103 protein-coding genes and 1 pseudogene (1 of these 104 cut by a window edge) are annotated in these 115,343 nt (G+C 61.5%); 61 read left to right on the top strand and 43 right to left on the bottom strand.

Going from position 1 to position 115,343, the window contains the following annotated elements:
* The first annotated feature begins 332 nt into the window (after nt 1-332).
* The 6 genes from KHO30_RS09680 to lra1 all read left to right on the top strand — a co-directional run bounded on the left by KHO30_RS09680 (nt 333) and on the right by lra1 (nt 6,625).
* Nucleotides 333-641, top strand: a complete 309-nt coding sequence (locus KHO30_RS09680; protein ID WP_211700709.1) for a hypothetical protein — start codon at nt 333-335, stop codon at nt 639-641.
* Between the two features lie 301 nt (nt 642-942).
* Nucleotides 943-2,190 carry an MFS transporter gene (locus KHO30_RS09685; protein WP_211700710.1) on the top strand — a complete coding sequence of 416 codons (1,248 nt, stop codon included), beginning with the start codon at nt 943-945 and terminating at the stop codon, nt 2,188-2,190.
* Between the two features lie 170 nt (nt 2,191-2,360).
* Nucleotides 2,361-3,113: an SDR family NAD(P)-dependent oxidoreductase gene (locus KHO30_RS09690; protein ID WP_211700711.1), complete on the top strand. Its 753-nt coding sequence runs from the start codon at nt 2,361-2,363 to the stop codon at nt 3,111-3,113.
* 97 nt (nt 3,114-3,210) lie between these two features.
* A complete protein-coding gene (locus KHO30_RS09695) occupies nt 3,211-4,539 on the top strand; it encodes an MFS transporter (protein ID WP_211700712.1) in 1,329 nt (442 codons plus the stop codon).
* A gap of 49 nt (nt 4,540-4,588) precedes the next feature.
* The gene (gene rhmD, locus KHO30_RS09700; RefSeq protein WP_054035971.1) at nt 4,589-5,767 is read left to right on the top strand and encodes an L-rhamnonate dehydratase; all 1,179 of its coding nucleotides are present in this window, start codon (nt 4,589-4,591) and stop codon (nt 5,765-5,767) included.
* A gap of 75 nt (nt 5,768-5,842) precedes the next feature.
* Entirely contained in the window at nt 5,843-6,625 is a 783-nt protein-coding gene (lra1, locus tag KHO30_RS09705) for an L-rhamnose 1-dehydrogenase Lra1 (RefSeq protein WP_211700713.1), read from the top strand.
* 15 nt (nt 6,626-6,640) lie between these two features.
* Here lra1 and KHO30_RS09710 read toward each other — a convergent pair whose 3' ends face one another.
* The gene (locus KHO30_RS09710) at nt 6,641-7,639 is read right to left on the bottom strand and encodes a LysR family transcriptional regulator (RefSeq protein WP_211700714.1); all 999 of its coding nucleotides are present in this window, start codon (nt 7,637-7,639) and stop codon (nt 6,641-6,643) included.
* Nucleotides 7,640-7,779: 140 nt separating this feature from the next.
* Here KHO30_RS09710 and rhaM point away from each other — a divergent pair, with 140 nt between their 5' ends.
* From rhaM to KHO30_RS09745, 7 genes are all read left to right on the top strand, one after another.
* The gene (rhaM, locus tag KHO30_RS09715) at nt 7,780-8,103 is read left to right on the top strand and encodes an L-rhamnose mutarotase (RefSeq protein WP_211700715.1); all 324 of its coding nucleotides are present in this window, start codon (nt 7,780-7,782) and stop codon (nt 8,101-8,103) included.
* A 31-nt stretch (nt 8,104-8,134) separates the two neighbouring features.
* Nucleotides 8,135-9,028: an amidohydrolase family protein gene (locus KHO30_RS09720; RefSeq protein ID WP_211700716.1), complete on the top strand. Its 894-nt coding sequence runs from the start codon at nt 8,135-8,137 to the stop codon at nt 9,026-9,028.
* A 53-nt stretch (nt 9,029-9,081) separates the two neighbouring features.
* Nucleotides 9,082-10,611, top strand: coding sequence for a sugar ABC transporter ATP-binding protein (locus KHO30_RS09725; protein ID WP_211700717.1), 1,530 nt, complete (start codon nt 9,082-9,084; stop codon nt 10,609-10,611).
* The gene (locus KHO30_RS09730) at nt 10,608-11,666 is read left to right on the top strand and encodes an ABC transporter permease (protein ID WP_200561909.1); all 1,059 of its coding nucleotides are present in this window, start codon (nt 10,608-10,610) and stop codon (nt 11,664-11,666) included. Before KHO30_RS09725 ends, KHO30_RS09730 begins: the two co-directional genes overlap by 4 nt.
* Nucleotides 11,659-12,675: an ABC transporter permease gene (locus tag KHO30_RS09735; protein ID WP_093636042.1), complete on the top strand. Its 1,017-nt coding sequence runs from the start codon at nt 11,659-11,661 to the stop codon at nt 12,673-12,675. The genes KHO30_RS09730 and KHO30_RS09735 overlap by 8 nt, the downstream gene beginning before the upstream one ends.
* 94 nt (nt 12,676-12,769) lie before the next feature.
* Complete coding sequence (gene rhaS / locus KHO30_RS09740) at nt 12,770-13,777, top strand: rhamnose ABC transporter substrate-binding protein (RefSeq protein WP_054035983.1); 1,008 nt, start codon at nt 12,770-12,772, stop codon at nt 13,775-13,777.
* Between the two features lie 291 nt (nt 13,778-14,068).
* Nucleotides 14,069-14,428 carry a host attachment protein gene (locus KHO30_RS09745; RefSeq protein WP_244179394.1) on the top strand — a complete coding sequence of 120 codons (360 nt, stop codon included), beginning with the start codon at nt 14,069-14,071 and terminating at the stop codon, nt 14,426-14,428.
* 72 nt (nt 14,429-14,500) lie between these two features.
* On the opposite strand, the gene KHO30_RS09750 is transcribed toward KHO30_RS09745, so the two are convergent.
* On the bottom strand, nt 14,501-14,839 hold the full coding sequence (locus KHO30_RS09750) for a DUF6566 family protein (protein WP_234486890.1): 339 nt from the start codon (nt 14,837-14,839) through the stop codon (nt 14,501-14,503).
* Nucleotides 14,840-15,069: 230 nt separating this feature from the next.
* Here KHO30_RS09750 and KHO30_RS09755 point away from each other — a divergent pair, with 230 nt between their 5' ends.
* From KHO30_RS09755 to KHO30_RS09805, 11 genes are all read left to right on the top strand, one after another.
* Complete coding sequence (locus KHO30_RS09755) at nt 15,070-15,321, top strand: hypothetical protein (protein ID WP_093636035.1); 252 nt, start codon at nt 15,070-15,072, stop codon at nt 15,319-15,321.
* Nucleotides 15,322-15,349: 28 nt separating this feature from the next.
* Complete coding sequence (locus KHO30_RS09760) at nt 15,350-15,550, top strand: hypothetical protein (RefSeq protein ID WP_200620556.1); 201 nt, start codon at nt 15,350-15,352, stop codon at nt 15,548-15,550.
* Between the two features lie 98 nt (nt 15,551-15,648).
* The gene (locus KHO30_RS09765) at nt 15,649-16,029 is read left to right on the top strand and encodes a TraR/DksA family transcriptional regulator (RefSeq protein ID WP_211700718.1); all 381 of its coding nucleotides are present in this window, start codon (nt 15,649-15,651) and stop codon (nt 16,027-16,029) included.
* A 448-nt stretch (nt 16,030-16,477) separates the two neighbouring features.
* Nucleotides 16,478-19,267, top strand: a complete 2,790-nt coding sequence (locus KHO30_RS09770) for an ATP-dependent Clp protease ATP-binding subunit (protein WP_093636028.1) — start codon at nt 16,478-16,480, stop codon at nt 19,265-19,267.
* A 251-nt stretch (nt 19,268-19,518) separates the two neighbouring features.
* Nucleotides 19,519-21,801, top strand: coding sequence for an FdhF/YdeP family oxidoreductase (locus KHO30_RS09775; protein ID WP_211700719.1), 2,283 nt, complete (start codon nt 19,519-19,521; stop codon nt 21,799-21,801).
* A gap of 120 nt (nt 21,802-21,921) precedes the next feature.
* A complete protein-coding gene (locus tag KHO30_RS09780; RefSeq protein WP_211700720.1) occupies nt 21,922-23,310 on the top strand; it encodes a cytochrome ubiquinol oxidase subunit I in 1,389 nt (462 codons plus the stop codon).
* A gap of 4 nt (nt 23,311-23,314) precedes the next feature.
* On the top strand, nt 23,315-24,322 hold the full coding sequence (gene cydB / locus KHO30_RS09785) for a cytochrome d ubiquinol oxidase subunit II (RefSeq protein ID WP_093636022.1): 1,008 nt from the start codon (nt 23,315-23,317) through the stop codon (nt 24,320-24,322).
* Between the two features lie 36 nt (nt 24,323-24,358).
* A complete protein-coding gene (locus KHO30_RS09790) occupies nt 24,359-25,270 on the top strand; it encodes a bestrophin family protein (protein ID WP_211700721.1) in 912 nt (303 codons plus the stop codon).
* Between the two features lie 242 nt (nt 25,271-25,512).
* Entirely contained in the window at nt 25,513-26,616 is a 1,104-nt protein-coding gene (gene moaA / locus KHO30_RS09795) for a GTP 3',8-cyclase MoaA (RefSeq protein ID WP_211700722.1), read from the top strand.
* Nucleotides 26,617-26,661: 45 nt separating this feature from the next.
* The gene (locus KHO30_RS09800) at nt 26,662-27,213 is read left to right on the top strand and encodes a molybdenum cofactor biosynthesis protein MoaE (protein WP_211700723.1); all 552 of its coding nucleotides are present in this window, start codon (nt 26,662-26,664) and stop codon (nt 27,211-27,213) included.
* 55 nt (nt 27,214-27,268) lie between these two features.
* Complete coding sequence (locus KHO30_RS09805) at nt 27,269-27,526, top strand: MoaD/ThiS family protein (protein ID WP_211700724.1); 258 nt, start codon at nt 27,269-27,271, stop codon at nt 27,524-27,526.
* 31 nt (nt 27,527-27,557) lie between these two features.
* Here the strand turns inward: KHO30_RS09805 and KHO30_RS09810 are convergent, their stop codons facing one another.
* Entirely contained in the window at nt 27,558-28,985 is a 1,428-nt protein-coding gene (locus KHO30_RS09810; protein ID WP_093636169.1) for an aminotransferase-like domain-containing protein, read from the bottom strand.
* Between the two features lie 273 nt (nt 28,986-29,258).
* Here KHO30_RS09810 and KHO30_RS09815 point away from each other — a divergent pair, with 273 nt between their 5' ends.
* A complete protein-coding gene (locus KHO30_RS09815; protein WP_093636014.1) occupies nt 29,259-30,248 on the top strand; it encodes a LysR family transcriptional regulator in 990 nt (329 codons plus the stop codon).
* A gap of 70 nt (nt 30,249-30,318) precedes the next feature.
* On the opposite strand, the gene KHO30_RS09820 is transcribed toward KHO30_RS09815, so the two are convergent.
* Together KHO30_RS09820 and KHO30_RS09825 are read right to left on the bottom strand one after the other, a co-directional pair.
* Nucleotides 30,319-31,122, bottom strand: coding sequence for a family 1 encapsulin nanocompartment shell protein (locus KHO30_RS09820; protein ID WP_093636012.1), 804 nt, complete (start codon nt 31,120-31,122; stop codon nt 30,319-30,321).
* Complete coding sequence (locus KHO30_RS09825) at nt 31,115-32,173, bottom strand: Dyp-type peroxidase (RefSeq protein WP_211700725.1); 1,059 nt, start codon at nt 32,171-32,173, stop codon at nt 31,115-31,117. The genes KHO30_RS09820 and KHO30_RS09825 overlap by 8 nt, the downstream gene beginning before the upstream one ends.
* 541 nt (nt 32,174-32,714) lie before the next feature.
* On the opposite strand from KHO30_RS09825, the pseudogene KHO30_RS09830 reads away from it, so the two are divergent.
* Together KHO30_RS09830 and KHO30_RS09840 are read left to right on the top strand one after the other, a co-directional pair.
* A pseudogene (locus KHO30_RS09830) lies at nt 32,715-33,605 on the top strand (LysR family transcriptional regulator); the annotation flags it as partial.
* Between the two features lie 608 nt (nt 33,606-34,213).
* Complete coding sequence (locus KHO30_RS09840) at nt 34,214-34,648, top strand: ester cyclase (protein WP_211700726.1); 435 nt, start codon at nt 34,214-34,216, stop codon at nt 34,646-34,648.
* A 50-nt stretch (nt 34,649-34,698) separates the two neighbouring features.
* On the opposite strand, the gene KHO30_RS09845 is transcribed toward KHO30_RS09840, so the two are convergent.
* The 5 genes from KHO30_RS09845 to KHO30_RS09865 all read right to left on the bottom strand — a co-directional run bounded on the left by KHO30_RS09845 (nt 34,699) and on the right by KHO30_RS09865 (nt 40,195).
* Nucleotides 34,699-34,842, bottom strand: coding sequence for a hypothetical protein (locus KHO30_RS09845; RefSeq protein WP_211700727.1), 144 nt, complete (start codon nt 34,840-34,842; stop codon nt 34,699-34,701).
* A 177-nt stretch (nt 34,843-35,019) separates the two neighbouring features.
* On the bottom strand, nt 35,020-36,096 hold the full coding sequence (locus KHO30_RS09850; protein ID WP_093636005.1) for a porin: 1,077 nt from the start codon (nt 36,094-36,096) through the stop codon (nt 35,020-35,022).
* 80 nt (nt 36,097-36,176) lie between these two features.
* Nucleotides 36,177-37,244 (bottom strand): ABC transporter ATP-binding protein, encoded by a 1,068-nt coding sequence (locus KHO30_RS09855; protein ID WP_093636003.1) that lies wholly within the window; start codon nt 37,242-37,244, stop codon nt 36,177-36,179.
* The gene (locus KHO30_RS09860) at nt 37,237-39,006 is read right to left on the bottom strand and encodes an ABC transporter permease (protein WP_093636001.1); all 1,770 of its coding nucleotides are present in this window, start codon (nt 39,004-39,006) and stop codon (nt 37,237-37,239) included. Before KHO30_RS09860 ends, KHO30_RS09855 begins: the two co-directional genes overlap by 8 nt.
* 100 nt (nt 39,007-39,106) lie before the next feature.
* Entirely contained in the window at nt 39,107-40,195 is a 1,089-nt protein-coding gene (locus tag KHO30_RS09865; protein WP_093635999.1) for an ABC transporter substrate-binding protein, read from the bottom strand.
* Between the two features lie 139 nt (nt 40,196-40,334).
* On the opposite strand from KHO30_RS09865, the gene KHO30_RS09870 reads away from it, so the two are divergent.
* Complete coding sequence (locus tag KHO30_RS09870) at nt 40,335-41,006, top strand: response regulator (RefSeq protein WP_093635997.1); 672 nt, start codon at nt 40,335-40,337, stop codon at nt 41,004-41,006.
* The gene (locus tag KHO30_RS09875) at nt 41,003-42,421 is read left to right on the top strand and encodes a sensor histidine kinase (protein ID WP_093635995.1); all 1,419 of its coding nucleotides are present in this window, start codon (nt 41,003-41,005) and stop codon (nt 42,419-42,421) included. Before KHO30_RS09870 ends, KHO30_RS09875 begins: the two co-directional genes overlap by 4 nt.
* Nucleotides 42,422-42,443: 22 nt before the next feature.
* Here the strand turns inward: KHO30_RS09875 and KHO30_RS09880 are convergent, their stop codons facing one another.
* From KHO30_RS09880 to KHO30_RS09900, 5 genes are all read right to left on the bottom strand, one after another.
* Complete coding sequence (locus tag KHO30_RS09880) at nt 42,444-43,595, bottom strand: CmpA/NrtA family ABC transporter substrate-binding protein (protein ID WP_211700728.1); 1,152 nt, start codon at nt 43,593-43,595, stop codon at nt 42,444-42,446.
* Between the two features lie 10 nt (nt 43,596-43,605).
* Complete coding sequence (locus tag KHO30_RS09885; RefSeq protein WP_054036012.1) at nt 43,606-44,181, bottom strand: ANTAR domain-containing response regulator; 576 nt, start codon at nt 44,179-44,181, stop codon at nt 43,606-43,608.
* A 178-nt stretch (nt 44,182-44,359) separates the two neighbouring features.
* Nucleotides 44,360-46,177: a tetratricopeptide repeat protein gene (locus tag KHO30_RS09890; protein WP_211700729.1), complete on the bottom strand. Its 1,818-nt coding sequence runs from the start codon at nt 46,175-46,177 to the stop codon at nt 44,360-44,362.
* Nucleotides 46,178-46,255: 78 nt separating this feature from the next.
* Entirely contained in the window at nt 46,256-48,361 is a 2,106-nt protein-coding gene (locus KHO30_RS09895) for a S8 family serine peptidase (protein ID WP_211700730.1), read from the bottom strand.
* 360 nt (nt 48,362-48,721) lie between these two features.
* Nucleotides 48,722-49,960, bottom strand: coding sequence for a cyanate transporter (locus tag KHO30_RS09900; RefSeq protein ID WP_211700731.1), 1,239 nt, complete (start codon nt 49,958-49,960; stop codon nt 48,722-48,724).
* Nucleotides 49,961-50,229: 269 nt separating this feature from the next.
* Here KHO30_RS09900 and KHO30_RS09905 point away from each other — a divergent pair, with 269 nt between their 5' ends.
* A complete protein-coding gene (locus tag KHO30_RS09905; RefSeq protein WP_200653680.1) occupies nt 50,230-50,973 on the top strand; it encodes a GntR family transcriptional regulator in 744 nt (247 codons plus the stop codon).
* A 170-nt stretch (nt 50,974-51,143) separates the two neighbouring features.
* Here KHO30_RS09905 and infA read toward each other — a convergent pair whose 3' ends face one another.
* The 3 genes from infA to KHO30_RS09920 form a co-directional block, all read right to left on the bottom strand.
* A complete protein-coding gene (gene infA, locus KHO30_RS09910) occupies nt 51,144-51,416 on the bottom strand; it encodes a translation initiation factor IF-1 (protein WP_012427521.1) in 273 nt (90 codons plus the stop codon).
* Nucleotides 51,417-51,546: 130 nt separating this feature from the next.
* Nucleotides 51,547-51,828: a hypothetical protein gene (locus KHO30_RS09915; RefSeq protein ID WP_093635985.1), complete on the bottom strand. Its 282-nt coding sequence runs from the start codon at nt 51,826-51,828 to the stop codon at nt 51,547-51,549.
* 569 nt (nt 51,829-52,397) lie between these two features.
* On the bottom strand, nt 52,398-52,616 hold the full coding sequence (locus KHO30_RS09920) for a hypothetical protein (protein ID WP_028194708.1): 219 nt from the start codon (nt 52,614-52,616) through the stop codon (nt 52,398-52,400).
* 348 nt (nt 52,617-52,964) lie between these two features.
* Here KHO30_RS09920 and KHO30_RS09925 point away from each other — a divergent pair, with 348 nt between their 5' ends.
* Nucleotides 52,965-53,609, top strand: coding sequence for a helix-turn-helix transcriptional regulator (locus tag KHO30_RS09925; RefSeq protein ID WP_093635983.1), 645 nt, complete (start codon nt 52,965-52,967; stop codon nt 53,607-53,609).
* 103 nt (nt 53,610-53,712) lie between these two features.
* Here the strand turns inward: KHO30_RS09925 and KHO30_RS09930 are convergent, their stop codons facing one another.
* Nucleotides 53,713-54,507: an SDR family NAD(P)-dependent oxidoreductase gene (locus KHO30_RS09930; protein ID WP_093635981.1), complete on the bottom strand. Its 795-nt coding sequence runs from the start codon at nt 54,505-54,507 to the stop codon at nt 53,713-53,715.
* A gap of 202 nt (nt 54,508-54,709) precedes the next feature.
* Nucleotides 54,710-55,114: an OsmC family protein gene (locus tag KHO30_RS09935; RefSeq protein WP_093636165.1), complete on the bottom strand. Its 405-nt coding sequence runs from the start codon at nt 55,112-55,114 to the stop codon at nt 54,710-54,712.
* A gap of 245 nt (nt 55,115-55,359) precedes the next feature.
* On the opposite strand from KHO30_RS09935, the gene KHO30_RS09940 reads away from it, so the two are divergent.
* Together KHO30_RS09940 and KHO30_RS09945 are read left to right on the top strand one after the other, a co-directional pair.
* Entirely contained in the window at nt 55,360-55,554 is a 195-nt protein-coding gene (locus tag KHO30_RS09940; RefSeq protein ID WP_054036020.1) for a DUF1653 domain-containing protein, read from the top strand.
* 86 nt (nt 55,555-55,640) lie between these two features.
* Nucleotides 55,641-55,835: a YqaE/Pmp3 family membrane protein gene (locus KHO30_RS09945; protein ID WP_028194701.1), complete on the top strand. Its 195-nt coding sequence runs from the start codon at nt 55,641-55,643 to the stop codon at nt 55,833-55,835.
* Between the two features lie 44 nt (nt 55,836-55,879).
* Here KHO30_RS09945 and KHO30_RS09950 read toward each other — a convergent pair whose 3' ends face one another.
* Entirely contained in the window at nt 55,880-56,179 is a 300-nt protein-coding gene (locus KHO30_RS09950; protein WP_200620575.1) for a 2Fe-2S iron-sulfur cluster-binding protein, read from the bottom strand.
* Between the two features lie 73 nt (nt 56,180-56,252).
* Nucleotides 56,253-58,256 (bottom strand): sigma-54-dependent Fis family transcriptional regulator, encoded by a 2,004-nt coding sequence (locus KHO30_RS09955; protein WP_211700732.1) that lies wholly within the window; start codon nt 58,254-58,256, stop codon nt 56,253-56,255.
* Nucleotides 58,257-58,675: 419 nt separating this feature from the next.
* Between KHO30_RS09955 and KHO30_RS09960 the strand changes: the two genes are divergently transcribed.
* Nucleotides 58,676-58,966 carry a DUF1488 family protein gene (locus KHO30_RS09960; protein ID WP_074287282.1) on the top strand — a complete coding sequence of 97 codons (291 nt, stop codon included), beginning with the start codon at nt 58,676-58,678 and terminating at the stop codon, nt 58,964-58,966.
* A gap of 253 nt (nt 58,967-59,219) precedes the next feature.
* Here KHO30_RS09960 and KHO30_RS09965 read toward each other — a convergent pair whose 3' ends face one another.
* From KHO30_RS09965 to KHO30_RS09990, 6 genes are all read right to left on the bottom strand, one after another.
* Entirely contained in the window at nt 59,220-59,759 is a 540-nt protein-coding gene (locus KHO30_RS09965) for a cytochrome b (RefSeq protein ID WP_093635975.1), read from the bottom strand.
* A 179-nt stretch (nt 59,760-59,938) separates the two neighbouring features.
* On the bottom strand, nt 59,939-61,240 hold the full coding sequence (locus KHO30_RS09970) for an NCS2 family permease (RefSeq protein WP_093635973.1): 1,302 nt from the start codon (nt 61,238-61,240) through the stop codon (nt 59,939-59,941).
* A 484-nt stretch (nt 61,241-61,724) separates the two neighbouring features.
* Nucleotides 61,725-61,982, bottom strand: a complete 258-nt coding sequence (locus KHO30_RS09975) for a DUF4148 domain-containing protein (RefSeq protein ID WP_093635970.1) — start codon at nt 61,980-61,982, stop codon at nt 61,725-61,727.
* Nucleotides 61,983-62,120: 138 nt separating this feature from the next.
* Entirely contained in the window at nt 62,121-62,894 is a 774-nt protein-coding gene (locus KHO30_RS09980; protein WP_054036028.1) for a slipin family protein, read from the bottom strand.
* Nucleotides 62,891-64,549, bottom strand: coding sequence for an NfeD family protein (locus KHO30_RS09985; RefSeq protein WP_211700733.1), 1,659 nt, complete (start codon nt 64,547-64,549; stop codon nt 62,891-62,893). Before KHO30_RS09985 ends, KHO30_RS09980 begins: the two co-directional genes overlap by 4 nt.
* Before the next feature lie 82 nt (nt 64,550-64,631).
* The gene (locus KHO30_RS09990; RefSeq protein WP_093635964.1) at nt 64,632-65,687 is read right to left on the bottom strand and encodes an AraC family transcriptional regulator; all 1,056 of its coding nucleotides are present in this window, start codon (nt 65,685-65,687) and stop codon (nt 64,632-64,634) included.
* Nucleotides 65,688-65,976: 289 nt separating this feature from the next.
* Between KHO30_RS09990 and KHO30_RS09995 the strand changes: the two genes are divergently transcribed.
* The 6 genes from KHO30_RS09995 (at nt 65,977) to KHO30_RS10020 (ending at nt 73,379) form a co-directional block, all read left to right on the top strand.
* Nucleotides 65,977-67,110 (top strand): acyl-CoA dehydrogenase, encoded by a 1,134-nt coding sequence (locus KHO30_RS09995; protein ID WP_093635962.1) that lies wholly within the window; start codon nt 65,977-65,979, stop codon nt 67,108-67,110.
* Nucleotides 67,111-67,217: 107 nt separating this feature from the next.
* A complete protein-coding gene (locus KHO30_RS10000) occupies nt 67,218-68,909 on the top strand; it encodes an AMP-binding protein (protein ID WP_211700734.1) in 1,692 nt (563 codons plus the stop codon).
* 59 nt (nt 68,910-68,968) lie between these two features.
* Entirely contained in the window at nt 68,969-70,486 is a 1,518-nt protein-coding gene (locus tag KHO30_RS10005) for a CoA-acylating methylmalonate-semialdehyde dehydrogenase (protein ID WP_200621619.1), read from the top strand.
* A gap of 27 nt (nt 70,487-70,513) precedes the next feature.
* On the top strand, nt 70,514-71,416 hold the full coding sequence (mmsB, locus tag KHO30_RS10010) for a 3-hydroxyisobutyrate dehydrogenase (protein WP_211700735.1): 903 nt from the start codon (nt 70,514-70,516) through the stop codon (nt 71,414-71,416).
* Complete coding sequence (locus KHO30_RS10015; RefSeq protein WP_211700736.1) at nt 71,416-72,234, top strand: enoyl-CoA hydratase; 819 nt, start codon at nt 71,416-71,418, stop codon at nt 72,232-72,234. The genes mmsB and KHO30_RS10015 overlap by 1 nt, the downstream gene beginning before the upstream one ends.
* Entirely contained in the window at nt 72,231-73,379 is a 1,149-nt protein-coding gene (locus KHO30_RS10020; protein ID WP_211700737.1) for an enoyl-CoA hydratase/isomerase family protein, read from the top strand. Before KHO30_RS10015 ends, KHO30_RS10020 begins: the two co-directional genes overlap by 4 nt.
* Nucleotides 73,380-73,430: 51 nt before the next feature.
* Here KHO30_RS10020 and KHO30_RS10025 read toward each other — a convergent pair whose 3' ends face one another.
* From KHO30_RS10025 to KHO30_RS10035, 3 genes are all read right to left on the bottom strand, one after another.
* On the bottom strand, nt 73,431-74,687 hold the full coding sequence (locus KHO30_RS10025) for an MFS transporter (RefSeq protein WP_211700738.1): 1,257 nt from the start codon (nt 74,685-74,687) through the stop codon (nt 73,431-73,433).
* 77 nt (nt 74,688-74,764) lie between these two features.
* Entirely contained in the window at nt 74,765-75,589 is an 825-nt protein-coding gene (locus tag KHO30_RS10030; protein WP_211700739.1) for a siderophore-interacting protein, read from the bottom strand.
* An 82-nt stretch (nt 75,590-75,671) separates the two neighbouring features.
* A complete protein-coding gene (locus KHO30_RS10035) occupies nt 75,672-76,655 on the bottom strand; it encodes a PadR family transcriptional regulator (protein WP_244863975.1) in 984 nt (327 codons plus the stop codon).
* Nucleotides 76,656-77,076: 421 nt separating this feature from the next.
* Here KHO30_RS10035 and KHO30_RS10040 point away from each other — a divergent pair, with 421 nt between their 5' ends.
* Together KHO30_RS10040 and KHO30_RS10045 are read left to right on the top strand one after the other, a co-directional pair.
* Nucleotides 77,077-77,379, top strand: coding sequence for a type II toxin-antitoxin system HigB family toxin (locus KHO30_RS10040; protein WP_200654267.1), 303 nt, complete (start codon nt 77,077-77,079; stop codon nt 77,377-77,379).
* Nucleotides 77,380-77,384: 5 nt separating this feature from the next.
* The gene (locus KHO30_RS10045) at nt 77,385-77,747 is read left to right on the top strand and encodes a helix-turn-helix domain-containing protein (RefSeq protein ID WP_093636157.1); all 363 of its coding nucleotides are present in this window, start codon (nt 77,385-77,387) and stop codon (nt 77,745-77,747) included.
* A gap of 81 nt (nt 77,748-77,828) precedes the next feature.
* Here the strand turns inward: KHO30_RS10045 and KHO30_RS10050 are convergent, their stop codons facing one another.
* Complete coding sequence (locus KHO30_RS10050; protein WP_200654266.1) at nt 77,829-78,743, bottom strand: glutaminase; 915 nt, start codon at nt 78,741-78,743, stop codon at nt 77,829-77,831.
* 150 nt (nt 78,744-78,893) lie between these two features.
* Between KHO30_RS10050 and KHO30_RS10055 the strand changes: the two genes are divergently transcribed.
* Nucleotides 78,894-79,646 (top strand): AraC family transcriptional regulator, encoded by a 753-nt coding sequence (locus KHO30_RS10055; protein WP_211700740.1) that lies wholly within the window; start codon nt 78,894-78,896, stop codon nt 79,644-79,646.
* 41 nt (nt 79,647-79,687) lie between these two features.
* Here KHO30_RS10055 and KHO30_RS10060 read toward each other — a convergent pair whose 3' ends face one another.
* Nucleotides 79,688-81,271, bottom strand: coding sequence for a DHA2 family efflux MFS transporter permease subunit (locus tag KHO30_RS10060; protein WP_093635942.1), 1,584 nt, complete (start codon nt 81,269-81,271; stop codon nt 79,688-79,690).
* Between the two features lie 249 nt (nt 81,272-81,520).
* Between KHO30_RS10060 and KHO30_RS10065 the strand changes: the two genes are divergently transcribed.
* From KHO30_RS10065 to KHO30_RS10075, 3 genes are all read left to right on the top strand, one after another.
* Entirely contained in the window at nt 81,521-82,180 is a 660-nt protein-coding gene (locus tag KHO30_RS10065; protein WP_211700741.1) for an alpha/beta hydrolase, read from the top strand.
* A gap of 191 nt (nt 82,181-82,371) precedes the next feature.
* Nucleotides 82,372-83,424 carry a rod shape-determining protein gene (gene mreB, locus KHO30_RS10070; RefSeq protein WP_093635938.1) on the top strand — a complete coding sequence of 351 codons (1,053 nt, stop codon included), beginning with the start codon at nt 82,372-82,374 and terminating at the stop codon, nt 83,422-83,424.
* A gap of 269 nt (nt 83,425-83,693) precedes the next feature.
* Complete coding sequence (locus KHO30_RS10075) at nt 83,694-84,479, top strand: alpha/beta fold hydrolase (RefSeq protein ID WP_200654706.1); 786 nt, start codon at nt 83,694-83,696, stop codon at nt 84,477-84,479.
* Nucleotides 84,480-84,493: 14 nt separating this feature from the next.
* Here the strand turns inward: KHO30_RS10075 and KHO30_RS10080 are convergent, their stop codons facing one another.
* Entirely contained in the window at nt 84,494-84,895 is a 402-nt protein-coding gene (locus KHO30_RS10080) for a hypothetical protein (protein ID WP_200621629.1), read from the bottom strand.
* A gap of 434 nt (nt 84,896-85,329) precedes the next feature.
* On the opposite strand from KHO30_RS10080, the gene gltA reads away from it, so the two are divergent.
* Nucleotides 85,330-86,628 carry a citrate synthase gene (gene gltA, locus KHO30_RS10085; RefSeq protein WP_093635931.1) on the top strand — a complete coding sequence of 433 codons (1,299 nt, stop codon included), beginning with the start codon at nt 85,330-85,332 and terminating at the stop codon, nt 86,626-86,628.
* A 1,076-nt stretch (nt 86,629-87,704) separates the two neighbouring features.
* Entirely contained in the window at nt 87,705-89,987 is a 2,283-nt protein-coding gene (locus KHO30_RS10090) for an amylo-alpha-1,6-glucosidase (RefSeq protein ID WP_093635927.1), read from the top strand.
* A 288-nt stretch (nt 89,988-90,275) separates the two neighbouring features.
* Here the strand turns inward: KHO30_RS10090 and KHO30_RS10095 are convergent, their stop codons facing one another.
* The 4 genes from KHO30_RS10095 to KHO30_RS10105 all read right to left on the bottom strand — a co-directional run bounded on the left by KHO30_RS10095 (nt 90,276) and on the right by KHO30_RS10105 (nt 92,953).
* Nucleotides 90,276-91,475 carry an MFS transporter gene (locus KHO30_RS10095; RefSeq protein ID WP_211700742.1) on the bottom strand — a complete coding sequence of 400 codons (1,200 nt, stop codon included), beginning with the start codon at nt 91,473-91,475 and terminating at the stop codon, nt 90,276-90,278.
* Nucleotides 91,476-91,535: 60 nt separating this feature from the next.
* On the bottom strand, nt 91,536-92,129 hold the full coding sequence (locus tag KHO30_RS10100; protein WP_244863976.1) for a type 1 periplasmic-binding domain-containing protein: 594 nt from the start codon (nt 92,127-92,129) through the stop codon (nt 91,536-91,538).
* A 210-nt stretch (nt 92,130-92,339) separates the two neighbouring features.
* The gene (locus KHO30_RS39215; protein WP_234486888.1) at nt 92,340-92,588 is read right to left on the bottom strand and encodes a hypothetical protein; all 249 of its coding nucleotides are present in this window, start codon (nt 92,586-92,588) and stop codon (nt 92,340-92,342) included.
* A 53-nt stretch (nt 92,589-92,641) separates the two neighbouring features.
* Complete coding sequence (locus KHO30_RS10105; protein ID WP_211700743.1) at nt 92,642-92,953, bottom strand: hypothetical protein; 312 nt, start codon at nt 92,951-92,953, stop codon at nt 92,642-92,644.
* A gap of 458 nt (nt 92,954-93,411) precedes the next feature.
* On the opposite strand from KHO30_RS10105, the gene KHO30_RS10110 reads away from it, so the two are divergent.
* The 10 genes from KHO30_RS10110 to KHO30_RS10155 all read left to right on the top strand — a co-directional run bounded on the left by KHO30_RS10110 (nt 93,412) and on the right by KHO30_RS10155 (nt 103,118).
* Complete coding sequence (locus tag KHO30_RS10110) at nt 93,412-94,773, top strand: alkaline phosphatase family protein (RefSeq protein WP_211700744.1); 1,362 nt, start codon at nt 93,412-93,414, stop codon at nt 94,771-94,773.
* A gap of 148 nt (nt 94,774-94,921) precedes the next feature.
* Nucleotides 94,922-95,776, top strand: coding sequence for a MurR/RpiR family transcriptional regulator (locus KHO30_RS10115; RefSeq protein WP_093635902.1), 855 nt, complete (start codon nt 94,922-94,924; stop codon nt 95,774-95,776).
* 132 nt (nt 95,777-95,908) lie between these two features.
* A complete protein-coding gene (locus KHO30_RS10120) occupies nt 95,909-96,397 on the top strand; it encodes a carcinine hydrolase/isopenicillin-N N-acyltransferase family protein (RefSeq protein ID WP_211706715.1) in 489 nt (162 codons plus the stop codon).
* Nucleotides 96,398-96,431: 34 nt separating this feature from the next.
* Complete coding sequence (locus tag KHO30_RS10125) at nt 96,432-97,760, top strand: aspartate aminotransferase family protein (protein WP_211700746.1); 1,329 nt, start codon at nt 96,432-96,434, stop codon at nt 97,758-97,760.
* 28 nt (nt 97,761-97,788) lie between these two features.
* Nucleotides 97,789-98,343 (top strand): carboxymuconolactone decarboxylase family protein, encoded by a 555-nt coding sequence (locus KHO30_RS10130; protein ID WP_200653010.1) that lies wholly within the window; start codon nt 97,789-97,791, stop codon nt 98,341-98,343.
* 278 nt (nt 98,344-98,621) lie between these two features.
* Nucleotides 98,622-99,047, top strand: a complete 426-nt coding sequence (locus KHO30_RS10135) for an OsmC family protein (RefSeq protein ID WP_093635893.1) — start codon at nt 98,622-98,624, stop codon at nt 99,045-99,047.
* Nucleotides 99,048-99,217: 170 nt separating this feature from the next.
* A complete protein-coding gene (locus tag KHO30_RS10140; protein WP_211700749.1) occupies nt 99,218-100,060 on the top strand; it encodes an isocitrate lyase/PEP mutase family protein in 843 nt (280 codons plus the stop codon).
* Nucleotides 100,061-100,123: 63 nt separating this feature from the next.
* Complete coding sequence (locus KHO30_RS10145; RefSeq protein WP_093635891.1) at nt 100,124-100,762, top strand: TetR/AcrR family transcriptional regulator; 639 nt, start codon at nt 100,124-100,126, stop codon at nt 100,760-100,762.
* A 31-nt stretch (nt 100,763-100,793) separates the two neighbouring features.
* Nucleotides 100,794-102,359, top strand: a complete 1,566-nt coding sequence (locus KHO30_RS10150; RefSeq protein WP_211700751.1) for an MFS transporter — start codon at nt 100,794-100,796, stop codon at nt 102,357-102,359.
* A gap of 486 nt (nt 102,360-102,845) precedes the next feature.
* Nucleotides 102,846-103,118 carry a YodC family protein gene (locus KHO30_RS10155; RefSeq protein WP_093635887.1) on the top strand — a complete coding sequence of 91 codons (273 nt, stop codon included), beginning with the start codon at nt 102,846-102,848 and terminating at the stop codon, nt 103,116-103,118.
* A gap of 40 nt (nt 103,119-103,158) precedes the next feature.
* Here KHO30_RS10155 and KHO30_RS10160 read toward each other — a convergent pair whose 3' ends face one another.
* On the bottom strand, nt 103,159-103,476 hold the full coding sequence (locus KHO30_RS10160) for a DMT family transporter (RefSeq protein WP_093635885.1): 318 nt from the start codon (nt 103,474-103,476) through the stop codon (nt 103,159-103,161).
* 84 nt (nt 103,477-103,560) lie between these two features.
* Here KHO30_RS10160 and KHO30_RS10165 point away from each other — a divergent pair, with 84 nt between their 5' ends.
* Entirely contained in the window at nt 103,561-103,980 is a 420-nt protein-coding gene (locus KHO30_RS10165; protein ID WP_211700753.1) for a winged helix-turn-helix transcriptional regulator, read from the top strand.
* 38 nt (nt 103,981-104,018) lie between these two features.
* Here KHO30_RS10165 and KHO30_RS10170 read toward each other — a convergent pair whose 3' ends face one another.
* A complete protein-coding gene (locus KHO30_RS10170; protein ID WP_093635880.1) occupies nt 104,019-104,339 on the bottom strand; it encodes a superinfection immunity protein in 321 nt (106 codons plus the stop codon).
* 164 nt (nt 104,340-104,503) lie between these two features.
* Between KHO30_RS10170 and KHO30_RS10175 the strand changes: the two genes are divergently transcribed.
* Nucleotides 104,504-105,967 (top strand): M20 family metallopeptidase, encoded by a 1,464-nt coding sequence (locus KHO30_RS10175; protein ID WP_200620531.1) that lies wholly within the window; start codon nt 104,504-104,506, stop codon nt 105,965-105,967.
* 441 nt (nt 105,968-106,408) lie between these two features.
* On the top strand, nt 106,409-107,296 hold the full coding sequence (locus KHO30_RS10180) for a crotonase/enoyl-CoA hydratase family protein (RefSeq protein ID WP_093635875.1): 888 nt from the start codon (nt 106,409-106,411) through the stop codon (nt 107,294-107,296).
* Nucleotides 107,297-107,380: 84 nt separating this feature from the next.
* Here KHO30_RS10180 and pdeR read toward each other — a convergent pair whose 3' ends face one another.
* The 3 genes from pdeR to KHO30_RS10195 form a co-directional block, all read right to left on the bottom strand.
* Nucleotides 107,381-109,384, bottom strand: coding sequence for a cyclic di-GMP phosphodiesterase (gene pdeR, locus KHO30_RS10185; protein WP_211700755.1), 2,004 nt, complete (start codon nt 109,382-109,384; stop codon nt 107,381-107,383).
* Between the two features lie 238 nt (nt 109,385-109,622).
* Nucleotides 109,623-114,077 carry a DEAD/DEAH box helicase gene (locus KHO30_RS10190; RefSeq protein ID WP_425312893.1) on the bottom strand — a complete coding sequence of 1,485 codons (4,455 nt, stop codon included), beginning with the start codon at nt 114,075-114,077 and terminating at the stop codon, nt 109,623-109,625.
* A 193-nt stretch (nt 114,078-114,270) separates the two neighbouring features.
* A protein-coding gene (locus KHO30_RS10195) for an autotransporter family protein (RefSeq protein WP_211700759.1) crosses the window boundary here: on the bottom strand, nt 114,271-115,343 show its end. 2,263 nt of this gene lie beyond the right edge of the window; the window shows 1,073 of its 3,336 coding nt (coding positions 2,264-3,336); its start codon lies off the right edge, out of view; the stop codon is at nt 114,271-114,273.

Here is a 115,343-nt window from a genome sequence, read left to right on the forward strand (position 1 = left end):
CGGCGGCGGGTGCCACTAAGGCCGCCCGCACCGCCGGGATTGAAATCCTGAGTGGCCGAGCTATAACGAAACAGCGGAGCAACAATCTGCGTTTCCAGCCTGGTGGCGACCGTTTCCGGCTAGCCGTGCGCGCACGCCCGACATCGGTTTCAGGTCTGGCAACTATTTACTCATTTAGTTCGGTGACTCGCCGCAGCAGTCCCGCATAGGCATTCGCCCGTTTGTCAGTTCGGCAGTGAGTTAGTTCGATTTCATGACACGACGTTTTTTCGCGGATCAATTCTTTTTTGAAGGGGATAAGCGCTGCTGCGCCGGATTCGAGGAGTCTGGACATGAAACTACGTTTATTGATGGCGCTGGCTAGCGCCGCTCTGTTTCTGGCGCCGAGCACAGCCGGCGCACTGGATGGCCAGCAGGGCCAGGCCGTATCGGGCCAGGCGCTCATGCAGAACGCAAACGAATCAGCGCAAGCCACCACCGACATGTCGTACGGTGACACTGTGCGGACCGTGATGCCGGCCGGGCAGGCGGTGCAGAACGTCTCCTATGGCGGAGTGGCTGCAGGCGCGACGGAAGTGGGAGGCCGACAGGAGCGGCCGTGCGCTTCCGGGCCGCAATGCAGGATCTATTTTGGCCAGTAGCAGGCCGGCAGTTCAGGAGGCGGTGGGGACAGAGCGCACCGCTTCCACTTCCGTCCACGTACGGCACCCTGATCGGAATACCCACACGCCCGAGTGCAATTTTACGGAGTCGTCAGCGGGCGAATTAATACGATGTTAAGGTGTCTTCCATTCAGGTTTTCACCCGCTGTCTTTTCCGATCGCAATCATAAGCAGGCCAATACCGCCTGCTTTTTTATTCATGACTTGCCGTCTGCGATTTGATTAGTCCGGTGTGACTGCTCCAATCCCACCCGTTGTTTAGTTACTCGCAAACAATACTATGTTGATGGAAGATAATCTGCCGGCGAGCATTGCCTCGCCGGACGATGGGGCTTCGTCGTCCCTGCGTTCCTGGCTCGCCGTCGTGGCCGTTGCAATCGGTGCGTTCGCATTCGTGACCACGGAATTTTTACCTGTTGGCCTGCTGCCGCGTATCGCGGCGGATCTGGGTGTGCTGCCTGGCACTGCAGGATTGATGGTCACGGTGCCGGGCGTGATTGCCGCCATCTCGGCGCCCGGATTGATGCTGGTGGCCGGACGGATGGATCGCCGGCGCGTGTTTCTGTTGCTCACGGCCTTGCTGCTCGCGTCGAATCTGATTTCGGCCTTTGCGCCCGATTTCCTGGTCATGCTGGTCGGACGCGCGTTGCTCGGCGCGGCGCTGGGCGGCTTCTGGACCCTGGCGACTGCGGCATCGGGGCGCCTCGTGCAGCCGAAGGATTCGGCCAAAGCGATGGCGACGATCCTGACCGGCGTGACCTGCGCGACAGTGATCGGTGTGCCGCTCGGCACGTTCATCGCCAGCTTCGCTTCCTGGCGTGCTTCGTTTATGGCAACCGGCGTGCTTGTCGCGATCGCGCTCGTGGCGCAGTTCGTTTTCGTGCCGTCCTTGCCGTCGAGCACCGCATTGCAGCTGCGCGATCTGGTTGCGCTGCTGCGCCGCCCGCATCCGCGTAGAAGCATGCTGATGGTGGCGCTCGTCTTCGGCGCGCATTTCTCCTCGTACACGTACATCACGCCGTTCCTGCTGCACAACGCGAGTTTTTCGATGTCGACGATTACGTGGCTGCTGCTCGGCTTCGGCATTATTGGCTTCTTCTCGAACTTCGCCGTATCGTCGACGGTGACGCACAATCTGAAAGTGTCTCTGGGCGCGATGGTTTCTCTGCTCATGTTCGCGCTGCTGGCAATGCCTTTGCTGGAACAATCGCCGATCGGCGTCGCCGCGCTCGTGCTCGCGTGGGGTGTTTCGTTCGGCGCATTGCCGCTTTGTTTGAGCATCTGGATTCAGCGCGCCACGCCGGATTCGCCCGAAGCAGGCTCGGCGCTGTTTGTCAGCATCATTCAGGTTGCCATCGCGCTGGGATCGCTCATTGGCGGTGTGGTGGTCGACCATGTCGGCGTTTCCGCGGACTTTCTCTTTGGCAGCGGCTTGGCATTGCTGGGGCTCGCCGCGCTCGCGAGTTTCGGGCGAAGCAAGCAGGAAGTGCCCGCGAAAGCGATGGCCTGTCCGGCGTGTACTGACTAGCCGGTAAGCGTCGAGCGCCACGCCCACACCGATCCGCTTTTGTTATCGCCCCCTCCAATACACGGATTGTTAGCGCATCGCACCGCTCGTATATTTGCTGGACGAAAGCAGACAGCAGAAATACAACAACTGAACGGCAAGCCTCCCGGGCCTGCTACAGGAGCACAGCGATGAATCGAATCGATCTGGAGGGGCGGGTTGTCGCCATTACCGGCGGCGCGCGCGGCATTGGCTACGCAGTGGCTCAACGGGCGTTGAACTCGGGCGCGTCGGTCGCGCTATGGGACATCGACGCCGAACGCCTCGCGCGCAGCGAGCGCGAACTCAGCGAACTGGGCAAAGTCACCGCCGTCACGGTCGAACTCACCCAGGAAGCGTCAGTGATTCAGGCAGTGGCGCAAACGGTCGCCGCCCATGGCGCGATCGACGTGCTGATCAACTGCGCCGGCATCACCGGCGGCAACGGCACGACATGGGAGCTGGACCCCGAGGTCTGGCGCCGCGTGATCGACGTGAATCTGATCGGCCCGTATCTCACCTGCCGCGCGGTCGTGCCGCAGATGCTCAAGCAGGGCTACGGCCGGATCGTTAATATAGCGTCCGTTGCCGGCAAAGAGGGCAACCCGAACGCCTCGCACTACAGCGCCTCCAAAGCCGGGCTCATCGGCCTGACCAAATCCCTCGGTAAAGAACTCGCGACGAAGAACATCCTCGTCAACGCGGTCACGCCCGCAGCGGCGAAAACGGAGATTTTCGACTCGATGTCGCAGCAGCACATCGACTACATGCTCTCGAAGATTCCAATGAATCGCTTCCTGTTGCCGGAAGAAGCGGCGTCGCTGATTCTCTGGCTCTCTTCCGAAGACTGCGCGTTCAGCACCGGCTCGGTATTCGACCTGTCGGGCGGCCGCGCCACTTATTGAGTCGTCACAGCGTCACCAAGCCGTAGTAGTAGCAGTGGCAGTGCAAAAGGTAGAAAAAACGCAGAGCGCGACCCGCATGCTCTGCGAAGGAGACGACATGAATCCGCATTCGCCCGCTTCACTGGAGGCGATCAACAGCAAGGTCATGCGCCGGCTGTTGCCGTTTCTGTTGCTGATGTACGTGCTGGCGTTTCTTGATCGAGCCAATATCGGCTTCGCACAGAAAGCGTTGCAGCACGACACGGGTTTGTCCAATGCGGCTTTTGCCTTCGGCGCGGGCGTGTTCTTCGTCGGTTATGCATTGTTCGAAGTACCGAGCAATCTTCTGCTGCATAAGGTCGGCGCGCGCGCGTGGATGTGCCGGATCATGGTGACCTGGGGGCTCGTCTCGGCGGCAATGTGTCTTGCGCATACGCCGACCGCTTTCTACTCGCTGCGTTTTCTGCTCGGCGTCGCCGAAGCGGGTTTCTTCCCCGGCGTGATCTATTACCTGACGCATTGGTTTCCGCAAGCGGCGCGAGCTCGCGCGGTGGGCGTGTTTTATTTCGGCGCGCCGCTGGCGTTCATCTTCGGCAGTCCGTTGTCGGGTTCCTTGCTCGAACTGCATGGCGCGATGGGTTTGGCCGGCTGGCAGTGGCTGTTTCTGATCGAGGGGACGATGGCCTCGGTGGTCGGCGTATGGGCGTTCTGGTATCTCGACAACCGCCCCGAAGACGCCCGGTGGCTCGACGCGCAGGAGCGCACCACCTTGCGCCGCGCGCTCGACAACGATGCGCTCGCCGCATCGGCGCATGGGCCGCGTCATATTCTCGCGGCGCTGGTGGACCGCCGTGTGTTGCTGCTGTCAGCGATCTATCTGCTGATTCAGATGAGTGTCTACGGCGTGATCTTCTATTTGCCGCAGCAGGTGGCGGCTTTGCTCGGCACGACGGTCGGTTTGCGCGTGGGCCTCGTCGGTGCGTTGCCATGGCTGTGTGCGTTGGCCGTGACATGGTACGTGCCGCGTCGAGCGGATCGTACGGGTGGACACCGGCGCTGGGCAGTTGCGCTGCTGGTGCTCGCGGGTTTCGGCATCGGTGCCTCGGGGCTCGCGCATAACCCGTCGATCGGCCTGATCGCGCTGTGCTGTGCGGCTAGCGGTTTCATTGCGGCGCAACCGCTGTTCTGGACATTTCCGACGCGCTACCTCACGGGCGCCGCAGCGGCGGGTGGGATCGCGCTGATCAATTCGCTCGGCGGCCTCGGTGGATTTATTGCGCCGAGCCTGCGCACCGCGGCGGAACGCGTGTTTTCGTCGACCTCGGCGGGGCTGATCGTATTGGGCGCGTCGAGTCTGCTGGCTGCGCTCATGATCGGCACGCTGTTGCGTCGTGACGGAACCGAATCAAGCTGGTCTTTCCAACATTTACTGCACCGCGCCCGCTAGGCGCATTTTCTGGCTGCACGTTCGACGCACCCATAACGGAGCCCTTTTCATGGCCATGCCTACTATCCGGCACGTGCGTGCCTTCATCGTCCGCGGTGGCGGTGCGGACTATCACGATCAACCCGACGGACACTGGATCGACGATCACATTTCCACGCCGATGGCGCGTTATCCGGAGTATCGCCAGAGCCGCCAGTCGTTCGGCATCAATGTGCTCGGCACCTTGGTGGTCGAGATCGAAGCGAGCGATGGCACGGTCGGTTTTGCGGTGACGACGGGCGGTGAGATTGGCGCCTTCATCGTCGAAAAACATCTCGCACGTTTTCTGGAGGGCCAGCTTGTCACCGACATCGAGAAGATGTGGGATCAGATGTATTTCTCGACGCTGTACTACGGCCGCAAAGGCGTGGTGCTGAATACGATCTCGGGTGTCGATCTCGCGTTGTGGGATTTGCTTGCGAAGGTGCGCAAGGAACCGGTGTACCAACTATTGGGCGGCCCGGTGCGCGACGAACTTGTGTTCTACGCGACGGGCGCGCGTCCGGACCTCGCGAAGGAGATGGGTTTTATTGGCGGCAAATTGCCGTTGCAGCATGGTCCTGCTGAAGGCGAGGCGGGTCTCAAGAAGAATCTGGAGAAACTCGCCGAGATGCGTAGTCGCGTTGGCGATGACTTCTGGCTGATGTACGACTGCTGGATGAGCCTCGACGTACCGTATGCAACGCGGCTCGCGCAGGCGGCGCACGAGTACGGTCTGAAGTGGATCGAAGAGTGCCTGCCGCCGGACGACTACTGGGGTTACGCCGAACTGCGCCGCAACGTGCCGCGCGGCATGATGGTGTCGACCGGCGAGCATGAAGCGACGCGTTGGGGTTTTCGCATGCTGCTGGAGATGCAGTGCTGCGATCTGATTCAGCCGGATGTGGGCTGGTGCGGCGGCATCACCGAACTCATCAAGATCTCCGCGCTCGCCGATGCTCACAATGTGATGGTGGTGCCGCACGGTTCATCGGTGTATAGCTATCACTTCGTCGTCACGCGGCACAACTCACCGTTCGCCGAGTTTCTGATGATGGCGCCGAAGGCGGATGAAGTCGTGCCGATGTTCACGCCGCTGCTGCTCGATGAACCGGTCCCCGTGAATGGACGGATGAAAGTGCCTGACACACCGGGCTTTGGTGTGCGGCTCAATCCGGAGTGCGCGCTGGTGCGGCCTTATCCGCGTTGAATGCTTATTGAAGGTGGGTTGGACCAGATTTCAACCCGCAAGACATCTTATCGATCCAGCCAACAGGAGAATGACGTGTTGCTTAAGGACAAGGTTGTGATCGTTACCGGCGGCTCGCGTGGCATCGGCCGCGCGATAGCAGTTGCGTGCGCAACCGAAGGGGCGGATGTAGCGATCAACTACTGGGGCGATAACGACGCATCGTATGGGCGCCGTTCGGCCGTCGCGGAAGTGGTCGGAGAAATTGAAGCCTTGGGGCGGCGCGTGATCGCGATCGAAGGGAACGTTGCCTTACGCGAAACCGGTCAGGAACTTGTTCGCCGCACCGTTGAAGCCTTCGACAAAGTCGATGTGCTCGCGAGCAATGCCGGCATCTGCCCGTTTCACGCCTTTCTCGACATGCCGCCCGAGATATTGGAGTCGACGGTGGCAGTCAATCTGAACGGGGCGTTCTACGTCACGCAAGCCGCCGCGCAGCAGATGAAAGCGCAGGGCACGGGCGGCGCGATCGTGGCGACGAGCTCGATCAGCGCTCTGGTGGGCGGCGGCATGCAAACCCACTACACGCCGACCAAGGCCGGTGTGCATTCGCTGATGCAGTCATGCGCGGTGGCTTTGGGGCCGTACGGTATTCGCTGCAATTCGGTGATGCCCGGCACGATCGCGACCGACCTGAACGCGGAAGATCTCGCCGACGAAGCCAAAAAAGCCTACTTCGAAAAGCGTATCCCACTGGGCCGGCTGGGCTGCCCGGAGGACGTCGCCGATTGCGTGGTATTCCTTGCCTCCGACCGTGCCCGTTATGTAACAGGCGCCGCGCTGCTGGTGGACGGCGGCCTGTTTGTCAACTTGCAGTAACGGGCGATGTCGACGTCAATGAACCGGTGCGGATACGATCACAGGCTCAATCGCCGTCGCGCTGGAATCATCGCGTGCGAGCTTGCGCGAGAAACCGCGCAGCAAATCGATAAAGCGCAGCGCCGGTTCGGCGAGGGCTTCTTCCTTGCGCGTGAGAATGCCGAAGCCGGAGAGGCTCTTGCCGATCTCGAGCGGCAGCGCGACCAGCAGTTTGCCGCGCACGTGATCACGCACCACGGATTCAGGCAGCATGGCCACGGCGTCGTAGTTCTCGAGCAATTGCAGCGTGGCGAAGATCGACGCGCACTCTGTCAGGTTGACGGGTGTCGCCAGACCCGCACGCGCGAGTTCCTCTTCGAACAGCACGCGCGCCGGACTGGTAACAGGTTGCGCGACCCACGGCCAGTCGATCAGCTCCCGCAACGTGATGCGCGAGCGCTGCGCCAGCGGATGCACCGAACGCACCACCAGCAGCAAAGTCTCGCGTGCGAGCGGCTCGAAACTAAAGTCGTTGTGTTGCAGCGGGCTGGTCAATCGTCCAAGCGCCAGATCGACTTCGCGGCGATGCAGCAATTGCACGACCTGGTCGCTGGTTTCGCCAAGAATGCGCACGTTCAGCAGAGGGCTCTCGGTTTTCAGGGCGGCGACCGCCATGGCCAGCAGATCGGGCGCAGCGCCCATGATCGCGCCGACGGTCAACTGTCCATGTCCGCCACGGCGTTTGACGTCGAGGTCTTCGGCAAAACGGGTCAGCTCGGCGAGTGCGCGCCGCGCATACGCCAGCGTGACCACGCCGAGCGGCGTGGGCGTCATGCCGCGTGCGTTGCGCTCGAACAGCAGGAAGCCAAACGCTTCCTCGATGTCGCCGAGCATGCGGCTCGCGCTGGGTTGCGCGACGTTGATGGCTTCGGCGGCCTGGTGGAGATTGCGCGCGTCGTCGAGCGCGACGAGCAGCGCGAGGTGCTTGAACTTGAGCCGATTGACGAGTGCGATGGCAGCTGAATGTTGGCTCATGGTTCCGGGTGCGATTCGGTTTGTGGATCGCCCAATCCCAACAACGGATTGAGATGCTATCGACGCAGGAATTATAGTCGTACCAGACGCTTCTACGCTTCTCAGGGAAAGCGCCCGGATACGACGGGAGACAGGCCGCAATGGAAACAATCGCTTTCCGGATGGTGCTCAACCCCGGCATGCGCGAGGAATACGAACGACGTCATGCGCAAATCTGGCCTGAACTGGTTGATGCATTGCACAACGCCGGGGTGCGCGACTATCGGATCTTCTTCGACGCAGACTCGCATCACCTGTTCGCCATTCTGACGCGCAACACGAATCACACCATGAACGCGCTGCCGCAACTCGACGTGATGCGCAAATGGTGGGATTACATGGCCGACATCATGCAGACGGCCCCTGACCATACGCCGCTTCAGCAACCGCTGGAGCCGGTCTTTCGTCTGAATTCGCTTGGCTGACTGTGCTTGCCCAATGGGCGGAGGGTGTCGCATGCAGGTTGTCGATTCGCATATCCATCTGTGGGATCTGAAGACGCATCGCTATCCGTGGCTGGAAAACCCGGGTGTGTCGTTCGTGGGGGACGCGCGCGACCTGAAGCACGACTACCTGCTCGACGATCTGCTTCGAGAGGCGGGCGATATCGAGGTGCTGAAACTGGTGCACGTGGAAGCGAATCACGATCCTGCCGATCCGGTCGAAGAAACCCGCTGGTTGCAGTCCATTGCGGATCGTCCGGCGTCGCGCGGCATGCCGGATGCGATTGTCGCCGCCGTGGATCTGTCCGCGGCGAACGCACCGGAATTGCTCGAGGCGCACGCGTCGTTTGCCAACACGCGTGGCATCAGGCAGATCCTGAATGTGCACGAGAACAAGCTGTTCGATTATGTAGGCCGTCATTTCATGCGCGAGTCGAAGTGGCGCGAACATTTTGCCTTGCTGCACCGTTACGACATGTCATTCGATCTGCAACTGTATCCGTCGCAGATGGAGGAGGCGGCTGCATTGGCGCGCGCGCATGCCGATACGATTTTTATCGTCAACCATGCGGGCATGTTCGTGGATCGCGGCAGCGTCGCTGGATATCGCGCCTGGCGTGACGGTATGCGAATGCTCGCGGGTTGCAGGAACGTCGCGGTGAAGATCAGTGGACTCGCCATGTTCGATCATCAGTGGAGCGTTGAGAGCCTGCGGCCCTATGTGCTTGAGACGATCGATACGTTCGGCGCTGACCGCGCGATGTTCGCGTCGAACTTTCCGGTCGATCGGTTGTTCGGCTCTTACCAGAATTTATGGCACGCGTATGCGGCGATCGTCGACGGCGCGAGCGACGCTGAAAAAGAAGCGCTGTTTTGCCGTAACGCGGAGCGTTTTTATCGTATCTGACGTACCTGCCGCGTCTGACGCATTCCCGAAAGCAAAAAAGAAGGAGACACGTAGTGCAGCAATCCCCATCCGCTGTGCCCAGGCTCGAACTACGGCACGCGAGCAAATCATTCGGCCGGGTCCGCGCGTTGTCCGACGGCGATCTCGCGTTGTGGCCGGGCGAAGTGCATGCGTTGCTCGGCGAAAATGGCGCGGGCAAATCGACGGTCGTGAAGATTCTCGCGGGTGTGCATCAACCGGATACCGGTGAACTGCTGGTCGACGGCGTGGCGCGCCGCTTCGCGACGCCTGCCGAAGCGCGCGATGCGGGCCTCGCCGTGATCTATCAGGAGCCGACGCTGTTCTTCGATCTCTCGATCGCGGAGAACATTTTCATGGGACGGCAGCCGGTCGACCGGATCGGCCGCATTCAGTACGACGCCATGCGCCGCGAAGTGGATGGTTTGCTGGCCTCGCTCGGGGTCGATCTGCGTGCGGATCAACTGGTGCGAGGGCTCTCGATTGCCGATCAGCAGGTGATCGAAATTGCGAAGGCGTTGTCGTTGAACGCGAACGTGCTGATCATGGACGAGCCGACCGCCGCCTTGTCGCTGCCCGAAGTGGAGCGGCTCTTCGCGATCGTGCGCAAGCTGCGTGAGCGTGACGTAGCGATTCTGTTCATTACGCACCGGCTCGATGAAGTGTTCACGTTGACGCAACGCGTGACGATCATGCGCGACGGCGCGAAAGTATTTGACGGACTCACTGCCGATCTCACCACTGAATCCATCGTCGCGAAGATGGTGGGCCGTGATCTGGAAACCTTCTATCCCAAGGCCGACCGGCCACCGGGCGAAGTGCGATTGTCAGTGCGTGGACTCACGCGCGTCGGCGTATTCAAGGACATTTCCTTCGACGTGCGCGCAGGCGAGATCGTCGCGCTGGCGGGCCTCGTCGGCGCGGGGCGCAGTGAGGTGGCACGCGCAATCTTCGGCATCGATCCCCTCGATTCGGGTGAAATTTCGATTGGCGGTAAACGGCTCGCTGCAGGGAGTCCAGCCGCCGCGGTGCGTGCCGGTCTCGCGCTGGTCCCGGAGGACCGTCGTCAGCAAGGGCTGGCACTGGAGTTGAGCATTGCGCGCAATGCCTCGATGACGGTGCTCGGACGTCTCGTCAAACATGGGCTGATTTCCACGCGAAGCGAAACGCAACTGGCCAATCAGTGGGGCACGCGTTTGCGACTCAAGGCAGGTGACCCGAATGCGCCGGTCGGCACGCTGTCCGGTGGCAATCAGCAGAAGGTCGTGCTGGGCAAGTGGCTCGCCACGAATCCAAAGGTCCTGATCATCGACGAACCCACGCGTGGCATCGACGTCGGCGCGAAAGCCGAGGTGTATGGCGCGCTGGCGGAACTGGTGCGCGACGGCATGGCCGTACTGATGATTTCGAGCGAGCTGCCGGAAGTACTCGGCATGGCCGATCGCGTACTGGTCATGCACGAGGGACGTATCAGCGCAGACATAGCGCGCGCTGAAGCCGACGAGGAACGCATCATGGGCGCGGCGCTCGGCCAACCGATTCCACCCTTGGGGAACGCCGCATGATGCGCCATTCGACGACCCATCCTGCGCCGGTTCAGGCGTCAGCCCCCAAGCGCACCGGCAGCGCGCCGGGCGGTTTCATCGCGGGCATTGCGAAGAGCCGCGAAACGACGCTCTTCGTCGTGCTGATTCTGTTGATCGTGGGCACGGGGCTCGCGAAACCGCAGTTTCTGAATCTGCAGAATCTGCGCGATGTGTTGCTCAATGTGTCGATCATCAGCTTGCTGACGGCCGGCATGACCGTGGTCATCCTGATGCGGCATATCGATCTGTCGGTGGGGTCGACGGTCGGTATCAGCGCGTATGCGGTCGGCAGCCTGTACGTCGCGTTTCCGCATATGCCGGTGATCGTCGCGTTGCTGGCCGGACTTGCGATCGGATTGGTGGCGGGCAGTATCAACGCATTGCTCGTTGCCGTGGGGCGCGTGCCGTCGCTAGTGGCGACGCTCTCCACGCTCTACATCTTTCGCGGCGCGGATTATGCATGGGTGCACGGCGGCCAGATCAACGCGACCAGTTTGCCTGACGCGTTTTCCCGCCTTGCTACCGGCACTTTCTTCGGCATACCGACGCTCGCGCTGATCGCAATCGTTGTGCTGGCGGGGCTGGCTGTCTATCTGAAGCAGTTTCGCGGGGGACGCGAACACTACGCCATCGGCTCGAATCCGGAGGCGGCGCGGCTTGCCGGCGTGAACGTCGAACGTCGTGTCATGGCGGGTTTTCTGCTGTCCGGCGCGATTGCCGGTTTCGCGGGCGCATTGTGGCTTGCGCGCTTCGGCACCGTCGATGCAAGCACCGCGAAGGGAATCGAATTGCAGGTCGTTGCCGCCGCCGTGGTGGGCAGCGTGGCGATCACCGGTGGTGTGGGTACCATTCTTGGCGCCACGCTTGGCGCGCTCGTGCTGGGTGTGATCAGCATCGCGCTCGTTGTGCTGCACGTCTCGCCATTCTGGGAGCAGGCGATTCAGGGCGCACTGATCGTCGCCGCCATTACCGCCGACACCTTGCTGGCCCGCTCTGTCGCCAAACGCATGATGAGGAAACGCGATCATGGCTAAACCCGATTCCGCGCTGCTCACGCGCAAACGCGAAACGCCCTTGCAATGGGAAGTGTTGCTGGTCATCGTACTGGCCCTGTCGCTCGTGCTCGGGCGCTTGTTGTCGCCGGTCTTTCTCACGGGTGCGAATGTCAGCAATATCCTCGCCGATCTGACCGAGATCGCATTGATGGCGCTGCCGATGACACTAATTATCGTCGCCGCGGAAATCGATCTTTCGGTGGCGTCAGTGCTGGGCGCGTCCAGCGCACTGATGGGCGTGCTGTGGCACATGGGCTTGCCGATGCCGGTCGTGATCGTGCTGGTATTGATTGCCGGCGCGCTGGCGGGTCTGCTGAACGGCCTCGTGATCGTCAAACTCAACCTGCCTTCGCTCGCGGTCACCATCGGCACGCTGGCGCTGTTTCGCGGTCTGGCTTATGTGTTGCTCGGCGATCAGGCGGTCGCGGATTTTCCCGCAGCTTATACGGCGTTCGGCATGGATACGGTCGGCTCGACTTTCATTCCGTTGCCCTTTGCGATCGTGATCGTCGGCGCGGTGCTGTTTACCGTGCTGCTGCAGTCCACGGCGTTCGGCCGCAGCCTCTACGCAATTGGTGCGAATCCGACCGCGGCGGCTTTCTCCGGTATCGAAGTCGCGAAGATCAGGCTGCGTCTATTCGTGCTGTCCGGCGCGATGAGCGCGCTGGCGGGCGTCGTCTACACGCTGCGCTTCACCAGCGCACGCGGCGATAACGGCGAAGGGTTCGAATTGTCCGTGATCGCGGCGGTGCTGTTCGGCGGCGTGAGTATTTTCGGCGGACGCGGCTCGATGTTCGGCGTCCTGCTCTCGCTGCTGATTATCGGCGTGCTGAAAAACGCGCTGACGCTCGACGACGTGTCGAGCGAAACGCTGACGATCGTCACCGGCGTGCTGCTGCTGGCCTCGGTGCTGATTCCCAATCTGGTTGCGCGCTGGCGTGCGGCGCGTGACCGGCGTTTCATCGCGAAGTCCGCTTCTTCTTTATAACGTTCTCTTATAACCGGCTCCACAAGAAATACCCAATACCAAATACCGACAACCCGGACAGCATGTCGTCCAACAACAAAGCAGGAGACACCTCATGTTCAATCCTCTACGTCACACCGGCAAGACTGCGCTTTGCATTGCGCTGGTCGCGATCAGTTGTGCCGCATCCGCGGCGGGCCTGAAAAGCGGTCTGAAGATTGCCTTCGTGCCGAAGCAGATCAACAACCCCTATGAAGTGATTGCCGATGACGGCGGCATGGCCGCGATCAAGGAATTCAACGGGGTAGGCAAGGTCGTGGGGCCGTCGGATGCGGGCGCATCGTCGCAGGTGCAATACATCAATACGCTGATCACGCAGCGGCAGGACGCAATTGTGATCGCGGCCAACGACGCGAACGCGGTCGTGCCGTATCTGAAGAAAGCGATGTCGCAAGGCATCAAGGTCGTGACCTTCGACTCGGACACAGCGCCTGAAGGCCGTCAGCTTTTCGTCAACCAGGCGAACGCGGAGGGAATCGGGCGGGGCCAGATCCAACTGGTCGCGAAACTGATGGGCGGCGAGGGCGAGTTTGCCGTGCTGTCGGCCACGCCTAACGCGACGAATCAGAATACCTGGATCAAGTGGATGCAGGAGGAGTTGAAAAAGCCCGAGTACTCGAAGATCAAGCTCGTGAAGATCGCGTACGGCAACGACGACGACCAGAAGTCGTTCGTCGAAACTCAAGGCTTGCTGCAGGCGTATCCGAATCTGAAGGCGATCGTTGCGCCGACCACGGTGGGCATTGCAGCGGCGGCGCGTTACATCTCGTCGTCGTCGAGCAAGGGCAAGGTACAGGTGACCGGCTTGGGCACGCCGAATCAGATGCGTGCATTCGTGAAGAACGGGACCGTCAAGGCGTTCCAGTTGTGGGATCCGAATCAACTCGGCTATCTGGCGGCCTATGCGGCAGCGGCGCTGTCGTCGGGGACGATTGCCGGCAAGGAAGGCGAATCGTTTGATGCCGGCAAGCTCGGCAAGCGTACGATCGGACCGCAAGGCGAAATCATTCTCGGACCACCGACCACGTTCGATTCAAGCAACATCGACAACTTCAATTTCTAGCCCGGGAGCCAGGGCCCCGCAATTCAGGTACGGGATATGCGTGCCTCCCGGCCAAACCGGAAGCCGCTGCGGATACGCGCGGGAGGCGTCGGCGTGAACTTTAAGACCTATACTATGAATCGGTAAATCGACCGTGGGCGTGGTGGCTCCGAACTGCTATCTTGAGTGATCGCCGTTCGGACCACGGATGATCATTGACGCAGCAGTTGGCGGTCGCGGTTTTCGGCGAGGACGGAGGCGAGCAGTCAGAACGGATGCCGTACACGCAGATAAATCCCTGCTTAGAGGTGCATGATGATCGGAATGACGTGGCTTGTTGTGGCTGACGGAGGCCGTGCGCGTGTTTTCCAGACGCCGGGGCTCACACTCGACTTGCATGAAAAAGAAAGTCTCATCAACACCGAATATACCGGCACGATGCTGACGGAAAAGGACCGCGAGAAATTCGCGAAGCGCGTTGCCGAGTATCTGGAGGCAGGGCGACTCCATCAACTCTACAATCGGCTAAGACTTGCCATCGAGCCGAAATTTCTCGGCATGGTCAAAGCGGATCTCAGCGAGGAAACCCGTCGACTGATATTCGAGCAAACCAGTGAGGATCTGTCGACGCTCAATGCCCGGGAAATCGAGGCGCACCTGCGGCGACACTGATCGGCCTTCACACACTTAACCCTGCGAGGCCACGGATCGTGGCCTCGCAGGGTTTCTGTGTCGGTGTGTTATCTACGCGCTGGTTTCCGAGCTACCCGATTCTTCTGCATCACGGAACCAGGTTTCCGCATGAGACCGCTCGGCAACCCAGGAGCGCGACGGCGGCGTATTGAACTCGCGATCGATGAACCGGCATCCCCATTCGACCCCGTCTCTTGCCGCCTCTTCTTCGGTTAGCCACTCGGGTTGAACGGTCATGGGACGAATATCGACGACTGTTCGGGTGCCGTGACTCACACTCACACTTGCGATCCAGGCGCCGAGCTTGTTGCGCTCAGGGCGCACGGCGATTTCGAATTCGCCGTAAGAAACAGTGCGTGCTGGCATCGTTCTCTCCTTTGCAGCGGTCATGATCGATATCCGCCCGCAACGCGGCGTGCGGGCTTCTCTTCCAGCGTCATCATGCCGTAACTCCAGCAGTCCGACACGCGGATTATTGAGGTTAAGTGACAAACCGGTAGACGTATTTCACCAATACCTAGCATCGGAGAAACCCATGTTCGCATCAACGTGAATTTGCTCATAGACTTCGAGTACAAAAGAATCGCGAGGCTCAAACTTTTCGGTTGACGGGAGGTTTCATGGCACAGAATGAACTTTCATATCGGCGGTTCCAGATCGCCGCAACGATCTCACCGCTGCAGGGTAACCGGGGGATTGTCACAGTCGATGTCACAACCTCCGATCAGGCGCGCATTGCCGATCTGGGAACGGCACGCTTTCTCCATGTGGAACGATGGGTTGAAAGAAATGAGCCCGCTTTCCTTCAGGTCGTTGTGGACGAATGCAAAGTCACTATCGACCACTATGCGGACAACGTCGACGATAGTTGATTCTCCGTATCTCGCATGAGGTGCTGCCATGCAGCAGGAATTCGATTTCTACATCAACCTGAAGAAGCCGACACTCGGTCTCTATGTGCGGGCGGGAGCGGGCCTCCCCGACCTCGTCGACACAAGTGACTGGCAACTCAATGGACACGTGTGGCAAAGCGAACTGACGCCAGACATCTTGAAGGGGCTCGAGACCAACGGCCATGCGTTTCAGGAGTTGGGTGCCTGATCGCGACATAGCACTTTGATCTCTACAAATTAGTACTATTCTTGCCTTAGGCTGGCTGAAAGCGCGCTGTCGAATAATATAGGGCGAGGGAGAGAACCATGTCGGAGCAGCAGGGTACGTTGAGTGACGAGTTCATCGCGCAGCAGCGCAAGCGCCTCCTCGCGTTACGTCAGGAACTGTTGGGTGGAGAGGAGCATACGATCGCGGACGAGCGAACGGCCGAGGAGGAGCACGGCGACGAAGCGCACGAGTTCGAGGACGAGGCGCAGGGCATGGCGCAGAACGAGGTCAACCAGGCGCTGCACGACGTGAACGATCAGCGCATCAGCGATATCGAGCGAGCGCTGCAGAAGATCGACGAGGGGACTTATGGTTTCTCCGATGAGAGTGGTGACCCGATACCGAAAGGCCGGCTCGAAGTCGCCCCGGAAGCGATCCTGACTGTTGAAGAGCAGAGCCGGCGCGAGACCGGAAAATAATGGTGTCCAACGCCGCTGTGATGTCAGAAAAGACCTGATGCGGTCCTGAATCCGGACCGCGAAATCCTGTTCCATGAGGTGCCGCTGGCAGATTGCGCCAATGCCTATCATCGGAAAAACCAATGTTCCATTATTCACAAGCCCCTCATAGAATCCAATGACGGATTCAGGGTTTCGTTATGCTAATCATGCTGATATCGCCGTTGTAACCAATCCGTATTGTTCAGACAGTGCTCGTCGAGCACGAACAGCTGCTCCGCGCCGATGCTTAAACGCGCTCAATGAGCTATCACTATCACGTGTCCCCGGTTATTGAGCCAGACAAACGGGCCATCAACCGTCACTCAGGTGACATGTTCACCAAGCCCGTCGAACGTTCGCAACCCATATGACCGTGCCCCATAACCTTTTACGTAGCCGGATGCCTTAACCGAAAAGGTGACTCCCGATGCCAGCTCTCTGCGAAATCTGTAATGCCCGTCCCGCTGTCGCCCGTGTAACCGTTGTGCAAAACGGCGAGCGGAAGTCCTTATCGATCTGCGACTACGACTATCGGCAATTGATGCGACATCAAAGCATGCAGAACCCATTCGATTCACTGCTGGGAGGCGGCGGCCTGTCGCGCTTCTTCGGTGGCATGGAGGGCGGGGACGAGGAAGATGATGCTGGCTATGCCGAAGTGCCGCGTGAATCGGTCGACGCCACCGATGCTTTCAGCGAGCAGACGCTCGAATTGTTACAGCGCGCCGCGGAAAAAGCACACGAGCTTGGCCGTAACGAACTCGACACCGAACACCTGCTGTACGTGCTTGCGGACACCGATGTGTGTGCGGCGTTGCTGAAGGAACTCAAGCTCTCGCCGCAGGACATCAAGGCTTACATCGATCAGCATGCGCAAAAAGGAAAGGGTGATCCTGACTCGCCGGTCGACAAGATGACCATATCGCCTCGTTTAAAAAAGGCGTTCCAGTATGCGTTCCAGGCGTCGCGCGATCTCGGGCATTCATACGTCGGCCCAGAACATCTGCTCATTGGGCTTGCTGCCGTGCCGGACAGTATCGCGGGCACACTGCTGAAGAAATATGGCGTGACGCCAGAGGCGTTGCGGCAGAAGGTCGTAAAAGTCGTGGGCAAAGGCGCGGAGGACGGTCGTGTCGACACGCCAACCGGCACGCCCAACCTTGACAAGTTCGGGCGCGACCTCACGGCCATGGCACGTCAGGGCAAGCTCGACCCGGTGCTCGGCCGCGCGCAGGAAATCGAAAGTACGATCGAAGTGCTCGCGCGGCGCAAGAAGAACAACCCCGTGCTGATCGGCGAGCCGGGTGTCGGCAAGACAGCGATCGTCGAAGGGCTGGCGCAACGCATCATCAACGGTGACGTGCCTGAAGTGCTGCGCGGCAAGCGGCTCGTCGAAGTCAACATCAACTCGATGGTAGCGGGCGCGAAGTATCGCGGCGAATTCGAGGAGCGCGCCAAGCAACTGATCGATGAGGTCACGGCGAAGCAGGACGAGCTGATTCTGTTCATCGACGAACTGCACACGATCGTGGGCGCGGGGCAAGGCGGGGGCGAGGGCGGCCTCGATATCGCGAACGTGCTCAAGCCTGCGCTTGCGCGCGGCGAACTCAGTCTGATCGGCGCAACGACACTCAACGAGTATCAGAAGTACATTGAAAAGGATGCCGCGCTCGAGCGGCGCTTCCAGCCGGTGTTGGTGCCGGAGCCGACGGTCGAGCAGACCATCGTCATCCTGCGTGGCCTGCGCGACAAGCTCGAGGCACACCACCAGGTGACGTTCGCTGACGATGCGTTCGTTGCGGCAGCCGAACTGTCGGATCGCTACATTACGTCGCGCTTTTTGCCGGACAAGGCCATCGACCTGATTGACCAAGCGGCGGCACGTGTGCGCATCGGCGCGACCTCGCGTCCCGCGGCCATCCAGGAACTCGAAGCCGAAATCGCGCAGACGAAGCGCGAGCAGGATTATGCCTCCTCGCGCAAACGCTTCGATGAAGCGAAGGCTTTCGAGGCAACTATCGGCGAAAAGCAGACGAAACTCGACGAGCAGATGGAAGCATGGCAGCGCAAGACCGGTTCGGAGACGCTCGAAGTGACCGTGCAGTCAATTGCCGAAGTGGTGTCGCGTCTTACCGGGATTCCGGTCACGGAACTCACGCAGGAAGAGCGCCAGAAGCTGCTGGATATGGAGAAGAAGCTGCGCGAACGCGTGGTCGGCCAGGACGACGCGGTGATTGCCGTGAGCGATGCCGTGCGCCTGTCAAGAGCCGGACTCGGCCAGACGAACCGGCCGATCGCGACGTTCCTGTTCCTCGGACCCACGGGCGTCGGCAAGACCGAACTCGCTAAGGCGCTGGCAGAAACGGTGTTCGGCGACGAGCAGGCGGTCGTTCGTATCGACATGTCGGAGTACATGGAGCGTCACTCGGTCGCGCGGTTGATCGGTGCCCCTCCGGGCTACGTCGGTTACGACGAGGGCGGCCAGCTGACCGAGCGCGTGCGGCGGCGCCCTTACAGCGTGATCCTGCTCGACGAAATCGAGAAGGCGCACCCCGACGTGTACAACGTGCTGCTGCAGGTGTTCGACGACGGGCGGCTGACCGACGGCAAGGGCCGCGTGGTGGACTTCAGCAACACGATCATCATTGCGACTAGCAACCTCGGCGCGTCGATCATCATGGACAACCTCGAAAAACCCGAGGGGGACCGCCAGACCGAGAAAGCAATCCGCGAGGAATTGATGGGGGTGCTCAAGGGGCACTTCCGGCCTGAGTTCCTGAACCGGATCGACGAGATCATCGTCTTCCACGGGCTCTCGCGCGACAACATCCGCTCGATCGTGCAGATCCAGCTCGAACGGGTTGTGCGCACTGCCGCTGCACAGGACATTACCCTCAAGATAGACGAATCGGTTGTTGATCACCTCGCCGATGCTGGTTACCGGCCGGAGTTCGGTGCACGCGAGTTGAAGCGCCAGATTCGCCAGGAACTGGAAACGCGGCTTGCGAAGGAGATGCTTGGCGACGTCCTGAAGTCGGGCGACACCGTCGATGTCAGTTACGACAAGGATAGCGGCAAAGTGAAGTTCAGCAAGAGCGAGGCGCCATCCACGCCCAAGGCAACGGGCGCGAAGGGTAGCAACGGACGTGCGAAGAAGAAACCGTCCAAAGAGGCCAGCAGCCCCGAGGAAACGGAAAGCGCTCACTCGAAGCAATGAGGTGCATAACCAGCTGGGAGCCACCGCCACGTCATTGCCGACGGTGTACGGGGTCCCAGCCTGGGTGATCCGGGCGGTGTGACAGTGCTTGTGCTGCGTGTACTGTGCACGCCCGCCACGGATCGATCTGTACCTTTCACGATGCATCAACCTGATTAGACTGATCTCGTATCCACGCTCTATGCCGTGATGCGGCGTAACCTCAATCCGGATAGCCATCAGGCATCCTAATAAAGGCCATGGAGTTTCAGATGACCACACGACGCGAAGTGCCTGGAATCCGACCGTATGACGGACCCGCTGGGGGCTGGGGAGCGCTCCGGGCGACAGCTCAGGCTGTCCGGACCCAAATGGAAAGCATCGAGGCGCCGATCACATTGATGCGGACCAATCAGCCTGATGGCTTCGATTGTCCGGGTTGCGCGTGGCCTGACAAGGAGCACAAATCCACGTTCCAGTTCTGCGAGAACGGCGCCAAGGCGGTCACATGGGAAGCGACGACCAAGCGGGTGACGCCGGAGTTCTTCGAGAACAACACGGTGTCGTCGCTGCTGCAACGGACGGATTACGAACTGGAGGATCTCGGCCGCCTGACGCATCCGCTCGTCTACGACCGTGCCACGGACAAATTCCGGGCGGTCGAATGGGAGGATGCATTTGCTCGCATTGGTGAAGTGCTGAGCGGCTTGTCCTCGCCCGACGAGGCCGAGTTTTATACCTCAGGCAGAGCGTCGAACGAGGCCGCCTACCTCTTTCAGTTGCTTGCGCGGGAATATGGCACCAACAATTTCCCGGATTGCTCGAACATGTGCCACGAGCCAACCAGCGTTGGCTTGCCCCAGTCGATCGGAATCGGCAAAGGCACGGTATCGCTGGATGATTTCGACAAGACCGAACTGATCCTCTCGATCGGCCACAACCCGGGCACGAATCATCCCCGCATGATGGGGACGCTCCACGAATGTTCGCGGCGCAACGTGCCGATCATCGTGTTCAATCCTCTGCGCGAGCGCGCGCTGGAGCGCTTCGCTGATCCGCAGAGCGTTTTCGAAATGGCGACCTTCGCGTCGACCCGAATCGCGTCGACATATTTTCAGCTCGACGCCGGTGGAGACGCCGCCGCCCTCAAGGGCATCATGAAGGCGCTCCTGCAGATGGACGCGGAACAAGGCAACACGGTTCTGGACCACGAGTTCATTGCCACGCATACCCAGGGGTTCGACGCGTTTGCCGCCGATCTGGAAGCAACGTCATGGGACGATATCGAAAAGGCCAGCGGACTCACGCGAGAGGATATCGACGAGGTTGCGATTGCCTATGCAAAATCGAATGCGACGATTGTCACGTATGGCATGGGCGTTACCCAACATAACAAAGGTACCGCCAATGTCCGTCTGATTGCGGATCTGTTGTTATTGCGCGGGAACATCGGCAAACCCGGCGCAGGCATCTGTCCTTTGCGCGGGCATTCCAACGTGCAGGGGAACCGCACGGTCGGTATCACCGAAAAACCGTCCGCCACCTTCCTCAAGCAGATCGAAGATGTATTTGGCTTCAAGCCGCCTGCCGCGCACGGACACGATGCCGTCCAGGCGATGCAGGCAATGATCGACGGTACGGCCAAGGCGCTGATTTGCCTCGGTGGAAACTTCGCGGTGGCGTTGCCCGATTCCGAGCAGTGCTTTCCGGCCATGGGCAAGCTCGATCTGAGCGTCCATCTCGGTACCAAGCTCAATCGTTCGCACCTGCTGGTGGCAAAAGAAACGTACGTGCTGCCAGTTGTGGGGCGCACGGAACTGGATATCCAGGCGACCGGCCGGCAATCCATTACGGTCGAGGATTCCATGTCGATGGTCCACGCTTCTTCGGGCAAGCTGAAACCTGCTTCCGAACACTTGCTATCTGAGCCTGCGATCGTCGCCGGTATTGCGAGAGCTGCGTTACCGAATAGCAAGGTGGCATGGTCGGAACTGGTTGCCGACTACGACAAGATTCGGGACCTGATCGAGCAAACTGTGCCGGGATTCGAGGCATTCAACGCACGAATCAGAGTGCCGGGCGGATTCCGTATGCCGCTTCCCCCGACCGAACGCGTGTGGCCCACGCCGTCAGGCAAGGCGATGTTCTCGGTGTACGGCGGGGTGAAGGAAGATGCAGACGTTTTCGGCGCTGAAAATGTGCTGCGACTCATCACAATCCGCAGCCACGACCAGTACAACACCACCATCTATGCCATGGACGATCGTTACCGGGGCGTGTTCGGTCGCCGTGACGTGCTGTTTATGAACGAAGACGATCTTGCCGCACGTGGACTCGAGCATGGCGATCTGGTCGACATTGAAACGATTTCAGCGGGCAGGCAGCGAAGTTTGAAGAAAATAACGGTAATTGCTTACAACATCGCACCGGGTTCAGTGGCGGCATACTATCCTGAAGCGAACGTGCTGGTGCCGCTCGACTTTATCGATAAGGAGAGCGGCACGCCTTCGTACAAGTCTGTTCCGGTTCATGTTGTGCGCTCGGCACAAGCCTGACTTTGAGCGATGACGGGTCGATCAACCGGACCTACGCGTCCAGTTGACCGGCCTGCAGGATAGCGGGCGTGAACGCCGTTTTACGCAAATGCGGTTGTCACCTGGAGCCATTGATCAATTATGGAAATCTTCGATGCATTCCACCTTGCCAGGTTGCAGTTTGCGTTTACGGTTTCATTTCACATTATTTTTCCCGCGATCAGTATCGGCATGGCGAGTTTCCTCGCGGTGCTGGAATGGCGCTGGCTGCTCACCGGCGACGTTGCCTACAAGGAGATGTTCCAGTTCTGGTCGAAGATCTTCGCGGTCGGCTTCGGTATGGGGGTGGTCTCGGGCGTGGTGATGGCTTACGAGTTCGGCACCAACTGGAGTGGCTTTTCCAGCGTGGCCGGCAACGTCACGGGGCCGCTTCTGACTTACGAAGTGCTGACCGCATTCTTTCTCGAGGCGGGTTTTCTCGGCGTCATGCTGTTTGGCTGGCAACGCGTCAGTCCACGCGCGCACTTCTTTGCCACGCTGATGGTTGCGGTGGGCACGCTCATTTCCACGTTCTGGATTCTCGCGTCGAATAGCTTCATGCAGACGCCGCAAGGATTCGCTGTCGAGAACGGCCGGATCGTACCGGTCGACTGGATGAAGGTGATTTTCAATCCTTCGTTTCCGTATCGCCTCGCGCATATGACGATTGCCGCGTTCATCGTCGCGGGCTTCATCGTTGCCGCGTGCGGTGCGTGGCATCTGTTGCAGGGCCGGCGCGACAAACCCGTTACGCGTAGTTTTTCGATGGCGCTGTGGATTCTGCTTTTCCTGACGCCGATACAGATTTTCGTCGGCGATGCGCACGGACTCAACACGCGCAAGTATCAGCCGGCCAAGATCGCGGCGATTGAAGGCCTGTGGGAAACCGAGCACGGGGGCACTGCGCTCAATCTGGTCGGCCTGCCCGACATGGATGCGGAAGTGACGCGATACACGATCCAGATACCGCATCTGGGCAGCCTGATTCTGACGCACAGTTGGGATGGCGAGATTCGCGGCCTGAAAGAGTTTCCGCCCGAGGACCGTCCGTATTCGCCGATCGTATTCTGGACTTTCCGGATCATGGCGGGTCTCGGCATGTTGATGCTGTTGACCGCGCTGCTTGGTCTGCTGCTCAGAGTGCGTGGCCGTCTCTACGAGACGCGCTGGTATCAGCGTTTCGTCCTGTGCATGGGGCCTTCCGGAATCCTGGCGCTATTGGCGGGGTGGGTAACGACCGAGGTCGGGCGTCAACCGTGGACGGTCTACGGTGTCCTGCGCACTGCGGACTCTGTCTCGCCGGTCAGTTCCCAGCAGGTCGGCGTTTCCTTGCTGATTTTTGTGCTGGTGTATTTCCTCGTGTTCGGCATGGGCTTCTACTACATGATGAAGATGATGAAGCGCGGACCTGAAGAGCACGTCGAGCGCCGCGATTCCCGTCGGCATCCGGTCCTGCGTAATCGTCCGTTGGACGCACTGGAAGGGGAGTGACGCCATGCAAATCGATCTTCCTGTTGTGTGGGCCGCGATCATCGGACTCGGCGTTTTTATCTACGTGATGCTGGACGGCTTCGACTTGGGCATCGGCCTGCTGTTTCCGTTTTTCGAGGAGAAGGGCGACCGGCAAGTGATGCTCAATACCATCGCGCCGGTCTGGGACGGTAACGAGACATTCCTCGTGCTCGGCGGCGCCGGGCTTTACGGGGCGTTCCCGGTGGTCTATTCGACGCTGCTGCCGGCGAACTATCTCCCGCTGATCCTGATGGTGATCGGCCTGATCTTCCGCGGGGCGGCCTTCGAACTGCGCGCCAAGGCCGTCAGGACCCAACACGCGTGGGACCTCGCCTTCATTGGCGGTTCCGCGCTCGCGGGGCTCTGCCAGGGCATCGTGCTGGGGTCGCTGCTGCAAGGCATCAAGATCGTCGATGGCCGCTTTGCCGGCGGCGCGTTCGACTGGCTGTCGCCGTTCAGCCTGTTCTGCGGAATCGGCGTACTCACCACGTATGCGACGCTCGGTTGCGGCTGGCTTGTCCTGAAGACGGATGGCGAATTGCAGCACAAGATGCGTGAGGTGATGCGGCCGCTTGTGAGCATCCTGCTCGGGGTGATGGTCGTCGTGAGTCTATGGACGGTAATCGGCTTGCCGGCGGTTGCACATCGCTGGTTCGGCAGCGGCAATCTCGGCTGGTTTCTGCCGGTGCCGATTCTTGTGGTCGCTTGTGTGTGGGGCGTCTTCCGTTCGCTTCGCCAGAAGCACGAGGCGACGCCGTTCCTGCTCACGCTCGCGCTGTGCTTTCTCGGCTATAGCGGTTTGCTCATCAGCATCTGGCCGAACATCGTTCCGCCGTCGCTGACGATCTGGGAAGCATCGTCGAGCCACTCGAGCCAGTTGTTTGCGCTGGTCGGCACGGTGATCGTGCTGCCGATCATCCTTGTCTACAACGTCATGCAGTATCGCGTGTTCCGGGGCAAGGTGCGCGAAGGGGATGCCGGTTACCACTGAGGTGACGGCGCAGCCAGACCATTAGAAGAGCACATTATGATTGTGAGGCCAGGGCAGAACTGGTTCCGGCTGCTGTTTGTCTGGAACGGTTCCGTGTTGCAGTCGATTATTCCGCAGTTGGTTTTTATGGCCGCGGTCAGCAGTCTTGCTGTCGTGACGCAAGGGCGCATTTTCGGCGAGAAGATCCCACTTAATACGGCTCCGTTCACATTATTCGGCCTGGCGCTTGCGATCTTCCTGGCGTTCCGCAATAACGCGAGTTACGAGCGCTTCAATGAGGCGCGCCATCTTTGGGGCAGCATCCTGATCTCGGCGCGGGCGCTGACTTCGCAGATGCTGTGTTACGTGCCGCGGAGCGATCACCACGTTCAAATGGCTCATACGCTGATTGCGAGTGTGTACGCGTTGAAGCATCAACTGCGTGGGACCGACCCGACTTCCGATCTCGTTCGGTTTCTCGGACGTACGCGCACCGAGGCATTGCAGCACACCTGCTACAAACCGACCGCGCTGCTCAATGAGCTTCGTCGCGACTTTGCCGATCTGCAAGTTCGGGCCTTGATGTCGGATACCCAGCTCTGGATGCTGGACGCGCAGATCAACGAATTGGGAAAGACGGTGGGAGGGTGTGAACGGATCGCATCGACGCCGATTCCGTTTGCCTACAGTGTGCTGCTGCACCGCACTGTCTACGCCTATTGCGTTTTGTTGCCGTTCGGTCTGGTCGATTCGACGGAGTTCTTCACGCCGCTTCTTTGTGTTTTCATTTCCTATACGCTCATTGCGCTCGAAGCGATTGCTAGCGAAGTCGCCGAGCCTTTTACCGTCGCGCCGAATGCGCTGGCGCTTGATGCTATGACGCGCAACATCGAGCGTTCGATTCTCGAGCTTTGCGGCTGTGAAATTCCGGCTGAGGTCGTACCGGTGCGCGCGTACCAGCTGACTTAGGGGGCGTTCTTCGGCTCGTCCGGGCACAGCTCCCAGCAGGGTGTGTATCAGCCTCGCCGTCGCTCGCGATACGGCGCGCGAACTGTACTCCTGAAATTCGACACAGACTGTGCGTCCCGAGGGCGAGTCCGACACACTATCCTGCCAGCAGGTCAATGACGGACCGGCGGCTGTCCCGGTTGGAAAGATCGACTACCGCCAGACCCTCGCTCCGTTTGCCGCCGCCCACCTTCGGATAGATCGTGAACATCGTCCACCAGCCTATATTCGCCGACACAGAATCCCACCATGGCGTATCCGCCGGTGCTGTCACGACCACGCTCGACACGCTCGATCGTCCACTGCGGGATTTACGCCTGTCCGTCATCGATCAATGCAATTTCCGCTGTACGTACTGCATGCCGCGGGAGACCTTCGGCGCAGACTACCGGTTCCTGCCGTCTTCGGAACGTCTGTCGTTTGAACAGATGCTCAAGCTCGCGAAAGCGTTCGCACTGCTCGGGGTGGAGAAAATCCGCATCACGGGCGGCGAACCGCTCCTGCGGCGTGGACTCGAATCCCTGATCGAGCAACTCGCGAAACTGACCACACCCAGCGGCAAACCGCTGGAGCTCGCGCTGACGACAAACGGCTCCCTGCTTGCCGCAAAGGCGCGTTCGTTGCGTGACGCCGGCCTCGGTCGCGTGACGGTGAGTCTCGACGCGGTGGACGATGCCATATTCCGCCGGATGAGTGACGTCGATATGCCCGTGTCGCGGATCCTGGATGGGATCGAGGCCGCGCGCGCGGTGGGACTCCACCCGGTCAAGGTCAACGCCGTGATCGAGCGAGGCGTTAACGACAGCCAGATCCTCCCGCTCGTGCGGCAGTTCAGGGGCACCGGCGTGGCCGTGCGCTTCATCGAATTTATGGACGTTGGCGGCGCGGGCGGCTGGTCGAACACGAAGGTGATCACGGCGCGCGAGACGCGTGACATCGTCGAATCGGCGTTTCCTCTCGTTCCTGTCGTGGTTCGTGAACAGACGGGCACCGCCGTCAACTATCGCCATGCCGACGGTACAGGCGAAGTCGGCTTTATCGCGAGCGTATCGCAGCCGTTCTGCGGGTCGTGTTCGCGCGCTCGTGTATCGGCCGACGGTCAACTTTATTCATGTCTTTTCGCCACGCATGGCACGGACCTCAAGCCCTGGCTCACTGAGGCCGCTTCAGTCGAGCAACTGGCTGGGGTCGTCCGCAGCCGATGGACCCAGCGCGACGATCGCTACTCCGAGCTTCGCTCGACGCCGCGTCGGCCAGGATCGGGGAAAGCCTATCCCACCGTCCGCATGTCGCTGGTCGGCGGTTGAGGCCTGACGAGTCCTTGCGAAGCAGGCACAGACCGGAGTTCTGCCATGACAACACCGTCGCCCAGCGATCGCGCACAGCTTGACGTGGCGCATGTCGGCAAGCGTGCAAACGATCCTGCGCTTGTCCAGGCCACGATCGCGTCGGGCTTCGAAGTGCGGGTCCAGCTTCAGCCGATCGACATCCAGTCGGAAATCATGCCGGTCACGCGCAATCCCAACGTTGGCGCGATCGTGAACTTCCTCGGCGTGGTACGTCATTGCGGCGATTTCGACGACGTGGTCGCACTCGAGCTCGAGCACTATCCGGGGATGACCGAGCAGTCGTTCAGCAGCATCGTCGAAGAAGCCATCGCACGATGGCACTTGGAGGCGGTGAAGATCGTGCATCGGGTGGGCCGCGTCGCGCTTGGCGAGGCGGTGGTGCTCGTCGTGGTCGCCGCGCCGCATCGCAGGGCAGCATTCGACGCGTGCGAATTCCTGATGGACTTCCTGAAGGCCCATGCACCGCTCTGGAAGAAGGAAATCCGCCGTGACGGAGAAGTCAGATGGGTCGAGGCCAAGACGCGCGACGAACAGGCGATGTTGCGGTGGGGGTGATGCGCGATTCGCTCAGATCATGCGCCAACATCGCGCAGGCAACAGGAACAGACGAATGAAACTCACAATCAGATACTTCGCTAGCGTTCGCGAACAACTCGGCATCTCGCACGAGATCGTGCACGTAGACGCGCTCGAACTTCCCGTTGACTCCCTGCGGGTCAGGCTCGCGTCGAGAGACGAGCGGATGGCCGAGGCACTGCGCGTGGGCCGGCCGCTGCGCACAGCCGTCAATCACGAGATGGTCGCCGACACCTTTGTCGTACGCGAGGACAGCGAAATCGCGTTCTTTCCTCCGGTGACGGGCGGCTGAGGCTCCTGCCTTCAAGATCCCAATCGAGCCGTTACCTGGCGCACATCGCGACGAGCTTGCCCACAGTAATCACCGCCTGTTCGATCTCGCTTGACCAGGGACTGCTGTAATTGAGGCGGATGAAGTTCCGATAGGTCGTCTCCGAGACCGAGAACATGTAGCCCGGTCCGATGGTGATACCTTGCTCGAGCGCGAGGTTATAGAGCCGCATGGCATCGACCTTGGGCGGCAGCTCGATCCACAGCACATATCCGCCCGCGGGGTTGGACATGCGGGTGCCTTCAGGAAAGAAGCGCGAGACGGTCGCCTTCATCAGATTGGCCTGCTGCGCATACGCTCTGCGCACCCTTCGCAGATGATGCTCATAGCCATCGCGTTCGAGGAATTCGGCAATCGCCATTTGTGGAATCGACGGCGAGGTTAGCGTATTCAGGAACTTGAGTTTTTCCACCTGATCGCGATATCGGCCCGGCAGCGCCCAGCCAATCCGGTAGGCTGCCGTGAGGGTCTTCGAGAACGAGCCGCAGTGCAGCACCAGCCCCTTCGTATCGAAGGACTTCAACGTGCTGGGATGCGTGCTGTCATAGTGAAGCTCGTTGTAGACGCCGTTCTCGATGACCGGAATGTCCCGCTTCGTCAGGAATTCCACGAGTTCGCGCTTGCGTTCGTCGGGCATCAGAAAACCCAGCGGATTCTGGAAGTTCGGCATGACCATGCAGGCCGTGATGGTCTGCGACTCCACGATCGCGGCGAGCGCTTCAATATCGATGCCGTGCTCCGGATGCGTCGACACCTCGATCGCTTTCATGCCCATCCGTTCGATTGCATGGAGCATCGCGTAGAACGTCGGTGACTCGACCGCGATCACATCGCCGGGCTTCGCGACCGCCTGCAGGCACAGATTGATCGCCTCAGTTGCGCCGACCGTGATGATGATCTCGTTCGGATCGACGGCCATGCCGTTCTCGAGGTAGCGTCGCGCGATCTGCCGCACAAGCGCCGCATTGCCGGGCGGCAGCGCGTCGGTCACGCCCCAGCGCGTCTTGCCGCGTCCCGCGTCGTAGGCGTAGCGGTTGATCCTTTCGAAGGGAAAGAGGCCAGGATCCGGGTAGGGCGAACCGAGCGGCACGGCATCGTCGACACCGATCGAGCGCAAGGTGGACAGCACCAGCCGGCTCACGTCGACCGGCGACGAAATCGGAATCGGTTTCGACGGCCGCAGTTCGAGCGTTTTCCGTTCACCCCCGTCGCCCCGGAAGTTGACGAAATAGCCCGACTGAGGCCTCGCCGTCAGCAAGCCACGGCTTTCGAGCAGCAAATAGGCGCGGATGACAGTCGTCACGCTGAGCCGATGCTGCTGGCTGGTCTGCCGTACCGATGGGAGGCGTTCGCCATGCCCATACACGCCTTGGCGGATCAGCTTCTCGATGTCATCTGCCAGCTTCTCGTAGAGATTCATCGGACGATTCCCTTGGCGTTCCGCAGCGGCACGTTGCATCGGCCTCTCCCCCGGCTGGCAAGCGCTCGACTCGCCATGCCGCCGCCCGGTGCAAGGAGCGTAGCAGAACTGTACTGACCCGAGTCGGCCCGATGTGTGCACTCAGCGACTGATGACCCAGCCTTAACCTGTTCTCCATCGAATACGCATTGCCAGGCCGCCTCGCAGGGGCCTTCCGATGCGTAAAAACTGGTTCGAATCATGCGAGATCGGTACAAAGGGAGGTTGGGCACTATGAATCTGCTAGAAGCCATGCGGATTTACGTCAGGGTGGTTGAGCGCGAGAGTATTTCCGGCGCGGCACGGGACCTCAATATCGGGCAGCCGGCTACCAGCGAACGTATCGAGCGGCTGGAGAAATACCTCGGCTGCCGGCTCCTGCTCCGTAGCGCACGCGCTTTCAATTGCACGCCCGAAGGCGTCACGTTCTACGAGCGTAGCAAAGCGATTCTGCTCGCCGTGGAGCAGGCCGTTGCTGAAGTGTCGAACGACGGGCAGGATCTCAAGGGAACGATTCGCATCGCGGCGCCGCATTGCTTTGGCGAGACGGTCGTGCCGGAAGCGTTGACCCTCGTGCGCGCAGCTTATCCGCAACTGGACCTGGAGCTGGTCCTGAACGACCGGATCGTCGATCTCGTGACGGAGGGCGTCGATATTTCGTTTCGTCTTGGGCAACTTGGGGAAGGGGCGTTCATTGCCCGTCAGCTGGGGCAGGTTGGGCGCGTTCTTGTTGCCGCGCCAGGCTATCTCAGCCAGCACGGTCCGATCACCGAGCCGTCTGAACTGGTCAAGCATCCGTTCATTCGGGTTCAGGGCATGTTCGGCACGGATCAGTTGCCGCTCAGGCACATGGCGAACATCGTGGAGAGCGCGCCGATCCGTACTGCGATCAAGACCAGTCATTGGCGGCCCATGTATGAAATGATCCTGTCCGGCGCCGGCATCGGGGTGCTGGAAGAGCCGGCATGCGTCGATGCGCTTGCGGAGGGCAGGCTCGTACGCATACTGCCGGAATTCGAGGTGCTGCCCTTCGATCTGAATGTCCTGATTCAGGCGCAACGTCCGGTGCCGCCACGGGTACGGATGATGGTGACGATGTTGAGAAAGTGCACGTCGGAAATCCTCGAACGGGCGCACGTCGACTACGGCGAAGTGACGAGTCGCCTGGAAGTAGTTCCCGACGATGATGTGTCCGCACTTCTAACACCATCGTTGCGGGCCTGAACGTGCAACGATGGCTGAGGCCGGGATATCTGGCAACCCCCGGCAACCGATAGCAGGAATCGGAAGGTGCTTACTCTGCCTGCGTCAACGACACCGACGCTTCGCTCGTCAGCATCAGGAATGTCAGCGTCTCGCACAGATAGAGGCGCACCACCGTGTCGGTATGGCTCACATATCCGATCGACAGTTCTTCGCCGAGATGTAACTCGAAGTCGCCGCCACGCGTGGATAGCACGCTGCCGCCGGCAAGCGCGGGCGCCCAGATGATGTCGCCATTCACGATGCGCTTGATGTGTTCGATCACCGGATAGCCCTGATCGCGCGCCTCGCCGAGCGCCGTATATGCGTCGGCGCCGAGCAGCACGGAATAGGGCCCGTCCACGCCAGCAAGCCGCAGCTCTTCGAGCGCGTTGCTGATCGTGTTCGGATAATCGCTGACGTCGGCCGGCAGTGCGAGCGACGGATTCGACGAGCCTTCGCGAAGCCCGCCAATGCCCGCAGCCTTATATCCATCGAAAATCGCGCGATCTTCGGCATAGGCGAGCTGCTTGGCTGCTTCCTTCGCGGGCTGCCAGTCGGCGTCTTTCGCGCCGCGCACGACGCTGTCGATTGCTTCGCGCTGCAGCTCGAACGGCACGGTCAATTGCACGAGGCTCTTTACCTCAGCCAGCTTCGCCACGACGCCCTGCTGCGGCGCGGCGATTGCGATCTGATGCCCCGTGCCGACGCCAGACAGTTCGGTTCCGCCAGGACCCTTGACATCGACCACACGACGGCCGGCGACGCTGCGCTTGAACGTGCGCGCCACTTCGTCTTCGAGCTGCGACCAGGCGGCACGGGAGATGGGGGCAAGCTCGCGATGCAGATTATTCATGTTGAGAGATTCCCTTGAGAGAGCCAATGTTCAGCGAGCCGTCGTGACGCGACTCGGCGGATGAAGTTGATTCGAGCGGTTGCTCGACAACGGCGGCGGCCGCTTGCGGATCGCGATCTGCGAGCGCTTCGAGCAAGGTGGCCGACGGGATGAAGAAGAGGTTGCCCGTGACCGCGCGGCTGTAGTCGAGCAGCCGGTCGTAGTTGCCCGGCGGCCGCCCGACGAACATGTTTTCCATCATCTGCTCGATAGGCTCGGGCGAACGCGCATAACCGATAAAGTAGGTGCCGAACTCGCCCATGCCGGGGCGGCCGAACGGCATGTTGTCGCGGAGGATTTTCACTTCCTCGCCGTTCTCGGTGATCGTGGTGAGCGAGCTGTGTGAACACGTCGGTTTGACCGCTGCATCGAGCTCAATGTCGGCCAGTTTCGTACGGCCGATAATGCGCTCCTGAGTCTCGACGGAAAGCGAATTCCAGCCGGTCATGTCGTGCAGATACTTCTGCACGATGACATAACTGCCGGCCTCGAACTCCGGGTCCTCGTCACCGATGCGGGTGAAATCGACAGCCTCGCGACCCTGCGGATTCTCGGTGCCGTCAACAAAGCCCACCATGCTGCGCAGATCGAAGTTGCGAAAACCGTGTACTTCCTCGATGACCGAGACCGCCGTACCGAGCCTTCCTGTCAGCTGCGTGGCGAGCTCGAAGCAGAGATCCATCTGATCCGCGCGGATGTGCAGCAGGATATCCCCCGGCGTACTCACGGCGCGGCGTTCGCCGGCGCCGAATTCGCGGAACGGATGCAAACTCGCCGGGCGCGGGGCGCCGAACAACGTGTCCCACACGTCGGAGCCGAAGCCGACCACGCATGACAGGTTGCCGGAGGGGACGCGCTTGCCGACCGAGCGCACCAGGGCGGCAACGTCCCCGCACCACGCACGCACCTGTTCAGCGGGCTCCTGGCCGGGCGCGAGGGTCGCGACGATGAAGATCGCGCTACGTGTGATGTCATTACAGACGGCTTGCGATTCTGGGGTGTCTTTGGGCATCGGATTGAATATTGATGAACCGTTATTGATTCCGGGAATGGAGCGAATGTCTTTCCGCCTTCGCGATCATCTGTCTAAGGCTCGCGCAAATTTTTCGTCCGGATGATTGAGGCATGTGTGCTGCCGCAGCCGCCGCAAGTACACATTAAGCGTTGCTTCGTCATCAGGAGGTGCGCAGATATACGTGACATTGTCGATGTTCAACTATGCGTCCAGAGATGTTATACCGCCCAGGCACATTATGGAAACAGTGCAAAGGATCGGGGCGAGTCCGAATGCTGCATCCTGAAGGCAAACCGGCGGCCCGATTGCGTTTTGCATGCTGGCCGGCCGGCAAGGTATCAAGCGGCGTCAGGCGAGATCATGTGCCGATAAAGTTCGACATGGTTTTGTCGTAAATCTCTGCTTCTCATTCGATACTTCATATCGGACTGGCGGCCTTTTATTCTCCTGTCATATCGTTACCATCCGTTCAAGGCTGTCTATCGCAGCAAGAAAGGCTGCGTCAGATAATTCGCATTGCGAATGGAGGTGGGGTGCGGTGAATCTGCTCGAAGCCATGCGCATCTACGTCAGGGTGGTTGAGCGTGGGAGTATCTCCGGCGCGGCACGGGACCTCAATATCGGACAGCCGGCCGCGAGCGAACGCATCGAGCGGCTGGAGAAGTACCTTGGCTGCCGGCTCCTGCGCCGTAGCGCACGCGCTTTCAATCGCACGCCCGAAGGCGTCACCTTCTACAACTGTAGCAAGAGGATTCTGCACGCCGTGGAACAGGCGGTCGCTGAAGTGTCGAGTGACGAGCAGGGTCTCAAGGGAACGATTCGTATCGCGGCGCCTCATTGTTTTGGCGAGACGGTCGTGCCGGAAGCGTTGACGCTGGTGCGCGCAGCCTATCCGCAACTGGACCTGGAGCTGGTCCTGAACGACCGGATCGTCGACCTGGTGACGGAGGGCGTCGATATTTCGTTTCGTCTTGGACAACTTGGCGAAGGGGCGTTCATTGCCCGTCAACTGGGGCAGGTTGGGCGTGTTCTCGTCGCCGCGCCGGGTTACCTGAGTCAGCACGGTCCGATCACCGAGCCGTCTGAACTGGTCAAGCATCCGTTTATTCGGGTTCAGGGCATGTTCGGCACGGATCAGTTGCCGCTCAGGCACATGGCGAACATTGTGGAGAGCGCGCCGATCCGTACCGCAATCAAGACCAGTCATTGGCGACCCATGTATGAAATGATCGTTTCGGGCGCCGGCATCGGGGTGCTGGAAGAGCCGGCATGCGTCGATGCGCTTGCGGAGGGCAAGCTGGTCCGAATCCTGCCGGAATTCGAGCTGCCGCCATTCGAACTGAATCTCCTGAGTCAGACCCAACGCCAGATACCCATGCGGGTACAACTGATTGTGACGATGCTAAACCATTGCACGCCGGAAATCCTCGGCAGAGCGCGCGCCGAGGTCAAAGCCCACCTCGACCGATACCATGAATCGGAAATAAACAAATGGCACGCGATGCGAAAATCACTATCTTTGATAGACAACGTAGCCGAGTCAAGGAGCTATCAAATGGCACAACAGTTGATCGTCGCGGTTTTCGACAGTGTGGACGTCGCCGAAAGAGCCGGTCGGGATTTCCGGAATTTTGAGGAAAAAGACCTTGATTTCAAAATCGAAAGTGGCGTGCTGGTTCAAAAGGACGCAACAGGTAAGCTGGTCCTGCTCGACAAGCAAACCCGGCCGTTTTGGGGCACAGTGATCGGTGCGCTGACGGGCGGTTTGATTGGGATGCTTGGTGGACCGGCAGGGGCGCTACTTGGCTTCACGATAGGGGCGAGCGGTGGACTGGCTGAGCATGCGATCAAGGCGACGTTCGACGACGACCTGGTCGCATCGATATCCGGCAAACTGACCCCGGGCCACGTGACATTCATCCTCGAGGCGCAGGAGGCGTCACCGTTTGAAGTCGACAATATCGTGCTCGGTTACGGCGGGAGTGTGTTTCGCAAACCGCTTGCCTGACCGTGTGCATTCTTCAGGAGTAACCGGACATGGCCGTATCTACCGACGAAGCTACCACTCGTGAAGCGATTGAAGGGCTCTATCGCGCCTTCGAGCAGAAAAGCGTCGTGTTGTTACGAAAGGTCGTTACGCCCGATTGGGAATACATTCCTGAGCCCGCTGGGGCGGCGCCGGGACCTGACCAGATGGTTCAAATATTCGCGAACATCGCCACAGCACTGCCGGATATGAAAATCACCATTCTCGACGTGTTGATTCATGGAGACCGGGTGGGCGTTCGCGCAGAGATCACGGGCACGCAAACCGGGACGCTACTGGGCATTGCGGCCAGTTCCAAACACATCAGCTTCGCGATTCACTCTTTCCATCAGATGCGCGGAAATTTAATTGCGAAGACGTGGCATCTTGAAGACTGGCTATCGGTGTTCCGGCAACTTGGACAGTTGCCACCAGCGCTTGAGTAATCTTGAGTTGCGCGAGGGCGGACGCATAAGCGCCGGGGAAGATGCCGATGCTAGTGATGCATGGCTGCAGCGACGAGAAGGTGAAACGGAAGCACGAGTAGTGCCGTGCCGCCCACGCCAAGCAGCCACAATGCAACGAACCACAGCAGGCTGTGGCGAGGCGTCTTACGGGTATCACGGCTTACCTGGGACATGGCATGGCTCCTGTCGGCGAGTGCTCCGTTTGCCTGATGCATTCTAGGCGAATGGACTGCCCGAATCCATCTAAAAGCAAACGAGCAGGGCGCGGCGAAGAATTGACCTTCGCCGCGCCTCGCTTCGCTTTGCTTTGGATGCCTGCACGCCTCTATGCGTCATCCGTTCATGATGCGTCAGAACCGGTGCTGAATCCCCGCCGTGACACCCGCTTGCGTATCCGCCGCGCCAGTCAGATCACGCGACAGGCTGACCGCGTTGTCATGCTTGGCCATCGCGTAACCGCCCGCCATATACAGCACCGTCCGCTTCGACAATGCGTATTGCGCGCGCAGCGAGAACAGCGTCGGATCGGCGTCGCTCGCGTCCTTGATGTCCTGATGGTAGACCGCGGCAAACAGCGAGAAGAACGGCGTCACATCGTATTGGCCGCCGACCCAGTACATATCGCTGCGCAAGGTCGGCGCGGCGGTGTGGAAGGTGCGCCGATAGTTGCGATAACCGGCCATGGCCTTCACCGTGCCGAAGTCGTAGCTCAAGCCCGCGTGGATGCCTTGAATGTAGTTGGTGGTATCCGCGGGCGTCACGCTGTCGTTCGCGCCGTTCTGCCGGTCGAAGGTGGCGACGACGGCAAACGGACCGTTCTCGTAGCCGAGACCGAAGTCGTACTTGGAGCTCGACTTCATGCTGCCCGGCACGTTGCCGAAGCCGTACATGGCGCCGAACTTGAAGCCGGCGTACGTGCCGTCATAGCGCACGGCGTTGGCCGAGCGCGAGAACAAGCCGTCCTTACGACCACCGGTAGCAGTGGATGACGTCGCCCACGAATAGTTCGGCGCGTAACCCATCGGGTCGAACTGCAGCATGTAGTCGTAGGTGGTCGTGAAATTGCGGCCGAGCGTGATTTGCCCGAAGCGGTTTTTCAGGCCGATTGTGGCGCGGCGGTCGAAGATCGCGCCGGGACCGTCGTCGAACTGGCCGTTCGCGACGTTGATGCCGCTCTCCAACTGGAAGACCGCCTTCAGTCCGCCACCGAGGTCTTCGACGCCACGCAGGCCCCAGCGCGAGGTGTTCTTGCCGCCCGAGACGAGGCGCGCAGCGCCGCCGTCCTTGCTCGCATGATTCACGTATTCGACGCCCGCATCGACGATCCCGTACAAGGTCACGCTCGATTGCGCATGCGCCGTTGCTGCAAATCCAGCGAGGCCGGCGCACGTCACGCCGAGGGTCGCCTTTGTCATGCTCCACTTCATCAACAGTCTCCTGTGCTTGGTTTATTCACTTCGGTTGGGGATACGGTGTGGCTGGGTCCATCAGCACGTTTGAACTCGCTTCAGCCCGCCTGTGCGAAGGCCCAGCAGTCGTTGGCCGGGAATTCGATCCAGTGACGGCCGGCGGCGCGCGGCACATGGCCGAAGGCGCGTAGGCGCAGATCGCCGCAATGGAACAGGTATTCCCATCGATCGCCGAGATACATCGACGTGATGAGGTCGGCCTCGAGGCGGTTTGCGCCTGGGCCATCGGTGACCTGCACGCGCTCGAGGCGAATCACGGCCTGCGCGTTTTGCCCGGTGGTAAGCGCTTCGCGCGCCTGGGCTTGCAATTGCCAGCCGTCGCCGGCCAGCGTCACGCGTTCACCGTCGACCGCGGCAACGCGCGCGTCGATCCGGTTATTGCTGCCCATGAATTCCGCGGTATAGAGCGAGCGGGGCGCGCCATACAGTTCGGCGGGCGTGCCTTCCTGTTCGATGCGGCCATTGCGCAATAGCAGGATGCGGTCGGACATCGCCATCGCTTCGGTCTGGTCGTGCGTGACGCACAACGCGGACAGGCCGAGCGATACGATCAGTTCGCGCAACCAGGCGCGCGCTTCTTCACGCAGCTTGGCGTCGAGATTCGACAGCGGTTCGTCGAGCAGAATGACGGGCGGGTTGTAGACCAGCGCCCGCGCAATCGCCACACGCTGTTGCTGGCCGCCGGAAAGCTGATACGGATAACGCGCGGCGAGATGACCGAGGCCGAGTTGGTCGAGCGCAGACTGCACGCGTTTTTTTTGCTCCGCGCTTGATACGCGCCGCAACTTCAATCCATAGCCCACGTTGTCCGCCACCGTGCGATGCGGCCACAGCGCATATGACTGAAACACCAGCCCAAGCGAGCGTTGTTCGACCGGCAGGTCGACTTTGGACGCACCGTCGAAAAACACCTTGCCGTCCAGTTCGATACGGCCCGAAGACGGTTGTTCGAGTCCCGCGACTGCGCGCAGCAGGGTGGTCTTGCCGCTGCCCGATGCGCCCAGCAGGCATACCACTTCGCCGGGGTTCAGTTCGAACGACACGCCCTTCAGGATCGGGTTGTCGCCATAGCTGAGAAACAGGTTGTCGACCGAGAGCTTATCCATGCAATTTCACTCCGAAGCGCAGGGCGACGCCGAGTCCGACGCCGACCATCGCGATGTTGATGACAGAAAGCGCCGCGACCTGATCGACCGCGCCGGTCGCCCACAGCGACACCAGTAGCGCGCCGATCACTTCCGTGCCGGGCGAGAGCAGATAGACGGCGGTCGAGTATTCGCGCTCGAAGATCATGAAGATCAAGAGCCATGCCGCGAGCAGACCGAAACGCACGAGCGGCAGCGTCACGTCGAGACTGACGCGCGCGCGGGTGCCGCCGACGCTGCGTCCCGCTTCTTCGAGTTCGGGGCCGACCTGCAGCAACGCGCTTTGAATCAGGCGCATGCCGTACGCGAGCCACACGACCGTGTACGCGATCCAGATGCTCCACATGGAGTTCTTCAGTTCCTTCAGGCCGGGCACGAAGAGGAAGATCCACAGGAAGGCGAGACCGGCGAGCAGGCCGGGCACCGCACGCGGCAGCAGAACGAGGTAGTCGAGCAGGCGCGTGGCCCAGTCGTTGCGGCGATGACCGGCAAAGGCGACCAGCGAATAGAAACCCACTGCGAGCGCGCCACCGAGCACGCCGATGCCGAGCGTATTGAGAATCGCGCGGACCAGGTTGTCCTGTTCGAACAACTCGGTGAAGTTGGCGAGCGTCAGCACTTCGGCGAGATTCACGCCTTCGCCCCAGTTGGTGACGAACGCGCGCAGCGTGATGCCGGAGAGCGGCACGAACACCGTGAGCAGCAGCCACAGCGCGACGATCGCCAGCGCAACCCAGCGCCATGCGCCGAGCGGCAGTACGGTTTGACGTCCTGCCTTACCCTTGACCGTGACGAAGCGGTTCGCGCTCTTCAGCAGGCGTCGTTGCAGCAGCACGAGCGGGAACGTGATTGCGACGATGCACACGGCGACCGCGGCCATCAGGTGATACGAAGGCACGCCGAGCTTGTTGGTGAGCTTGTACAGATACGTCGCCAGCACGAGGTGACCTTCGGGGTCGCCGAGTACGAGCGGCAGACCAAACACTTCGAAGCCGAGGAAGAACACCAGCACGCCGGCGAACAGCAAGGCGGGCAACGTCATCGGCAGACTGACGTCGAGCGCGACACGGAACGGTCGCGCACCGGCGACGCGCGCCGCTTCTTCGACGTCCGAGCCGAGATTGCGCAGCGCCGCCGACGAATACAGGTACACGTGCGGCACATGCGTGAGGCCGACGATGATCGTAATCGCGAGAATCGAGTACACGCTCCATGGCGCTTCGGCGGTGCCGAACAGTGCCTTCCACCAGACCGAATAGAAGCCGACCGGACCGGCCGCGACCACATAGCCGAATGCGAGCACCATCGGCGAAACGAATACGGGGGTGAGCAGCAGCGGTTCGAGCCAGCGGCGGCCCGGCAGGTCGGTGCGCACCATCAGGAACGCGAGAATGCCGCCGAGTGGGATCGAGATGAACAGCATCCCTGCCGCGATGACGAAAGAGTTCTTCAGCGCGGACCAGAAGTCGGGGTCGCTGAAAATGAATTCGAAGCCGGCAAGACCGAGCGTGCGTTTGGCGTCGAAGAACGGCGCGTTCAGCACGCTCTGGAACAGAATGAAGCCGAGCGGCAGCGCCACCGCGACGGTCAGCACCGCGATGACGAGCCAGCGCAGCAGCCCCGCAAACGGCTGCAGACCGCCGCGCGGCAGCGCGCCTATCGTGCCGCCGTCGGCCGCGAGAGGTGGGGCATCGCGGTGTCCGGTTGCGCTAGTGGAAAGCATGAGTGTCCCCCTGCAGCGTGAAAGCCGCATATCGACAGGTAGTGAAGGAAGGCGCGGCGTCCGCGCGTTTCAGCGTGGACGCCGTCAGGTCAGCCGAGGCTTAGCGCTTGATCGACTGTTGCCATTGCTTGAGGAATTCAAGCCGCTTGGACTGGTCGAGATAAACCAGCAGGCCGGAGCCGATCGGGATCGGCTTTAGTGAGTCGCCGAGTTGTTTCGTGAGACCCGCCATCGACGTTTCGCCTTCGACGTCCGCGCGAATCGAGAACAGGCTCGCCTGGTTCGCGAGCAAGGTCTGGCCGCGTTGCGACAGCAGGTAATCGACCCACAGCTTTGCGGCGTTCGGGCTTTGCGCCTTCTTCGAAATCGTCACGAGGCGGCTCACCACCAGCGTGTAGTCCTTCGGATAGACGTAGCCGATCGACGGGTCCTTCTTCGCTTTGGTGAGCGCGTAGGAGCCGAGAATGTTGTAGCCGATCAGGTTCTCACCCGAAGAAATGCGCTCCATCATCGCGCCAGTACTCGATTGCAGTTTCGGGCCGGTTGCACCCATTGCTTTCACGAGGTCCCACGTGACTTGCGGATTGACGCGCGCATCTTGCGTCAGATAGTTGAAGCCGACACCAGATTTTTCGATGTCGTACGTGGTGACCTTGCCCTTGAATTGATCCGGTTTGCTTTGCAGCAGCTTGATCAGATCGGCGCGGGTTTGCGGCACTTCCCCTGCGGCCAGCAGGCGCTTGTTGTAGACGATCGCCAGCGGCTCATACGTGGTGCCGTACGCCTGCTTCTGGTACTGCGCCCATTGAGGCAACTGCTTCGCTTCGGGCGATTCGTAACTCGCCATCAGACCGTCGTTGACGAGCTTGACCTGCAGGTCCATCGCCGAGCTCCACAGCACGTCGGCGCTCGTGCTGCTGGCCGCGTTTTCGCTGATGTAGCGGTTGTACAGCTCGGTGCTGTTCATGTCGTTGTATTCGACCTTGACGCCATACAAGCTTTCAAAATCCTTGATGAGCGGGCGCACGAGGGCCGTGTCCGTGACCGAATACACGATCAGCTTGCCTTCCTTCTTTGCCCCGTCAACGGTGGTCTGATAATCGCTAGGATAACCGGCCGGAAAGGCCGCCCATGCTGAGTTTGCGGCGAATGCAACGGCTACGGCGAGATACTTCAAAGAGATTTGCACGTCTTCCTCCAGAAAACATTGTGTTTGTTTTGTGTAGGCGAATGGTAAGAGAGGCGTGCTTTCTGAATGCTTTCAGTTTTCGAGGAAAATGCGTCACAATGGTCGAATTCGCCTCATGGATTTCCCTGGGATTCTGTTTATGCGTGTGCTGCTCGTCGAAGACAATCCGATCCTTTCCCGCTCGCTAACCGATGCGTTGACCAGCGCGAAACTCACGGTTGACTGCATGCACGACGGCGAATCCGCCGACCATGTTTTGCGCACACAGGACTACGCGCTGGTGATTCTCGATATCGGTTTGCCGAAGCTCGACGGCCTCGAAGTGCTGCGCCGTCTGCGCGCGCGGCGCAACGCGGTGCCGGTATTGATGCTGACTGCGCATGGTTCGGTGGAAGAGCGCGTGCGCGGACTCGATCTCGGCGCCGACGATTACCTCGCCAAGCCCTTTGCGCTTACCGAACTCGAGGCGCGTGCAAGGGCGCTGCTGCGCCGGAGCCACGGCCAGGAACCGCTGCATGCGCAATGCGGTACGCTGCTTTACGACAGCGTCGACCGGGGCTTCACCCTCAATGGCGAGCCGCTCGCCTTGACCCCGCGCGAACGTTCGGTGCTCGAGGTGCTGATCCTGCGCAACGGCCGCGCGATCAACAAGGACACGCTCTCGGAGAAAATCTTTGGGCTCGATGAATCGGTGAATGCCGATGCCATCGAAATCTACGTGCATCGTCTGCGCAAGAAACTCGAACGCAGTTCGGTCGGCATCGTGACGCTGCGCGGGCTTGGCTATCTGCTGGAAGCGAAAGACGCATGACGCGGCCGAATCTGCGCGTTCGCGTCGCGCTCTGGTTGTTGCTGCCGCTGCTTCTGCTGCTCGCCTTCGATGCATGGCTCACGTATCAACGTGCAATGAACGCGGCGCACGCGGCCTTCGATCGAACGTTGGAGTTTTCGCTGCGTTCGATACGCGACGGTATCCGTTTGCGCGACGGCCAGATCGAAGTCGACTTGCCGTATCTCGCGCTGGAGATGTTCGAATCCAACGGCGGCGGCAACATCTACTATCAGATCCGCGAGGAGGGCGGCCGGGTGGTGACCGGCTATCCGGATCTGCCGTCGGGTACGAAGGCGCTTGCCGAGCCCTACAGTGTGCAGTTTTACGACGACGTGTTTCGCGGACGGCCGTTACGCGTCGCGATGCTGAGATTGCCAGTCCATGATGTGCCGTCGGCGCAGACGCGTGTGGTGCTGGTGCGGGTCGGCGAAACGATCGAGCAGCGCCAGGCATTGGCGCGCGAGATTCTGATCGGCTCGCTGCAACAGGAATTCCTGCTGGTGGTGCTCGCGCTGGGCATCGTGTGGCTGGGGGTGGCGCGCGGCTTGCGGCCGCTGAACCGCCTGTCGGCGAAAGTCGCCGCGCGTGCCGAGGACGATCCTACGCCGCTCGATACGGTGGACCTGCCGAGTGAAGTCGCGCCGCTGGTCGATTCGATCAATCAGTACATCGGCCGCACGCAGTTGATGCAGTTATCGCGCCGGCGATTCTTTAACGACGCGGCGCATCAGTTAAAGACGCCGCTTGCGATCATTCAGGCGGAGTCGGAGCTGGCGTTGCGCGATATCGACGGTGGCGATGAGCCCTCGAACGGCAATGCTCGGCAAGGTGTGCATTTGCGACGGCTGAATCGCGCGGTGCAGCAGGCGGTGCGTATCGTGCAGCAATTGCTGTCGCTCTCGCGGCTCGATGCGGACAGCGGTTATACGGTCAAGCATGCCGCTGTGCCGCTGCATAAAGTGGCGCGCAGCGTCACGCTCGACTGGTCGCCGGTGGCGCGCTCCCGTGGTATCGATCTCGGTTTTGAACAGGACGTGCGGATCGACGTGATGGGTCAGACCGATCTGCTCGCGGAACTGGTCGGCAATCTGATCGACAACGCGATTCGTTATTCGGGCGATGGGGCGGTGATTACCGTACGCGTTGCATGCGAAGCTGAGCAACCGTTGCTGCAGGTGATCGATAACGGGCCGGGGATTTCCATCGGTGAACGCGATGCGGTGTTCGAGCGCTTCTATCGCAGCGAAGCGACGCAAGCGGTCGAGGGCAGCGGGCTGGGTTTATCGATCGTGCGGGAAATCACGCGCGTGCATGGCGCGGTGATTGCGTTGAGCGATGCGTCCGGTGGTGGGTTGGTGGTTAGCGTGCTGTTTCCGGCGTTAAAGTCCGCGTGACGAGCATGTTGCAACCGCATCGCTACGCGCGGATCGTGAAGCTCTGCGCGTAAGCCTTGGATTCCGTTTCGCTACCCCACACCTTACCGTCGATCAGCACTTGAGAGCGCTCGTCGCCCGGCACCACGATGCCGACGCGTGCTGCCGCCTCACGATATAACTCCGTCTGATTGATGTGCGCCGCGATTTCCGCGTAATCCGCGCGTAGGTCGATCATGCCCCAACGTTCGAACTGGGTGAGGAACCAGGCACCGTCGGTTGTTCGCGGATAGTTCACTGCGCCGTTATCAAAGAACCGCATGGGCAAACCCCGTGGCGCTGAGGCCGCAATCTCGCTGCCGAGCCGCGCTGCAATCAACGCTTCATCGATACCGATAAATTCGGGCCGCGCGAGCCAGCGCGCAATCTCCTCGCGATGCCCCGCACCGTCGAGCCAGCGGCACGCTTCGAGCATGGTCTGCACCAGCGCTCGCGCCGTATTCGGATTCGCGCTGACAAAATCTCGCCGGCACGCCAGCACCTTCTCTGGATGATCGGGCCACACTTCGCTCGTGTAAGCGACCGTTCTGCCGACGCCTTCCGCTTCAGCCATCGCATTCCACGGCTCGCCGACACAGAAGCCATCGAGCCTTTCTTCCGCGAGCGCGGCGACCATTTGCGGCGGCGGAATCGCCACGCTCTCGATATCGTGCAACGGATGCACGCCGTGCGATGCGAGCCAGTAGTACAGCCACATGGCGTGCGTGCCGGTGGGGAAGGTCTGTGCGAACACCGGCTTGCGCTCGAGCGTCGCCAAAGCCTTAGGCAGGGTGCCGTGTTCGGCTAATGCGTCGGTGAGACGGTTCGAAAGCGTGATTGCCTGGCCGTTGCGATTGAGCACCATCAGCACGGCCATGTCCGTTTGCGGACCACCGAGGCCGAGTTGCACACCGTAGACGAGACCGTAGAGTGCATGCGCCGCATCGAGATCGCCCGACAGCAGTTTGTCGCGCACGGCGGCCCATGACGGCTGTCGGCACAGTTCCAGTGTCAAGCCATGAGCGTGACCGAATTCGAGCAGCTTCGCGGCGACGAGCGGTGCGACATCGGCAAGTGCAACGAAACCGAGCCGCAGATGGGTTTTCTCGAGCGACGCAGGCGCGGACGATGGGGCGAGGGAGGTGGGAGAGTTCATGTGCGGCGCTTCATTTGAGCGAGTCGGCCGCCGCGACGACGGCGCGCGCGACTTCGGCGAGTTTGACGCCCTGGTTCATTGCGCGCTTGCGCAGGTTGGCATAGGCGGCGTGTTCCGTGATCTTCAGTTGATCCATCAGCAGGCGTTTGGCGCGATCGATCAGCTTGCGCTCGGCGAGTTCGTTTTCGACTTGCGCGAGGCGTTCGCGCAGCTCCGATTCCTGTGCGAATCGTGCGAGGGCGACTTCGAGGATCGGCGCCAGTCGTTCCGTGGCGAGCCCTTCGACGAGATAGGCCGTGACTCCGGCGCCGACCGCGTCGCGGATCAATTGCTGATTCGCATCGTGACTGAACATCAGCACCGGACGTGGCGCGGTGGCGTTCATCACCGCGAGTTGTTCAAGCGTGTCGCGCGACGGCGATTCCGTATCGATGATGATGACGTCGGGCCGCTCGCTCTGAACCACGCGATGCAGCGCCTGCGGCGTCGCCGTACCGGCCAGCATCTCGTAGCCGAGTCGTGCGAGGGCATCGCGCAGATCGCCTATCGGCTTGTCGGTATCGGTTACGAGGAGAACACGCAGCATGGGGTGTGGTTTATCGACGGCTGACTACCGATAAAGCAACGTGTATGCCAGTGCGGGACGATTACGCTGAAGGCAACGCGATCATGGGCTTATAAATAGTTTAGACAGCAGGCCCTGCACCCGTACGGGGCATGCGCAAGGCATGCACCGAAGCGGCGCACGAGGTATGAACATTGTTTTAATGAGCGCAAAGGTGGGCTGCCGGGGCGTCACGCCACAGTTGCAGCGCCGCTCGCACTTCTTTGACAACGGGATCCCACTCGCCCAGTTTCTGCTGCCGGAATAGACGCATTGACGGATACCACGGGCTATCGGTTCTGTTGGTCAGCCATCGCCACTCCGGGTAGGCCGGCGCGAGCAACCAAACGGGGAGCCCGGCCGCGCCGGCAAGATGCGCGACGGAAGTGTCGACGGTAATCAGAAGATCGAGCGTCTGCAATATCGCCAAGGTGTCCGTGAAATCGTGGATTGCAGGGCCGAGCGTGTGCAAGTCGTATTCATGCGTCAGGCCCTCGCTTTCGCGCTCGCGGGCGCCTTTTTGCACTGAATACCAGGTTACCCCGGCAAGCCCAAGTAGGGGCTTTAGCGTATCGAGCCGAATCGACCGGTAACGGTCGTGAACGTGGTTCGGGTTGCCGGCCCAAACGATGCCGACACGTTTGTTTTTTGCGCGCGTCGTGTCTTGTGGAACTGCTGCTATCTGAATCTGCCAATGACTTAGTTTTTCCGGTGTCGCCGCGAGGTAGGGCATGGCAATCGGAAGCATGGGTAAATCGAGGCTCATATGCTCCGGCATCCTTAGCATATGACACCAGTAGTCGTATGGACCGGGAGGCAGGGTGGTGAACACGGTCCGCACAGCTGCCATGCTCACAGCCAGCCCCGCGATCGGCTGGCTGACCAGCACATCCACCATTGCACCCTGACGACTCAGCCAGTCGGCGAATCTGAGGAACTGGATTTCATCACCGCGCCCCTGTTCGCCGACGAGCAGGAACCGGCACCCTTCGACGGGTTCGCCATGCCATTCGGGGAAATCTGGGCGAATCCGCTCGTGTTCCGTGCCGGGGAGTTCGTAAAACCATCTGTACTTCTTCCAGCCTTCTTCGAACTCACCAAGGGCGAGGTGCACGCCAGCGAGATGAAACTGCAGGTATGGGTTATCCGGCAGAAGCCGTGCTGCTTCGATACTATGCGGTCGGCTTTCGGCGACGTTGCCGGTGATACTGAGTGCTCTTGCTGCGTTGTGATGCAGAAGCGGGTGTTGCGGATTGATGGCGAGTCCCTGCCTGGCCACGCTGAGCGCTTCGCTGAAGCGGTCGTTAGTGTTCAACACGTAGGCTAATGAATTAAGCGAATCGGCATTGTCGGCAATACGGGTTTTGACCTGCTCGATCATTTCATTGAGCGGGCGACTATGGCCGGCTTTAGCTAATGCCGCGATCAGGTCGAGTCCGTCTTGCAGGTTTGCCGGGTCGAGCATCCACGCTCGTTGCCAGTAGTCAGCAGCTTCCTGGACCTTCCCGAGCTCCGTGCAAATTCGGGCCAGCGCGCGAACGGCGTGGTGTCCTCGCGAATCAATCTGAACGGACTTATCGTAGTGGACCATTGCCTCGTTAAGACGGCCGGACACTCGCAGGCAGTCGGCAAGGTTCCGATGAAGACTCGCGGTACCACCAGTCAGGCTGATCGCGCGGCGATAGGACACTTCAGCCGCTGCATGGTCACCCTTCAACGCGGCAAGCAGACCTGCGTGTTCCCACAATTCAGCCCGCTCAGGAGCTGCTTCCAACGCCTGTTCCAGGTATGCGCGCGCCTGATCCATTTCATCCGTATGGACACAGGCGAGTCCCATACGGTGCAGCGCGTGCGCGTCGTGCGGGCGCACGGCGAGCACCTTGCGGTAACCGATCATCGCCTTGGTCATACGTCGCGCGGAAAAATGGGCATCTGCGCGCGCGACGAAAGCGTTCACGTCTGCGTCATCGTGATTCATTGCTTGCCTGTGGATTGTCGGAAGTATGCCCCTGCGATTCGCAGCCGCGACACAGGGGGCAACGCTGGCTTAGCCGATTTATTGCGTGTAGGTGGCCAGAAGAGAAACGCCGCTCAGTTTTGTGCTGGCACTCAATATGCCGTAGTAAGTTCCGGCCACCGGGTTGGTGATCGTGCAGGTGGCTGCGCCACCTCTCACCATGACGGACTCACAGTCGGGACGAAGCGAGGACGGCGTACCGGCTCTGACATACAGTGTTGCGATCTGGCTGGCTGTTTCTGGCGACAGGGTGAACGTCAGGCTCTTGACGCCCGCGGGAACAACCAGAGCGTAGTTTTGCATCTCGCCGTTTTTCGCTGAGATCGTCAACGGACTACCGGCACTCAGGTCCGTAAGGGTTGGCGGAATAACCTGAAACGGGCGCGTCAGCTTGCTAATGGCGCCAGTGCTATCCGTCACCGTGAATGTGATTTCATATGTGCCCGGATAGTCGAAGTTCATATAGGGCGTGACAGATTGCGTGCGCACCAGATCAGCAGCGCCCGTGCCGAAGTTCCAGGCCCATGACTTGATCGGTGCGCCCCTGGCGGTGGACAGGTCCTTGCATGTCACCTGCATGATTGTCGTAGCTTCGCTGCACGTGAAATCCGCTGCCGCTGGAACCCTTCCAGACCGGGCGGCAGCGACAGTCGCGTTCGCATCAAGAATCCCTGAGCCGATCGGTTGATCCGGTTTGCCATTGGGAAACGCTTGCACATTCTGTGTCAGCAACGCTCTCATTTCAGCGGAGGTCAGGGGTGTGGGCGCGACTGACTGAGCAAGTGCGATAACGCCGCTCACCATCGGCGCGGCCATCGACGTGCCGTCAAGATACGTATAGCCTTCACTGCCCGGCGCGGCGGTTCCGTTGTTGTAGGTGGACCAGATCGAGTCGCCGGGCGCGGCGATATCAACGGTCTGCCCGTAGTTCGAAAGAACCCACTTCAAGCCGGGACGATTGCTTCCACCGACGCTGATAACGTTCCGGCAGTTCGCGGGCGTGAAATTCGTTGCGCTGTTGCCATTGTTGCCAGCCGCTGCAACGACAACGGCGCCGCGACTGGCCGCGTAGTCAATTGCGTTCTGAAACGTCATCCCGCAGGAGCCCGCACCACCGAGGCTCACGTTAATGACTTTCGCCGGGTAGACGTTGTTGGGGACGCCCGACACGCTGCCACCGGCGGCCCACGTCACGCCGTCGGCGACATCTGACGTAAAGCCTCTTCCGCATGCATTCATGACCCGGACCGGGACGACCTTTGCCGCCGGCGCGACGCCGGCTATACCGATGCCGTTGTTGGTCTGCGCGGCCATGATCCCCGCGACGTGAGTGCCGTGCCACACGACTTCGCATGTCTCTGTCGTGATACCCGGATTCGTGCCGTCGCCGCCGCGATTGTTCGTGGTGAAATCGTACCCAGGCAGGATATTGGCATTCAGATCGCTATGACTGGTCACGCCGTTGTCGACCATCGCGATCACGGTTCCGGAACCGTTAGCCATGTCCCAGGCGGGCTCCGCCCGTATGCCCGCAGTGGTGACGCCAGGTTTCTGGTTCGAGCTTAAGCCCCACTGTCTGCTGTATTCCGGATCGTTTGGCGCCATTGTCACGGACATCGGCGTGTCGGGCTCTACGTATTCGACGTCAGGGTCCGACGCAATGGCCCGCATGAATGCTTTGGCATCCTTGACGTTCAGCTTGCGTTCCGTTGTGACCACATCGGCTCCGATGCCCATGCGGCGCACATGGCGCGCTTTCGAAGGGAAGGCATTCGTCAGCCTGTCGAGTCTTGACTGGACCGCGGTGGCTGAACCGCGTTCAACGGTGCCGGTTTTGTATTTGACAATGAAGCGGTCGTTGGACGCGTCGGAAGCCAGGCCGCTCGTGTTCATCTTTAAGGACAATTGCAGAGGAACAGTGTTTGATGCCGCCGCTAATGCCGCTGTCTTTTCCAGGGGCGGTGCTGGTTCGGACGTCATATCGTCGCCGACGTTTCCGCCACATGCCGCAAGTGCCAGCGAAAGCGAAATACAGGCAGCGTTTTTCAATGCGTAGCGCGCACCTCCTTTGGACCACAGCGCGCTAACGTGAGCCGTTGTTCTACGAGAGTCGTTCCGCACGCTCTCATCTTTCTTTTGTTTCACGGTTTTATTCCCGGTACGACATACAGAAATGATTGCCCCTGTTTTTATGAAGCAGTCGTACGGCGGTCATCAGCGGTGCCAAAGCCATAGGCCGTCCTTTGGCCAGCCGGCACAGGCAATTTTTCGGGTCGTCGAGTTAAGATTCCTAACTAATGACCGTTGGAGACGGCTGCGTGGTACGTGACCTTCTGCGGCTGTTTGTCAGCCGGTCAGGTTCTTATGTTTGGACGCTATAAATAGCTTGGTGAGGATAATAAATAGCCTAATTGATATAAACAATCAGGCCTTTCTATTTTTCGGTCAGATAATTTACCGGCCGTGTAAGACCGTTGATGCACACGCACTCAGCAAGCCAATGCATCAGTGCCACTTCACGTAACTGCGGGGCGAAAAGAAGACGCTCACGACGATCATGGCGGCAACGCTAACGGCCAGCATGACCCAGGCGGCGCCGAACCCGCCAGTCCAGCCCCGGACCATGCCAGCGAAAATGGGCGTAATGGCCGCTACGACAAAGCCGACACCTTGCGTAAACGCGACAAGCTTTCCGGCCACACTGTGATGTGCCGAATGATCCATAGCGGTAACGAGCGTCAGCGAGAACGTGCCACCCAGCCCGGCACCGGCAATGGCGACCCACACCAGCGGCGCGGCATCGGGCCAGAAGATCAAGCCAAGCAGGCCGACCAGTTGCGCCGACAATCCGAGGACCAACCAGGGGCGCCGATCCCGGGATGGTGCGGCAGCAAGAGGCAGCAGTAAGGCCGCAGCGGCCTGAAACACCGTCATGCCGGCAAGGAGCGAACCGCTCTCCGCGACACTCGCGCCATGCTGTTGATAGAACGCGGGCAACCACGCGACGAGCGTCGTATAACCGCCGTTGACGATCCCGAAGTACAAACCAAGCGTCCACGCGCGCCGCTTGCGCCAAAGCGAAAAAGCGATCGCGTCTGCCGGAGCGCGCTGTGCCGCCGGGCCGTGCGAAGGTCCGCGGTTCAAAGCCAACCAGCACAGCAACGCCACGAGAGCGGGAATCGCCCATACCGCGAGCCCCGCATGCCACGACCCCGTCGCTGCGCTCACCCAAGGACTCAAGCGTGCCCCGAGGCCGCCGCCGCCCATGATCGATGCGGAGAAAACCCCCATCGCCAGCGGCACGCGCGCAGGGAAACGCTGCTTCAGGACGGCGGGCAGCAGCGCCTGAATCGCCGCGACACCGACGCCCGCGAGCGCTGCCGTCGCAAGGAGCGTAGCGCCGCCGGCGGTCGACCAGCGGGCGCCGCAAGCAAGCGCGATCGCCAGCAAACCGAGCGCAACGCCGCGCGTTTCGCCGATCGACCGGGTTAGCGCGCCCGCGCCGAATGCGCCGATGCCCATCGCGACGACCGGCAGGCTGGTCAACAACGACGCGCCGTAAAAGCTCAACCCGGTTGCATCGCGGATCGTCGTCATCAGCGGGCTGATCGACGTCAGCAGGGGCCGCAGATTGATGCCGATCACGACAATCGCGCCCAGCCATAGCGCGTCTCGCCACGTGAGCGCGTGGGAGGCGTCGTTGGCATGGGCTGGGGTCGGGCTGGTGCTGGAGTGCGAATTCACAAGGGGCCTGAGTGCGAGAGTGGGCGACACCTTGCAAGCGGGAAGAGAACGCTGCGGGGCGCTGCGCGACCGGCGGCGGCAAGGCGGATGACGAGGCGCGAACAGGGTGAAAAATACCGTGCGCGACTATTTTGGTTAACCATAATATCATGGCATGGTTAACCATTTACCTGATGCCCGGTATAAGTCCGAGCGCCCGCGGATGGCGTCTGCTACCCCTCGTCGCTACAATGCCGGGCGATATCGCTCCGTTCTCCAATACTGAACTCATGGCCTCCCGTTCCTCGCGTACGCCGTCAGCCAACACCGGCACACCCATCCGCAGCGCGCCTGAAGACGACTCGATCAGCGTCGAAGAGCGCATTTATGCGTCGATCACCGCGGCATTGCTGCAAGGCCGTCTGCGGCCGGGCGCGCAACTGGTCGAGCGCGATCTCGCCGCGGCGTTCGGCTGCACGCGCGGCGCGTTGCGCAAGGTGCTCGCGCGGCTGGGTTTCGAGGGCAAGCTGGTGCTCGAGGCGAATCGCGGCGCGTTCGTGCCGTCGCCGTCGGAGGAAGACATTCGTCAGGTGTATCGCGCCCGGCAGATTGTCGAGGCGGGCATCGTTGCAGCTTTGTGCGGGAGTTTGAGCGTGGCCCACAAACGTCGCCTGCGCGCCCATGTGCGCAGCGAAGAGAAGGCGTCACACGCCGGCACCATCGAGGAATCCGTGCGGCTCGCGGGCCAGTTTCATGTGTTGTTGACCGAACTGGCGGGCGGGACGGAATTGCTCGGTCTGGTTGGGCAGCTCGTCGCAAAGACCGAGTTATACAAGGCGTTGTTCGACCCGTCGAAGGGTTCGGCCTGCTCCGCGGACGAGCATATGCAGATTATCGAAGCGCTCGACGCGGGAGATCTGCACGCGGCTCTCGCGGCGATGCGCGAGCATCTGTCGGAACTGGAGGAGCGGGTGGTCGAACAGGTGCGCAAAAGCGCCGCAGGAGCAGATCTCGGTGCGGTGTTCGGGGTGTAGGAAGGGAGGGGTTAACGCATGCGACGCCGCGGCGCGCCGCTCAGGCTCGAGTCAACGAATCAAGCCGGAGAAGGCGCGCGAAAGGCTTCGCGAACAACCAGATAACAACAATTGACCACGCCCGGACCGGCCATGAAACAACTCAGGAAACGGTCAGCGTGCCGCCAGCCTTAACGGCGACGGAATTGCGTATTGCGTGCGCCGCCGCCACCGGTGGCGCGCTCGTCTTTGTGACGGAAATTGATCCGGCCTTTGGTCAGATCGTAAACCGACAGTTCCAGCGTCACGCGGTCGCCCGCGAGAATACGGATGTGATTCTTGCGCATGCGTCCGGACGCGTAAGCGCCAACCACGACGCCGTTGTCGAGCGTCACGCGGTAACGACTGTCCGGAAGTACTTCGTCGACGATACCGTCAAGTTCAAGCAGTTCTTCTTTCGCCATGCATAACTCCTGGTCGATGGGATAAGTGGGTGTTGGCCGCGCGGTTAAGCATGGCGCAACATCTGATACGGTTGGCAGTCGGCTTTCAGGCCAGCTGCTGCGGCACCAGCTGATTCGCTGATAGTACCGCTCAAAGATCGGCTACGGACTGGCCGTCTACACGGCCGTCAATCAATTGCTCGGCATGGGCCATGCACGCAATGCGCGCCTTGCCCGTGCCGTCGAACGGAAACAGATACTGCAGACGGAACACACGCCCGTCGGCTGCCGGATTGGCGCCCACGCGGCAGATGCGCACCGACGCGTCGTAACCTGCGTCCGGATTGCGGCCCGTCTGACCGTCCGCCGGGCGGCGCGGATAGACGAGCGGGTGAATTTCATAACCCTTGTACGTCTTGACAACTGAATTCATGAAGCACGTGTCCTGTATTACGTGGTCGCCGTGTCACGCGTGTTACGCGCGGCACGACAGACCCGGCAGCGCAGCACCTTGGGGCGCGCCGCCATGGAAAAAGGTTGGCACAGGCCCGATGGCAAGGGCATGAGCGCGGCCGCGCAAAATCGCGGATTCGATGGAGAAGAAACACGCTGATGTCGCGCAGACATCGGGCGCGTAAAAGCTGAACCACTCAGCTGCACAACTCGCGACGGCGAATGCAGGCGGCGCATTGCCGGAGTGACGGGATCGCTGACACGCAGCGGTCGAACAGTCGGGGGTGGTGCGGAGACGCCGATTGATACTGTGCTTGGTACTGCCGCTTGTGTTCCCGCGCTGTATCCCCAATAGCGCGGATGCGGAATACAGCTATTCCAATATGATGCACTAAATGGGGCTAATTGGATAGCAAAAAGTTCCGCGCGCGGGCAAACCGCCCAGCCGGCTGGGCTTTGGGCGAAAAAGAGTTGCCGCGAACGGCGCGCCGGGGCATGAGCGGCACGCCGGGTGTGAGGTCGCGCCGTGAGGGTGAAGGCGGGTGAGTTTCAGCGGGTGGTTTCGGCGACGCGCTTTTGCAGCTCGCGTGAAGCCGCGAGCGGGATGCGCGCATCATCCCAGCCGGCGAGCCATTCGACTTCCTTCGAGGTAAAAATCTGTCCGTGATTGCGCAGCGTGTATTGCAGCGAATCGATGATGTGATTGCGGATGATTTCAGGCGTGCCTTCGTCATCGAGCACGGCGCGAAACGCTTCGAGCGTGGCCATCTGTTGCTCCGTGGAATAGTTGCTTCTTTTATCGCACGAAAAAAAATCGCATGCCAAGCGAACAAAAATCCACGGGTGCGGATGCAACAACTGGAAGGGGGCGGCAGTATGCCGTCGAGCGCCCATCAAGGCCGGGTGCGTGATGCGGCCCCGCAATAAAAAAGCTGCTGCGCCGGCGCCGGGCCTCCGCGGTCGTCGCTGGCGATTGGGGTCGTTACAATGGCGAGTCGCGGCGCGCGGCTTCCGGCATTGTTGTGCCTGGCTCGCCTGCCGGCCATAACCTCGGCGTCCCTTTTAGCTCAATCAGGCTAAAGCGGCGGCGCCTCCCTGGAACACTGCGATTTCTCAATGCGCAACTCAACCGTCTCTCCTGTGAAAGACCTGCTGCTGGACCGCTACGCACCTATCGCAGACGGCATCGCGGCCTTGTTCTATCCGTGTGCCGAAGTCGTGATTCACGACCTGCGCGATCAGACCATCGCGTATCTCGTGAACAATCTGTCGAAGCTCGAAGTCGGTGGCCCTTCGGTGCTCGACGAAGTCCACTACGCGGCACGCGGCCGGACGATCGGGCCATACGAGAAGCTCAACTGGGACGGTCGCCGCATGCGCTGCGTGAGCAACATCCTGTTCGACGACGAGGGCAAGCCGGCCGGCATGCTGTGCGTGAACTTCAACATCGCGGTGTTTGAAGATGTGCGCTCCACGCTCGATCTGTTTATCAAAGGCGGCAATCTGACGGACGCGCCCGCGGAGGAACTGTTCCGCGACGACTGGCAGGACCGCATCAACACGTTCCTGCACACCTGGCTGCGCGAGCGGCAAATCGGCATCAATGCACTCACGCGCGAACACAAACGGGAAATCGTCGAGGCGCTGCATGCGCAGGGCGCGTTTCGCGGCCGTAGTTCAGCCAACTACGTGGCCGCTGTGCTAACGATGGGCCGCGCTACCGTCTATAAGATTCTGAAGCAGATGAAAGAGGGCGGCTGACGGTCCGCAAATCGTAGTGGGCTAGCGCTGCCCAGCGCCGGGTCCGCCAGTGGGGCGATGCGCCCAGGAGATGACGCCCGCACCGCGTGAAGAACCGCTGCGTTTAGCTATGCAGCCCCATTTTGCCGCTCGCCATGGCGGCGACGCGGACCACAAGCCCCCTGGGAAGCAAGCGTGACAGCAAGGTCGCAGCGCGTACGCTGGTCCGTCCAGGATACGCAACCGCTTTTCGTTTATCGAAGGCCTTGAGCGTTTCCTGAACGACGGACTCCGAGCTGTCCATGTCTTTCGGCGACACATTGGTCGACACGCCTTCGAAGAAGCTCGTTGCCGTAGGTCCCGGACAGGCGGCCATCACATGCACGCCCGTGCCGACGAGTTCGAATTGCAGCGCCTCGCTGAAGAACAGGACGAAGGCCTTGGTCGCCGCGTAAGTGGCCATATGCGGGAGGGGCTGAAAGCTCGCGTTGGACGCGAGGTTGATGATGCCGCCCCTGCCGCGCTTCGCCATACCGCTGCCAAACCGATGACTGAGAGCGACGAGCGCCTGGACGTTGACCTGAATCTGCGACTGCTCTTTCGTCGGATCGTGCGAGAGGAAACTGCCGGTCAGACCTAGCCCCGCATTGTTGACGAGCAGATCGACCTGAATGTCGCGGCGCTCGAGTTCCTCGCCGATCTGGAGGGCGGCGTCGGGATGGCTCAAGTCGATATTGAGCGCAACGGTTCGCACGCCGTGTCTGGCGGAAAGTCCCTCAGCCAGAACCTGCAATGTGTCACCCGAGCGGGCGACCAATACAAGGTTCATGCCACGCGCGGCCAGCGTTTCCGCAAAGACCTTGCCGAGCCCTTTTGAGGCTCCGGTAATCAGGGCGGTCGAGCCGCGATAGACAAACATGTTCTGCTCCTTGCTACGGGATGAGCCTGCATTAGCGTTGCGTGCGCCATCTAAGGTTGCCCGTCAAAAGCATCGATACTCGATGCTTTTGATCGCCGGACTGTTCTGAGGACGTGACGCATTGTGCGAGCTGGAGCGTTTTTTGATAATTGGGGTGCCTTTTGAATCATTTTCAAAAATAATGGAAAGATCGTGGGCCGCCTCACCACTGCATCGTCGTGTCGATTCGTGTTCCCCGCTTGATGAACAGGGTGACCGGCGTCTTCTCGCAGATCTCGCCAAGGCGCTTGCGCTGGCTATCGTCGAGAGGCCCGTCGACGGATACGGTGCGCCGAATGTATTGACCGCCTTCGCGCTCCACGTGCAATTGCGTGTCGACCTTGATCCGGCCGCCCGGCCATGCTTTCTTCTGCATGTACATCCGAAGCGTTGCCGCGGTGCAGGCCGCGAGACCCGAAAGGACGAATTCGAAGGGAGCCGGGCCGCTATCCTGCCCCCCTTCGCGCGGCCCTTCATCGCCGAGCAGGCTATGTGTGCCCGCATCGATTTTGACGACATAGTTGGGTGAATCTGCGTCCGAGGTGGCGGTTGCGATCGCGAGAGTCATCATTGTCCTCTTGGGTGTCACGTCAAAAGATTGAGCGCATGCACATGCCACGGCCTGGGCACGCGTCGAAATGCGCCGGGCGAAGGTTTCTCTGCAAGTGTTGGCGACAGCGTAAGCCTGCATCAGTGATCTTTCGCGGTCCAGCACAGGTTTACAATGACAGCCGCAATAAAACCACGTGCTCTGCTTCGGAGGACGTCGGCCCGTTTATAAAAGATTCCGCTGACTGGGACAGGAGTAGTTGAATGGTGCGTTATCGACACTACAAAGGCGGCATTTACGAACTGGTCTGCGAGGCCACGCTCGAGTCGGATCCGACTGTCACGATGATCGTCTACAAAGCCAGCAATGGTACGATCTGGACCCGTCCGGCTTCGGTGTTTTTCGAGCTGGTCGAGGTCGACGGCACCAAGGTGCCGCGCTTCGCACCGATCAACTAGGCTGCCCCGTTCAGGTAATCGTTATCGTCAGCACGATTGCACTCTAAGAACGTGTGCCGCCAGATCAATACAAACAGGAAATCTGAATGCGTCTTCTGCTTGCCATCATTCTGCCGTGGTTTCAGTTCTTCACGATCGGTCGGCCTTTTGCCGGGATCATTTGCCTGATCCTGCAGATCACGCTGATTGGCTGGATCCCAGCCGCGATCTGGTCGGTGTATGCGCTGAGTCAGTACAACACTGACAAGAAAATCGCCCGGGCGATGGGCAACGGTCGGTAAGGCCGAATGCGATGCGGGCGGTGCCGGGCACCGTCCTCGCGCTGCTAGATTTCGACCGCGTCCGGCGCCTCGATCACCACGTCCGTTTCCGCGATCGCCACACACGGCAGGATGTAGCCTTCCGCTTTCTCTTCCCGGCTAAGACCCGGCCATTCGATCGTGTAGCGCACGCGTCCCGACGTCATTTTGCATAGGCAGGTGCGGCATGTGCCGTTGCGGCACGAGCGCGGCAGACGCAGATTCGCAAAGCCGGCGGCTTCAAGGATCGTCAGCGAATCGGGCGCTTCGAAGCTTTGGCCGAGCGGCTCGACACGAACGAGAGGTGGGCGGGTAGAGTCGGACATCGTGTGAATCGGTGACGGATTGCGCCACACTTTACACGTTCACACCAAACGCCCAGGCTCCGGCGCCGCCATTTCAATGCGTCGTGTTTCCACGCCGCAGATACCGATACACCGTATTTCGCGCAAGCCCCAACTCGCGTGCCGCTGCCGACACATTACCGTCGAGTCGCGCGAGCGTTTGCGCAATCAATGTGGTCTGCCATTCCTCCATCCGCGCGGGCGACGCATTCGCGGGCTCGGCTGCTGGCTTGTCGCGTCCGTTGCTGCCGTCGCCACCATTGCTGTTGCCTGACAGCGCCTCGTGCGCCTCGGCGTGGACGTCGACCGGCGAAGCCTCGCAATCCTGCAGAAAATCTTCCGGCAAATCCTCGAGTTCGATCTGCTGCGCGCCTTCGGCCATGATGCTGGCGGTGCGCAGCACGTTGGCCAATTGCCGCAGATTACCTGGCCAGCGGCATTGCGCAAAGCGTTCCAGCACCTCATCGGACACGCGACGCGGTAACCGCTCGCCATCCGGCTGCAATGCCAGCATGCGTTCGACGAGCCTCGCCAGATCGCTGCGCTCGCGCAGCGCCGGCAAAGTGACGACGAGCCCGTTGATCCGGTAATACAGGTCTTCGCGGAAGGTGCCGGCTTCGATCATCTCGCGCAGGTTGCGGTGAGTTGCGCAGACAATGCGCAGATCGACCGGTATCGCCCGCGTGCCGCCCAGCGGCACAACGGTGCGCTCCTGCAACACGCGCATCAGGCGCACTTGCTGGGCGAGCGGCATGTCGCCGATTTCGTCGAGAAACAGCGTCCCGCCATCGGCCTGCACGATCTTGCCGACGCTGCCGCGTTTCTTCGCGCCGGTGAACGCGCCGTCTTCATAGCCGAACAACTCTGCCTCGATCAGCGTGTCGGGCAACGATGCGCAATTCAGTGCGACGAAGGGCGCATGCCGCCGCGGCGAATCGTGATGGATCGCGCGGGCGAGCCATTCCTTGCCGGTACCGGTTTTGCCGAGCACGAGAATGGGAATATCGCGTCCGCGCAGCTTTGCGACTCGTCGCAGGATCGCCGCGACCGCCGCATCGCCGGTATCGAGCGTTTCAAGTGTGGCGAGCGGTGCCACCTCGCAGGACTGAGCCGCAGCACGCGCGCCGCTGGACATGGCCGTACGCGTTACGTCAGCAAGGCCTTCTGATGAACCAACATAACGTGGCGCCGCAAATTCGCCGCGTGCGATCACACGCACGCCGCTCGGCAGCGTCAGCTCGATGCTTTCGCCTGGTGCGCGGGCGATCTGCTGCAACACTCTCGCAAAGGTGATCCCGAACAGCGCGTCGAACGGTTGCCGTAACAGCTCGCCAAGCGGCTGCCCGAATTGAAACAGTGCGCTGCGATTCGCGGACAGGAAGGTGCCGTCCGGCGCGAACGCTGCGAGCCCTTCATACAGTGTGCCGATAAATTCCGCACGCGCGTGAAAGTGAATGCGAATGGCATCGACGAATTGATTGGAGAACAGATGATTTTCGATCATCTGCGCCGACATCCGCACGAGCGCAAGCGTGTGCTTGTGGAAGCCGCGTGTGTCGCCACTGACGTCGAGCGCGCCGATGGTGCGCCCGAACGGATCGGCGATGGGCGCGCACGAACAGGTGAGAATCCGGTTCGCATGGAGGAAGTGCTCGCCGGCATGCACGACAGTCGGCTGCCCGTCGATCAGGGCGGTGCCGATCGCGTTCGTGCCGCGATCCGCTTCGGCCCATGACACGCCCGGGCACAACGCGACGCGATTGGCTTTTTCGACAAAGTCGCTATCACCGAGACTGTGGAGAATCACGCCGTGATTGTCGGTGAGCAGCACCATGCTTTGCGTGTCGACGATCTGCGCGTGCAGCGTCTCCATGACGGGGAGCGCGTGGGTATAGAGCGACTGGTTTCGTTCGAGGAGTTCACGCAGGGCGGGGCGGCGCAGCGGATGGAAGTCCGGCGTTTCCGACGCTCGCAGGCCGACTTCGAGCGAGCGGGCATGAGCTTGCGCGATGACGTCTGGCCGACCAACGGTGGGCGGCGTGGCAGAACGATGGCTCAAAGCATGTCTCCGGTTATCGGACCCGGCGGGTGCGTTGCCCGCCGTTGCGTTCCGCAGTGCAACATACGCGTCTGCGGCCGAACACCGATATTACAGGACGAAACAGGAGCCTGGCGAAAGCCGCGCAGCATGAATAAAACCAGGTCGCGCGGGAGAGAAAAAGTGCCTCAAAAGACCACGTCAGGCACCAAAATCAAGCAAACAAAAAGGAAAACTTGCGCAGTGGCCGAACTCGTCTACAGTGAATCAAATCACCTCCGCGGGGCGCGAAGTACGGCGCTCGCGAAACTATGGGGTGACGGACCCGCGCCATCAGCATTCGAAAAGGGGGACACGCGCTGCAGGTGCGACCAGTCTTAACCAGCGTGCGCAGTACCAATCGACCCATGCGCAGCACCCAACCTTTCAGGTGAACTCCCATGCAGATCCTATTCCCGAACGAAACTCCTGAATATTCAGGTCGCGAACTTACCTTGGCGTTCCCGGCGATGGTTGATGGGCAAAGGGTGGAGTGCATGATCACCGCTGAGGCGCTGGAAGATCACTTTGGTGCCGCATCGCCGCGTCTGGAGGACATGGTCGATGCATTCGACGCACACCGGGCCCGGATCGAAGCGGCCACACGGCGCTTGCTATCGGAAACGCGAGCGCAATGCCTGGTGCTGAGAAGCGGCTACGTGCGCTTCTATGAGGCGAACTGGCGCAACTGAGCGAATCCGCGCTTGTCCGGCGTCAGCCCGGAAAAGAGCGCGGAAATCAGCCCAAAAGTAAGCCGCAATTAGCGGGTAGAACAGAAAAGCAGAATCAGCCGCGCAAGAGCAACACGAGACGCAAACCCAGGCGCGGCGTCCGTACCTCAACGGATACACAACTGGCCGCGGCCATTTGCGCCGCCCAGGCCTGTACTTGCGCGGCTGTCAGTCCCAGATACGGCGAACGCAAGCGCCGAAGACCCGAAACCGATCAAACCATCCGCCGCAGCGTCCGATCCTTGAACACCACGTGATGCGCAATCGCCGCAAGCGCATGCAATCCGATTACCCAGTAAAACGCATTGCCGAGCCACTCATGCGCTGTCTTGAGCAATGGCCGCGCAAGCGGATCCGCGCCGACCAATGTGAAGCTGAAGTTGGCCCAGGCGAGCGTGACTGGATGGCCGCCTGTGTTGATCATCAGGATGCCCAGCAGCGGCTGCGCGAAGATAAAAATGTACAGGGCGAGATGTGCAGCCCGCGCCAGAAAGGCGAGCAGGCGATTGCCTTCGATTTCCGCGGGCGCGCGGGCCCACAGACGCCATAGCACGCGCAGGACCGCCAGTCCCAGCACGAGGGTACCGGCCCAGAAATGCACGCTGCTCCAGAAGACCCGGCTGTCGGAGCCTTTCGGTCCGCGGATTTCGATTGCCAGATAAGCGAGCGCGATCAGCAGAAAGATCGCCCAGTGGAAAAAGATGGCGGGCGATGTATAACGGTCCGTGGCGCGGCTGTGGCTGTAAGAAGACATGCAGGGAACTCCCGTGACCGGTTCGTTGGTTTTTATCAATCATCAGATGATAAAGGGTGCCCGACCAGAACGGGCTCCATCAATAAAATGATTGTTGATCCAGACCGAACCGTGACCGACGCGGCGACGATGCCGCTGCGCTTTCACTCCCGCGCCTTCACGTCAATTGCCGCCACAGCTTATTCGCTGCCGAGGTAGAAATAGCGGAACAGGAAAATCGCCGCGATGATCCACACCACCAGTTTCACTTTGCGCGCCTGCCCGGTCAGCAGTTTCAGACCGGCATACGAGATGAAACCGAACGCGACGCCATTGGCGATCGAGTAAGTGAAGGGCATCAACAGTGCGGTCAGGGCGGCCGGCACGACTTCGGTCGCGTCGTCCCACGGCAGGTCGAGCATTTCGCGCAGCATCAGGCAGGACACGTACAACAGGGCCGGCGCCGTTGCGTAGCCGGGCACCACGCCCGCCAGCGGCGCAAAAAACAGCGCCGCGAGGAACAGCACGGCGACGGTGATCGCGGTCACGCCCGTGCGGCCGCCGGCCTGCACGCCCGACGCGCTTTCGATATACGCCGTGGTCGACGAGGTGCCCAGCATCGAGCCGGCCAGAATCGCCGTGCTGTCAGCGAGCAGTGCGCGGTTCAGCCGGAACATCTTGCCTTCGACCAGCAGCCCGGCGCGATTGGCCACGCCCATCAGCGTGCCGGTCGCGTCGAACAGTTCGACGAGGAAAAACACCAGGATCACGTTCAGCACGCCGCCGGAGAGCGCGCCGCGAATGTCGAGTTGGAACAGCGTTGGTGCGATCGACGGCGGCGCGGAGACGATGCCGTGAAACTGATTGCCGCCGAAGAAAAAGCTCAGCACCGTCACGCCGACAATGCCGATCAGGATCGCGCCGCGCACCCGCAGATAGTCGAGCGTGACGATCGCGAAGAAGCCGATCACCGCGAGGATCACGTGCGGGTTATGCAGATCGCCGAGCGTGACGAGCGTGGCCGGATTGCCGACAACCACACCGGCCGACTTCAGCGAAATGATCGCGAGAAAGAGGCCGATGCCGCCGGTGATGGCAATGCGTATGGAATGCGGAATCCCGTTCACGATCACCTCGCGCACGCGAAACAGCGTGACGATCATGAACAGGCAGCCAGAGATGAATACCGCGCCGAGCGCCGCTTGCCACGTGAAGCCCATGCCTTTCACGACGGTGTACGCGAAGTACGCATTCAGACCCATGCCGGGCGCGAGCGCAATCGGGTAGTTGGCGTAGAGACCCATGATCAGCGAGGCGAGCGCGGCCACGATGCAGGTCGCGACGAACACCGCGTCCTTCGGCATGCCGGCGTCGCCGAGAATCGCCGGGTTGACGAAGATGATGTAGGCCATCGTCAGGAAGGTGGTCAGCCCAGCGAGCACCTCGGTGCGCAGGTTGGTGCCGGCGGCTTCGAAGCCGAAGTATCGTTTTATGGAGTCCATGAGGCGGGTCTCTCGTTGTTCAAAAGCGTTTCTTGTGGTTGATACGGGCAATGCGTCGCGAATAAGCGGGCGACTGTGCCGTCCGACACGGCACCGATGCACTATGCGGCGAAGCCTACGGGCGGATTGTAGTCATGATTGGCGGCGCACCGGTTTGCGTGAGTTGCGTGAGTTGCATGACTGTGGGCTGTGCCGAAGGGGCGAGATGATACCTTGCCAGCGCGCGGGGCGGTGCGGCAAGCGAATTTACGATGTTGCGGCTGGAAACGGTGGGCTTGCGGGGGCGTGGGGACAGGCGGAATCTGGTGGGGAGGAGTGAATTGGAACGATTCGGGCTAAAACTGCAGGAAGAAAGCGCAGGAGGGGAAAGGGCGCGGCAGGCAGTTCTAGCAGGGATGTGCAGAGCATCCAAGGCCGGCGCCGCCTACGACCTTTGCAGTCGCGAACAGTCCGGCCCGCCGCTTCAAGGCCAGGATGAGACGGATTACTGCGCCGTGCTCCCACCCATCTGCTGCGCTCGCCGCGCGGCGACGATGCGACCCGCGCGTTGCGCGTTGTCCGGATAGTCGATCCAGTCGAGCGGATCGTAGCCGGCGGCGCGCCAGGCTGCCAGATCGGCTTTCACCTGGGCGCGCGTTAGCGGCGTCGACGGGTCGTAAGGCCGCGAGGTCTGCGCAAACGCGCTGCTCATGCTCACGGCGGCTAACAACGCGCCGAGTCCAACGAGAGAGACGATTTTCATGATTGGCTCCTATGGAGCGGTTAAAAACAACCCCTAAATTTTAAATTTCATGGTCATTCCGAGTAAGTCGATTGCAGGCAATGCACCATTTCACCCCGTGATCCAAAGCGGGCAAACGCGAAGCGGCGCGCCCCCGGTTCAGGATGCCGACGGCTTGCTGAAGCGATCCAGCACCGCGCTCAGCAGATCGATCGGCAGTGGAAAAACGATCGTCGAATTCTTGTCGGCGGCGATCGTCGTGAGAGTTTGCAGGTAACGCAACTGCATCGCCTGCGGTTGTTTCGACAGCGTCTGCGCTGCCTCCAGCAGATGCTGTGAGGCCTGCAATTCGCCTTCTGCGTGAATCACCTTGGCGCGCCGTTCGCGCTCGGCTTCGGCCTGACGTGCGATCGCACGGATCATCGTTTCGTTGATGTCCACGTGCTTGATCTCGACGATCGCCACCTTGATGCCCCACGCGTCGGTTTGTGCATCGAGCACCTTCTGGATATCGGCGTTCAGTTGCTCGCGCGCCGCCAGCAGGTCATCGAGTTCGTGTTTGCCGAGCACCGCGCGCAGTGTGGTTTGCGATAACTGGCTGGTCGCCTCGAAATAACGCGCCACCTGGATCACCGCCTTTTCCGGATCGACGACGCGGAAATACACCACCGCGTTGACCTTCACCGACACGTTGTCGCGCGTAATCACGTCTTGCGGCGGCACGTCGAACACGACGGTGCGCAGATCCATGCGCACCACCTGCTGCACGATCGGGATGATCAGCACGAGTCCCGGTCCCTTGACCTTCCAGAAGCGCCCGAGCATGAACACCACGCCGCGTTCGTACTCACGAAAAATCCGTATCGATGATGCAATCAGTGCGGCCACCAGCAGAATCAGAATGCTGCTGAAGCCGAATGTGAAACCGATCATGAGCGTTCTCCTTGTTGTTGTGCTTCCGCGGGCACCACGGTCAGTGTCAGTCCGCGGCGCGCCGTGACGCGCACCGCGTGACCGGCCGCGACCGGGGCCGTGCTGGACACCCGCCAGCGTTCACCATGTATCTGAGCCCAGCCGGCCAGCGTGCCGTCCGCTGCCGCGTCGGCAGTTGCGTCACCCTGCAGCGGACCAGCCTCCGGCGACAAGCCGCCGTCGAGCACGACGCCGAGGCTGCCGATCAGTCCTTCCGAGCCTGTCACCACGGGCCGGCGGCGCGCCCGCAGCGCGAGCCTCGACACGCCGAATACGAACGCGACGCTGAACACCGTCACGGCCGCGATCAGGGGCAGCGGAATGCCGTAACCGGGCACGTCGGTATCGATCAACATCAGCGCGCCGATCACGAACGCGACTACGCCGCCGAAGCCGAGCGAGCCGAAGGTCGGCAGAAACGCCTCGCCGATCAGGAATGCGATGCCGAGAAAGATCAGGCCGAGTCCGACGTAATTGACGGGCAGCATCTGCATCGCAAAGAGTCCCATCAGCAGACTGATCGCGCCGACAACGCCCGGCAGCACGAAGCCGGGATTGGCGAACTCGAAGAAGAGGCCGTACATGCCGATCATCAGAAGAACCAGCGCGACGTTCGGATCGGTGATGACCGCGAGAAACTGGCTGCGCCAGTCGGCTTCTAGCGTGACCACCGGCGCGTTGGCGGTGCTGAGTTTGACGTCGCCGTGGCTGGTGTTGATCGTGCGGCCGTCCACCTGGCGCAGCAGGTCGGGAATGTCGCGCGCATTCAGATCGACCACGTGCTGCGCGAGCGCTTCGCTGGCCGACAGGCTGACGGCTTCGCGTACGGCGCGCTCGGCCCAGTCGGCGTTGCGTCCGCGCATTTGCGCGAGGCCGCGGATGTAGGCGGCCGCGTCGTGGACCTGCTTGCGCAGTTCGGTGGATTGGGTGTCGAGTGGGAGGGCGGCGCTGGCGGAGTTGCCGGCACTCGCTGAGTTGGCAGAGTTCGCTGGCGACGCCGGGTTCGCCGAATCCCCAGAGGCCTGCGTTCCGGGCGCGTTCTTTGGCGCGCCGGCGCCGCCTCCAGTGCCGGGCAAACCGGGCATCCCGCCGCCGCCCGCAGGCGGCTCCGCGCCACCGATACCCATCTGAATCGGCGTAGCCGCACCGAGATTGGTGCCCGGCGCCATCGCCGCAATATGGCTGGCGTAGACGATATAGGTACCTGCGCTCGCCGCTCGCGCGCCACTCGGGGCGATAAAGGTCGCGACCGGCACCGGCGAGCCGAGAATCGCCTTGATGATCTGCCGCATCGACGTATCGAGTCCGCCGGGCGTATCGAGTTGCAGCACGGCGAGTTGCGCGCGTTCGTCGGCGGCGCGCTGCAGGCTGCGCACGATGAAGTCGGCGCTGGCCGGACTGATCGCGCCGTTCACTGGGATCACGACAACGCTATTCGGCGCGACGGCGGCCTCGGCGACTCCAACCCGCGGCGCGTTTTCGCACAATGCAAACCCGAGCGCCAACAGGGCGCCGAACGCGGTCATGCCGCGCATCAACCGGCCCACGACTCCGCCACGGATATGCGCAAAGCGCGGACCAGACTGCCGGAACGGGAGGCGCGGATACGTGCTCATCGCTGACGGCTGCCGCGCCCTGCCGATGGGTATCGGCCGGCGCGGGCCGATACCCCAAAAAGGCTGGCCTGCTCCTTACAGCTTAGTCCGATTCCGCGCGGCGCGTGAAATCCGCGCGCGCCGGCCGGTAGTCGGTCGGCCGCATCCCGGTCCACTTGCGAAACGCGCGATGAAACGCGCTCGGTTCGGCAAAACCCACGGCGGTGGCGATGTCGGCGATCGTGCGATCGGTGTCCTGCAGTTCGCCGATTGCGATGTCACGCCGCAAGTCGTCCTTGATCGACTGATAGGTATAGCCTTCCTGTTTCAAACGCCGCCGCATGGTCGCTTCGGCGACGTGCAGGCGCAGCGCCATCTGGTCGGCGGCCGGCCAGCCGGCCATCGGCAGCGCGCGCAGCATCTTGCGCACGCGCGCCGCAAGCGAGCCGGGATTGCGGTACTTGACGATGAAGCTGCCGGGCGCGTCGCGCAAGAACGGCTTGACCGACTTCGTGGTCTGGATCACCGGCAGTTCGAGAAACGCCGGCGATAGATCGACGTATGACTCGGTTTGATCGAACGCCATGTCGTCGCAGAACATCAGACGGTATTCATGCGCGGCGGGCGGTTCGGCGCAGCGAAAGCGCGCCTCGATCAGCGGAATGCGCCGCCCGACCAGCCAGCACAGCAGGCCATAAACCACGATGAAGTAGGTCGCATAAGCGAACATGGCGGGCGGTCTTGCACCTTCGCGTTCGACAAACCGCAAGCGCACGCGCCGCGCATCCGTTTCGATCTCTGCGCCGAGGTCGTCCAGCACGAGCCGCATGAAGCCGATCGCCCGCGCGAGCGCCTGCGCGCCGTTGCGCGCGCTCAGTGCCGTCTGCGTCATTGCGATGAAACTGCCGCTCTTCATGCGGTGCGAGTCCTGGCCGAAGAACTCGTCGTCCAGCGCGCGGGCGATGCCGGCCCACAGGGCGCCGTACTGCGCCGACGAGACCCGGCTTTTCGGCGACGCCAGCATGGTTGCCGCGATGCCGGCGGCTTCGGCGAGCGGCAGCGCCTCGAACCCGCGCGCTCGCGCCAGCGTCAGGGCCTCCTCGACGAGACTGACGGAAATCGTGCCCTTGTCGTCCCTGGCGTTTTTCACGTTTTTCATGGTTATCTGGCAAATGCGCTCAACATTTTCCTTGGCGCGCTTCGCTAAGGCTTTGAAAACGCGGTTGGAATCGGGTTTGTATGATACCGGTATGGCAAATGCGCTCAGTCAGAATGATCGGGCTGAGCATCGAACCTGTCCAGTAGCTTCCCTACACTTGGCCTGAACCCATCGCGGGACGCCTCGCCCCGGAGACACAACGGCGAAGCCGGTCATCCCCCCGCGATGAGCCGCAAATGACGAGCAGCGCCTCGTCGCTGCGACGCGATGCATACAACAGGATCGAGCCATGGATAGCTTCTACACCGACGAACAGCGGATGATCCGCGACGCCGCCCGCGACTTCGCCACCGAACGTCTCGCGCCCTACGCCGGACAGTGGGATCGCGACGCGAAACTGCCCTCTGAAGTCGTGACGCAAATGGGTGAGCTGGGCTTTCTTGGGATGATCGTGCCGTCCGAGTGGGGTGGTTCCTATACGGACTACGTGGCCTATGCGCTCGCCCTCGAGGAGATCGCCGCGGGCTGCGCCGCCTGCGCCACGCTGATGAGCGTGCACAACTCGGTCGGCTGCGGGCCGATTCTGAACTTCGGCACGGACGCGCAAAAGGACCGCTATCTGCAAGACCTCGCCACGGGCCGGCGCATCGGCGCGTTCTGCCTGACCGAGCCGCAAGCCGGCTCTGAGGCGAACAATCTGCGCACCCGTGCGGTGCTGCGCGACGGCAAATGGATTCTCAACGGCAACAAGCAGTTCGTGACCAACGGGGCACGCGCGAACATCGCGATCGTGTTTGCCGTCACCGATCCTGACCGCGGCAAGCGCGGCCTGTCAGCCTTCATCGTGCCGACCGATACGCCGGGCTTCAACGTCGGCAAGCCCGAGCACAAGCTCGGCATTCGCGCCTCGGACACCTGCCCGATCTCGTTCGACGATTGCGCGGTGCCTGAAGCCAATCTGCTCGGCGAACCGGGCGAAGGGCTGCGCATTGCATTGTCGAATCTCGAGGGCGGGCGCATCGGTATCGCGGCGCAGGCAGTCGGCATCGCGCGGGCTGCATTCGATGCCGCGCGCCTCTACGCCAACGAACGCGTGCAGTTCGGCAAGGCGCTGAAGGAGCACCAAACCATCGCCAATATGCTCGCCGACATGGCGACTCGGCTGAACGCCGCGCGTCTGCTCGTGCACCACGCGGCGCGTCTGCGCACGGAAGGCAAGCCGTGTTTGTCCGAGGCGTCACAGGCCAAGCTGTTTGCGTCGGAACTCGCCGAAGAGATCTGTTCGAATGCGATCCAGATTCACGGCGGTTACGGCTATCTCGAGGACTACGCGGTGGAACGCCACTATCGCGACGCTCGCATCACGCAGATTTACGAAGGAACCAGCGAAGTGCAGCGGATGGTTATTGCGCGCCACGTCTAAACGCAAATTAAACGGCGTTTGAGCGCAAAATAGCCTGCCGGCAGGGCAAATGCACAGGCAAAAATCAGAGCGCATACCGCGCCACCAGCATGGAATTGGAGACGACGATGACTGCAGCGAAGGGCTTTCTCGAAGCGCGCGACCTGTTATTGCGCCATCGAACCGACTACGACCGCGCCTACCGCGAATTCGCGTGGCCGACGCCGGGCCAGTTCAATTGGGCGCTCGACTACTTCGACGTGATCGCGCGCGACAACGACAACCCGGCGCTGTGGATCGTCGACGATCCGGCCAGCGACGGCCTGCGCCTCTCCTACGCGCAGATGTCGGAGCGCTCGTCGCGCATGGCGAACTTCCTGCGCGGTCTCGGCGTGGGGCGCGGCGACCGCTTGCTGCTGATGCTGCCGAACCGCGTCGAACTCTGGGACGTGATGCTCGCCGCCATGAAGCTCGGCGCGATCGTGCTGCCGGCCACCACCCAGCTTTCCGCCGACGACGTGCGCGATCGCGTGCAGATCGGCGGCGCGCAGTTCGTGGTGGTCGATAGCGCGGAGCTCGCCAAGTTCGACGCACTCGACGTGCCGCTCACACGCATCTCGGTTGGCACGCCGCGCGACGGCTGGATCGATCTTGCCGCGGCCTATGACGCAGCGCCGCAATTCACGCCCGACGGCGTCACGCACGCCACCGATCCGATGCTGCTGTACTTCACCTCGGGCACGACCTCCAAGCCGAAGTTGGTCGAGCATACGCATCAGAGCTACCCGATCGGCCATCTGTCGACGATGTATTGGATCGGCCTGCAACCGAACGACATCCATTGGAACATCAGTTCGCCGGGCTGGGCCAAGCACGCGTGGAGTTGCTTCTACGCACCGTGGAATGCGCAGGCCTGCGTGTTCGTTTTCAACTTTCCGCGCTTCGTGCCGAAAGACACGCTCGACGTGCTGGTGCGTTTCAATGTCACCACGCTGTGCGCACCGCCTACTGTGTGGCGCATGCTCGTGCAGGAGCATCTCGCGGACTATCCGGTGAAGCTGCGCGAGATCGTCGGCGCGGGCGAGCCGTTGAATCCGGAGATCATTGAACGCGTCAAGCATGCGTGGGGCATCACGATACGCGACGGTTTCGGCCAGACCGAAACGACCTGCCAGATCGGCAACCCGCCGGGGCAACCGGTTGTGCCGGGTTCGATGGGTCGTCCGCTGCCGGGCTACAAAATCGAGCTCCTCGATGCGGACGACCAACCCGTCACTGAAGGCGAAATCTCGCTGCCTCTGGCCGAACGTCCGCTCGGTTTGATGACCGGTTACGCGAACAACGCCAACGCCACGGCGCAAGCCATGCGCAACGGCTTCTACCACACCTCCGACGTCGCATTGCGCCGTGATGACGGCTACTACGTCTACGTCGGCCGCGCCGATGACGTTTTCAAATCCTCCGATTACCGGCTGAGTCCCTTCGAACTCGAAAGCGTGCTGATCGAACACGAAGCGATCGGCGAAGCCGCCGTGGTGCCGAGCGCCGATACATTGCGTCTGGCGGTGCCCAAAGCGTTTGTCACCGTGCGCCAGGGCTATGAAGCGAGCCCCGAACTCGCGCGTGCGGTCTTCGCGTTCTCGCGCGAAAAACTCGCACCGTACAAGCGGATTCGCCGCCTGCAATTCAGCGAGCTACCGAAAACCATCTCCGGCAAGATCCGTCGCGTCGAATTGCGGCGTCGCGAAATGGAGCGCGAAGCCGAACCCGCGCGCCTGCCGGGCGAGTATTGGGAAGAGGACTTCCCGGATCTGCGTTGATTATTTTTATTTCCAGTCACTGGCCGGCCGATACACGGCCACCGCACAGGAGTTTCAGCATGAGCGCAACTGCATCGAACAAGGTCGCCACCGTCAAGCTGCTGATCAACGGTGAATTCGTCGAATCCAAAACCACCGAATGGCGCGATATCGTCAACCCGGCCACGCAAGAGGTGCTCGCACGCGTGCCGTTCGCCACCGCCGATGAAGTGAACGAAGCGATCCGCTCCGCGCACACCGCGTTCAAGACATGGAAGGACACGCCGATCGGCGCGCGCATGCGCATCATGCTGAAGTTCCAGGCACTGATTCGCGAGCATTCGCCGCGTATCGCCAAGACCTTGAGCGCCGAACAGGGCAAGACGATTCCCGACGCGGAAGGCGATATCTTCCGCGGACTCGAAGTGGTCGAGCATGCCTGCTCGATCGGCACCTTGCAGCAGGGTGAGTTCGCCGAGAACGTGGCGGGCGGCGTGGACACCTACACGTTGCGTCAGCCGATCGGTGTATGCGCCGGCATCACGCCGTTCAATTTTCCCGCAATGATCCCGTTGTGGATGTTCCCGATGGCGATCGTCTGCGGCAATACGTTCGTGTTGAAGCCGTCCGAGCAGGATCCGCTGTCGACGATGCAACTGGTCGAACTGGCGCTCGAAGCCGGTGTGCCGAAGGGCGTGCTGAATGTCGTGCATGGCGGCAAGGACGTGGTTGACGCGCTCTGCACGCACGATCTGGTGAAGGCGATTTCTTTCGTCGGCTCGACGGCGGTGGGCACGCACGTTTATCGCCTCGGCAGCGAACACGGCAAACGCGTGCAATCGATGATGGGCGCAAAGAATCACGCGGTGGTGCTGCCGGATGCGAATCGCGAGCAGACCTTGAATGCCCTCGCTGGCGCAGGGTTCGGCGCAGCGGGACAGCGTTGCATGGCGACCTCGGTGGTCGTGCTGGTCGGCGCGGCGCAGCAATGGCTGCCCGATCTGGTCGCGAAGGCAAAGACGCTGAAGGTCAACGCGGGTAATGAGTCGGGCACGGATGTCGGCCCGGTCGTCTCGCGCGCTGCGAAGCAGCGCATTCTCGGCCTGATCGAAACGGGCGTGAAAGAGGGTGCAACGCTGGCACTCGACGGCCGCGACGTGAAGGTGCCGGGCTACGAGCAAGGCAACTTCATCGGCCCGACGGTGTTCACGGACGTCACCACGGAAATGGAAATCTACAAACAGGAAATCTTCGGCCCGGTGCTGGTGGTGCTGAATGCCGCCACGCTCGATGACGCGATCGCGCTCGTCAACAGCAATCCGTTCGGCAACGGCGTGGGTCTTTTCACGCAAAGCGGCGCGGCGGCGCGCAAATTCCAGAGCGAGATCGATATCGGTCAGGTCGGCATCAACATTCCGATTCCGGTGCCCGTGCCGTTCTTCAGTTTCACCGGCTCGCGCGGCTCGAAACTCGGCGACCTCGGGCCGTACGGTAAACAGGTTGTGCAGTTCTACACGCAGACCAAGACGGTTACCGCCCGCTGGTTCGACGACGATACCGTCAACGACGGCGTCAACACGACCATCAGCCTGCGCTGAGCCATTCAGTCTATCGGAGAGACGACCATGAAAATAGGCTTTATCGGGCTCGGCAACATGGGCGCGCCGATGGCGCTCAACCTGCTGAAGGCGGGCCACGCGGTCAAGGTATTCGATCTCAACGCGCAAGCGGTGCAGGCACTCGTCGATGCGGGCGCCAACGCCGCGAGTTCGCCGAAAGCCGCGGTGACCGACGCCGAATGTGTGGTGACGATGCTGCCCGCGGCCACTCACGTGCGCAGCGTGCTGATCGCGGATGACGGTGTTTTCGCCGGCATCGCGGAAGGCGTGACGATCATCGATTCGAGCACCATCGATCCGGCGAGTGTGAAGGCGTTTGCCGAACTGGCCGAGCAACGCGGCAATACCTTTGTCGACGCGCCCGTCTCGGGCGGCACCGGCGGCGCGGCGGCAGGCACGCTGACCTTCATGGTCGGCGGCAGTGCGGATGTGTATGAGCAGGTCAAGCCGGTGTTGTCGGCGATGGGCAAGAACATCGTGCATTGCGGCGACACCGGCACCGGTCAGGTCGCGAAGATCTGCAACAACCTCGTGCTCGGCATCACGATGGCGGGCGTGGCCGAGGCGATGTCGCTGGGAGAGGCGCTCGGCATCGACGCGAAAGTGCTGGGCGGCATCATCAACACCTCGACGGGCCGCTGCTGGAGTTCGGACACGTATAACCCGATGCCCGGCGTGATCGAAACCGCGCCGTCCACGCGCGGCTATTCTGGTGGCTTCGGCACCGATCTGATGCTGAAGGACCTGGGCCTCGCCACCGACGCCGCGAAATTCGCGCGTCAACCGGTGTACCTCGGCGCTTTGGCCCAACAGCTTTATCAGACGATGAGCGCGAAGGGCGCGGGACGCCTGGACTTCTCGGCGGTGATCAAGCTCTATCGTAAGGACAGCAAGGACGGAGACGCGTAATGATCGAACTCGACTACGCACACGACGGCGCCGTCGCGCTGCTGACGCTCAAACGACCGCCCGCGAACGCGTTCACACCAGACGGTTTGCTGCTATTGCAGCAGACAGTGGAGCGTCTGAACGGCGAAGCGGGCGTGCGGGCCATCGTGATCACGGGCGACGGCCCGAAGTTCTTCAGCGCAGGCGCCGATCTGAATACGTTTGCTGACGGTAATCGCGAAGTCGCGCGTACGGCGGCAACGCGCTTCGGCGCGGCGTTCGAGACTCTGCAGAAAGCGCGACCGGTGGTGATCGCCGCGATCAACGGGTACGCGATGGGCGGTGGGCTCGAATGCGCGCTGGCCTGTGATATCCGCATCGCCGAGCAACACGCGTTGATGGCTTTGCCCGAAACGGCAGTGGGTTTACTGCCGTGCGGCTGCGGCACGCAGACACTGCCGTGGCTGGTCGGTGAAGGCTGGGCCAAGCGGATGATTCTGACCGGCGAACGCGTCGACGCTGCGACCGCATTGCGTATCGGCCTCGTCGAAGAAGTAGTGGAAAAAGGCGCCGCGCGCGAGGCTGCGCTGACGATGGCGGCGCGTGTCGCGAGCCTCAGCCCGCAAGCGGTCAGCTTCAGCAAGACGCTGATTCACCAGGGTCGCAACGGCGTGCCGCGTGCGGCGGCGTTGGCGGTGGAGCGGGAGCGCTTTGTCGATCTGTTCGACGGCGCCGATCAGCGCGAAGGCGTCAATGCGTTTCTCGAGAAGCGCGCGCCACGCTGGCAGGTGACGCAAACTGAGCCGGCCGCGAACGCCGGGCAGGAGACGCATCGATGAGCGCTTTGCAGAGCGTCGCGGTCGACACGGGTGTCGAAGCGGAGCGCGAAATTCTGTTTCGGGTCGTCAACCGCGTGGCGATCATCACGCTGAACCGGCCGGCCGTGCTCAATGCGCTATCGCACGCGATGGTGCGCGAGCTTGCCGTACTGGTCGAACATTGCCGTACCGACGACGGCATCGTTGCACTCGTGCTGAAAGGCGCGGGCGCCAAGGGCTTTTGCGCCGGCGGCGACGTGCGCGAGGTGTACCGGCTCGCAAAGAATGGCGACAGCCGGTGGCTTGCGTTCTTCGCCGATGAATACAGGCTCGACTACGCGTTGCACAAGTTTCCGAAGCCGGTGGTCGCCTTGCTCGACGGTATCTCGATGGGTGGCGGCATGGGGCTCGGTCAGGGCGCGCGGCTGCGCATCGTCACGGAACGCAGCAAGATTGCGATGCCGGAGACGCGCATCGGCTTCCTGCCCGACGTTGGTGCGACACGATTCCTGAGTGTGATGCCGGCGGAGGTCGAGTTATATGTCGGACTGACCGGCGTGACACTATCCGGCGCCGATGCGTTGCGCCTGCAACTGGCTGATTTGTGCGTGCCGGCCGAGTGGCTTGGTACTTTCGAAGAGCGCCTGCAGCGCATGTCGCACGCGGGAGACTTGATGGCTGCATTGCGCGGCGTGTTCGAGCCGCCGTGCAACATCATTCCGCATGCTGCTTTGGGGCCGTTCACGCAGTTGATCCTGCGGCATTTCGACCGGCGCTCGAGCATCGAGCGGATCGTCGCCACGTTGCGTCACGATCTGGAGCGCGAGCCCGCGCGTGAGGTGAAACAGTGGCTGCAGTCTGCTTATGACGCGATGGTTGGACACTCGCCCACGATGCTGTATGTCACGCGCGAGGCGCTCCTGCGCGGCCGGCAGATGACCTTGGCGGAGTGTTTCCGGATGGAGCTGGGCATCGTCAAGCGGGTGATCGAGGACGGCGATTTCTGCGAAGGCGTGAGGGCGCAGTTGATCGACAAGGATCGCAAGAGCCGCTGGGCGCCGGCGACGCTTGCGGAAGTGCGCTCGGAACGCGTCCGGCATTTTCTGAGCTCGCCGTGGAAGCGGGAAACGCATCCGCTGGTTGGGTTGGGAGTTGAAGAAGGCTAAAGGCTGCGCGCGCCGACGCGATGTTTCAGGCTGCGTCAGCGCGCTTGAACGTCAACCTTCTCCTACCGTGTCGCCCCTGAATACACCTGTTGGCGGCACGGTGCTTTGCGCCCCCCGAACCCGGGAAATCCAAAGTACCCCGATCAACGCGACGGCGACTGCCACCCATCCGACGGTCCCATATCCTTCGATCTGTCCCGTGGGCGAACTGCTCAGCATCAAGCCGCCGATCCATGCGCCGCACCCCGTGCCCAATGCCTGCAGCGCGCTGTTGGCGCTAAGAAAGGCACCCCGGCGGGAAGGCTCCGGCACGGTCGTCAGCAGTGCCTGCATCGGCACCATCCGCCCGGACATCAGCACCATGAAAAACGGGAAAAACATCACCAGCGCGTAGAACGGCAGGTTCGGCAGATGGGTCACGAACAGGACGGGCAGAAACGAGAGTACCGCCGCAATCCGGAATACGAGCCGCGTGCCGAACCGGTCTGCCAGCCGGCCGACCCGGCGCGACGTGAAGAATGTTGCCGCGCCGCCGGCCATATACAACCACGACAATTGCGCGGGCGCCACGCCATGATTGGCGACCAGCACCGGTGAAATGAAGGGGATCACCAGCATGTGCGCGACCATCATCATGAAAGTCAGCGCAAACGCATTCATATGCCGCGGGTTGCTCAGCAGCCGCCACAAATCAGGCAGCACCTCGCCGAGCGCCGGCTGGCGACGACTCAAATGCTCCGCAAGCGATGGCACAAGTTGCCACCCCACAATCCAGACGGCCACCGACAACACCACCAGCAAATAGAACGGTGCTGCCCAGGTGAAGTGCGCGCCAAGCATCACCCCAGCCGGCACGCCGGCAATCGCGGCCAATGAAAAGGCGGTCATGATCGTGCCCGTCGCGGCGCCACGGCGCTGCACCGGGATCACGTCGCCGACAATCGCCATGATCACCGAGCCCAACACGCCCCCCGTGATGCCGGCAAACGCGCGCGCGACCAGCAGAAGGGGGAAGCTGCTCGCCAACGCGCACGCCAGGTTCGACAGCGCGAACAGTGCATACATCGTCAGCAACAGACGACGTCGATCGAAGCGGTCGATATAAGTCGCGGCGAATAGCCCCGACAGCCCCGAACACCACGAATACGCTGATACGGCCGTCGCAAACGCGGCCGGTGTGATGCTGAACGAGTGCATGATCTGCGGGCCGAGCGGCATCATCACCATGAAGTCCATGATGATGGTGAACTGCGTCAGCGCAAGCAGCCACAGCAAACGTCGCTCGTGCTTTGTGCTAATTGAATACATCGGTCAATTCCTTATTTTTGTTCGACGCACGCCGCTTGCTGAGCTCGCGCAGTTCATTGTGCGTACGCTGCAGAGAGTTAGTCGTCGAGCGTTTCATGTACCGCTTCGGCGCCCTGTCTCCAGTAGCTGGCCGCGCGAATGCGCGACTTGTCGACGCCACGTTCCGTGCACAGGTGGTAGCGCACTGCACGCATCGTCGCGGATTCGCCGGCGGCCCATACGTAGCCTTCACCGTCTTCGGGCAGATAGATTTCGCGTACCGCTTGCAGCAAGGCCTCGCCGCGATAGCCCGATTCGCTGCGATGGCGCCAGACGATGTGCAGTTCGGCCTTCGTTGCGAATTCGATCTGTGCCGACGGATCGGCCACTTCGATCACTGCCGCGACGCGTGTGCCTGCCGGCAACTCTTCCAGGCGGCGAGCAATCGCCGGCAGCGCCGTGTCGTCGCCGATCAGCAGATGCCAGTCGAAGCCCGTCGGTATCACCAGCGAGCCGCGCGGGCCGCCGACGCCGAGGTACTGGCCCACTTTGGCTTGCGCCGCCCACGTTGCAGCCGGGCCGGCCTCGTGCATGGCGAACTCGATGTCCAGTTCGCGCGCTTCGGCGTCGAAGCGGCGCGGCGTGAAATCGCGGGCAATCGGCCGCTGGCCCGCGGGAAACACGGGACCGTCAGGGCCGGCTTCCGGCAGCACGGGTTTGTCGGCGCCGGGTTCGGGGAAGAACACTTTGATGTGATCGTCGAACGAGGCGGAGACGAAGTCATGCAGATCCTCGCCCGTGAAGGTCACGCGAATCAGATGCGGGTTCAGCGCGTGGACCTTCTTGACCTGCAACAGACGGAACTTCAGCGGATGCCGCACGCGGTGGACGGCCAGATCGGCTCGGTTGTCATTTGTCAGCATAAGGGTGCCACTCCTGTCGGTTTGATTGGCATTCGAAAGTGCACACGGGCGCCTTCGAACGCGGGTGTCGGATAGCGCGATCTCAAGCGGCCGGTTCGCTGCCTTGATCACCGCCCTGGTCGCTACCGGGTTTGCCTTCGCCTTCGATTTCACGCGCCGCACGCATCAGGATCGCGGCGATGCGGCGCTGTTCGGCGGCCGGGACGTTGTCACGGCGCAGGAGCGCATGCTTTAGCGCGCGGCGTGCTTCGCTGAGTTCGGGCAGCCAGCCGCCTTCGCTGATGTCGGCGGGCTCCTCGCCGGCAAACGCGCGGCGCACGGAATCCATCTTGCGGGCGATGTGCGACAGTTTGGCGAGCATCAATTCGACGCGGTCGCGGTTGGTGGCCAGGTACTCGCGGCCCGCTTCCGACAGTTCGTAACGCTTGCGATTGCCTTCGAGTTGCACGGTCACGTAGCCGAGTTCTTCCAGATACGTGAGTGCCGGATAGACCATGCCCGGGCTCGGGCTGTAGAAGCCGTTCGAGCGCGTTTCGAGCGCCTTGATCAGCTCGTAGCCGTGGCTCGGCTGCGCGTCGATCATCGAGAGCAGCAGCAATTGCAGGTCGTCGGAGCTGAATTTGCGGCCGCGCGGAAAACCGTCGCCGTCACCGCCGAAGCCGCCCGGGCCACCGCCCCCGAAGCGTCCGCCGCGACCGCCGCCGCCGCGATAGTCGTCATGGCGGCCGATTGCGTGCCACAGTGCGTGAAGCGAGAAGCGGTCGTAGCCTTGATGGCCGAAGCGGTGACCATGGCCGAAGCCGTCGCGGTCGCCGTGTTCATTGCGGCCGCCGTGGCGGCCATGGCCGCGCTCGTCGCTGTGGAACTCGTGCTGGCCGCCGCGGCTGCCACGGCCGCCATGACGGCGTTCGAAGTCTTCGCCACGTTGTTCGCCGTCGCGCTCGCCGTGGAACTCGTAATGACGGGTGAACACATGCCAAAGCGCATGCAGCGACGGGCGGTCATGCCCTGCGAAGAAACCTTCGTCCGCGCTACGCGAACGGGAAAAACGATGGTGATGACGCATGTTGGGTACTCCCATTTGTGTCTTAAGATGTGTCGTAAGATATATATCTAAAGATAGTTTGTCAAACTCATTTTTTGCACTGCTGGGGTTCGGATCAGGCTTTTCATGCCATCGAGTCACTGAGCAGATGACATTCATGCTCTCGTGAAATCAACGGGAAACGCTGGGAATCACGCTCAGAACGGCATTGGCCGTATTCAAGGAGCGATGAGGAGGTATGCAATTACCGGTGTGAGAGGGAAGGTGGGCGGCGCGGCGGCACGCGCGTTGTTGGACGCGGGACACGCAGTGCGTGCCGTCTTGCGCGACAAAAAGAAGGCGGCGAAGTGGGAGTAGAAAGCTGATTCCCTGGGAGGATCGTCAGGTCTGTATTTCAACGCGTCGGTTGCGGCAGTCCCAATTTGGGACTAAAATGTCTTGCATGCGAATCGTTGCCAAAAAAACCATTCTTTCCTTCATCGAAGGGCACGCTCAAGCCGGGCAATCTCTGTTGGCGTGGCACGCGGAAGCTTCTAAAGCGAACTGGAAAACGCCACAGGACATCAAGGATCAATATGGCTCGGCAAGTTTCATTGGGAAAAACAGAGTGGTGTTCAACATCAAGGGCAACGATTTTCGATTGATAGTCGCGATCGCGTATCGAATCGGTGTGGTCTATGTCAAATTCGTTGGCACTCACGCCGAGTATGACAAGATCGACGCTGAAACCGTGGAATTGGAGTAATGAACATGGATATCCGCCCCCTGCATACTGAGGACGATTACAAGGCCGCGCTCGCGACCGTATCCGAACTTGTCGATGCCGACCCGGCGCCTGGCACGCCGGATGGTGATCGCCTTGATATTCTGTCGATCCTGGTGGAGCGCTACGAAGCTGAAACCTTTCCACTGCAAAGTCCGGATCCTGTTGAGGCCATCAAATTCAGGATGGAGCAGGCCGGCTTGTCGGTCCCGGATATGCAGCCGTACATCGGTAACGCGAACCGGGTCTACGAGGTTTTGAACCGCAAGCGTGCCCTCAGCCTGACGATGATTCGCCGCCTTCACGCGGGATTGCACATTCCTGCTGATGTGCTGATCGGAGTGGCTTGACCGGCAGAGGAAAGGCGCCTCGCTGCGACCGACATCGACCGTCTGGATCGCATACGTCGCCGAAACGCCCTCTCAACAAAATCAAAAAATCGACCGCCCCGTAATCGTGGTCAGCAATTCCAGCGCCTTCGCACCGGCGAGTGAGTTGCCGTTCGCGTCGAGCCCGGGCGACCACACGCACACGGCCATCTCACCCGGTAGCACCGCGACGATGCCACCGCCCACGCCGCTCTTCGCCGGTAAGCCGACACGAAAGACGAAGTCGCCCGCAGCGTCGTAGGTGCCGCAGGTCAGCATCAGGGCCGACAAACGCTTGGTCGAACTGCTGTCGAGGATCCGTTCCCCGGTCGACGGCACAACGCCGCCATTACTTAGAAACAACGCAGCCTTCGCCAGCTCGACACAGCTCATCGAAATCGCACACTGCCGGCAATACGCTTCGACCACCGCGTGGACGGGCATGTCCATGTTGCCGAAGCTCGCGATGAAATGCGCCATCGCCTGGTTGCGATCTGCATGTTGAAGCTCTGACTGCGCGACGCGCGAATCGTAGTCGATCGTGATCTCGCCAGTCAGCCGCCGCATAAACTCCACCAGCGCGGTCTCGGCACGTACGAAGCGGCGGCACAGCACATCGGTGACAACCAGCGCCCCGGCGTTGATAAACGGGTTGCGCGGCTTGCCTTGCTCCGCTTCAAGCTGCACCAGCGAATTGAACGGCGTGCCCGACGGTTCGCGGCCGACGCGCAGCCACAGCTCGTCGCCGAGCAGCCGGAAAGCCATGGTGCAGGCGAACAACTTGGAGATACTCTGAATCGAGAAGCGCGTATCGGCCTGGCCGATGCGGAAGACTTCGCCGGACGGCGTGACGATCGCCATGCCAAAGCTGTCGGCCGGGACCTTTGCCAGTTCTGGAATGTAATCGGCGACCTTGCCGGTACCCAGATAAGGCTGAAGATCGCGTTGAATCTGTTCGAGTATGGATGCGTAGTTCATTGAGCTCGGACCGTTTGAAGCCGCGATTCTACTGGCAACCTGGCGCGAATTGTTCGTGCGGCGAGGCGCTGCCGGGTTCGAACGGCGTTTCGCGAAGGCTATGCTAGTCTTACTGTGTTTCTTACAGTAACCGGGTAAAACAGACATTTCATGACGCAAGCCTTCGATCCGGATGGCGTCGAGCGTCCGGTATTCGTGGTCGATGAGCGTTACAACGTGCTGGACGAACCGTGGCGCGCCTACCGCCGCGCGCGGCTGATCCACGTGAGCGCCGGCGTGCTGACCGTGCGCACCGAAACCGCCCGATGGGTCGTGCCGCCGGGGCACGCGCTCTGGCTGATGGCGAACGTGCAGCATTACCTGTCGGCTGCCGAGCCGGTGCAATTCCATTCGCTGTATGCCGATGCGGACGCCGCGCCGCTACCCGCGCAAGGCGTTGCCTTGGCGCTCGACCCTCTGGCGGAAGCTTTGCTGAGTGCCGCAGCCGATCTGCCGCACGACAAACCGCTCGACGAGCCGGCCGAGCGTCTTCTGCAAGTTTTACTGGACCGCCTGTCGGGGTTGCCCACAGCCCCTCTGGCGCTGCACTGGCCGCAAGATCCACGGATCCAGCGGATCGCCGAAGCGTTGAACGCCAACCCGGCGGAGCCGGCAGTGCTCGAGGACCTGGCCCGGGCTGCGGGCGTCACCGCTCGCACGGCGGCGCGCCTTTTCGTCAAGGAAACCGGGCAGACTTTCGGCCAGTGGCGGCAGCAACTGCGCTTGCTGGTTGCACTGGAGCATCTCGGCGCCGGAGAGAGCGTCACGCAGGTGGCGCTCGAGGTCGGCTACAACGACGTGTCGTCGTTTATCGCGGTGTTCCGCGATGCCTTCGGCGACACGCCCGCCCGCTATTTCCGTTGACTCCGCTGACTCCGTTGAGGCAGTGCCGAACAACACCGCGATCAGTGCGCGCCCGACGCAGCCGCTCCGCCGCCGCCCTTGGCCGGCTTCGTAATCCAGATCAGCGGAATGATCAAAATGAAAATGATCGCCGACACAAAGAAGATGTCGTTCAGGCCCATCATCGCGGCCTGAGTGTTCACCGTGAAATCGAACAGCGCGTGCGACGATTGCGTATTCAGATGGAGCAACGACTGGGTCGAATCGATCTGCTGGTTGAACAGCGGGTTGTTCACGGTAGCCTGCTCGGTCAGCCTTGCATGGTGCAGCACCGTGCGGTTGTTCCACTCGTTGCCGGCGATCGAGGTCCCCACCGCGCCGCAAAACACCCGTGCGAAATTCGACAGGCCGGCGGCCGCCGGAATCTTGTTCGGCGGCTGACCGGACAGAATGATCGCCGTCAGCGGCACGAAGAACAGCGCCATCGGAATGCCTTGCAGCAACGTGGGGAGTACGAGGTGCCACGTGTCGATTTCGATCACGTACTTCGAGCGCATATAAAACACGATCGCAAAGCCGATAAATGCGAGCGTGGCGATGATGCGCGCATCCGAGCGCGGCAGCACCCGGCCCATTACCGGCGCGAGCAGCACGGCGAAGATGCCGAGCGGCGCGGTGACGAGACCCGCATCCACGGAGCGGTAGTTCAGATACTCCTGCATCCATTGCGGAAGCAGCACCAGGTTGCCGAAGAACACGCCGTACGCCACCGAAATCGCAATCGTGCCGCCGAGAAAATTGCGCTGCTGGAACAGCCGTAAATCGACGATCGGGTTTTCCTCAGTCAATTCCCACACGAGGAAGAACGCGAAGCTGATCACCGCGGTGATGCCCAGAATCACGATCACCGGCGACGAAAACCAGTCGAGGTCCTTGCCCTTGTCGAGCATGATCTGCAGCGACGCGACCCACGTAACCAGCAGGCCGAGCCCGACCACGTCGATAGGTGGCTTGCGGGTTGCCGACTCGCGGGTGCGATAGATCATCCACGTCACGCCGGCCGCGAAAATGCCGACCGGAATGTTGATGTAGAAGATCCACGACCAACTGTAGCTATCCGTGATCCAGCCGCCGAGCGCGGGGCCGGCAATCGGGCCGACGGTGGCGGTCATGGCCCATAGCGCGAGTGCAGTCGACGATTTCTCCTTGGGATAGGAGCCGAGCAGAATCGCTTGCGACAGTGGAATCAGGGGGCCGGCCACCGCGCCCTGGAACACCCGGGCGACCAGCAGGATCGGCAGCGTAGGCGCAATGCCGCACAACCACGAAGCCAGCACGAACATCAGAATCGCGCCGACAAACAGCTTGACCTGGCCAATGCGTTGCGTGAGCCAGCCGGTTAGCGGAATCGAGACCGCATTGGCCGCGGCGAACACCGTGATGACCCATGTGCCTTCATCGACCGATACACCGAGGTTGCCCGAAATGGTGGGAATCGCGACGTTCGCAATGGATGTGTCGAGCACGTTCATGAAGGTTGCGAGCGCAACGGCGATGGTCGCCAGAACCAGTTTGCCGCCTTGCAGAGGCGGCGGTGCAGGTGGTGCAGGCGGGGCAGCGGCGGGCGGGGAAGAGGGCTGGCTCAAACGATTCTCCGGATGACGATGCGACGGACGTTCTGCACGGCGTTCTATTCACCACCCGGCAATGAGCCGGGCGGTCCATCGAATGCTCGCAAAAAAGCATACCTGTATTCGCGTTTGGGCGTCGTCGAGCCATGCAGATCGGGCGACAGAACCGAATCCGGCAGCGTATGCTCCCGCCTGAGGCCGCATGGAGCGACACCACGCGCGGTGAAATCTAAAGTACAGCGGGAACAGAGAGAGGAATTGAATATGGCTTGGGAGCAATTCGAACACGGCTGGCGGCGCGCGCCGGCGATAACGCCGGCCAAGGCCCTCGTGGTGCTGATGCACGGCGTAGGCAGCAATGCGCGCGATCTGATGCCGCTCGCGGACATCTGGAGCGAGAGCCTGCCGGATGTGGCGTTTGTCTCGCTCGACGGTACTGACGCTTTCGACGGCGGCTTTGGCGGGCGCCAATGGTTCAGCCTGCGCGATGTCAACGAGGGCAATCGCGAGGCGCGTGTGGCCGCCGCCTATCCGGCATTGCGGCACATGCTCGAGGCGGAACTGGCGAACTGGCAGCTTTCTTTCGATCGCCTTGCATTGGTCGGTTTCTCGCAAGGCTCGATCATGGCGATGCATCACGTGGCGACCAGTGCGGAAGGCGCTGCTGCCGTCGTCGCGTATTCGGGGCGGCTCGCCTCGGTGATCGTCGCGCAGAACGGTACGCCGCTCACGCTCGTGCACGGCGAAGACGACGAAGTGATCCCGGTTGAGGAACTGGAATACGCCGCGGATGCTTTCAGCAACACCGGCTACACGGTCGATGCCTACGCCTTGCCCGGCATCGGCCACACGATCAACGCGGACGGCGTCGAACTCGGCAAACAGGCGCTGGAGCATGCGCTCGGCACTGTGTCGCGCGACTGACACGGTCCCAATTGAAAAGTGGCCCTAAAGATTCTGATCTGCTTGCCGTTAACTGCTCATTAGCATGAAAATCACTCCCGCCGCGCGGATCGCGCAACGCCCATCTGGGCGTGCCAAGCGGTTCGGGTGACCGGGGGCGCATTTTCCATATTGCCCTGCAAGGGCGGATAACGACACATCAGAGCCTTCCTATGGCCAGACCGACGCCGCATTACCCGCTTTTCGATCGACTGTTCCGTCATTCCGTGGCGGTGGACCTCGGCACGGCCAATACCCTTATCTACACCGACAATGGCGGCATCGTGCTGAACGAGCCGTCCGTCGTGGCGTTCCAGAAAGAGTCCGCCGCCGGGCAAAAACGCGTGACGGCCGTGGGCACCGAAGCGCGCCAGTTGCTCGGCCGCGCGCCGGGCAACGTCGAAGCCATACGGCCGATGCGGCACGGCGTGATCGCTAACTTTTCCGCCGCCGAGCAGATGATCCGGCAATTCGTCGACATGGCTCGGCCGCGGCCGCTGTTCAGCCGGCGTGCCGCGTTCACTTTGTGTGTACCGGCGGGCGCGACCCAGGTCGAACGCCGCGCGATCAAGGAAGCCGCGGTGGCGGCCGGCGCGTGGAAGGTCAGTCTGATCGGCGAATCGCTGGCATCGGCGGTCGGCGCGGGCCTGCCGGTTTCGGAGGCGACTGGCTCGATGGTGGTCGACATCGGCGGCGGCACGACCGAAGTCGGCGTGATCTCGCTCGGCGGCCTCGCGTATAGCGGCTCGATTCGCGTGGGCGGCGACAGTTTCGACATGGCGATCGTCAGTTACGTGCGCAACCTGTATGGCGTGCTGCTCGGCGAACAAACCGCCGAACACGTCAAGAAGGGCATCGGTTCGGCCTTGCGCGAAGTGCCGGTCGAACATATGAACGCGACCGGGCGCAGCGTCGACGATGGTTTGCCGCGCACGGTTCAGCTGAGCAATCACGATATCGCCGACGCGATCGAGGGTCCGCTGCGCCAGGTAATCGGCGCGGTGAAACGTGCGCTTGAAACGGCGCCTGCCGAGCTGGTGACCGATATTGCGCACAGCGGCATTGTGCTGACCGGCGGCGGTGCGCTGCTCGGTAATCTGGGTCGGCGCCTGACCAATGAGCTCGGGCTCGAGGTCCGCGTCGCCGATGAACCGCTCACTTGCGCGGTGCGTGGCGCGGGCGCGGCAGCGGCTGCGGGTTTGCTCGACGACACCGCCTACGAATGATTTGACGCGGGACGTCCCGCGTTGCAGGTGACCGGGACTCAGGCCGGCGCATGAGGCTCGGCGGATATTGAATGGCTGTGTGACAATACGTCCCTCGTCCCACTTTCAGGGACGCGAATACGCTTTCTTCTTCGAATCCATTTCTAGCCGGCGCAGCTGATCGTTTCAGCCGTTGCCGCGCCGTCCGTGAACCACCTGTGAATCAATCCGTTTCCGCTTCGTCCTCTCCCGCGTCCCCGTCCTTTATCGAATTGCATAGCGGCTTGCGCATGCCCTATGTGGAAACCGGGGAAGGCGAACTGTTGCTGTTCGTGCATGGCTCGCTGTGCGATTACCGCTATTGGCAACCGCAACTCGCGGGTCTGTCGAAGCAATACCGCTGTGTCACGGTGAGTCTCACGCATTACTGGCCAGTGACGGATACCGAGCCCGACCAGCCGTTTAGCTGGAGCGAACATGCAGATGACGTGGCCGAATTCATCGATCGTTTTGGCGCCGGGCCGGCGCACGTGGTGGGTCATTCGCGCGGCGGGTGTGTGGCCTTTCATTTCGCGCGGCGCCATCCGCAGTACGTGCGTACGCTGACGCTCGCCGACCCGGGCGGCCCGTTGCAGATTGCCGGGCGACCGCCCGCAACTTTGCCGGAGACCGTGAACGCATTGCGCGCAAAAGCCGCGCAGCTGATCGAAACAGGTGAGGTGGAGGCGGGCTTGCAGCTGTTCGTCGATTCGGTGAGCCGCCCTGGTTTCTGGGCGATGAGCACACCGGGTTTTCGCAAGATGGCGACCGACAACGCGCATACGCTCGCGCGCCAATTCCGCGACCCGTTGCCGGCTTACGTACCCGAACATGCGGCTGAGGTGCGTTGCCCGGTGCTATTGATCGACGGCGAAAAGAGTCCCGACATGTTCCGCCGCACGGCGACGGCGCTGCAAACATGGCTGCCGGACGCACGCCGCGAAACGGTGCGCGGCGCCTCGCACGGGATGAATCTCGCGCATCCGGCAGCGTTCAATCGTTACGTCGACGAGTTCATTCGCTCAGAGGACGTTTGAAATGCCGGTGTAGTTCAGGCCTTGCGATGCGCGTCTTTATCGAGCGCGCGTTCCGCGGCTTCGCCGACGAGGCCGTGGTAGTACAGATGCACGCCGATTGCGAGCGAGTCGTTGCGAATTTCGTGGAAGGCTTTCCATGCTTTCACGGGGTCTTTGAAGAGCAGATAGTGCGCTTCCTGCGCGATCAGATCCGCGACTTCATGCAGGCCATGGCCATGCAGCACATTCACCAGCGTATCGAGGCTGCGATGGGTGCGCGCGTCGGTACGCGGGTAGAGCATATGCAGCACCGCCACGTCTTGCGTCGTCAATGCTGCTGACAACGCCACGACGATATCCTGATGATTCAGCGCGGTGACGATGTTGTCTTCGGTATGGACGTGATCCGGAAACAGTGTTTCGAGTGATGCGTTCATCTGGTCCTTCCTTGTTCTTCTGGCTGATTAAAAAGGCCCGCCGTAGAACGGCGGGCCAAAGACAGCGATGTGTTCGCAGGGGAAGCAAAACACGGATTCAGTATCGCAGAGCAGCGTCGCTTGTGCAGCCTGGCGGCCGCAAAACATTGTTGCAGCAAGCGTACTAACTTTCATTTGGCTGGCAACGCCGCCGGGCGGACTCGGTGCGTTTTCGTGCTGCGTACTTCCGCTTATTTCCACATGTTTCCGGCGATTACGGCTATCTATCAGGCAACGAATGTTGCGCTAGCCGAGATGGATTGTTGCTGCCAATCGCCGCAATCAAAGCACCTTCGGACCGTAGAATGCGAAGCGGAGCCTGAGCATGCCACGCGGCGATCCGACGATCGAGCATGCCGGCATGTGTGCGATGTGAAAGTAAAAGGAACGTGTAGATGAACTCGAAGACACACGCAACGCTGAGCTTTTCCGACAGCGATCAGACGATTGATTTGCCGATCTATCAGGGCACGCTCGGGCCGGATGTCATCGACATTCGCAAGCTGTATGGCCAGACTGGCAAGTTCACATACGACCCGGGTTTCATGTCCACGGCGGCATGCAATTCCGAAATCACGTATATCGACGGTGATAAAGGCGAGCTGCTGTACCGCGGTTATCCGATCGACAATCTGGCGCAGAATGCCGACTTCCTCGAAACCTGCTACCTGCTGCTCAAGGGCGAACTGCCGAATGCGGAGCAGAAGGAAGAGTTCGTCAACACTGTCACGCTGCACACGATGGTGCACGAGCAGATGCATTTCTTTTTCCGCGGTTTCCGCCGCGACGCGCACCCGATGGCGATTCTGGTCGCGGCAGTGGGCGCACTGTCGGCGTTCTATCACGACTCGCTCGACATCAATAATCAGCAGCACCGTGACGTATCGGCGATCCGCATGATCGCGAAGCTGCCGACGCTGGTGGCGATGGCGTACAAGTACACCGTGGGCCAGCCTTTCGTTTATCCGAAGAACGACCTGTCATACAGCGCGAATTTCATGCGGATGATGTTCGCCAATCCGGCGGAAGAGTACGAGGTCAACGACGTGCTGGTGCGGGCGCTGGATCGCATTCTGATTCTGCATGCGGATCACGAGCAGAATGCGTCGACATCGACGGTGCGTCTCGCGGGTTCGTCGGGCGCCAATCCGTTCGCGTGTATCGCAGCGGGTATTGCATGCCTGTGGGGTCCGGCGCACGGTGGCGCGAATGAAGCCGCATTGAACATGCTGGAAGAGATTGGTTCGGTCGACAACATTCCTGAGTTCATTGCGAAGGTGAAGGACAAGAACTCCGGCGTGAAGCTGATGGGGTTTGGTCATCGCGTCTACAAGAACTACGATCCGCGCGCGAAGCTGATGCGTGAGACCTGTCACGAAGTGCTCGAAGAGCTGGGTCTGCATGACGATCCGTTGTTCAAGCTCGCAATGGCGCTTGAGAAGATTGCGCTTGAGGACGAATACTTCGTTTCGCGGAAGCTTTATCCGAATGTCGATTTTTATTCGGGGATTGTGCAGCGTGCACTGGGGATTCCTACGGCGATGTTTACTTGTATCTTCGCGATGGCGCGGACTGTTGGGTGGATTGCGCAGTGGAATGAGATGATTGCTGATCCGGAGCAGAAGATTGGGCGGCCGCGGCAATTGTTTGTTGGGGAGACTCAGCGGGAGGCTCGGGCGCTTTCCAAGCGGTAAAGGTTTGGGTTTTTTTGCCTTTGCGGCGCTTTTTTTGTCAGTGCTCTTAGGGTTTTGGCCTTTCCTTGATTTGCTAGTGGTCTATTAGCGTTGCCCCTGTGCGGGGCGGCACCTACTTCTCTTTGCCGGCTGCAAAGAGAAGTAGGCAAGAGAAAGCAGCTCAAACCGCTAATGCTAAGTGGGCACCGTGGTCTGCTACGGGTAGTGGTGCATCTGGAATCTGTGTTCGTGCCACTGCATAGGCTTGTGACAAGGGCGTCATACTTCCGGCGGCGCTACGCGCGCCGAAGAGCACTTCATAAAACCTCCCGCTACGTTTTGGTGCCCGCGTCTCGCCATCGGGCTGTGGCTCATCATTGCTCCGCCTCCGCCTCCGCCTCCGCCTCCGCCTCCGCCTCCGCCTCCGCCTCCGCGATGGTGATTGTGATTGCAACCGCAACCGCAACCGCAACCGCAACTGTGATCGTGATCGTGATTGGAGCACACCGACAAATCAATTGAAGCTGGGGTTTCCGGGTGAGTGCGGGGGTGCGTCGCCGAGGCGAGGCCGACGGCCCCACCGACCCCAACCGAAGCCCCTGGTTTCCCATGCAGACCCGTCCGCGACGCACGCAGTGCGGAGTGGGAGCTGATGACACCTTTGTCACTAACGCGGAATGTGAGAGAACACGGATTCCAGATGCACCACTACCCGTAGCAGACCACGGTGCCCGCTTAGCATTAGCGGTTTGAGCTGCTTTCTCTTGCCTACTTCTCTTTGCAGCCGGCAAAGAGAAGTAGGTGCCGCCCCGCACAGGGGCAACGCTAATAGCCCACTAGCAAATCAAGGAAAGGCCAAAGCCCTAAGAACACAGACAAACAAGCGCCGCGCAGGCAACCCCCTCGCACTTGGTGCAAAACCCCTGCACATCCCGTGCCAAACCAAAAACCAAAAACAAGAAACTCCCCTGTGATAAGTTCGTCTGACGCGGACAGACCCTCTACAATCGGAAGCGACTAGCCAGCCCTCAACAGCATCCGAACCCGAAAGTCAACGCCAAAGCAAACCCGAAAGCGAACACATAGGAGCGACCCTGATGCAGCAGCCAGAAGCCCTCGGCGGCCTGTCCCACTCGGGCGGAATCGACCACCGCGAACCCGAGCCGGACGGCGCATTCATCCCGACGGAAAACCTCAACGTCGCAAGCGCCACCCAGCATGTGCTCAAGTCTGGCGACACCTTTATCGTCAACGATCCCCTCGGTGATATCACCGGCCACGACGATGGCCTGTTCGTCAACGACACCCGCGTCCTCTCGAACCTGCGCCTCACCTTCGGTGGCCGCGCGCCCTCGTTGCTGTCAGGCAGCGTCAGCAGCGACAACACCTCGTTCACGGCACACCTGACCAACCGCCCCCTGCCGCCGCTCGGCGGCGACAGCACCCCGGAAGGCGTGATCCACGTCGAACGCGTGCGCGTGCTCTCGGGCACCGTGCTCAACGAAGCAATCGAACTCACCAACTACGGCACGAGCGATGCAGTCGTGCCGCTGTCCATCTCCTTCGCCAGCGACTTTCGCGACATGTTCGAAGTGCGCGGCCTCAGGCGCGACAAACAGGGTCGTGTCGAACCGGCGCGCGTCGAGAACCGCGAAGTGCTGCTCGGCTATGTCGGCCTCGACGACGTGGCGCGCAATGTGCAGATTGCCTTTTCGCCGGAACCGGACAAACTCTTCGCCGATCGCGCGGACTACACCGTCAAGCTGCCGGCCCAAGCGTGCGTGTCGATCTATCTGTCCGTCTCGGTGCAAGTGGTCGCGCAAGCCGACAAACCCGCCGCAGGCGTCGCGCAACCCTCGCACGCAGTGAGCGAAGCCCATCTCTCGCAAATCGATGCGGAGCGCCCGCGCGTCGGCCGCGCTGCTGTGCGCGCCGCACTGGTCGACGCCCACCTGGTGATGCGCGAGCGCCGCCGCGTCACCGCTCGCGTGCGTTCGAGCAATCCGCTCTTCAACGCGTGGATCGACCGTTCGCTTGCCGACCTCGGCTTGCTGACGACCGATCTCGCCACCGGTCCGTATCCCTACGCCGGCATCCCGTGGTTTTCAACTCCGTTCGGCCGCGACGCGATCATCACGTCGTTGCAGACGCTGTGGCTGCAACCGAATCTGGCCGCGGGCGTGCTGCGTTTTCTCGCCGAACATCAGGCGCGCGAAAATTCGCCGTTTCGTGACGCAGCGCCCGGCAAGATCATGCACGAGATGCGCAAGGGCGAAATGGCCGCCACCGGCGAAGTGCCGTTCGCGCTGTACTACGGCGGCGTCGACAGCACGCCGCTCTTCATCGTGCTGGCCGGCGCCTATGCGGCACGCACGGGTGATCTCGCACTAGTAGACGAACTGTGGCCGGCGTTGGAGCGCGCGGCGCAGTGGGTCGCGGGTGTCTGTGACAAGAACCGTTACGGTCTGCTGGACTATCAGCGCGAGTCCGACGGCGGCCTCGCTAATCAAGGCTGGAAGGACAGCCACGATTCGGTCTTCCACGCGGATGGCCGTTTCCCCGACGGTCCTATCGCACTCGTCGAAGTCCAGGCGTATGCGAGCGCCGCCTTCGATACGATGGCTCACTTCGCCAAGCTGCGCGGACTGCACGATCAGGCCAAGCAATACAGCGAGCGCGCGAAGAAAATCCGTCAGTGCGTCGAAGAAAAGTACTGGATGGAAGAGTCTGGCTTCTACGGCATCGCGCTCGATGGCCACGGCGAACTGTGCCGCGTAATGGCGTCGAATGCGGGTCACTTGCTGGCCTTCGGTCTGCCTTCGCGCGAGCGGGGCGAAGCGGTGGTGCACGCGCTCGACTCCACGCTGTTTCATACTGGCTGGGGCGTGCGTACGCTGGCCGCAAGCCAGGCGCGCTTCAATCCGATGGCGTACCACAACGGTTCGGTGTGGCCGCATGACAACGCGCTCTGCGCACGCGGCCTGTCACGTTACGGCGGCAAGGCGGCGGCCGTGCGGCTGTTGCAGGCACTGTTCCAGGCAGCGGTCAATTTCGACATGCGTCTGCCCGAGCTGTTCTGCGGTTTCCCGCGGCGGCGGGGCGAGCCGCCTACCGCCTATCCGGTTGCCTGCCTGCCGCAAGCCTGGGCGGCGGGCTCACCGTTCATGATGCTCGAAGCCTGTCTGGGTATCACGATCGATGCGGAGCGGCGCGAAGTCGTCATCGAACAGCCCATGCTGCCCGAGGGTATCGACTGGCTCGAAGTCGGCGATCTAAGGGTAGGCGATTCGTCGGTGTCGATCACGTTCCGGCGGATCGGCGACAAGGTGGTCGCGTCGGCGGCCGAGCAGGGTGATGTGCGGGTGGTCGCGCTGCTATAGATGCAGTCGCAATCAATGTTGTCCTGCGTTGTGGCGAAATCATTAACGGACAGACGATGTCCGCGGATTTTGGTGCAAGGCGGTGAGTGCGAGGCCACCTGTTTTATATAGCGACGCAAAAAAGGACCGCCCATTGGGCGGCCCTTTATAGAGTGCGGGATTTACAGATTTGCACTCAATCGGTATTGGGTTGCCTTACAAAATTTCGGCAAGGGGCGGGGACTGCTTTCTTGTTTCCATCAAGGTTGTGACGACTTCCTCGGCATCGTATTCAGCCTAGAAGGCGCGCTATCGGCGCAGTCCTCCACCGATAGCCAGAGCGCACAGGGTCAGCAAACAGAACCCCGCTCCCGCATAGAATGTCGCGCCGGCCCCCAGACGGTCCCACAATTCGCCTGCGACGACGCTCGCCACAAGCATCGCCAGACCGCTCATCAAATTGAAGAAACCGAACGCGGTGCCTTTCAGGTCCGGTGGTGCTGTATGGGCGACCATGGTCGCCAGCAAGCCCTGGGTGAGCCCCATATGCAGGCCCCACAACGCGACACCCAGCAGTACGACCGGCCAGTGGTTTCCATGCGCAAGTACGACATCCGATGCAATGAGTACCACCAGCCCGATGGCCAGAAGTTTCGTGTGGCTCATTGAATCGGCCAGCTTGCCAGATGGATAAGCAGACGTCGAATACACCAGGTTCATCGCAACCATGACGAGTGGCACCAGCGCCACCGGCACGCCACCCTGCATTGCGCGCAAAACCAGGAATGCCTCGCTGAATCGTGCGAGCGTGAACACCGCGCCAATGAATACAACCCACCAGTACGGCCGGCTCAGCTTCTTCAGGCTTTCGAACTTCATCGGGTTGACGCGCTTCGCGTCCGACTGGTGCGCTGGCTCCTTGATGCCGAACACCAGCAACGACACCGCAACGAGCCCTGGAATCACAGCCACCCAGAATACGAGACGAAAGTTGTCTGCCCACAGCAACATCAACACGACGGCGAGCAACGGCCCGAGAAACGCGCCGACCGTGTCGAGCGACTGTCGCAAACCATAGGCGGCGCCACGCAGGTGAGCGGGCGTGATATCAGCTACGAGCGCGTCGCGCGGCGCACCCCGCACACCTTTCCCGATTCTGTCCGCGACGCGCGCCGTCAGAACGATGCCCGCTGTTGGCGCGAGCGCAAACAACGGTTTGCTCAACGCACCCATGCCGTATCCGATGACCGCGAGCCATTTCCGGTTGCCAAGGTAGTCGCTGAGCGCGCCGGAGAACATTTTCACGATGGGTGCAGTCGCTTCCGCGACGCCTTCAATCAAGCCCACCATCATCGCGCTCGCGCCCAGACTCGTCACCAGGAACATCGGCAAAAGGCTGTGAATGATTTCCGAAGAAATGTCCATGAACATGCTGACAAAGCCGAGCATCCAGATGCCACGTGGGATTTGGCTAAGCGTGCCGGCGCGCGGCGTGGAGTTGGTCTGCATCTTGTCTCGCTTCGGAAACTACGACTGATGATTGTGACCGCAACCATTTCTAGACCGTAGTTATCGGTCAAACTCCTTCGTTTGCTCAGCTTCTTCAAACTTCTTGCCCAGAACTGTTGGCACGAGAATCAGAGACTGGTCTGTCGGGTCATAGTTTTCGGCCAACTTGAACGCTTCAGAGATGATTGCTTGCACGTCCTGCCTCAACATGGTCACGTCGAAAGGTAGGTTTGCCGCGAATGGGTCCCAGTCGAAGCAGCCAACAACCGCAGTCTTCCACGCGTCGGGCGACAACGTTGACGTGAACTGAACCACCCCTTCAAACGCGGTAATCGAATTCATCAGCAAACCGGCTGGAAGTCGCCCAAGTTTTTCATAGCGAATTGAGAGTACGCGCTTGGCAGCAGCGGCGTTATATCCACAACACTCGATTGCATCCGCAGCAGGCGTCATGTGACGAGCTTCGAAAGCATCTCTGAATCCTGCGATACGCATTTCAGTTGCATATTCATCCGCTACACCTCCTAGCAAGACCAACTCGTCTGGTGCCGCGCCCCGTGCTAGCAGCTTTTCAATCAGCACATCCGTAATAGTTTGAGCGCCTTTGCGGTTATCGGAAACGACCGACGGCGCACCGTCTCCTGGCAGGTCCAAGACGGGCGTTGTGAGTCTGACTACCGGCTACTAAGGCTACAACCGGCATTGAAGCGACTTTGGAAGCAATTCGGGCTGGTGCGGTGGCAGTGCACGCTCCGTTGGCCACAGTCGAGTCCGGCGCCGAGTTAACGACCTGAACGTAGTGGTCAGATACCCGGTGAACCAGCAATTCTCTGGTTCCACCGGGTACACCACGCCGACGACGCTTTATTGCGCCTGTGCTGCTTGACGCAGGGCGGCTTGCTGTTGAGCCTGCTCTTGAGCGTGCTGCTTTGCAAGGTGCCTACCGACCATGCAACCTCCGACCGCACCGATGACTGCGTGGTGCCCCGCATAATGCCCAGCAACCCCGCCTACCGCTGCGCCCTTGAGGCAGCCCGCGGCATTTGCCGTGCCGGCTGTTGCGAAGGCCAGCGCCGTTGCAATCAGGGCGGTTCTTATCAAGCTTGCGTTCATTTGAAAATACTCAGAGGTTGAATTTTTCGGACGTGGCGCCGTCCGGTGTCGTTTCAATACCCGCGCCAATCGTGACGCTCGCGCCACTCGTGCTCACGCCATTCCCGGCGGCGCCATTCACGTTCACGCCACTCGCGACGCTCGCGCCATTCGCGGGCTCGCCAGTCGCCGTCACCGCCGTACGCGACGGCGACCGGTGCGGGAGCGTACACGACGGGAGATGGCGGTGCGTACACCGGTTCTGCAGGCGCATACACAGCCCCGGGAATGCCCAATCCAATGGCGACGTCGACGTGTGCCGATGCTGCCGTTGATGCTGCGAGTACCGCCAGACCGAGCGCTGCGCCGAGAATTTTCTTGTTCATCTTCGCTACTCCTCACACATTGAGTGCAATGTCAGTGACTACGGCTCGGAGTGTAAGGAGCGATGTCGGACACATGTGAAACGGCGGTGCGAGATTCGTAACGTGCGGTTACTGCTGAAGGCGTAGCGCGTGGGCGATACGCCTTCACAACCTGCAGCTGAGCCGTGTGGCAAGTGAACGGGGTAACGCTACCGCGCAAGTGAACTTGAACAGTCATGTAACGTGAACTAGCCTTAACGTCTGGCGCGGAAGCGAGCCTTTTGGCATCGAGCCTCGTCGTAGGTGTGAGCCGCCTGTAGCGAACGTTCGACCTATCCGGTTCCGGCAAGCGCTGCAGGACCTGAGCAGGAAACAGGTTCGTGTCACGAGACCTCTCGTGCCGCGCGCCTGGTGATTCCTTCGGGCTGGGACGTTTGTAGGTGACTTCGTCGCCCTGATGCCCTTATATCGGAGAGAGCATGCCCGTTGACAACATTAAGACCATCATCATAGTCATGATGGAGAATAGGTCTTTCGACCACGTTCTTGGCTACCTGAGCCTCGACGGGAAGGATGTCAACGGCCTCTCGGCCGACCCCACCTGGCTAGAGAATTTCACGAACCGCTATGGCGGAAAAACGTATCCCATACATGCGCTTTCGCCGTCGACGCAACTTATCCCCGACCCACCGCATGACCGCACGCCGATTTCGACGCAAATAAAAACGCCGTGCGCGAATGGAGGCTGTCCCGAACTGGGTGGATTCGTCGCGAGCTATGCGACAAGAAACCCTCCGCCAGCCGACCTGTCGATGGTGATGGGCTACTACACGGCCGGTGCGCTGCCTGTTTATGATTTTTTCGCAAAGAATTTCACGATCTGCGATAGCTGGTTCGCGCCACTTCCGACCGGAACCCAGGCAAATCGCTTGATGGCAATGGCGGGAGAGAGTGCGATTAGCGACAACGTTTCTGGTTTTCTTCCCGAGCAATCCCTGGTTTACGACTGGCTGACCGCACACGGCGCAAGTTGGTGTGTCTACCAGTCGGGAGGCTTCTTCCCGTTCTTCAGCTTGATGCCCAAGTGGTTGCCTGAGATAGTCACTTCGCTTGCCTTGCCGCTAGATGGCAATGGAGGGAGGTTCAGGCGTTATTCGCGTTTCAAGGAAGACTGGACGAACAGTAGCAATTTGCCTCAAGTCATTTTCATCGAGCCGGAATACACGGACGGGCCGCACAGGGTACCGAATGACGACCATTCGCCTACTGGCGTCGCCCCAGGGCAAGCGTTCCTTGCGGACATTTATCAAACGATTTCTGCGTCCAAGCGATGGGATGAGACGCTGATGATTGTCACGTATGACGAGCACGGGGGGTTCTTCGACCATGTAAGCCCGCTTGAGATTTCGACCGACGTCGCCGGTTATCAGTTTCAAACTACTGGGCTGCGTGTACCCGCGTTCCTGGTCTCACCCTATGTCGCGCCGGGGGGCGTCTTCTCCGGCGACCTGGACCATACGTCGATACTTCAGCTTCTCGCGGATAAATTCAACGCTGGTGGTACGTACTCTGCCCCGGTCAGCGCACGCACTCAGCTTTCGAAGCTCAGCTCCGCTCTTTCTGAAACCAGAACGCCGGGCTCTGCACCGAAGCTAAATGTCCCCATAGCGAGCAAGTTACTTGCAGCGGCTCCCGTTGCGCCACCGACTGGCTTCTCGGCATGCGCGCAAGCCTTTCGTAGCGTCGCGCTTAAGGTCCAGCAGGATCATCCGGAGTTGCTGTATTCGCCGAACTGGGGCGACCTTGCGAGCTTTGTTGCGACGTATAAGGGTGGGGCGTGAATTGGCGCCAAGTCTCCGGTTGCAAAGAAGGCCCGAGTGCGAATTCGCGTATTTCGCGTACGGCTCAAACTGGAAGTTCTGTTGGGTGCGATACACCGGGTGGTAACATTTGTTGTCATCCTTATCGACCGTTCGCCCGGTATATCGCATGCCAGACAGTTTTGACCAGCTCGCCGCCCTGATCCGGGCGCGCTTCTCTGAACTGAGTCCGCAGTTTCAGATGGGGGCAGGGTTCCTGCTCGATCATCCCGACGAAGTCGCGGTCTCGTCCATGCGCAAAGTGGCGGAGCGGGCGCAGGTGCAACCGGCCTCGCTCGTACGTCTGTCGCAGCAACTGGGTTTTCCCGGCTGGAACGAGTTGCGCAACCTGTTCGTCGCGCGCGTGCGCACGCGGCCCGAGCCGCTCACGAGCCGGGCCCGTTCTCTCGTCAAATCGAAAGATGCGCTGGCCAGCGACCTGCTGGTCGCGCAACAACACAACCTCGAGGTCACCGCCGCGCATAACGGCCGCGTGATCGTGGAAGCCGCGCGTTTGTTGCGGCGCGCGCCGCATGTGCATGTAGCAGGCTTTCGCTCCTGTTATGCGGTGGCGTTCGGGCTGGTCTACGGCTACCGGCTGTTTCGCTCGTCGGTGTCGCTGCTCAACGGTGAAGCCGGCACGCTCGAGATGCAGTTGCGCACGGTCGCGCGCGACAGCGCCACCATCGTCATCAGTTTCGCGCCCTATTCAGTTGAAGCGGCGCGCGTGGCCGAAGCCGCGCTGGAAAAAGGCAGCAAGCTGATTGCGATCACGGATAGCGCGGTTTCGCCGATCGCGCTGAACGCCGACAAGGTGCTGATTTTTTCGCACGAAAGCCCGTCGTTCTTCCCTTCGCTGGTGGCGGCCACGGCGATTGCCGAATCGCTGGTCGCGCATCTGCTCGCGCTGGAAGGAGCGGGGGCCGTCGAGCAACTCGGCATCGCCGAGCAGTCGCTCCACGAAAAGGGCGCGTACGTACCCTGAAGTTTTTCCTCTGAAACACGCAGCAGCATGTCACGGAGCGCAGACACTCCGTTTGCTTCACCATCGCATCGTTTGACAACAAATGTTGTTTGGCAGTATAAATGCGCACCGATTGTTGAATGGGTGCGGGCCGTGGCGTCGAAGCAGGATTTGAGTCTCTTTCAGGTAAGTGGTGAGCCGTATGACATCGGCTACCGGCTGGGTGAAATCGCCAGACCGGTGTTCTCCGAATACATGGAGCAAAGCAGCGCGTGGCAGGCGGTTCGACGCTGGCACGCTATCTCCAGCCATGCGAACCATCTGATCCATCCTGGCTGCGAAGCCGAGGCGCAAATCGTCACCGATTCTTCGCATGACAGGCAGACGCGCGTCGAACATTTGCTGCCCAGGCTCGCCAGTCCAATTAACCCCGCCGCTTTGCTCGATGTGTTGCAGGATCGCGCGCCTGCAGGCCTGCCGATCTACCGCGACGACCCGCTCGATCCCGACGACGAAAACACGCTCGCCACGGCGCTCTTCGAAATCGGCAGCGCCGATGTCTCGATGAAAGTCTATCGACAGGGGCAATGCGCGTTCGACACAGTCATCGCATGCGTGCCGCCCACGCAGCCCCGCGTCTGATCAACCGTCGCCAGTAGAAGGGAAAGGGAAAACCATGTCCGCCGTATTCCATCGTTCGCCGAAGCAGTCACTGCCGGTGGCTATCGCCGGCGACGGCATCGAGATCATCGATTCCACCGGCAGACGCTATATCGATGCCTCGGGCGGCGCAGCCGTCTCATGCCTCGGCCACAGCAACCAGCGTGTGATCGACGCGATCAAGCGGCAATCGCAGCAATTGCCGTATGCGCACACATCGTTCTTCACCACCCAGGTCGCCGAGGAACTCGCCGACCGCCTGGTGGCGAGCGCACCGCAAGGGCTCGAACATGTGTACTTCGTGTCGGGCGGCTCGGAAGCGATCGAGGCGGCGCTGAAACTGGCGCGGCAGTATTTTGTGGAGAAGGGCGAGTTGCAGCGCCGTCATTTCATCGCGCGTCGCCAGAGCTATCACGGCAATACGCTGGGGGCGCTGGCGATTGGCGGCAATGCATGGCGGCGCGAGCCGTTTCTGCCGATCCTGATCGAAGCGCATCACGTGAGTCCGTGCTACGCGTATCGCGAGCAGCACATCGACGAAACCGAAGAGCAGTTCGCACAGCGTCTCGCGGATGAACTCGAACAGAAGATTCTCGAACTCGGCGCTGACACGGTGGCCGCATTCGTTGCGGAAACAGTGGTGGGCGCAACGGCCGGCGCCGTGCCGCCAGTGCGCGAATACTTCCGCAAGATCCGCGCGGTGTGCGATCGCTACGGCGTGCTGCTGATTCTCGACGAGATCATGTCGGGCATGGGCCGCACAGGCTACCTGTATGCCTGTGAAGAAGACGGGATCGCGCCGGACATCCTCACGATCGCCAAGGGGCTCGGTGCCGGCTATCAGCCGATCGGCGCGACGCTGGTCAGCGACCGGATCTACCAGGCGATCGTCGGCGGCTCGGGGTTCTTTCAGCACGGACATACCTATATCGGGCACGCCACGGCCTGCGCAGCGGCGCTCGAAGTGCAGCGCGTGATTGCCGATGACAAGCTGCTGGCGAACGTGCAGGCGCGCGGCGAACAGTTGCGTGGCCGGCTGCGTGAACACTATGCGCAGCATCCGCATATCGGCGACGTGCGCGGACGAGGGCTCTTTGTCGGCGTCGAACTCGTGCAGGACCGCGCCACTAAAACGCCGTTCGACGCAAAGCTGAAACTGCATGCTGCGATCCGGCGCGAAGCGTTCGCCCGCGGCTTGATGGTGTATCCGATGGGCGGCACGGTCGACGGCAAGATCGGCGATCATGTGCTGCTGGCGCCGCCGTTTATCTGCACCGCGCGCGACATCGACGAGATCGTCGGCCGCCTGACCGATGCGATCGAAGGCGCGTTGACTGCCATCTGACACCCTTTCCATCTCTGCGAGTTTTACGATGACCGACCGTTTGCCTCACTTCGAACTATCCGATGCCACAGCCGAACAAAAGGCCGTACTCGACGAGATTCTGTCCGGTCCACGCGGCAATCTGAACGGGCCGTTTCTGGGCTGGATTCATAGTCCGGAGCTGGCGCAGCAGGCGCAGCGACTCGGCGCGTTCTGTCGCTATCGCACCGGCTTGCCGCTGCGCCTGTCGGAGCTGGCGATTCTGGTGACCGCGGCGCGCTGGCAGGCGCAGGCCGAGTGGTATATCCACTATCCGATCGCCCTCGATGCCGGGGTGGCCGAAGCGGATGCCGAGGCGATCCGCCAGGGTCATCGCCCGTCTTTCGCGGATGCTGACGACGCCTTGATCCATGACTTCGCGAGCGAACTGTACGACACCAAAAGGGTGTCGGATGTCACCTATAGAAAGGCGGTCGAGCGCTTCGGCCACGAGGTGGTGATCAACCTGGTGGGCTTGCTCGGCTACTACGCCCTGGTGGCGATGACACTGAACGTGTTCGACATGCGCGCAGTGGGGCAGGAGAGCCTGCCGTTCGCCGAGTAGCGACTGCGCCCTGAGTCTGCTACACGGATTGCGGCACGGACCGTGACGCGCATCAGCGAACCGTATCCTGGCGTCGTCACGACACTGGCACACGGAAGCGCCTATGATGAAGTTCGGTCCACGCCCGCACCTCTTGCGCCGCGCGGCACGCCCCGAAGGAAGTTCCCTTGGGGCACTCACGACCGATGCCGATACTACGAATACCCGGGCTGGACCGTTGTGGGCGGCATCACGTAGGGTTGAGGAGCGGTGCGAAGCAGGGCAAACAGGAGAGAGCAATGAAGCGCAAGGCATCAGCAGTCTGGCAAGGCGGCCTGCAAGACGGCAAAGGCTCGATTTCCACCGACAGCGGCGTCCTCAAGGACACCCAATACTCGTTTGCCACGCGCTTCGCGGACGGCATCGGCACGAATCCGGAAGAGCTGATCGCGGCTGCGCACGCGGGTTGTTTCTCGATGGCGCTATCGGCCGAACTGAGCAAGGCCGGCATCACCCCTGAACGTATCGCTACAGCGGCCACCGTCACGCTCGACAAGGACGGCGGCGGCTTTTCGATTACCGCGGTGCATCTGGATGTAGCCGTGAAAATCCCCGGTGGCGATAAAGCCGCGTTCGAGAAGGCGACCGCGGACGCCAAGGCGGGTTGCCCGGTTTCCAAGGTACTGAAGGCCACCATCACGATGGACGCGAAGCTCGAAACCTGAGCTCGCGGTTTGTCTATTGCGGACAGATGAAGAGCTGGCTGGCGGCGGTAGCCAGACCGCCGGCTGCCACTCTCCGTTCTTGCTGTTTACTGCTTATTTAACGAACACACGACGACGATCCGGCAGCGCGTGGGTGCAAGCGCCGGTCGTCGTTTTCAATGGGACCGTCGATGACAACGCAAACCGAAAAAGCACGGCAATTCCAGTCTTATCACGCAGCGGGCGAGGGCTTCATCATCCCGAATCCCTGGGACATCGGCACCGCGCGGCTGCTCGCGCTGGCCGGTTTCAAGGCGCTCGCCACCAGTAGCGCCGGCTATGCGTTTTCGCGTGGCCTGCCGGATAACGCGATCGGCCGCGCGCAGATGATGGTGCACCTCGCCGAAATCGCGGGTGCGACCGATTTGCCAGTCAGCGCCGATCTGGAAAACGGTTTTGGCGACAGCCCTGAAGACTGCGCCGAAACGATCATGCAGGCCGCGGCTGCGGGCGTGGTCGGCGGTTCGATCGAGGATGCAACCGGCCGCGCGGATGAACCGATCTACCCGTTCGAGGCTGCCGTGGAGCGCGTGCGCGCGGCAGTCGCCGCGGCGCGTGCTCTGCCGTTTCCGTTCACGCTGACGGCGCGTGCCGAGAATTATCTGGTGGGCCGGCCCCATCTCGACGATACGATCCGGCGTCTGCAGGCTTACGAGGAGGCTGGGGCCGACGTGCTTTACGCGCCCGGCCTGAAGACGCGCGAAGAGATCGCCGCCGTGGTCAGTTCGCTCGACCGGCCGGTCAATGTGCTGATGGGCTTGCAAGGCGTGCTGCTCAGTTTCGAGGACCTGCAGGCGCTGGGTGTGCGGCGTGTCAGTGTGGGCGGCTCGTTGGCGCGCGCGGCGTTGGGTGCATTTCTCCGCGCCGCGCACGAGATGCGAGATCACGGCACTTTCAACTACACGAAAGAAGCCGCCAGCGGCAATGAGATCAACCAGCTCTTCACGAGCGCCGCGCAGAAGTGGGGCAAATAGACGGCCGTACCCGTTTCGAATCTCGCCTTGCTTTCTTGAACGGTTAGTCATAATATCCGTCACATGAAGCAATCTGGCAATTCGAAGCAATTTGCGAAAAAAGACGGTGAGGCCTGCCCTCGGGGGCGGCCGCGCGAGTTCGACACGGACACCGTCTTAACCAGCGCAAGCCAGGTTTTCTGGAATCACGGCTATCACGCCACCTCGATCGACGACCTCTGTAAGGCCACCGGCCTGTTGCGGGGCAGTCTGTACGGGGTATTCGGCGACAAGCACGGCATCATGCTCGCCGCGCTCGATCATTACGCGGAGGGTTCGGTCGCGCGGCTCGCCGAGCGGCTGAACGCGCCGGTGCCGGCAGAAGAGGCACTGCGCAACGCTTTGCTGCATTACGCCCGGGTCGCATGCGCGCTGACCGGCGAGCGCAGTTGCTTCATCACCAACACCACGCTGGAGATGCAACCCGGGGACGAGGAACTGCGCACCCGCGTCGCGGCGATTCAACGCCGCATGGCGACGCTGCTGGCGGCCTCGGTGATTCGCGGCCAGGCGAGCGGCGCCTTCAATTCCACGCTCGACGAAAAAGCCGTTGGCGATTTCCTCCTGTGCGTGATGCAAGGGCTGCGCGTATTGGGGCGAGTCGCTCACAAGGAAGATGCGCTGATCGGAATCGTGGACGTCGCCATGCGCGCGCTCGTCTAATTTTTTTTACCTAATTTTTGAACGAACGGTCATGAATAGAGACCCGATCAAGCCCGCTCCGGCGGCATTTGTTGGGCCGGCAGGCGGAGCCGCCGCCGCCGTTTGTCTAGGCGTGGGTGCGGTTGCCGCTAGCGGGATTGCCACTGCTACGAAGGCCACCCACGCTGCAAAGGCCGCGTCCGGCTTCGAGCGCCAGGGGCTCGCGCTTGCTGTGCTGTTCGTCGGCGCCTTCCTCGCGCCACTGGACTATTTCATCGTCAACCTCGCGCTGCCGTCGATTCACACCGGCCTGAACGCCACCGACGCGCAATTGCAACTCGTGGTGTCCGCCTACGCATCCGCTTATGCCGTGTTGCTGATCACGGGCGGGCGTCTCGGCGACCTGTTCGGCCGGCGTCGCATGTTCATGACGGGCATGGCGGCCTTCGTGGTCGCCTCCGCGCTGTGCGGCTTCGCCACCAGCGGCCACATGCTGGTGATCTCGCGGATCGTGCAGGGCATCGCAGCCGCGGTCATGGCGCCGCAAGTGCTCGCCACCATCCGCGCGGTCGTGCCGCTGCACCGGCAGACCAAGGTCATGAGCCTCTATGGTTTCGTCTTCGGGCTGTCGTCGATCGTGGGCCAACTGGGCGGCGGCGCGCTGATCACGTATCACCCGTTCGGGCTCGACTGGCGCATCATTTTTCTGATCAACATTCCGATCGGCATCGTGGCCTTCATCGGCACATGGAAGTTCGTGCCGGAAAATCAGCCGGCCACCAACACCGGCGTCGACCTGAAGGGCGTCGCGCTGCTCTCGATGGTCCTGCTGCTGGTCATCTATCCGATGACGCACGGCCGTGAAGCCGGCTGGCCCGCGTGGACCTTCGTGATGTTCGCACTGGCCGTCCCCGTCTTCGCGCTATTCGTGGCGACCGAGCGGCGCGTGGAGCGCGGCGGTGGCCATCCTCTGGTGGATCTGCAATTGTTCCGCAACCCGGCCTTCGCACTGGGCCTCGTGCTCGCGTTCCTGTTCTATTGCAACAGCGCGTTTTTCCTGACCTATGGGATCTTCCTGCAAACCGGTTTGCACTGGACGCCGCTCGCCTCGGGCATGGCCATCATGCCGTTCGCGATCGGCTTCGTGATCGGGCCGCTCACGTCGCCCGCGGTGGTCAAGCGCATCGGCGGTCATGTGCTGGCGCTCGGTTTCTCGATGATGACCGTCGGCTTCACGGTCACCGGCTGGTCCGCGACCCATGCCGCTACGCCCGATCTGCTGTTTTACTGCGGACTGGTTTGCGCGGGCGTCGGCCACGGTCTGCTCCTGCCGTCGATCATGCGCATCGTGCTGCTGGAAGTCGCGCCGGAGAAGGCAGGGCTTGCTTCGGGCGTGGTGTCGTCGACCTTGCAGATCGGCTCGGCGTTCGGCACGGCGGCCATCAGCGGCGCGTTTTTCGGCGTGATCAGCGGCCGTGAAACGCCGGCTGCCTATGCTCACGCGTTCCAGTACAGCCTCGCGATCAACGCGTGTCTGATGTTCGTGTGTATCGGTTTGAGCGTGCTGCTGGTGCGGCATCAACAGCTCGCATTGCGTCGCGCTGGACAGCCGGTTTGAAAATAGCGGACCGGAGATCGTTTTCAACGGGGGTCGCTAAAAACTATTATGCACTTTAAACAAAACTGGTTTTGGAGTGGGTGCATTTACCGATGAGTTTCCCGTTCATAGGTAATTCCGCGTGTGAGCGATCGGAATAAACCCGAATCGGGTTTGTCGGTGGTAGTTTAGATATGACAAATCCAGTGCGCATTTTCTACTTGCGCACCGGGTTTGCCGCCGTAAGTTTTGCGGTCGTGCAATGCCGCACGGGTGGTGGCCTGGCGCCGTTATAGAGGGTTTTCCCCGGTTTTACCCGTCGACTGCCGGGATGGGAAACCTATTCCAGTTCCAATGAAAACGGTATCAATAAAAAGCGCTTGCCGTAGTTAATTTCGATTGTTAATCTTGGCCAACTTTTTAGAGTTTTCATTCGGCAGGGTTCTATGTTGCAAAGCACGGTGCGATGACTTTATTCCGCTCAACGGGTTCCGCAGGGGATTGAATATGCTGACCGCTACCATTGACGTATTCGAAACACCGCCAGCCGCACGCTTCAATGTCGGCGATGTCGTCACGCTGAAGGAAGGCGGTCCGCGCATGACGGTGACGTATGCGGGACCGGTGGCGCTCAATCCGGGCGACTGGCTGATTTGCGAGTGGTTCGACGAACATGGCGAACTGCGCCGCGAAATGTTCGCGCACGAGAGCGTGCGGGCTGAGCCGCGCTCGATTCCCGCCGGCTCGGTGATGTGGGGCAGAATGGGCCGGGCTGCCTGAGAGAAGCTGCCCAGCGTACGTATTCGCCCCGCGAACCGGTTTATCCATCGATCAGTTTCAACCCCGCCACTGACAGCACGATCAAGGTCATGCAGATCACGCGGGGTGCCGAAACCGGGTCGTTGAACAGCATCACGCCCAGCACCGTGATGCCAAACGATCCGATCCCTGTCCATACCACGTAGGCCGTACCGGCCGGCAAATGCTTCATCGCCAGCGTCAGTAAAAACACGCTGCCGAGCGCGGCTGCAACGCCGCCGATGCTCGGCCACAAGCGCGTCCATCCGTTTGCATATTTCAACGCCAACGCCATCAGGATTTCGACCGCGCTTGCGGCGAGCAGAATGAGCCATGCCATCGTGAGCCCCATCGGTGAGTGGTGAATGAGCGGCCAGCTTAGGGCTATAGTGATGCGCTCACCATTACTTACCCACTGGTAACCATGGCATTGCCCGAGTCCACCAACGCGCCCCTCGCCTCGACCGAACAGCCCTACCGCGGTGACGTTTTCGACGCCGCCTGTTCGTCGCGGCTCGCGCTCGAACTGATCGCGGGAAAGTGGACGCTGCTCATCATGCCGGCGCTGCTGCCCGGCCCGATGCGCAATAACGCCTTGCTGCGCAAGATCGGTGGCATTTCACAGAAGGTGCTGACGCAGACGCTCAAGGAACTCGAGCGCAACGGGCTGGTGATTCGTGAGGAGCAGCCGGGCGCAGTGGCGCACGTGGAATACCGGCTCAGCGAACTGGGGCGAACGCTCAGTGACGCGCTGGTGACGCTCGATCATTGGGCCGAGGAAAACGCGGCCGAACTCGACGCTGCGCGTGAGCGCTATGACGCGCGGCAGCAAACGCACCGCTAGCTGGCTGCCTGCGGTTGCTGCGCACAATTGTTATTGAATCAAGGCTGCTTGTTTTCCGGACGCTCACGCGCCGCGGACCGCCTTTGCACGCGTACCAGAAGGGCTGACGAAAACGCGCGCATCCGCACGATCTTGCGCGTCTCTACCACTTCGCCGGCCACGTTCTTCGGCGGGTTGGGCTGTAGCGACCAGTAGAGGGCGAGGAGCCAGCCAAAGCCGGTCCAACCGAGGCATGCGTTGAAGAGCGCCAGCGTCAGCACGTCATGACGCTTGCGCCGGTCCGCGAGAATGCTCGGCAGAAAATACAGCGCCAGCGCGAGCACCGCGGCGATGGCCTGTACCACGACGTTGCCACCCATAGCCTGGCTCCTCAGGACGCGATGTATCCCCCGATTGTCGCGCGATTGTTTTCTTTGCGCTGGGTTGTTCCGAAACCTGCATGCAAGGCGAGGGGGTTCAGCGCGTCGCCCATCAGGACTATCATGGACGTTTCGACTGAACAGAACCGCCACGGACCGCCACCATGATCTCCGACGATACGACCCAGCAGACCCAGCGCATCAACCAGGACACGCTACGCGAATTCGTAGACCGTAAATGGAATGACGAGATTGTTCCTGCGCTCACGGACTACATCGCCGTGCCGGCCAAGAGTCCGGCGTTCGATCCCGAGTGGGTCAAGCACGGCTACCTTGAGCGCGTGATTACCGACGCGGCGCAATGGGCCGAACAGCAACCCGTGCGCGGCCTGAAACTCGAAGTGATCCGCTTGCCGGGCCGCACGCCGGTGATTTTCTTCGAAACGGCCGCGACCCGATCGGGCAGCGAAGAAACCATCGTGCTCTACGGCCACCTCGACAAGCAGCCTGAATTCGACGGCTGGCGCAACGACCTCGGCCCCTGGACGCCGAAGCTCGAAAACGACAAGCTGTACGGCCGCGGCGGTGCCGACGACGGCTATGCGATCTACGCGAGCATCACGGCGCTGGCCGCGCTGGACGCGCAAGGCATCGAGCGTCCGCGCTGCGTCGGCCTGATCGAAACCTGCGAGGAGTCGGGCAGCTACGATCTGCTGCCGTACGTCGACGCATTGCGTGAACGGCTCGGCAAAGTCGGACTTGTGGTGTGTCTCGACTCGGGTGCGGGCAACTACGATCAACTGTGGCTCACTACGTCGTTGCGCGGTCTGGTTGCCGGCGACCTCGAAGTGCAGGTGCTCGACGAAGGCATTCACTCGGGCGGATACGGCGGCATCGCACCGTCGAGCTTCCGCATCATGCGGCAACTGTTCGACCGCCTCGAAGACTCCGCCAACGGCACGTTGCTGCCGAAGGGTTTCCACGTTCAGATTCCGGCGGACCGTCTGCGCGAAACGGAAGCGACCGCGCAGATTCTTGGCGACGACGTCTGGAAGAAACTGCCGTGGGCCTGCGGCCAGGACGGCCGTCAGGTGCTGCCCACCACCACCGATCCGCAGGAAGCCTTGCTCAACTCGACATGGCGTCCGTCGTTGTCGGTCACCGGTGCGGCTGGCTTGCCCGCGCTTGCCGACGCCGGCAACGTGCTGCGTCCGCGCACGGCATTCAAGCTGTCGCTGCGCCTGCCGCCGCTGATCGAAGCGGAAAAGGCGGTCGCCGAACTGAAGGCGCTGCTCGAATTCGATCCGCCATACAACGCCAAGGTCACCTTCAAACCGGACGCCGGCGCGGCGAGCGGCTGGAGCGCGCCCGATCTCGCACCGTGGCTCGCCACCGCCCTTAACGACGCGTCGCGTACGCACTACGGCGCGGACGTTGCCTACATGGGGCAGGGCGGCACGATCCCGTTGATGAACGTATTGAAGTCGGGCTTCCCGAAGTCGCAGTTCATGGTGTGCGGCGTGCTCGGGCCGAAATCGAACGCACACGGACCGAACGAGTTCCTGCACGTGCCGTATGGCAAGAAGCTCACGGCAGCCGTTGCTCAGGTGATCGCGGCCGCGCCTTGATGAGCGTTTCGCTGCAATGACGCAGCAGGCGAATTAGCGGGCGCCCCGGGGCGCCCGCGTTTAAATATGCGAATTGAATAGTCCGTCTGTTAGCCCACAAATAAAAAACAAACCTCTACAAGCTATATTTTCGATTGCATTACCTAATCGAAGACTATTTCTTTCTCTTCCAAATCCGGCAAAAAATTCAAGCTTTGTTCGTTCGCTAATTTATTGCAGCCGGATGCTCATTTGCGGGCTAATTTCGCCCTTCCCCGGTGCGCAAGCGTTTGCGTCCGCAGGATCTTTTACCCATCCGTTCGCCTCCCCGCAGAGCGCCGTCTGGCGGGGCTTCACGCGCGTGTTGCATTCATCTGTTGGTTACCCCGCTCCCATCCGATTCCGGTCTGCTTTAGGCTCGCATTGCAATGCCAGTGTTTAACCTTAAAAGGACCGTTCAAAATGAATCTGCATAACCACCACGCCTGCCGTCCGTTCCTTGAAGCCGGCAATTTGTCGCAAGTCTCCGCCTACTATGAAGAAGGCCGCAACATCATGTGGATGATGCTGCGGGCGCAGCCGCGTCCCTGTTTTAATCTCGATCTGGTGCATGACATTCTGGGTCTCGCGCAGGCAGCACGAGAATCCGGTTTGCCGATCGATTTCTGGGTGACCGGCTCGTTGATTCCGACCATGTTCAACGTCGGGGGCGACCTCGATTTCTTCGCTGACACGATCCGCTCCGGCAAGCGCCAGGCGCTGATGGCGTACGCGCGCGCCTGCGTCGATTGCGTGCATGCTGCCGCGCGCGGTTTTGATACGGGGGCAATTTCGATCGCGATGGTGGAGGGCACTGCGCTTGGTGGCGGGTTCGAGGCGGCGCTCGCGCATCATTTCCTGCTGGCGCAGAACGACGCGCGCATGGGCTTTCCGGAGATCGCGTTCAATCTATTCCCGGGCATGGGCGGCTATTCGCTGGTCGCGCGCAAGGTGGGGATGCGTCTGGCCGAGGAACTGATCGGCATGGGCGAGTCGCACACGGCTGAGTGGCACCACGGCAAGGGACTGGTCGATCAGCTGTTCGAGCCGGGCGACGCTTATATGGCGACGCGCACCTTCATCGATACGCTCCGGCCGAAGATGAACGGGATCCGCGCGATGCTGCGGGCACGCCAACGGGTGCTGCAACTCTCGCGCGCCGAGCTGATGGAAATTACCGAGGACTGGGTGGATGCCGCGTTCACGATCGAGGAGAAGGACCTCGTCTTTATGGAGCGGCTGGTGATGCTGCAGAACCGCCGTACTTCGAACCTGCGCCAGACGGCCTCCAGCGCGGCCAATTTCGCCTGAATCGCTCCGGGTCTCGACCCTATCGAGCGGCAGTGGGCGAGTTCCTCAATCCCCAGGGGACGTGTTTTTCGGGCGAGTGGAAGCTCAGGCAATCAGTCTGAGCTTCTGCCTGTCCTGCAACCAGCGTTCGAACTCCGCGACCGGCATGGCCTGGCCGTACAGGAAGCCCTGTACGTAATCGACGCCCAGCCCCCTCATGAACACCTCTTCCGATTCGGTTTCGATGCCTTCGGCGACCACCTTGAAATTCAACTCCTGCGCGACCACCACCATGGAGCGCACGAGTGCTTGCGCCTTGGTGTCGGCGTTGATCGAGCGGACAAAACTGCGGTCGAGCTTGATGACGTCGAGCGGAATGCGGCCCAACTGCGAGAGCGACGAATAGCCGGTGCCGAAGTCGTCCAGGTGAACCTGCGCGCCGAGCTGGCGGAACTGCTTGATCAGATCGATTGCCGCCGCTTCGTCCTCGATCAGGCAGCTCTCAGTGAGTTCCAGGTCGATCAGGCATGGATCGAGATTCGCGCGCTGCAGCGCTTCGCTGAAATGCCGCACCACCGCCGTATCCACGAGTTGCCGTGCCGACACATTGATCGCGATGCGCAGGTTGTAGCCGTCCGCCTTCCATTTGGCTGCCTGCTTCGCGGCCGTTTCCATGACCCAGCGGCCGAGCACGCCGATGAGCCCGGATTCTTCCGCATAGCGAATGAATTCCACCGGCATGATCTGCCCGCGCTCCGGCGAGTTCCAGCGCACCAGCGCCTCCACGCCTTGCACCGCACCGGTGGCGAGCACGAGCTTGGGTTGGTAGTGCAGCGTCAACTGACCCTCTTCGAGACCGCGGCGGAGGTTGGTGTCGAGCCACATGTACTCGGCGACCTTGCGGTTCATGTCGGGTGAGAACACGCGATAGGTGCGCTTGCCTTCGTCTTTGGCAACGTACATGGCCGTGTCCGCCGAACGGATCAGCGATTCGAGGTCGTTGCCGTGTTCCGGATAGCGCGCGATGCCGATCGAGCAGCCCGTGTAGACCTCGACGAGCCCCAGGCTGAACGGCGTGCGCAGACGTTCGAGAATGCGCTGCGCGGTGGCTTCGAGATCGTGGGCGGTGCCTTGGGCGGCGAGCACGATGAACTCATCGCCGCCGAGGCGCGCGAGTACGTCGCCTTCGTTCAGGCAGGTGCTGATCGCCGACGACACATCGCGGATCAACCGGTCGCCGAAGACATGGCCGTAGTGGTCGTTGACCTTCTTGAAGTTGTCCAGATCGAGGAACAGCACGCCGACCGATTCACCTGGGGCAGCCGCTTCGATCGCAGCGCTGATCTTGTCCTGGATCGCGTTGCGATTGGCGAGACCGGTGAGCGAATCGGTGTTCGCCAGTTCGGTGAGCCGTTCCTGCGCGAGCCGTTCTTCGGTGATGTCGGTGCCCGAGCAGATCAGAAACTGTTCTTCGACGCCGCTGCCGCTGTGAACGAACTTGTTGCGAAACAGGAATAGTCGTTCGCCGCGAAGGGTTTTCACGCGCCGCTCGACTTCGTACGAGACACGGCGATTGAAGAAACCCGTGATGTTCTGGCTCGACGCCGCGCCGGACTCAGTGGACATGAACAGCGCCCACACATTGCGGCCGACGATGTCTTCTTCCTTGACGCCGGTGAGTTCCTCGGCGAGACGGTTGAAGCGCTGTATTCGACCGTGTCTGTCGACGATAACCACGACCGAATTGACTTCGGACACGACCTGTTCCGCGAAAGAGAGACCATGGACGAGGTCGCGTGCAACGGACTCCGTATCGTCGTAGGCCGAGGCGGTGCCTGCCCACGTATTGCTGGCGAGTTTTTTACCGACGAGGTGCAGGCGCAGTGGTTCGCCGAACAGCCGTACGTCGAGGACGAGGTGCGAGGTGATGCCGGTGAGGCAGCGGATTTGCGAGGCCTGTTGGGGATTCAGCGGAATGGCGACATTAGCCGGCACGTCGCCGGTGACGGGCGTGAGTTCCAGCGCGTTGCTGTCGTTCGACAGACGCCAGCAAGGGCTGCTTGTGCCGAACTGGGCAAACAGCACCTGATCGTGTTGGTCGTCGTTCATGAGATCCCCGGGCGGTGTGCCGATGAGCCAACCATAAGGTGGGGTGGCGGCAAACAGTCTTCATCATACTTAAAGACTGACCCCATTGTAGCGAAGCGGCTGGCCTTCGGGCCTATAAACATTAACGGTCGTGATGGCCTTCGTCTTAAGACTTTTGTTTTGGCGTGCGCATTGGCCTGAAGCGTCGAAATCGCATTAAAACCGCATTAAACCGCCGCGGAATTAGCTCAGGACTGCCTCAAAACCGCCGGGCCAACGCGCTTCGGGCGTGTTCCCGCTCTGTGGGAATCGTTTCCACCGCGGGGTCAAACCAGAAAGTCCCCGCAACCAGCGTCGCGATAACGATTCCATCGCGATACAAAACCCGATTCCCGGCAACGGCAGGCACGCGTTCGCCCACCAGCAGCGTACCGGCGAGATTCAAAGGATCGGTTCCGGCGACACACACAAAAGCACCATCGTTCGCATGCCGTCGAACTTCGCGCAAGATTGGAATTGCTTCCGGTAAAGCAAACTGTTCGCCGGCGAGGCCATTCACGAACCGCCCGCCACGAATGACACCGCGCGCTTCGAGCCGTTGAAACACGCGCAACAGGTCCCGCCACGGCGGCAGCCACTCGGCCTCGCGTTCGAGTAAGCGCCAGAACACCACGCCATAGCGGCGCAGCAACGTCATGGCGACATGCTCGAGTACTTCGGGGGCGAATTGCTGACGGCGCGCCGGCGATGCTTCGGATGTCACAACAACGGGCTGCCGGCTGACGAGGGCCCACCGTCCCGCGTCGTCCATTCCTCCGATCAATGCACTCGACCTGACACGCCGGCTACTGGAATAAGCACTGCGTTTGGCGACGGGTTTCAATAACGCCCGCAAGCCGGCGAAACTATCGGAATTCACGAGGCCCGCGGCAACCAGCTCGCCCAGTGCGTTCTCCAGTTCCATACGCAAGCCGTGTACCTCGGCCAGCAATTCGTCGAAAAACATCGCGCCATGCTGCGATAACGTGTCATGGACGCTCTGCGCGCGCGCCGATAGCTCCGGTTGTTTCGACGGATCGATCAGCGCGCGCCAGACGCGTACCTGCGCGCGCGGCAACAGCACGATCGGCGTGCTGCGCACCGGTCCCGCCGTACCGCGTGCCCGCTCGGTCAGACGGGTCCAGACGATCTTGCCGGCACGGCATAGTTCGTCGAGCGAAATGTTCGCGTACGCCTTTACGCGCGCCGGCAGAATATCTTCCTCCCATGCGCCCGCCGCGGCCTGAAAACCCTCCATCTGGTCGAGAACGGCGGCTAACGCGTCGCGTCCCTCGCTGCGGGTGTCCGGCGTCAAATGCTGCCACTCGAACAGAAAACGCATGAAGTCGTGCCGTTCCACGGGCTCGATTTCGCGTCGCAAGCGTTTGACCGTGTAACGGTGGATCCGCGCAAGCAGATGGCGTTCGCACCATTCTTCTTCGGTTGCGCCCGGCGAGAAGCGGCCGCGCATCACGTAGCCTTCAGCTTCGAGGCGCGTCAGCGTGTGTTCGACCGACGCCGTGGGCAAGTTCAGTGCCTGCGCGATTGCACGCACCGGCAGTGGGCCGAAGCCGGTGAGCCGGGCGCGCAGCACGTCGAGCAGGGCGTCGTCGGTGCTCCAGCTATCGGTGTAGCCCTTCGGTGCGGTGAGCGCGGGCTCAAACCGGGCGTCTGGGTAGAGCGCCTGGAAACAGGTCAGGCGCTCGGCGGGCAGCCACAGCGCGTCCTCAGCCGCGATCCGCAGGCGGGTCGCGCGGCCGGATTCGGCAAGCGAGGCGAGCCATGCCGGCCACGCTTCGATATTGCGCGCTTCAGCCTCGGTGATGCAGGCGAGACCTGTTAGCGCTTCGTGCATCTCGTCGGCGGTGAGCGCCTGCGGCCATGCCTCGTCGCGCACACTGTCGATCGCGTCGGCGTCGAGTGCACCGAGGTCGTCGGCGCTGGACGGATCGGTCCAGCGGCGGTTCTGCACGGCTTGCGTGCGGCGCTCTTCGATCGGCGCATCGTCGAGATAGGCGTAGGGCTTGGCCGTGAGGATTTCGGCCGCAAGCGGCGAGGGCGCCGGCAGATCGCGGGCGATCAGTTGCACCTCGCCCCGTTCAATACGACGCAGCAAGGCGATCCAGCTTTCGCTGTCCATCGCGTCGTGCAGGCAGTCGTCGACGGTTTGGTCCACTAAGGGATGATGCGGCAGTTCGCGCTCGCCGACGATGTTTTCCAGGCACGCGGCCTGTTCGGGGAACACGCTCGCCAGCAGATCTTCGCTGCGCATGCGTTGCAATTGCGGCGGGGTCTTGCGCCCGCCGGTATAACGCGGCAGGCCGAGCGAGGTGGTCGCGTTCCAGCGCCAGCGCACGCCGAAGAGCGGCGCGTCGAGCAGCGCCTGGATCAGCAGATGCTCGGCGCTGTTCGAATGGAGGTATCGCCATACTTCGTCGAGTACGAAGGAATGGCTGCCGGTCAGCGAGAGGATGATCGCGTCTTCGGTGGCGGCGGCTTGCAGTTCGAAGTTGAAGGTCCGGCAAAAACGCTTGCGCAATGCGAGACCCCACGCGCGGTTCACGCGACTGCCGAACGGTGCATGGATCACGAGTTGCGTGCCGCCGGATTCGTCGAAGAAGCGCTCCATCACGAGCGTGTTTTGCGTCGGCAGCACGCCGAGCGCGGCGCGTGCGCGGGCGAGATAGTCGACGATTTGCCGCGCGGCGGCTTCGTCGAGACCGAGGGCGTCGACGAGCCAATCGATTGCGCGTTGGATGCGCGCCGTCATGAGCTCTTCCCCATCGAGCAGGCGCCCAATCTGCTCACGCAGGCGCGCGACGCCGAACGACAGTTCATCGCTGCGCCCCGGCGCCTCGCCTAGCCAGAACGGGATATTCGGCGGCTGTCCCTGTGCGTCCTCGACCCGCACGCGGCCGCTCTCGATCCGCAGAATCCGGTACGACGCATTGCCGAGTTGAAACACGTCGCCTGCCAGACTCTCGACGGCGAAATCCTCGTTGACGGTGCCGATATTGATCGCCTGCGGTTCGAGCACCACCGCATAGTCGGCGTTCTCGGGAATCGTGCCACCTGAGGTCACGGCGACCAGTTTGCCGCCGCGCCGGCCGCGCAAGGTGCCGCTCACCGCGTCGCGATGGATATAGGCGCCGCGCGGGCCGTGACGGCTGGTATAGCCTTCGGCCAGCATGCGCAGCACGGCGTCGTATTGCTCGCGTTCGAGGCCCGCGTAGGGGGCCGCGCGCCGCAGCATCTCGAACAGTGCGTCTTCGCTCCATTCGGCGCTCGATACTTCAGCGACGATCTGTTGTGCAAGCACGTCAAGTGGCGCGCGCGGAATCCGCAACGCGTCGAGTTCACCACGCCGCACGCAATCGAGCAGTGCGGCGCATTCGATGAGATCGTCGCGCGAAGCGGGAAAGAGCCGGCCCTTCGGCATGCCGCCCACATGGTGGCCCGAGCGTCCCACACGTTGCAGGAACGGCGCGATCGCGCGCGGCGAACCCATCTGGCAGACCAGATCGACGTCGCCGATATCGATGCCCAACTCCAGTGAAGCGGTCGCGATCAGCACCCGCAACTCGCCGCGTTTCAGGCGCTGCTCGGCGTCGAAGCGATGTTCCTTGGCGAGACTACCGTGGTGCGCGGCGACCGCGTCCTTGCCGAGCCGCTCGGTCAGATGACGCGCCGCACGTTCGGCCATGCGGCGCGTGTTGACGAAAATCAGCGTGGTGCGATGCATCGCGATCAGTTCGGCGAGGCGGTCGTAGATGCGCTCCCACACTTCGTTCGGCATCACCGCTTCGAGCGGCACGGGCGGAATCTCCAGCGCGAGATCGCGCTCGCGAATGTGACCCACGTCGATGATCGCGCAGTCCGCCGGAATATCGCTTTCGATGCTGGCGCCGCCCACCAGAAAACGCGCGACGGCGCTCACCGGTTTTTGCGTTGCCGACAGACCGATCCGCGGCAGGCGTCGTTGACACAACGCGTCGAGCCGTTCGAGACTGAGCGCCAGATGACTGCCGCGCTTGCTGCCGGCAAGCGCATGAATTTCATCGACGATCACCGTGCGCACCGTCGACAGCATGCGTCGGCCGGAATCTGAACCGAGCAGGACGTAGAGCGATTCCGGCGTGGTTACGAGAATATGCGGCGCGCGTTTTTTTAGCGCGTTGCGTTCCTGCTGCGTGGTGTCGCCTGTGCGTACGGCGGTGCGGATGTCGAGCGGCGGCAGGCCGCGTGCCTCGAGTTCCGCGGCGATGCCTTGCAAAGGCACTTCCAGGTTGATGCGGATGTCGTTGGAGAGCGCTTTTAACGGCGAGACGTAGACCACCAGGGTTTCGTCGGGCAACGCGCCGCCGTTGGCGAGGCCTTGCTGGACGAGTTCGTCGAGCGCGGACAGGAAGGCGGTGAGAGTTTTGCCCGAACCGGTGGGCGCGGCCACCAGCGTCGAGCGTCCGCTGCGAATCTGCGGCCAGGCGGCGGCCTGGGCATCGGTGGGGGCGGGGAAGGTCTTCAGGAACCAGCTGGCGACTGCCGGATGGAAATCATCCAGCGCGCGAGGCGTGAAAGGGCCCGAAGCAGCGTTTGAAGTTGGCTGCACTACCGGATCGACGCCCGAAGAATCAGAGCGCTCGTCCAACGCGGCGGTGGATGTCGAGGCCGAAGTCATGCTGGCATAGATGGGGACGCGGTGTGCCATATCCAGAGGGCGGCAAGCGCCGGCCTGTTTCGAGGATCAACAATCAGTCTGGCAGGTTTTCGGCGGCTTTGCCGATGCCTGGGTGGCGGCAATCGCGCTGAATAAGGCGGCAAAAACCGCAGGTGCGGACCGCACCGCACCTGCAGCACAGTCTGGCGTAAAACTACCAGACCCAGCGTACGCCTGCGTCGCCCGTCACCGTTCTCTGGTGTGCGCCACCCAGATTCGTCACCCAGCCGAGCGTCGCGAACACGCTGCCCGATGTGCTGAATTTGCCGACCACGCCCGCGCCGAGTTGCGCCGCGGTTTGCCCGACAGTGCCGGGAATCACGGTCCCGCCGCCGAAGGTGACTTTGTCGTCGGAGCCGAATTCTCGTAGGAAGCTGACACGCAGATAGGGCCGCCAGGCAATCGCGAAGGCATCGAACTGAGCTTGCAGGCGCGCGCCGATTCGTCCGACGAAAGTATTGCCGCTGTTGAAGCCGACGCTCGATACGCCATCGTTGAAATCGGACAGCGAGAGGTGCTGCCACACGAGTTGCGCTTGCGGTTCGAGCGTGAGCCCCGCGCCGAGCGGAATCGGCAGACCGCCTTCGAGCGAGCCGGTCACTGCGTTGCCGTGCGTCGTCGTATTGAGGCCGTCGCGCGAGACCGGATCGACGGTCAACGAACTTCCCATCAGCACGGCGTCCGTGTACCAGCCGCTTGGGCCGATATGCGTCCAGTAGCCGCCGAGGCTGTACGCGTTGATCGCAAGGTGGCCTACCGCGAGATTGGGCATGCCGAGCGCGAAGCCGTCGACGTCGCCGGTGGCCCGCGCGAAACCGACAAACAAACCGTAGTGATTGCGCTGGCCGCTCGCGCTGCGATCCGCGTAAAGATCCTGCCCGGCCTGGATGCCATACACGGAGCCGTCGAATTGCGGACTTGCCGTGCCGTTCTGGCTCAGCACGCTATGGCCGCCCCACACGCGACCCCACGCGGCAGGCAATTTTCCGCTTTCGCTCAACAAGGCCTGATCGCCTTGCCGGTCATGAAACGTATCGATCTGCATCAGGCCGAGTTCACGCGCGACGCCGGGCGCTGCGGCGTAGACCGGCACTTCGACGCGATACAGCGGTATGGCGGCCGAGCCAGCGGGGGGCGCGGGCGGCAAGGGCGGCGTGCCCTCGGCCGCAATCGGCACGCCCGACGCGACAACGGGTGGTTCGCCAGGGGCGCCCGGCGTCGTGACCG

Source organism: Paraburkholderia aspalathi (genome assembly GCF_905220735.1).
GTDB lineage: Bacteria > Pseudomonadota > Gammaproteobacteria > Burkholderiales > Burkholderiaceae > Paraburkholderia > Paraburkholderia aspalathi.

Excerpts from the sequence above, each read along its gene's own strand:
- KHO30_RS09690 (WP_211700711.1), top strand. The coding sequence starts at position 2,361 with ATGAATCGAATCGATCTGGAGGGGCGGGTTGTCGCCATTACCGGCGGC.
- KHO30_RS10125 (WP_211700746.1), top strand. The coding sequence starts at position 96,432 with ATGTCCGCCGTATTCCATCGTTCGCCGAAGCAGTCACTGCCGGTGGCT.
- KHO30_RS10140 (WP_211700749.1), top strand. The coding sequence starts at position 99,218 with ATGACAACGCAAACCGAAAAAGCACGGCAATTCCAGTCTTATCACGCA.
- mreB (WP_093635938.1), top strand. The coding sequence starts at position 82,372 with ATGGCCAGACCGACGCCGCATTACCCGCTTTTCGATCGACTGTTCCGT.
- KHO30_RS09880 (WP_211700728.1), bottom strand. The coding sequence starts at position 43,595 with ATGAACTCTCCCACCTCCCTCGCCCCATCGTCCGCGCCTGCGTCGCTC.
- KHO30_RS10150 (WP_211700751.1), top strand. The coding sequence starts at position 100,794 with ATGAATAGAGACCCGATCAAGCCCGCTCCGGCGGCATTTGTTGGGCCG.
- KHO30_RS10095 (WP_211700742.1), bottom strand. The coding sequence starts at position 91,475 with ATGCAGACCAACTCCACGCCGCGCGCCGGCACGCTTAGCCAAATCCCA.
- KHO30_RS09920 (WP_028194708.1), bottom strand. The coding sequence starts at position 52,616 with ATGGCCACGCTCGAAGCGTTTCGCGCCGTGCTCGATGACGAAGGCACG.
- KHO30_RS09960 (WP_074287282.1), top strand. The coding sequence starts at position 58,676 with ATGCAGATCCTATTCCCGAACGAAACTCCTGAATATTCAGGTCGCGAA.
- gltA (WP_093635931.1), top strand. The coding sequence starts at position 85,330 with ATGAACTCGAAGACACACGCAACGCTGAGCTTTTCCGACAGCGATCAG.
- KHO30_RS10020 (WP_211700737.1), top strand. The coding sequence starts at position 72,231 with ATGAGCGCTTTGCAGAGCGTCGCGGTCGACACGGGTGTCGAAGCGGAG.
- rhaS (WP_054035983.1), top strand. The coding sequence starts at position 12,770 with ATGTTCAATCCTCTACGTCACACCGGCAAGACTGCGCTTTGCATTGCG.
- KHO30_RS09860 (WP_093636001.1), bottom strand. The coding sequence starts at position 39,006 with ATGCTTTCCACTAGCGCAACCGGACACCGCGATGCCCCACCTCTCGCG.
- KHO30_RS09765 (WP_211700718.1), top strand. The coding sequence starts at position 15,649 with ATGTCGGAGCAGCAGGGTACGTTGAGTGACGAGTTCATCGCGCAGCAG.
- KHO30_RS09685 (WP_211700710.1), top strand. The coding sequence starts at position 943 with ATGTTGATGGAAGATAATCTGCCGGCGAGCATTGCCTCGCCGGACGAT.
- KHO30_RS09775 (WP_211700719.1), top strand. The coding sequence starts at position 19,519 with ATGACCACACGACGCGAAGTGCCTGGAATCCGACCGTATGACGGACCC.
- KHO30_RS10045 (WP_093636157.1), top strand. The coding sequence starts at position 77,385 with ATGGATATCCGCCCCCTGCATACTGAGGACGATTACAAGGCCGCGCTC.
- KHO30_RS10145 (WP_093635891.1), top strand. The coding sequence starts at position 100,124 with ATGAAGCAATCTGGCAATTCGAAGCAATTTGCGAAAAAAGACGGTGAG.
- KHO30_RS10030 (WP_211700739.1), bottom strand. The coding sequence starts at position 75,589 with ATGCTGACAAATGACAACCGAGCCGATCTGGCCGTCCACCGCGTGCGG.
- KHO30_RS09875 (WP_093635995.1), top strand. The coding sequence starts at position 41,003 with ATGACGCGGCCGAATCTGCGCGTTCGCGTCGCGCTCTGGTTGTTGCTG.
- KHO30_RS09935 (WP_093636165.1), bottom strand. The coding sequence starts at position 55,114 with ATGACTCTCGCGATCGCAACCGCCACCTCGGACGCAGATTCACCCAAC.
- KHO30_RS10015 (WP_211700736.1), top strand. The coding sequence starts at position 71,416 with ATGATCGAACTCGACTACGCACACGACGGCGCCGTCGCGCTGCTGACG.
- cydB (WP_093636022.1), top strand. The coding sequence starts at position 23,315 with ATGCAAATCGATCTTCCTGTTGTGTGGGCCGCGATCATCGGACTCGGC.
- mmsB (WP_211700735.1), top strand. The coding sequence starts at position 70,514 with ATGAAAATAGGCTTTATCGGGCTCGGCAACATGGGCGCGCCGATGGCG.
- KHO30_RS09760 (WP_200620556.1), top strand. The coding sequence starts at position 15,350 with ATGCAGCAGGAATTCGATTTCTACATCAACCTGAAGAAGCCGACACTC.
- KHO30_RS10155 (WP_093635887.1), top strand. The coding sequence starts at position 102,846 with ATGCTGACCGCTACCATTGACGTATTCGAAACACCGCCAGCCGCACGC.
- KHO30_RS09745 (WP_244179394.1), top strand. The coding sequence starts at position 14,069 with ATGATGATCGGAATGACGTGGCTTGTTGTGGCTGACGGAGGCCGTGCG.
- KHO30_RS10115 (WP_093635902.1), top strand. The coding sequence starts at position 94,922 with ATGCCAGACAGTTTTGACCAGCTCGCCGCCCTGATCCGGGCGCGCTTC.
- KHO30_RS09710 (WP_211700714.1), bottom strand. The coding sequence starts at position 7,639 with ATGAGCCAACATTCAGCTGCCATCGCACTCGTCAATCGGCTCAAGTTC.
- KHO30_RS10170 (WP_093635880.1), bottom strand. The coding sequence starts at position 104,339 with ATGGGTGGCAACGTCGTGGTACAGGCCATCGCCGCGGTGCTCGCGCTG.
- KHO30_RS09815 (WP_093636014.1), top strand. The coding sequence starts at position 29,259 with ATGAATCTGCTAGAAGCCATGCGGATTTACGTCAGGGTGGTTGAGCGC.
- KHO30_RS10175 (WP_200620531.1), top strand. The coding sequence starts at position 104,504 with ATGATCTCCGACGATACGACCCAGCAGACCCAGCGCATCAACCAGGAC.
- KHO30_RS09940 (WP_054036020.1), top strand. The coding sequence starts at position 55,360 with ATGGTGCGTTATCGACACTACAAAGGCGGCATTTACGAACTGGTCTGC.
- KHO30_RS09755 (WP_093636035.1), top strand. The coding sequence starts at position 15,070 with ATGGCACAGAATGAACTTTCATATCGGCGGTTCCAGATCGCCGCAACG.
- KHO30_RS09980 (WP_054036028.1), bottom strand. The coding sequence starts at position 62,894 with ATGATCGGTTTCACATTCGGCTTCAGCAGCATTCTGATTCTGCTGGTG.
- KHO30_RS09945 (WP_028194701.1), top strand. The coding sequence starts at position 55,641 with ATGCGTCTTCTGCTTGCCATCATTCTGCCGTGGTTTCAGTTCTTCACG.
- rhmD (WP_054035971.1), top strand. The coding sequence starts at position 4,589 with ATGGCCATGCCTACTATCCGGCACGTGCGTGCCTTCATCGTCCGCGGT.
- KHO30_RS09855 (WP_093636003.1), bottom strand. The coding sequence starts at position 37,244 with ATGGATAAGCTCTCGGTCGACAACCTGTTTCTCAGCTATGGCGACAAC.
- KHO30_RS39215 (WP_234486888.1), bottom strand. The coding sequence starts at position 92,588 with ATGAACGCAAGCTTGATAAGAACCGCCCTGATTGCAACGGCGCTGGCC.
- pdeR (WP_211700755.1), bottom strand. The coding sequence starts at position 109,384 with ATGAACGACGACCAACACGATCAGGTGCTGTTTGCCCAGTTCGGCACA.
- KHO30_RS10160 (WP_093635885.1), bottom strand. The coding sequence starts at position 103,476 with ATGGCATGGCTCATTCTGCTCGCCGCAAGCGCGGTCGAAATCCTGATG.
- KHO30_RS10075 (WP_200654706.1), top strand. The coding sequence starts at position 83,694 with ATGCCCTATGTGGAAACCGGGGAAGGCGAACTGTTGCTGTTCGTGCAT.
- KHO30_RS09820 (WP_093636012.1), bottom strand. The coding sequence starts at position 31,122 with ATGAATAATCTGCATCGCGAGCTTGCCCCCATCTCCCGTGCCGCCTGG.
- KHO30_RS10005 (WP_200621619.1), top strand. The coding sequence starts at position 68,969 with ATGAGCGCAACTGCATCGAACAAGGTCGCCACCGTCAAGCTGCTGATC.
- KHO30_RS10105 (WP_211700743.1), bottom strand. The coding sequence starts at position 92,953 with ATGAACAAGAAAATTCTCGGCGCAGCGCTCGGTCTGGCGGTACTCGCA.
- KHO30_RS10165 (WP_211700753.1), top strand. The coding sequence starts at position 103,561 with ATGGCATTGCCCGAGTCCACCAACGCGCCCCTCGCCTCGACCGAACAG.
- KHO30_RS09970 (WP_093635973.1), bottom strand. The coding sequence starts at position 61,240 with ATGGACTCCATAAAACGATACTTCGGCTTCGAAGCCGCCGGCACCAAC.
- KHO30_RS09840 (WP_211700726.1), top strand. The coding sequence starts at position 34,214 with ATGGCCGTATCTACCGACGAAGCTACCACTCGTGAAGCGATTGAAGGG.
- KHO30_RS09780 (WP_211700720.1), top strand. The coding sequence starts at position 21,922 with ATGGAAATCTTCGATGCATTCCACCTTGCCAGGTTGCAGTTTGCGTTT.
- KHO30_RS09995 (WP_093635962.1), top strand. The coding sequence starts at position 65,977 with ATGGATAGCTTCTACACCGACGAACAGCGGATGATCCGCGACGCCGCC.
- KHO30_RS10025 (WP_211700738.1), bottom strand. The coding sequence starts at position 74,687 with ATGTATTCAATTAGCACAAAGCACGAGCGACGTTTGCTGTGGCTGCTT.
- rhaM (WP_211700715.1), top strand. The coding sequence starts at position 7,780 with ATGGAAACAATCGCTTTCCGGATGGTGCTCAACCCCGGCATGCGCGAG.
- KHO30_RS09720 (WP_211700716.1), top strand. The coding sequence starts at position 8,135 with ATGCAGGTTGTCGATTCGCATATCCATCTGTGGGATCTGAAGACGCAT.
- KHO30_RS09890 (WP_211700729.1), bottom strand. The coding sequence starts at position 46,177 with ATGAATCACGATGACGCAGACGTGAACGCTTTCGTCGCGCGCGCAGAT.
- KHO30_RS10040 (WP_200654267.1), top strand. The coding sequence starts at position 77,077 with ATGCGAATCGTTGCCAAAAAAACCATTCTTTCCTTCATCGAAGGGCAC.
- KHO30_RS09915 (WP_093635985.1), bottom strand. The coding sequence starts at position 51,828 with ATGAATTCAGTTGTCAAGACGTACAAGGGTTATGAAATTCACCCGCTC.
- KHO30_RS10055 (WP_211700740.1), top strand. The coding sequence starts at position 78,894 with ATGACGCAAGCCTTCGATCCGGATGGCGTCGAGCGTCCGGTATTCGTG.
- KHO30_RS09850 (WP_093636005.1), bottom strand. The coding sequence starts at position 36,096 with ATGAAGTGGAGCATGACAAAGGCGACCCTCGGCGTGACGTGCGCCGGC.
- KHO30_RS10000 (WP_211700734.1), top strand. The coding sequence starts at position 67,218 with ATGACTGCAGCGAAGGGCTTTCTCGAAGCGCGCGACCTGTTATTGCGC.
- KHO30_RS09695 (WP_211700712.1), top strand. The coding sequence starts at position 3,211 with ATGAATCCGCATTCGCCCGCTTCACTGGAGGCGATCAACAGCAAGGTC.
- KHO30_RS10130 (WP_200653010.1), top strand. The coding sequence starts at position 97,789 with ATGACCGACCGTTTGCCTCACTTCGAACTATCCGATGCCACAGCCGAA.
- KHO30_RS10135 (WP_093635893.1), top strand. The coding sequence starts at position 98,622 with ATGAAGCGCAAGGCATCAGCAGTCTGGCAAGGCGGCCTGCAAGACGGC.
- KHO30_RS09925 (WP_093635983.1), top strand. The coding sequence starts at position 52,965 with ATGCGCAACTCAACCGTCTCTCCTGTGAAAGACCTGCTGCTGGACCGC.
- KHO30_RS09885 (WP_054036012.1), bottom strand. The coding sequence starts at position 44,181 with ATGCTGCGTGTTCTCCTCGTAACCGATACCGACAAGCCGATAGGCGAT.
- KHO30_RS09845 (WP_211700727.1), bottom strand. The coding sequence starts at position 34,842 with ATGTCCCAGGTAAGCCGTGATACCCGTAAGACGCCTCGCCACAGCCTG.
- KHO30_RS09870 (WP_093635997.1), top strand. The coding sequence starts at position 40,335 with ATGCGTGTGCTGCTCGTCGAAGACAATCCGATCCTTTCCCGCTCGCTA.
- KHO30_RS09770 (WP_093636028.1), top strand. The coding sequence starts at position 16,478 with ATGCCAGCTCTCTGCGAAATCTGTAATGCCCGTCCCGCTGTCGCCCGT.
- KHO30_RS10090 (WP_093635927.1), top strand. The coding sequence starts at position 87,705 with ATGCAGCAGCCAGAAGCCCTCGGCGGCCTGTCCCACTCGGGCGGAATC.
- infA (WP_012427521.1), bottom strand. The coding sequence starts at position 51,416 with ATGGCGAAAGAAGAACTGCTTGAACTTGACGGTATCGTCGACGAAGTA.
- KHO30_RS10110 (WP_211700744.1), top strand. The coding sequence starts at position 93,412 with ATGCCCGTTGACAACATTAAGACCATCATCATAGTCATGATGGAGAAT.
- KHO30_RS09810 (WP_093636169.1), bottom strand. The coding sequence starts at position 28,985 with ATGAATCTCTACGAGAAGCTGGCAGATGACATCGAGAAGCTGATCCGC.
- KHO30_RS09825 (WP_211700725.1), bottom strand. The coding sequence starts at position 32,173 with ATGCCCAAAGACACCCCAGAATCGCAAGCCGTCTGTAATGACATCACA.
- KHO30_RS09965 (WP_093635975.1), bottom strand. The coding sequence starts at position 59,759 with ATGTCTTCTTACAGCCACAGCCGCGCCACGGACCGTTATACATCGCCC.
- KHO30_RS09735 (WP_093636042.1), top strand. The coding sequence starts at position 11,659 with ATGGCTAAACCCGATTCCGCGCTGCTCACGCGCAAACGCGAAACGCCC.
- KHO30_RS10065 (WP_211700741.1), top strand. The coding sequence starts at position 81,521 with ATGGCTTGGGAGCAATTCGAACACGGCTGGCGGCGCGCGCCGGCGATA.
- KHO30_RS09750 (WP_234486890.1), bottom strand. The coding sequence starts at position 14,839 with ATGACCGCTGCAAAGGAGAGAACGATGCCAGCACGCACTGTTTCTTAC.
- KHO30_RS10190 (WP_425312893.1), bottom strand. The coding sequence starts at position 114,077 with ATGACTTCGGCCTCGACATCCACCGCCGCGTTGGACGAGCGCTCTGAT.
- KHO30_RS09990 (WP_093635964.1), bottom strand. The coding sequence starts at position 65,687 with ATGAAAAACGTGAAAAACGCCAGGGACGACAAGGGCACGATTTCCGTC.
- KHO30_RS09975 (WP_093635970.1), bottom strand. The coding sequence starts at position 61,982 with ATGAAAATCGTCTCTCTCGTTGGACTCGGCGCGTTGTTAGCCGCCGTG.
- KHO30_RS09950 (WP_200620575.1), bottom strand. The coding sequence starts at position 56,179 with ATGTCCGACTCTACCCGCCCACCTCTCGTTCGTGTCGAGCCGCTCGGC.
- KHO30_RS09800 (WP_211700723.1), top strand. The coding sequence starts at position 26,662 with ATGACAACACCGTCGCCCAGCGATCGCGCACAGCTTGACGTGGCGCAT.
- KHO30_RS10050 (WP_200654266.1), bottom strand. The coding sequence starts at position 78,743 with ATGAACTACGCATCCATACTCGAACAGATTCAACGCGATCTTCAGCCT.
- KHO30_RS09680 (WP_211700709.1), top strand. The coding sequence starts at position 333 with ATGAAACTACGTTTATTGATGGCGCTGGCTAGCGCCGCTCTGTTTCTG.
- KHO30_RS09790 (WP_211700721.1), top strand. The coding sequence starts at position 24,359 with ATGATTGTGAGGCCAGGGCAGAACTGGTTCCGGCTGCTGTTTGTCTGG.
- KHO30_RS09730 (WP_200561909.1), top strand. The coding sequence starts at position 10,608 with ATGATGCGCCATTCGACGACCCATCCTGCGCCGGTTCAGGCGTCAGCC.
- KHO30_RS09905 (WP_200653680.1), top strand. The coding sequence starts at position 50,230 with ATGGCCTCCCGTTCCTCGCGTACGCCGTCAGCCAACACCGGCACACCC.
- KHO30_RS09805 (WP_211700724.1), top strand. The coding sequence starts at position 27,269 with ATGAAACTCACAATCAGATACTTCGCTAGCGTTCGCGAACAACTCGGC.
- KHO30_RS10035 (WP_244863975.1), bottom strand. The coding sequence starts at position 76,655 with ATGCGTCATCACCATCGTTTTTCCCGTTCGCGTAGCGCGGACGAAGGT.
- KHO30_RS09930 (WP_093635981.1), bottom strand. The coding sequence starts at position 54,507 with ATGTTTGTCTATCGCGGCTCGACCGCCCTGATTACCGGAGCCTCAAAA.
- KHO30_RS09985 (WP_211700733.1), bottom strand. The coding sequence starts at position 64,549 with ATGAGCACGTATCCGCGCCTCCCGTTCCGGCAGTCTGGTCCGCGCTTT.
- KHO30_RS10180 (WP_093635875.1), top strand. The coding sequence starts at position 106,409 with ATGAATCTGCATAACCACCACGCCTGCCGTCCGTTCCTTGAAGCCGGC.
- KHO30_RS10080 (WP_200621629.1), bottom strand. The coding sequence starts at position 84,895 with ATGAACGCATCACTCGAAACACTGTTTCCGGATCACGTCCATACCGAA.